The 112,847-nt window shown below is 73.0% G+C and carries 94 protein-coding genes, 3 pseudogenes and 5 riboswitches (1 of these 102 only partly in view); of the genes and pseudogenes, 51 read left to right on the forward strand and 46 right to left on the reverse strand.

The genetic code is table 11. From position 1 onward, the window contains the following. Positions 1–863 carry the end of an amidase gene (locus ACIPW5_RS02700; RefSeq protein WP_401239347.1) on the forward strand. The gene continues 868 nt to the left of window position 1, outside the view, so the window shows 863 of its 1,731 coding nt (coding positions 869–1,731); its start codon lies beyond the left edge, outside the window; its stop codon occupies positions 861–863. A 62-nt stretch (positions 864–925) separates the two neighbouring features. Here ACIPW5_RS02700 and ACIPW5_RS02705 read toward each other — a convergent pair whose 3' ends face one another. Both ACIPW5_RS02705 and ACIPW5_RS02710 read right to left on the reverse strand, forming a co-directional pair. Continuing rightward, positions 926–2,239, reverse strand: coding sequence for a hypothetical protein (locus tag ACIPW5_RS02705; RefSeq protein ID WP_401239350.1), 1,314 nt, complete (start codon positions 2,237–2,239; stop codon positions 926–928). Positions 2,240–2,336: 97 nt separating this feature from the next. Next, positions 2,337–2,759, reverse strand: a complete 423-nt coding sequence (locus tag ACIPW5_RS02710) for a CBS domain-containing protein (protein ID WP_401239353.1) — start codon at positions 2,757–2,759, stop codon at positions 2,337–2,339. Between the two features lie 167 nt (positions 2,760–2,926). Between ACIPW5_RS02710 and ACIPW5_RS02715 the strand changes: the two genes are divergently transcribed. From ACIPW5_RS02715 to ACIPW5_RS02725, 3 genes are all read left to right on the forward strand, one after another. Further along, positions 2,927–3,100 carry a CsbD family protein gene (locus tag ACIPW5_RS02715; RefSeq protein WP_401239356.1) on the forward strand — a complete coding sequence of 58 codons (174 nt, stop codon included), beginning with the start codon at positions 2,927–2,929 and terminating at the stop codon, positions 3,098–3,100. 165 nt (positions 3,101–3,265) lie between these two features. Beyond that, complete coding sequence (locus ACIPW5_RS02720) at positions 3,266–3,637, forward strand: STAS domain-containing protein (protein WP_401239358.1); 372 nt, start codon at positions 3,266–3,268, stop codon at positions 3,635–3,637. A gap of 12 nt (positions 3,638–3,649) precedes the next feature. After that, complete coding sequence (locus tag ACIPW5_RS02725) at positions 3,650–4,078, forward strand: ATP-binding protein (protein WP_401239361.1); 429 nt, start codon at positions 3,650–3,652, stop codon at positions 4,076–4,078. 21 nt (positions 4,079–4,099) lie between these two features. On the opposite strand, the gene ACIPW5_RS02730 is transcribed toward ACIPW5_RS02725, so the two are convergent. After that, complete coding sequence (locus ACIPW5_RS02730; RefSeq protein ID WP_401239364.1) at positions 4,100–6,523, reverse strand: SpoIIE family protein phosphatase; 2,424 nt, start codon at positions 6,521–6,523, stop codon at positions 4,100–4,102. A gap of 47 nt (positions 6,524–6,570) precedes the next feature. After that, entirely contained in the window at positions 6,571–7,056 is a 486-nt protein-coding gene (locus ACIPW5_RS02735; protein ID WP_401239367.1) for a DUF6328 family protein, read from the reverse strand. 165 nt (positions 7,057–7,221) lie between these two features. Here ACIPW5_RS02735 and ACIPW5_RS02740 point away from each other — a divergent pair, with 165 nt between their 5' ends. After that, positions 7,222–7,578 carry a PRC-barrel domain-containing protein gene (locus tag ACIPW5_RS02740; RefSeq protein WP_401239370.1) on the forward strand — a complete coding sequence of 119 codons (357 nt, stop codon included), beginning with the start codon at positions 7,222–7,224 and terminating at the stop codon, positions 7,576–7,578. Between the two features lie 28 nt (positions 7,579–7,606). Here ACIPW5_RS02740 and ACIPW5_RS02745 read toward each other — a convergent pair whose 3' ends face one another. Then, the gene (locus ACIPW5_RS02745; RefSeq protein WP_401239373.1) at positions 7,607–9,490 is read right to left on the reverse strand and encodes an APC family permease; all 1,884 of its coding nucleotides are present in this window, start codon (positions 9,488–9,490) and stop codon (positions 7,607–7,609) included. 421 nt (positions 9,491–9,911) lie between these two features. Here ACIPW5_RS02745 and kdpF point away from each other — a divergent pair, with 421 nt between their 5' ends. The 6 genes from kdpF to ACIPW5_RS02775 all read left to right on the forward strand — a co-directional run bounded on the left by kdpF (position 9,912) and on the right by ACIPW5_RS02775 (position 17,858). Beyond that, on the forward strand, positions 9,912–10,001 hold the full coding sequence (gene kdpF, locus ACIPW5_RS02750) for a K(+)-transporting ATPase subunit F (protein WP_266387857.1): 90 nt from the start codon (positions 9,912–9,914) through the stop codon (positions 9,999–10,001). 8 nt (positions 10,002–10,009) lie between these two features. After that, a complete protein-coding gene (gene kdpA / locus ACIPW5_RS02755) occupies positions 10,010–11,674 on the forward strand; it encodes a potassium-transporting ATPase subunit KdpA (RefSeq protein WP_401239375.1) in 1,665 nt (554 codons plus the stop codon). Continuing rightward, the gene (kdpB, locus tag ACIPW5_RS02760) at positions 11,671–13,773 is read left to right on the forward strand and encodes a potassium-transporting ATPase subunit KdpB (RefSeq protein ID WP_401239378.1); all 2,103 of its coding nucleotides are present in this window, start codon (positions 11,671–11,673) and stop codon (positions 13,771–13,773) included. The genes kdpA and kdpB overlap by 4 nt, the downstream gene beginning before the upstream one ends. 6 nt (positions 13,774–13,779) lie before the next feature. Then, positions 13,780–14,457: a potassium-transporting ATPase subunit C gene (locus ACIPW5_RS02765; RefSeq protein ID WP_401239381.1), complete on the forward strand. Its 678-nt coding sequence runs from the start codon at positions 13,780–13,782 to the stop codon at positions 14,455–14,457. A gap of 122 nt (positions 14,458–14,579) precedes the next feature. Next, the gene (locus tag ACIPW5_RS02770; protein WP_401239384.1) at positions 14,580–15,269 is read left to right on the forward strand and encodes a response regulator; all 690 of its coding nucleotides are present in this window, start codon (positions 14,580–14,582) and stop codon (positions 15,267–15,269) included. A gap of 42 nt (positions 15,270–15,311) precedes the next feature. Further along, entirely contained in the window at positions 15,312–17,858 is a 2,547-nt protein-coding gene (locus ACIPW5_RS02775) for an ATP-binding protein (RefSeq protein ID WP_401239387.1), read from the forward strand. 46 nt (positions 17,859–17,904) lie between these two features. Here ACIPW5_RS02775 and ACIPW5_RS02780 read toward each other — a convergent pair whose 3' ends face one another. Next, positions 17,905–18,597, reverse strand: coding sequence for a TetR/AcrR family transcriptional regulator (locus tag ACIPW5_RS02780; RefSeq protein WP_401239390.1), 693 nt, complete (start codon positions 18,595–18,597; stop codon positions 17,905–17,907). A 139-nt stretch (positions 18,598–18,736) separates the two neighbouring features. Between ACIPW5_RS02780 and ACIPW5_RS02785 the strand changes: the two genes are divergently transcribed. The 3 genes and pseudogenes from ACIPW5_RS02785 to ACIPW5_RS02795 form a co-directional block, all read left to right on the forward strand. Beyond that, positions 18,737–20,122, forward strand: a complete 1,386-nt coding sequence (locus ACIPW5_RS02785) for a serine hydrolase domain-containing protein (protein WP_401239393.1) — start codon at positions 18,737–18,739, stop codon at positions 20,120–20,122. A gap of 90 nt (positions 20,123–20,212) precedes the next feature. Then, positions 20,213–20,439, forward strand: a riboswitch (cobalamin riboswitch). A gap of 166 nt (positions 20,440–20,605) precedes the next feature. Continuing rightward, a complete protein-coding gene (gene metE / locus ACIPW5_RS02790; protein ID WP_401239396.1) occupies positions 20,606–22,930 on the forward strand; it encodes a 5-methyltetrahydropteroyltriglutamate--homocysteine S-methyltransferase in 2,325 nt (774 codons plus the stop codon). Between the two features lie 39 nt (positions 22,931–22,969). Further along, a pseudogene (locus ACIPW5_RS02795) lies at positions 22,970–23,146 on the forward strand (dihydropteroate synthase); the annotation flags it as partial. 100 nt (positions 23,147–23,246) lie between these two features. On the opposite strand, the gene ACIPW5_RS02800 reads toward ACIPW5_RS02795, so the two are convergent. From ACIPW5_RS02800 to aceA, 3 genes are all read right to left on the reverse strand, one after another. Next, positions 23,247–24,131, reverse strand: coding sequence for a 3-hydroxybutyryl-CoA dehydrogenase (locus tag ACIPW5_RS02800; protein ID WP_401239398.1), 885 nt, complete (start codon positions 24,129–24,131; stop codon positions 23,247–23,249). Further along, positions 24,128–25,726 (reverse strand): malate synthase A, encoded by a 1,599-nt coding sequence (gene aceB / locus ACIPW5_RS02805; RefSeq protein ID WP_401239401.1) that lies wholly within the window; start codon positions 25,724–25,726, stop codon positions 24,128–24,130. Before aceB ends, ACIPW5_RS02800 begins: the two co-directional genes overlap by 4 nt. 118 nt (positions 25,727–25,844) lie before the next feature. Next, positions 25,845–27,128: an isocitrate lyase gene (aceA, locus tag ACIPW5_RS02810; RefSeq protein WP_401239403.1), complete on the reverse strand. Its 1,284-nt coding sequence runs from the start codon at positions 27,126–27,128 to the stop codon at positions 25,845–25,847. A 379-nt stretch (positions 27,129–27,507) separates the two neighbouring features. Between aceA and ACIPW5_RS02815 the strand changes: the two genes are divergently transcribed. Next, positions 27,508–28,923, forward strand: coding sequence for a short-chain fatty acyl-CoA regulator family protein (locus ACIPW5_RS02815; protein ID WP_401239406.1), 1,416 nt, complete (start codon positions 27,508–27,510; stop codon positions 28,921–28,923). A 48-nt stretch (positions 28,924–28,971) separates the two neighbouring features. Here the strand turns inward: ACIPW5_RS02815 and ACIPW5_RS02820 are convergent, their stop codons facing one another. Beyond that, positions 28,972–30,402 (reverse strand): short-chain fatty acyl-CoA regulator family protein, encoded by a 1,431-nt coding sequence (locus ACIPW5_RS02820; protein ID WP_401239409.1) that lies wholly within the window; start codon positions 30,400–30,402, stop codon positions 28,972–28,974. A 183-nt stretch (positions 30,403–30,585) separates the two neighbouring features. Between ACIPW5_RS02820 and ACIPW5_RS02825 the strand changes: the two genes are divergently transcribed. The 3 genes from ACIPW5_RS02825 to ACIPW5_RS02835 are packed head-to-tail and all read left to right on the forward strand — an operon-like array spanning position 30,586 to position 34,156. After that, positions 30,586–32,106 (forward strand): MmgE/PrpD family protein, encoded by a 1,521-nt coding sequence (locus ACIPW5_RS02825; protein ID WP_401239412.1) that lies wholly within the window; start codon positions 30,586–30,588, stop codon positions 32,104–32,106. Then, positions 32,106–33,011: a methylisocitrate lyase gene (gene prpB / locus ACIPW5_RS02830; protein ID WP_401239415.1), complete on the forward strand. Its 906-nt coding sequence runs from the start codon at positions 32,106–32,108 to the stop codon at positions 33,009–33,011. The genes ACIPW5_RS02825 and prpB overlap by 1 nt, the downstream gene beginning before the upstream one ends. A 17-nt stretch (positions 33,012–33,028) precedes the next feature. After that, the gene (locus ACIPW5_RS02835; protein ID WP_401239418.1) at positions 33,029–34,156 is read left to right on the forward strand and encodes a bifunctional 2-methylcitrate synthase/citrate synthase; all 1,128 of its coding nucleotides are present in this window, start codon (positions 33,029–33,031) and stop codon (positions 34,154–34,156) included. A 33-nt stretch (positions 34,157–34,189) separates the two neighbouring features. Here the strand turns inward: ACIPW5_RS02835 and ACIPW5_RS02840 are convergent, their stop codons facing one another. The 6 genes from ACIPW5_RS02840 to ACIPW5_RS02865 all read right to left on the reverse strand — a co-directional run bounded on the left by ACIPW5_RS02840 (position 34,190) and on the right by ACIPW5_RS02865 (position 40,207). Further along, on the reverse strand, positions 34,190–34,612 hold the full coding sequence (locus tag ACIPW5_RS02840) for a hypothetical protein (RefSeq protein WP_401239421.1): 423 nt from the start codon (positions 34,610–34,612) through the stop codon (positions 34,190–34,192). 175 nt (positions 34,613–34,787) lie between these two features. Then, on the reverse strand, positions 34,788–35,564 hold the full coding sequence (locus ACIPW5_RS02845) for an enoyl-CoA hydratase (protein WP_401239424.1): 777 nt from the start codon (positions 35,562–35,564) through the stop codon (positions 34,788–34,790). After that, positions 35,561–36,475 carry a 3-hydroxyisobutyrate dehydrogenase gene (gene mmsB / locus ACIPW5_RS02850; RefSeq protein WP_401239427.1) on the reverse strand — a complete coding sequence of 305 codons (915 nt, stop codon included), beginning with the start codon at positions 36,473–36,475 and terminating at the stop codon, positions 35,561–35,563. The genes ACIPW5_RS02845 and mmsB overlap by 4 nt, the downstream gene beginning before the upstream one ends. Continuing rightward, a complete protein-coding gene (locus ACIPW5_RS02855) occupies positions 36,472–37,560 on the reverse strand; it encodes an enoyl-CoA hydratase/isomerase family protein (protein WP_401239429.1) in 1,089 nt (362 codons plus the stop codon). The genes mmsB and ACIPW5_RS02855 overlap by 4 nt, the downstream gene beginning before the upstream one ends. Then, positions 37,557–38,711 carry an acyl-CoA dehydrogenase family protein gene (locus tag ACIPW5_RS02860; RefSeq protein WP_401239432.1) on the reverse strand — a complete coding sequence of 385 codons (1,155 nt, stop codon included), beginning with the start codon at positions 38,709–38,711 and terminating at the stop codon, positions 37,557–37,559. Before ACIPW5_RS02860 ends, ACIPW5_RS02855 begins: the two co-directional genes overlap by 4 nt. Beyond that, positions 38,708–40,207 (reverse strand): CoA-acylating methylmalonate-semialdehyde dehydrogenase, encoded by a 1,500-nt coding sequence (locus tag ACIPW5_RS02865; RefSeq protein ID WP_401239435.1) that lies wholly within the window; start codon positions 40,205–40,207, stop codon positions 38,708–38,710. The genes ACIPW5_RS02860 and ACIPW5_RS02865 overlap by 4 nt, the downstream gene beginning before the upstream one ends. A 193-nt stretch (positions 40,208–40,400) precedes the next feature. Further along, positions 40,401–40,586, reverse strand: a riboswitch (cobalamin riboswitch). A 158-nt stretch (positions 40,587–40,744) separates the two neighbouring features. Further along, positions 40,745–40,818, forward strand: a riboswitch (cobalamin riboswitch). A 166-nt stretch (positions 40,819–40,984) separates the two neighbouring features. On the opposite strand from ACIPW5_RS02865, the gene ACIPW5_RS02870 reads away from it, so the two are divergent. Further along, complete coding sequence (locus ACIPW5_RS02870; protein WP_401239438.1) at positions 40,985–41,473, forward strand: DUF4430 domain-containing protein; 489 nt, start codon at positions 40,985–40,987, stop codon at positions 41,471–41,473. An 87-nt stretch (positions 41,474–41,560) separates the two neighbouring features. Here the strand turns inward: ACIPW5_RS02870 and ACIPW5_RS02875 are convergent, their stop codons facing one another. Continuing rightward, positions 41,561–42,973, reverse strand: a complete 1,413-nt coding sequence (locus ACIPW5_RS02875; protein WP_401239439.1) for a hypothetical protein — start codon at positions 42,971–42,973, stop codon at positions 41,561–41,563. Positions 42,974–43,069: 96 nt separating this feature from the next. After that, positions 43,070–43,209: riboswitch (cobalamin riboswitch) on the reverse strand. Between the two features lie 121 nt (positions 43,210–43,330). Beyond that, a riboswitch (cobalamin riboswitch) is annotated at positions 43,331–43,401 on the forward strand. Positions 43,402–43,538: 137 nt separating this feature from the next. Here ACIPW5_RS02875 and ACIPW5_RS02880 point away from each other — a divergent pair. From ACIPW5_RS02880 to ACIPW5_RS02910, 7 genes are all read left to right on the forward strand, one after another. Beyond that, positions 43,539–46,319 (forward strand): prenyltransferase/squalene oxidase repeat-containing protein, encoded by a 2,781-nt coding sequence (locus ACIPW5_RS02880; RefSeq protein ID WP_401239441.1) that lies wholly within the window; start codon positions 43,539–43,541, stop codon positions 46,317–46,319. Then, positions 46,316–47,263: a hypothetical protein gene (locus tag ACIPW5_RS02885; RefSeq protein ID WP_401239444.1), complete on the forward strand. Its 948-nt coding sequence runs from the start codon at positions 46,316–46,318 to the stop codon at positions 47,261–47,263. The genes ACIPW5_RS02880 and ACIPW5_RS02885 overlap by 4 nt, the downstream gene beginning before the upstream one ends. 4 nt (positions 47,264–47,267) lie before the next feature. Next, positions 47,268–48,458, forward strand: a complete 1,191-nt coding sequence (locus ACIPW5_RS02890; protein ID WP_401239447.1) for an energy-coupling factor transporter transmembrane component T — start codon at positions 47,268–47,270, stop codon at positions 48,456–48,458. Next, positions 48,455–50,110 (forward strand): ABC transporter ATP-binding protein, encoded by a 1,656-nt coding sequence (locus tag ACIPW5_RS02895; protein WP_401239449.1) that lies wholly within the window; start codon positions 48,455–48,457, stop codon positions 50,108–50,110. Before ACIPW5_RS02890 ends, ACIPW5_RS02895 begins: the two co-directional genes overlap by 4 nt. Next, the gene (locus ACIPW5_RS02900; protein ID WP_401239451.1) at positions 50,107–50,934 is read left to right on the forward strand and encodes an ECF transporter S component; all 828 of its coding nucleotides are present in this window, start codon (positions 50,107–50,109) and stop codon (positions 50,932–50,934) included. Before ACIPW5_RS02895 ends, ACIPW5_RS02900 begins: the two co-directional genes overlap by 4 nt. Positions 50,935–51,015: 81 nt before the next feature. Further along, positions 51,016–52,239, forward strand: coding sequence for an MFS transporter (locus ACIPW5_RS02905; protein WP_401239453.1), 1,224 nt, complete (start codon positions 51,016–51,018; stop codon positions 52,237–52,239). A gap of 428 nt (positions 52,240–52,667) precedes the next feature. Then, complete coding sequence (locus tag ACIPW5_RS02910; RefSeq protein ID WP_401239456.1) at positions 52,668–53,486, forward strand: CRISPR-associated endonuclease Cas3''; 819 nt, start codon at positions 52,668–52,670, stop codon at positions 53,484–53,486. A 531-nt stretch (positions 53,487–54,017) separates the two neighbouring features. Here ACIPW5_RS02910 and ACIPW5_RS02915 read toward each other — a convergent pair. Together ACIPW5_RS02915 and ACIPW5_RS02920 are read right to left on the reverse strand one after the other, a co-directional pair. Next, positions 54,018–54,203 (reverse strand): annotated as a pseudogene (locus ACIPW5_RS02915) (hypothetical protein); the annotation flags it as partial. Positions 54,204–55,220: 1,017 nt separating this feature from the next. After that, positions 55,221–58,154: a hypothetical protein gene (locus ACIPW5_RS02920; RefSeq protein WP_401239457.1), complete on the reverse strand. Its 2,934-nt coding sequence runs from the start codon at positions 58,152–58,154 to the stop codon at positions 55,221–55,223. A 279-nt stretch (positions 58,155–58,433) separates the two neighbouring features. Here ACIPW5_RS02920 and ACIPW5_RS02925 point away from each other — a divergent pair, with 279 nt between their 5' ends. Beyond that, positions 58,434–58,643: a hypothetical protein gene (locus ACIPW5_RS02925; protein WP_401239459.1), complete on the forward strand. Its 210-nt coding sequence runs from the start codon at positions 58,434–58,436 to the stop codon at positions 58,641–58,643. Positions 58,644–59,350: 707 nt separating this feature from the next. Here the strand turns inward: ACIPW5_RS02925 and ACIPW5_RS02930 are convergent. After that, positions 59,351–60,316 carry a pirin family protein gene (locus tag ACIPW5_RS02930; RefSeq protein ID WP_401239460.1) on the reverse strand — a complete coding sequence of 322 codons (966 nt, stop codon included), beginning with the start codon at positions 60,314–60,316 and terminating at the stop codon, positions 59,351–59,353. Between the two features lie 126 nt (positions 60,317–60,442). Between ACIPW5_RS02930 and ACIPW5_RS02935 the strand changes: the two genes are divergently transcribed. From ACIPW5_RS02935 to ACIPW5_RS02960, 6 genes are all read left to right on the forward strand, one after another. Next, positions 60,443–61,636, forward strand: coding sequence for a methyltransferase (locus ACIPW5_RS02935; protein ID WP_401240076.1), 1,194 nt, complete (start codon positions 60,443–60,445; stop codon positions 61,634–61,636). 40 nt (positions 61,637–61,676) lie between these two features. Next, entirely contained in the window at positions 61,677–62,474 is a 798-nt protein-coding gene (locus ACIPW5_RS02940) for a MerR family transcriptional regulator (RefSeq protein ID WP_401239462.1), read from the forward strand. A 221-nt stretch (positions 62,475–62,695) separates the two neighbouring features. Continuing rightward, entirely contained in the window at positions 62,696–63,253 is a 558-nt protein-coding gene (locus tag ACIPW5_RS02945) for a DUF6230 family protein (protein WP_401240078.1), read from the forward strand. Then, positions 63,244–63,681, forward strand: coding sequence for a DUF6114 domain-containing protein (locus ACIPW5_RS02950; RefSeq protein ID WP_401239464.1), 438 nt, complete (start codon positions 63,244–63,246; stop codon positions 63,679–63,681). Before ACIPW5_RS02945 ends, ACIPW5_RS02950 begins: the two co-directional genes overlap by 10 nt. After that, entirely contained in the window at positions 63,678–64,328 is a 651-nt protein-coding gene (locus tag ACIPW5_RS02955) for a hypothetical protein (RefSeq protein WP_401239465.1), read from the forward strand. Before ACIPW5_RS02950 ends, ACIPW5_RS02955 begins: the two co-directional genes overlap by 4 nt. Before the next feature lie 95 nt (positions 64,329–64,423). Beyond that, on the forward strand, positions 64,424–64,759 hold the full coding sequence (locus tag ACIPW5_RS02960) for a DUF2087 domain-containing protein (RefSeq protein WP_401239466.1): 336 nt from the start codon (positions 64,424–64,426) through the stop codon (positions 64,757–64,759). On the opposite strand, the gene ACIPW5_RS02965 is transcribed toward ACIPW5_RS02960, so the two are convergent. Next, positions 64,732–65,496 carry a metallophosphoesterase gene (locus ACIPW5_RS02965; protein ID WP_401239468.1) on the reverse strand — a complete coding sequence of 255 codons (765 nt, stop codon included), beginning with the start codon at positions 65,494–65,496 and terminating at the stop codon, positions 64,732–64,734. The two genes, ACIPW5_RS02960 and ACIPW5_RS02965, sit on opposite strands and share 28 nt — an antisense overlap. A gap of 251 nt (positions 65,497–65,747) precedes the next feature. Here ACIPW5_RS02965 and ACIPW5_RS02970 point away from each other — a divergent pair. Then, positions 65,748–66,392: pseudogene (locus ACIPW5_RS02970) on the forward strand (phosphoribosyltransferase); the annotation flags it as partial. A gap of 20 nt (positions 66,393–66,412) precedes the next feature. Here ACIPW5_RS02970 and ACIPW5_RS02975 read toward each other — a convergent pair. From ACIPW5_RS02975 to ACIPW5_RS02995, 5 genes are all read right to left on the reverse strand, one after another. After that, a complete protein-coding gene (locus ACIPW5_RS02975; protein WP_401239470.1) occupies positions 66,413–67,849 on the reverse strand; it encodes a dihydrolipoyl dehydrogenase family protein in 1,437 nt (478 codons plus the stop codon). 43 nt (positions 67,850–67,892) lie between these two features. Next, positions 67,893–68,285: a thioredoxin family protein gene (locus tag ACIPW5_RS02980; protein ID WP_401239473.1), complete on the reverse strand. Its 393-nt coding sequence runs from the start codon at positions 68,283–68,285 to the stop codon at positions 67,893–67,895. An 81-nt stretch (positions 68,286–68,366) separates the two neighbouring features. Beyond that, complete coding sequence (locus ACIPW5_RS02985) at positions 68,367–69,806, reverse strand: aldehyde dehydrogenase family protein (protein WP_401239475.1); 1,440 nt, start codon at positions 69,804–69,806, stop codon at positions 68,367–68,369. A 196-nt stretch (positions 69,807–70,002) separates the two neighbouring features. After that, the gene (locus ACIPW5_RS02990) at positions 70,003–71,202 is read right to left on the reverse strand and encodes a thiolase family protein (protein WP_401239478.1); all 1,200 of its coding nucleotides are present in this window, start codon (positions 71,200–71,202) and stop codon (positions 70,003–70,005) included. Positions 71,203–71,967: 765 nt separating this feature from the next. Next, the gene (locus ACIPW5_RS02995) at positions 71,968–73,014 is read right to left on the reverse strand and encodes a LacI family DNA-binding transcriptional regulator (protein ID WP_401239480.1); all 1,047 of its coding nucleotides are present in this window, start codon (positions 73,012–73,014) and stop codon (positions 71,968–71,970) included. Between the two features lie 210 nt (positions 73,015–73,224). Here ACIPW5_RS02995 and ACIPW5_RS03000 point away from each other — a divergent pair, with 210 nt between their 5' ends. Next, complete coding sequence (locus ACIPW5_RS03000) at positions 73,225–74,469, forward strand: MFS transporter (RefSeq protein ID WP_401239482.1); 1,245 nt, start codon at positions 73,225–73,227, stop codon at positions 74,467–74,469. Between the two features lie 36 nt (positions 74,470–74,505). Here the strand turns inward: ACIPW5_RS03000 and ACIPW5_RS03005 are convergent, their stop codons facing one another. The 4 genes from ACIPW5_RS03005 to ACIPW5_RS03020 form a co-directional block, all read right to left on the reverse strand. Further along, positions 74,506–75,858: a tetratricopeptide repeat protein gene (locus ACIPW5_RS03005; protein WP_401239485.1), complete on the reverse strand. Its 1,353-nt coding sequence runs from the start codon at positions 75,856–75,858 to the stop codon at positions 74,506–74,508. Between the two features lie 75 nt (positions 75,859–75,933). Beyond that, positions 75,934–77,514 carry a sensor histidine kinase gene (locus tag ACIPW5_RS03010; RefSeq protein ID WP_401239487.1) on the reverse strand — a complete coding sequence of 527 codons (1,581 nt, stop codon included), beginning with the start codon at positions 77,512–77,514 and terminating at the stop codon, positions 75,934–75,936. A 134-nt stretch (positions 77,515–77,648) separates the two neighbouring features. Beyond that, on the reverse strand, positions 77,649–78,482 hold the full coding sequence (locus ACIPW5_RS03015) for an ABC transporter permease (protein ID WP_401239490.1): 834 nt from the start codon (positions 78,480–78,482) through the stop codon (positions 77,649–77,651). After that, entirely contained in the window at positions 78,479–79,417 is a 939-nt protein-coding gene (locus ACIPW5_RS03020; protein WP_401239493.1) for an ATP-binding cassette domain-containing protein, read from the reverse strand. The genes ACIPW5_RS03015 and ACIPW5_RS03020 overlap by 4 nt, the downstream gene beginning before the upstream one ends. A gap of 183 nt (positions 79,418–79,600) precedes the next feature. Between ACIPW5_RS03020 and ACIPW5_RS03025 the strand changes: the two genes are divergently transcribed. Beyond that, the gene (locus ACIPW5_RS03025; RefSeq protein WP_401239497.1) at positions 79,601–80,281 is read left to right on the forward strand and encodes a response regulator; all 681 of its coding nucleotides are present in this window, start codon (positions 79,601–79,603) and stop codon (positions 80,279–80,281) included. Positions 80,282–80,341: 60 nt separating this feature from the next. Here the strand turns inward: ACIPW5_RS03025 and ACIPW5_RS03030 are convergent, their stop codons facing one another. Continuing rightward, complete coding sequence (locus tag ACIPW5_RS03030) at positions 80,342–81,004, reverse strand: GPP34 family phosphoprotein (RefSeq protein ID WP_401239498.1); 663 nt, start codon at positions 81,002–81,004, stop codon at positions 80,342–80,344. Between the two features lie 163 nt (positions 81,005–81,167). On the opposite strand from ACIPW5_RS03030, the gene ACIPW5_RS03035 reads away from it, so the two are divergent. Then, complete coding sequence (locus ACIPW5_RS03035; protein WP_401239501.1) at positions 81,168–81,986, forward strand: class I SAM-dependent methyltransferase; 819 nt, start codon at positions 81,168–81,170, stop codon at positions 81,984–81,986. Positions 81,987–82,064: 78 nt separating this feature from the next. After that, positions 82,065–82,511, forward strand: a complete 447-nt coding sequence (locus ACIPW5_RS03040; protein WP_401239503.1) for a type II toxin-antitoxin system PemK/MazF family toxin — start codon at positions 82,065–82,067, stop codon at positions 82,509–82,511. Positions 82,512–82,581: 70 nt separating this feature from the next. Here the strand turns inward: ACIPW5_RS03040 and ACIPW5_RS03045 are convergent, their stop codons facing one another. Together ACIPW5_RS03045 and ACIPW5_RS03050 are read right to left on the reverse strand one after the other, a co-directional pair. Further along, positions 82,582–83,241, reverse strand: coding sequence for a helix-turn-helix transcriptional regulator (locus tag ACIPW5_RS03045; RefSeq protein WP_401239505.1), 660 nt, complete (start codon positions 83,239–83,241; stop codon positions 82,582–82,584). A 141-nt stretch (positions 83,242–83,382) separates the two neighbouring features. Next, entirely contained in the window at positions 83,383–84,198 is an 816-nt protein-coding gene (locus tag ACIPW5_RS03050; protein ID WP_401239507.1) for a TIGR02452 family protein, read from the reverse strand. Positions 84,199–84,306: 108 nt separating this feature from the next. Between ACIPW5_RS03050 and egtA the strand changes: the two genes are divergently transcribed. Genes egtA through egtD form a run of 4 tightly spaced genes read left to right on the forward strand, consistent with a single transcriptional unit; the run spans position 84,307 to position 88,743 of the window. Then, positions 84,307–85,692, forward strand: a complete 1,386-nt coding sequence (gene egtA / locus ACIPW5_RS03055; RefSeq protein ID WP_401239510.1) for an ergothioneine biosynthesis glutamate--cysteine ligase EgtA — start codon at positions 84,307–84,309, stop codon at positions 85,690–85,692. Then, a complete protein-coding gene (gene egtB, locus ACIPW5_RS03060) occupies positions 85,689–87,023 on the forward strand; it encodes an ergothioneine biosynthesis protein EgtB (protein ID WP_401239512.1) in 1,335 nt (444 codons plus the stop codon). Before egtA ends, egtB begins: the two co-directional genes overlap by 4 nt. Beyond that, complete coding sequence (gene egtC, locus ACIPW5_RS03065; protein ID WP_401239515.1) at positions 87,023–87,781, forward strand: ergothioneine biosynthesis protein EgtC; 759 nt, start codon at positions 87,023–87,025, stop codon at positions 87,779–87,781. The genes egtB and egtC overlap by 1 nt, the downstream gene beginning before the upstream one ends. Then, on the forward strand, positions 87,778–88,743 hold the full coding sequence (gene egtD, locus ACIPW5_RS03070; protein WP_401239517.1) for an L-histidine N(alpha)-methyltransferase: 966 nt from the start codon (positions 87,778–87,780) through the stop codon (positions 88,741–88,743). Before egtC ends, egtD begins: the two co-directional genes overlap by 4 nt. Here egtD and ACIPW5_RS03075 read toward each other — a convergent pair. The 3 genes from ACIPW5_RS03075 to ACIPW5_RS03085 all read right to left on the reverse strand — a co-directional run bounded on the left by ACIPW5_RS03075 (position 88,635) and on the right by ACIPW5_RS03085 (position 91,831). Further along, complete coding sequence (locus ACIPW5_RS03075; protein ID WP_401239519.1) at positions 88,635–89,597, reverse strand: lysophospholipid acyltransferase family protein; 963 nt, start codon at positions 89,595–89,597, stop codon at positions 88,635–88,637. The genes egtD and ACIPW5_RS03075 overlap by 109 nt on opposite strands. Then, entirely contained in the window at positions 89,594–90,403 is an 810-nt protein-coding gene (locus tag ACIPW5_RS03080) for a GNAT family N-acetyltransferase (protein ID WP_401239522.1), read from the reverse strand. The genes ACIPW5_RS03075 and ACIPW5_RS03080 overlap by 4 nt, the downstream gene beginning before the upstream one ends. Positions 90,404–90,568: 165 nt before the next feature. Beyond that, positions 90,569–91,831, reverse strand: coding sequence for an extracellular solute-binding protein (locus ACIPW5_RS03085; RefSeq protein ID WP_401239524.1), 1,263 nt, complete (start codon positions 91,829–91,831; stop codon positions 90,569–90,571). 165 nt (positions 91,832–91,996) lie between these two features. Between ACIPW5_RS03085 and ACIPW5_RS03090 the strand changes: the two genes are divergently transcribed. Continuing rightward, positions 91,997–92,212, forward strand: coding sequence for a dodecin (locus ACIPW5_RS03090; RefSeq protein WP_401239525.1), 216 nt, complete (start codon positions 91,997–91,999; stop codon positions 92,210–92,212). A gap of 52 nt (positions 92,213–92,264) precedes the next feature. On the opposite strand, the gene ACIPW5_RS03095 is transcribed toward ACIPW5_RS03090, so the two are convergent. Next, on the reverse strand, positions 92,265–92,759 hold the full coding sequence (locus ACIPW5_RS03095; protein WP_401239528.1) for a hypothetical protein: 495 nt from the start codon (positions 92,757–92,759) through the stop codon (positions 92,265–92,267). A gap of 89 nt (positions 92,760–92,848) precedes the next feature. Between ACIPW5_RS03095 and ACIPW5_RS03100 the strand changes: the two genes are divergently transcribed. Both ACIPW5_RS03100 and ACIPW5_RS03105 read left to right on the forward strand, forming a co-directional pair. Beyond that, positions 92,849–93,847 (forward strand): MsnO8 family LLM class oxidoreductase, encoded by a 999-nt coding sequence (locus tag ACIPW5_RS03100; protein ID WP_401239530.1) that lies wholly within the window; start codon positions 92,849–92,851, stop codon positions 93,845–93,847. A gap of 23 nt (positions 93,848–93,870) precedes the next feature. Further along, entirely contained in the window at positions 93,871–96,288 is a 2,418-nt protein-coding gene (locus ACIPW5_RS03105; RefSeq protein WP_401239532.1) for an ABC transporter, read from the forward strand. Between the two features lie 15 nt (positions 96,289–96,303). On the opposite strand, the gene ACIPW5_RS03110 is transcribed toward ACIPW5_RS03105, so the two are convergent. The 4 genes from ACIPW5_RS03110 to ACIPW5_RS03125 all read right to left on the reverse strand — a co-directional run bounded on the left by ACIPW5_RS03110 (position 96,304) and on the right by ACIPW5_RS03125 (position 100,504). Next, positions 96,304–96,966: a hypothetical protein gene (locus ACIPW5_RS03110; RefSeq protein WP_401239534.1), complete on the reverse strand. Its 663-nt coding sequence runs from the start codon at positions 96,964–96,966 to the stop codon at positions 96,304–96,306. A gap of 132 nt (positions 96,967–97,098) precedes the next feature. After that, positions 97,099–97,839: a succinate dehydrogenase/fumarate reductase iron-sulfur subunit gene (locus ACIPW5_RS03115; RefSeq protein WP_007267830.1), complete on the reverse strand. Its 741-nt coding sequence runs from the start codon at positions 97,837–97,839 to the stop codon at positions 97,099–97,101. Then, positions 97,836–99,797, reverse strand: a complete 1,962-nt coding sequence (locus ACIPW5_RS03120; RefSeq protein ID WP_401239537.1) for a fumarate reductase/succinate dehydrogenase flavoprotein subunit — start codon at positions 99,795–99,797, stop codon at positions 97,836–97,838. The genes ACIPW5_RS03115 and ACIPW5_RS03120 overlap by 4 nt, the downstream gene beginning before the upstream one ends. 2 nt (positions 99,798–99,799) lie before the next feature. Beyond that, the gene (locus ACIPW5_RS03125; protein WP_401239539.1) at positions 99,800–100,504 is read right to left on the reverse strand and encodes a succinate dehydrogenase; all 705 of its coding nucleotides are present in this window, start codon (positions 100,502–100,504) and stop codon (positions 99,800–99,802) included. Positions 100,505–100,599: 95 nt separating this feature from the next. On the opposite strand from ACIPW5_RS03125, the gene ACIPW5_RS03130 reads away from it, so the two are divergent. Further along, positions 100,600–101,481, forward strand: a complete 882-nt coding sequence (locus ACIPW5_RS03130) for a LysR family transcriptional regulator (protein WP_401239542.1) — start codon at positions 100,600–100,602, stop codon at positions 101,479–101,481. Positions 101,482–101,621: 140 nt separating this feature from the next. After that, entirely contained in the window at positions 101,622–102,194 is a 573-nt protein-coding gene (locus ACIPW5_RS03135; protein WP_401239544.1) for an SMI1/KNR4 family protein, read from the forward strand. A gap of 225 nt (positions 102,195–102,419) precedes the next feature. Here the strand turns inward: ACIPW5_RS03135 and ACIPW5_RS03140 are convergent, their stop codons facing one another. Both ACIPW5_RS03140 and ACIPW5_RS03145 read right to left on the reverse strand, forming a co-directional pair. Next, entirely contained in the window at positions 102,420–103,952 is a 1,533-nt protein-coding gene (locus ACIPW5_RS03140; protein ID WP_401239547.1) for a hypothetical protein, read from the reverse strand. A 402-nt stretch (positions 103,953–104,354) separates the two neighbouring features. Then, positions 104,355–105,014 (reverse strand): TetR/AcrR family transcriptional regulator, encoded by a 660-nt coding sequence (locus ACIPW5_RS03145; protein WP_401239550.1) that lies wholly within the window; start codon positions 105,012–105,014, stop codon positions 104,355–104,357. A 118-nt stretch (positions 105,015–105,132) separates the two neighbouring features. Here ACIPW5_RS03145 and ACIPW5_RS03150 point away from each other — a divergent pair, with 118 nt between their 5' ends. Further along, positions 105,133–106,197 (forward strand): FAD-dependent monooxygenase, encoded by a 1,065-nt coding sequence (locus ACIPW5_RS03150; RefSeq protein ID WP_401239553.1) that lies wholly within the window; start codon positions 105,133–105,135, stop codon positions 106,195–106,197. Between the two features lie 36 nt (positions 106,198–106,233). On the opposite strand, the gene ACIPW5_RS03155 is transcribed toward ACIPW5_RS03150, so the two are convergent. After that, positions 106,234–108,402: a putative bifunctional diguanylate cyclase/phosphodiesterase gene (locus ACIPW5_RS03155; RefSeq protein ID WP_401240081.1), complete on the reverse strand. Its 2,169-nt coding sequence runs from the start codon at positions 108,400–108,402 to the stop codon at positions 106,234–106,236. Positions 108,403–108,572: 170 nt separating this feature from the next. Continuing rightward, complete coding sequence (locus tag ACIPW5_RS03160; protein ID WP_401239556.1) at positions 108,573–109,403, reverse strand: SAM-dependent methyltransferase; 831 nt, start codon at positions 109,401–109,403, stop codon at positions 108,573–108,575. Between the two features lie 337 nt (positions 109,404–109,740). Between ACIPW5_RS03160 and ACIPW5_RS03165 the strand changes: the two genes are divergently transcribed. The 3 genes from ACIPW5_RS03165 to ACIPW5_RS03175 all read left to right on the forward strand — a co-directional run bounded on the left by ACIPW5_RS03165 (position 109,741) and on the right by ACIPW5_RS03175 (position 112,100). Then, the gene (locus ACIPW5_RS03165; protein WP_401239559.1) at positions 109,741–110,415 is read left to right on the forward strand and encodes a hypothetical protein; all 675 of its coding nucleotides are present in this window, start codon (positions 109,741–109,743) and stop codon (positions 110,413–110,415) included. A 33-nt stretch (positions 110,416–110,448) separates the two neighbouring features. Continuing rightward, on the forward strand, positions 110,449–111,219 hold the full coding sequence (locus ACIPW5_RS03170) for a hypothetical protein (RefSeq protein ID WP_401239561.1): 771 nt from the start codon (positions 110,449–110,451) through the stop codon (positions 111,217–111,219). Positions 111,220–111,407: 188 nt separating this feature from the next. Continuing rightward, positions 111,408–112,100, forward strand: a complete 693-nt coding sequence (locus ACIPW5_RS03175) for a hypothetical protein (RefSeq protein ID WP_401239564.1) — start codon at positions 111,408–111,410, stop codon at positions 112,098–112,100. Positions 112,101–112,215: 115 nt separating this feature from the next. Here the strand turns inward: ACIPW5_RS03175 and ACIPW5_RS03180 are convergent, their stop codons facing one another. Continuing rightward, positions 112,216–112,716 (reverse strand): hypothetical protein, encoded by a 501-nt coding sequence (locus ACIPW5_RS03180; protein WP_401239566.1) that lies wholly within the window; start codon positions 112,714–112,716, stop codon positions 112,216–112,218. Positions 112,717–112,847: the final 131 nt, after the last annotated feature.

Below are 112,847 nucleotides of genomic sequence, written 5' to 3' on the forward strand. Positions count from 1 at the left end.
TCGGCGTGCCCCGGATGTACGTCAACGCCGACCCCGACGCCGGCACGAACCCCGACGGCGGCATCGGCGGCCAGACCGGGCAGCGCATCGACACGCGCCCCTCGGTGATCGCCCTGTGGGAGGCCGCCCGCCGGGACCTGGAGGCCGCCGGCGCCGAGGTCGTCGAGGTCGACTTCCCCGTCGTCACCAACTACGAGTCCGACCGCCCGGGAGCGCCCTCGCTGCTCACCCGCGGGCTGGTCGGCCGCGAGTACCTCACCTTCGAGATCGAGGACCTCTCCGCCTGGGCCTGGGACGACTTCCTGCGCGCCAACGGCGACCCGGCGCTCTCCACCCTCGCCGAGGTCGACGGCACCCGCATCTGGCCCAAGCAGGAGGGCGAGCTGCCCGACCGCTACGAGGGCTTCGACGACACGATCGGCGACTACCCGCGCTTCGTGCGCGAGCGTCCGTACGCCTCCCTCGCCGACATGCCGCTCCTGGAGCAGGGACTGCGCGGCCTGGAGGAGACGCGCCGCGTCGACCTGGAGCTGTGGATGGACGGCCTGGGTTTGGACGCGGTGGTCTTCCCCGCGGTCGCCGACGTCGGCCCCGCCGACATGGACGTCTCCGAGGCCTCCGCCGACCTCGGCTGGCGCAACGGCGTCTGGGTCGCCAACGGCAACCTGGTCCCCCGCCACCTGGGCATCCCGACGGTGACCGTGCCGATGGGCACCATGACGGACACCGGCATGCCCGTCGGCCTGACCTTCGCCGGCCGCGCCTACGACGACAACGCCCTGCTGTCCCTCGCCGCGGCCTTCGAGAGCACCGGCAGCCGCCGCACGGAGCCGCAGCGCACGCCGCGCCTGCCGGCCGAGTGACCCGGGGCACGCCTGCGGGCGGACCGCGACACCGCCGCGCGCGGTAGCGGTCCGCCCCAGGACTACGCGGGCAGCGCGGGGAAGACGACCACCGAGCCGTCCTCGTGGCGGGCGATGTCGATCGCCACGTCCGTCGCACGGCCGTCGAGCACGGCGCCGTCGCCCAGCGCGTGGATCCGGTGGGCCGCGCTCAGGAGCCGGTCGACCTCCCCGGTCGTGAAGACGGGCCGCAGACCGTTCGGGCGCGCCAGCTCCAGGGCCGACAGCCGCAGCAGGACGCCGGCGACGCCCGACTCCAGTTCGTCCAGCCGCTGCTGGTCGCGCTTGAGGGCACGGGTGAAGTTCTCGAAGGGATTGCCCTCGTCGCCCTGGGCGTGCTCGACGGCCTGGAGGACGACCACCCGCCGCTTCAGCGCGACGGCCAGGGCGGCGAGTTCGAGGTGCGCGCGGAACGCGCCGCCGTCCTCGTCGACTCCCGGGAACGACTTGGTCAGCGTGGCGAGTTCGACGGGCTCGCCCTCGGGCAGTGCGTCGAGCGCGCTGCGCCACCGGGCCAGCCGGCGGTCGGCCTTCCCCAGCGCCGTGTTGATGGCGTGCACCGCCGAGTCGAGCCCCAGCGAGACGCCGGGCCGGGCCTGGTCCAGGAGGATCGCGGTGGCCTTGTCGATGGCGTCCCGGCAGCCGTCGAGTTCGCTGTGCTCGTCGTCGAGCTTCTCCTCCCGGAGCTGCTCCAGCAGCTTCGTGATGTGCTCGATGGCCTGCTGTCGCCGACGGTCGGCGTGCGCGCTCACCCCCACCGCCACGGCCATCAGCACGAGCGGGGCGGCCACGGTGAGCAGCGTGCCGCCGGCGGCCGCGGCACCGGCGGTCGCACCGGCCCCGCCGACCGTACCCGCGGCGGCCGCACCGCCGACCGGCACGAACGTCGCCTGGGAGGCGATCCTGCCCGTCGTCCCGTGCACGAGCGCCCCGCGGATCCCGCCGGCCGCCCCCTTCGCCGCCATCGGGCGGACGATGCCCTGCCCGAACCGGGCGGCCACCTTCGCCGGGACCACCATGCGGTACAGGCACTCGCCGGAAGCGGTCGCCCTGGCGACGGTGAGGGAACTCCGCGCCGACTGCGTGACGAACTGCGACAGGTGCTGCGCCAGCGGACTCACCGCGTCGAGCGACATGCCGAGGCCGCGCTCGATCCGGTCGGGCAGCGGGTGCACCTCCAGGGTGACGATCGGCTCGTCGGCCAGCACGGCCAGCACGCCCCGGAGTTCGGCCAGCCGCTCGGCCGTCATCGTCTCGCCCGCCGTCAGCCCGGGCACCCGCACCTCGGCGGTCGCCAGTGTCCACACGGGCACGCTCGTCTTGCGTTCGTCAGTCATCGTCTCCCTTTTCCCTCCGGCCACAGCCTACGGCTGACGTCGCATCACGTCGGCCCGGAGGGAGAAACCGGCCCGGAGCAGGCCTCCGGGGTTCGGCTCAGGTGTCGGGTTCGGCCGCCGCGATGGCCGCCAGCGCCGAGCCCGGATCCCGTTCGACGGCAAGGTCGCCCAGCGTGACGACACCGACGAGCTCACCGTCGTCGGTCTGCACGGGCAGGCGCCTCAGCTTGTGCCGGCGCATGAGGTCGGCGGCCTCGTCGACGCCGGCTTTCGGACCGACGGTGACCGGTTCGGTGCTGCAGATCGCCTGTACCGCCGTCTCCGCGGGGTCGCGGTCCTCGGCCACGGCACGTATCACCAGGTCCCGATCGGTCAGGATGCCGCGGAGCCGGCCCTCGTCGACGACCAGCACGTCCCCGATACCGGCGTCCCGCATGATCCTGGCCGCTTCTGCGAGCGAGGTCGACTTCTCGACGGTCACGGGCCGCTCCGTCATCACCTCGTGGACTTGTCGGGTCATGGCTCCTCCGGCTGCTGACAGGGCGCCGCTGCACGGGCTCTCGCCCGGGCGCCTACCCGGCGCCGCGAGCAGTACGCCTCGCCGCACAGCCGAACCGGCGGCGTTTCGGGCGCGGAGATCGGGTTAGACGCGGTGAGACAGCGATTCCGAGCGAGGGGAGCCACGACGTGTCCGGCACGGAGAAGATGAAGGCCAAGAAGGAACAGGCCGTGGGCAAGGCCAAGGAAGCCGCGGGCCGCGCCGTCGGCAACGAGCGCCTCACCGCGAAGGGACGCGGGGAGCAGGCCATGGGCGATGCCCGCGAAGCCAAGGAAAAGATCAAGGACGCCTTGAAGGAGTAGCGCGCAGCGCACCCCCTTTCCCCGCTGCCCCGGGACATCCGTCCCGGGGCAGCGCCTCGTTCCCCGCCGTGGCGAGCGAGGAGCGGGCGGGGGCGGGGCGACGGGATTGGTCCGCACGGACCCGGGTAGGCGCCCTCCGGGACCAGAGGCGGGAGGAGGGTCTCCATGGGTGCCACGGCAGGGGGCAGCTGGTTCGACGTCGAGGTCCGGCACGTCCCGGGAGCGGTCGTCCTCAGGCTCGCGGGAGAGCTGGACCACGATACGGCCGAACCGCTGAGGGCGGCGCTCGCGGCCGTCCCCGTCGAGGGCGGCTCACGCGTGCTGGTCGACTTCTCCGACGTCGGCTTCTGCGATTCGACCGGATTGAACATCCTTCTGCAGGGTCGGCTCGCGGCCGAACGGGCCGGTGCCAGGATCGAGCTCGTCGGCCTGCGCAGGCCCGTCGAGCGACTGTTCCGGATCACCGGCGCGGACGGCCTCTTCCTCGTGCACGCCGACCTGGCGGAGGCGCTGGCAGCACCTCCGCGCCACCGGTAGGGGAGGCGCGTGATGCACGACCGCCGTTCCCCGGAACAGGGTCGGGTCCTGGTGCTCGGCGCCGGGGACGAGAACGCCGTCACCCGGTGCCGCGATTTCACCCGGCGTGCCCTGACCGACTGGGGATGCCTGCCCGCTCCGGACGCCGACGCCGAGGAGGAGGTCGAGGACGTCCTGCTGCTGGTGTCCGAGCTGGTGGCCAATGCCCGCCTGCACGGCAGCGGCCCGACCTCGCTCGTGCTCCGCCGCGCCGGTGACGGCCTGCGCGTCGAGGTGACCGACCGTAGCAGGAGCCTCCCGGTGCTGGAGCCCCGCCCGCACCCCACCCGGCCCGGAGGGCACGGGCTGCTCATCGTGGACCGGCTGGCGCGTGCCTGGGGTGCGGAGCCCCTGGACGGCGGCAAGCGCGTCTGGCTGGAGGTCTCCGCCCCCTGGGGCTGACGGGGGCGGACGCCCGGGGGTTCAGGAGCCGTCGGGTACGTGGACGTCCAGGAGGCAGATGTCGTCGTCGTGACGCGCCCTGGCCGCGGCGAGGGCGCGGGCGAGGGACTCGTCGTCCCCGTCCAGGACGAGGCGGAGGGCCGCGTCGGCGAAGCGGGCGAGGCCCTCGTCGATGTCCTCACCGGGGTCCTCGACCAGGCCGTCCGTGTAGAGCAGCAGGTGGTCGCCCGGCAGAAGATCGATCACGGCCTCTCCGTACGCCGCGTCGAAGGAGGCTCCGAGGAGGCAGCCCTCGGGCTGGGAGAGGAACTGCGCCTCGCCGCCGCGGATCAGCAGGGGCGGCAGGTGCCCGGCGCGGACCCAGCTCAGGCGCCGCCCGTCGGGCTGGTAGCGGGCCATGACCATGGTCGCGGTGGCTCCGCCCGCTTCCGTGCCGGTGTGGAGCAGCAGGGCGTTGAGCCGGTTCAGGACGGCGGGGAGCCGGGACCCCGTCACCGCCATCCCCTTCGCGGTGAACCGGAGCTGCGCCATCGTGCCGACGGCGGGCAGCCCGTGGCCGGCGACGTCTCCGACCACGAAGAGGGCGCAGCCGTCGGGGAGTTCGATGGCGCTGTACCAGTCGCCCCCCACGCTGGAGACGGTGTCGGAGGGCAGGTAGGCGACGTCGACGCACAGCCCGGCGAGTTCCAGGTTCTGCTCCGGTACGGGCAGCAGGCTCTCCCGGAGCCGGGTGGCGAGGGCGCGTTCGGCCCGGAGCATGCCGCGCTGGAGCAGGTTGGCGCGTTCGCTCTCGCCCAGGGCGATCTCGGCGCCGCGCTGGGCCGTGAGGTCCTGGAAGAAGCCGTGCACCTCGACCGGTGTGCCGTCGGCGTCCGGCTCGGCCTCCGCGACGAGCCTCAGGTGGCGCGTACCGTCCGGGGAGGTGATCCGGAACGGCTGGTCGACGGGCTCCCCGTCGGCGAGCAGCCGCTGGACCGCCGCGCCGAGCGCCGGCAGGTCCTCGGGCAGCAGGAGGCCCGGGAGTTCCTCCAGCCGGACGGGCCCGAGTGCGGGGTCCCGGCCGAAGACGGTGTAGACCTGGTCCGACCAGGTGATCCTGTCGGTCGCGAGGTGCCAGCCCGCCCAGCCGAGGTTGCCCAGGCGCTGCAGGTCCGCGAGCCTGCGGGCCTCGCGCTCGTCGGCGTCGTGGCGGATCCAGGACACCACCAGCCCGCCCCCGAGCCTCGATGCCCGGACCGAGTAGACGGACTCGCGCGGCACGCCGGCGCGCGTCTCCACGTAGGTGAAGGGGTCTCCTTCGTAGAGCACCCCGGTCGTGAGGGTGTCCAGGTATCCGTGCCACAGGTCGCTGCCGGCCACCGTGGGGTACGTTTCCAGGACGCTGCGGCCCACCAGCTCCTTTCCGCGCCGCCCCGCCACGTCGACCGATTCCGCCGCTGCCGCGTCGATCCGGAAGTCCTCCACGGTCCCGTCCGGGGCGCGCAGGGGCGTCAGCAGCACGGCCGGGCACGGCAGGACGTCGAGGACCGGCTGGATCGCCGCGACGGTCCTGTTCCCGCCGCCCGTGGCCGCCGGCAGGTCCGGGCTCGCCCCGTGCGTGCTCAGCGACTCGCCGCACATCCGGGCGGTACGGCGGAGGAGGCGCCGCGTCTCTTCGGTGAAGGGGCCCGGGTGGGTCCGGAAGAACCCGATCACCGTGGTCGCCGGGTGCTCCGAGAGCACCGGGATCCAGGCCCGGGAGGGCCACTGGCCCGGGGGGTCGCCGATGAGCAGGTAGCGCTCGGCGTCGTGCGCGGGGTCCTCCAGCCACACCGGGCGTTCCTCCGCCAGGGCGTCGAGCGCCGCGACACCGTCGATGGGCGGTACGTGGCTCCACTGCTCGGCCAGGGAGCCCTCGATGCCGGCGTGCCCGGTGAGGTCCAGGCCTCCCGCGGCCCCGCGGTCGTAGATCATGACGGCGTCCACGTGCTCGGCGTCGTTCAGCGCGTCCCGTACGAGCTGCGCCACCTCGTTCGGCGTGCGCGTCCCGGCCAGTTCGACGGCCACCCGGGCCAGGCCCGTGCGTCGGTTGAGACCGGACCGGGCCAGGGCCACGTAGCGGTCCGCGCGGAACGGCGACGGAGCCGCGTCCGCCGGGGGCTCACGGGACTCCCCCGGTTCCCGCGCCACCGTCGTCGCCCGGCCGCTGCCCGCCAGCACGAGCCAGCATTCCTCCATCAGGGTGTACCGGTGCAGCGCGGCACGCTCCTGGAGGATCTCGTACGCCTGGTCCGCGGAGACCCCGCGCTGCGCCATGACCACGCCCTTGGCCCGCTCCAGGACGGCCGTCATGGCGGAGGCCGCCTCCAGTTCCTCGGCCTCGGCACGCAGCCTTGCCACCACCTTCGCCAAGGCCAGCACCTCGGGAGAGGCTCCGCCGCCCGGTCCCACGGCCCCGTCCTCCATAGGTCGAGCATGCCACCCTCATGGCGTGGCGGCCCGCGGCTACGCGGTCAGCCCTCGGCCCGGTAGCGGCTCCGGGCCCACAGCGGCAGGACGAACCAGCACAGCAGGTACCAGGCCAGCACGCCGCCCACGAGCCAGGGAACGAAGGCGTCGTGCGTCACCACGCGCAGGACGAGGAAGAGCGCGGCGGTGCAGGTGGCGAGCAGGAGCAGGAGGCCCGTGAAGGTGAGGCGCGCGGCCCACACGACGGCCTCGGGCTTGATCCTCCGGCCCGCCACGATGCGGTGGAAGGCGACCGGCCCGATGAGCGCGCCGGTCGCGAGCGAGCCGAGCACCAGGGTCACGAGGTAGATCGTCCTGTCTGTCGGTTCGAGCCCTTGGAAGACGGGTGTGAAGGCGACCGTCAGCATGAATCCGAAGAGGATCTGCACGCCGGTCTGGGCGACGCGGATCTCCTGGATGAGCTCCTGCCACTGCCGGTCGGCACGTTCCTCCACGGTCTCGTCGCGTCCGGCCCGGGGGTCACCGGCCATGGCGCCTCCTCGCGATGTCACGTGTACGGCCGGCTTCTACCCCCGTACGGCGACCCCATGCTCCCCCGGGGCCGAGGGGCGCCCACCGGACTCCGGAGTGTTTCGTGCCGCAGGCGGGGGGCAGGCGCGCCCCGTACGGAAACCGCAACGGACCGGGAGGCCGTCATGGATGACAGCACGATCTGGACCTATGAACAGGACATCGGCCACCAGCCGGGAATCGACCTGATCGGTTACAAGGTCGAGGCGACGGACGGCCACATCGGGAAGATCGACAAGCACTCCGAGGACGTGGCCGCGTCGTACCTCGTCGTGGACACCGGCGTGTGGATCTTCGGCAAGCACGTACTGCTCCCGGCCGGCACCATCCGCCTGATCGACACCACCGAGGAGAAGGTCTACGTCAACCGCACGAAGGAGCAGATCAAGAACGCTCCCGAGTTCGACGAGGGCAAGTACACCACTGCCGAGCCCACCTATCTGGAACAGTTCGGCCACTATTACGGCCAGCCCCACATGTAGCGGGCGGGGCGGGCGACGGGGGCCGGCGTCAGCGCGCGTCGGCCGTGATGCGGAAGCGCAGCCGGCAGATGACGGCGTCGGTGTCGCGGCGGACCGCGTGGGCGACGACGGAGCCGCGCTGGTTCTGGAGCATCCGCTGCCACAGGCGGGCGGGTTCGGTCTCCGGGATGAGCACGGTCACCTGGGCGTCCGGGTGGGCCTGCGCGAGCTTGCGCACGTACGCCGACAGCGGGCGGCCGAGCGAGCGGGTCTCCGAGGAGAGCTCGACCAGCTCGACGCCGGGCTTCCACAACTCCCAGTCCCGCCTGAGGGCTTCCGCCCCCCGCCGGTCCTCGGGAGCCGGGTGGGTGACGGTCACGGCGAGCACGTCGTCGCCGAGCGAACGGGCGGCGCTCAGGGCCTGGCTGGTCAGCCGGGACAGACCGGAGACGGGGACGACGACCACGGACCGGGTGCGCCGCGGGGCCTGCGGGATCCTGCCGAGCTCCAGGCGTTCGCCGATCTCCGCGTAGGCACGGTGGACCTGCTCGAACCCGAGGACGAGCAGGGGCAGCGCGACCACGATCAGCCAGGCGCCCTCGGTGAACTTCGTGGCGGTGACCACGACCGCCGAGACACCGGTCAGCAGAGCGCCGAAGCCGTTCAGGGCCGCCTTCGCCCGCCAGCCGCGCGGGCGTTCCCCCGACCAGTGCCGGACCATGCCGACCTGGCAGATGGTGAAGCCGACGAACACGCCGATCGCGAAGAGCGGGACGAGGGTGTTGGTGTCGCCACCGGAGAACACCAGCAGCGCGGCGGAGACGAGGGCCAGCCAGACCACTCCGTGGCGGTGCACCTGGCGGTCGGCCTTGAGGGCGAAGACGTGCGGCAGGTGGTGGTCACGGGCCAGCAGGCTCATCAGGACGGGCAGGCCGCCGAAGGAGGTGTTCGCGGCGAGCGCGAGCAGCACCATCGTGGCGAACTGGACGACGTAGAAGGCGGCGCCGTGCCCGAAGGAGGCGTCCGCGAGCTGGGCGAGGACGGTCACGCCCTCGACCGGCTGGAGGTGGAAGCGTCCGATGAGGACCGACAGGCCGATCAGCATCACGCCCAGGAGCGCGCCGAGGGCGACTTCGGTGCGCTGGGCACGGCGGGCGGCCGGGGCCCGGAAGGACGGCACGGCGTTGGCGACGGCCTCGACTCCGGTCAGCGCCGAGCAGCCGGCGGCGAAGGCCTTGAGCAGCAGGAGCGCGCCCACCGTGGTCGCGCCCTCGCCGAGGGCCGAGGCGTGCCCGGCGGCGGACGCGGTGCTGACGGGGCCGTCGCGGAAGAGCCCGACGACGACCATCGCGAGGATCGAGCCGACGAACACGGCGGTGGGCACGAGGAACGCCTTGGCGGATTCCACCACCCCGCGCAGGTTCACCGCGGTGACCAGGACCAGGATGCCCAGGCAGATCCACACCCGGTCCGCGTACAGCCCGGGGAACGCCGAGGTCAGGGCCGCCACACCGGCGGTGACGGACACGGCCACGTTCAGGACGTAGTCCAGGATCAGCGAGGCGGCGGCGACCAGGCTCGTACGCCGGCCCAGGTGGCGCTTGGCGACGGCGTACGAGCCGCCCCCGTCCGGGAACGCGGCGATCACCTGCCGGTACGAGGCCACCAGCACCGCGAGGAGCGCGGCGATCGCCAGGGTGACGGGGAGCGTGAAGCCCATGCCGTGGGCGCCGGCCGCGGCCAGGACGAGCACGATCGACTCCGGCCCGTACGCGACGGACGCCATCGCGTCCAGTGACAGCGCGGCCAGCCCCTGGAGGGCGGTCAGCCGGTGGCGGTCGGCCGCCGCGGGTGTGCGGACGCCGGTGTCGGGCGGTTCCTCCGGGCCCGGGGCCTGTCCTGCCGTGACCGTCTTTGCCATGTCCATGGACATCTCTCGCCGTTCCTCCGTTGTGCAAGGTGAGGAAAGCGTCGGAATTCCACGGCCGGTCCGCCAGTGTTCTTGACGTGGTCCATACGGCTACCGCCCCGGTCCTCACGCGTCCTTGATGCCGCGGAGGGAGCGTCGTACGAGGTGCGTCAAGACCTCGTCAGGACGTGGGGCCGCCCCGTCGGCCGGTCTCCGCCGCCCCGTCCCGTCAGGGCGGCGTTAAGAGTCCCCGTGCACCCGTATGGAGCCCGTCAAGGTCCCTTAACGCCGGGCTGAAGACACGGTTATGTCGTCATCGGCCAGCTGGCCGATTCATTTCTTCCCACTTCACTCAGGAGCTAGCGATGGCCGATCTGGCCTTCGTCGTCACCACGGTCGCGGTGTTCGCGCTGGTGGCCCTCATCGCCAGGGGGGTGACCAAGCTGTGACTGCCGAGAACATCGTCGGCCTCCTCGTGGCCGTCGCCCTGCTGGGCTACCTCGTCCTCGCCCTCGTCAAGCCGGAGAGGTTCTGAGCGCCGACATGAGCCCCGTAACCGCTGGTGTGCTCCAGCTCCTGGCACTGATCGCCGCCCTGGCCCTCGCGTACCGCCCGCTCGGCGACCACATGGCCCGGGTCTACTCCTCCGAGAAGCACTACAAGCCGGAGAAGTGGATCTACAAGGCGATCGGCGCCGACCCGAACGCCGAAATGCGCTGGCCCGCCTACCTGCGCGGCGTCCTCGCCTTCTCCGCGGTGAGCGTCCTGTTCCTCTACGCCCTCCAGCGCGCCCAGGGGATCCTGCCCGGCTCGCTCGGCTTCCAGGCGATCGACCCGGACCAGGCCTTCAACACCGCCGCGTCCTTCGTGGCGAACACCAACTGGCAGTCGTACGCGGGCGAGCAGGCCATGGGCCACGTCGTGCAGACCGGCGGCCTGGCGGTGCAGAACTTCGTCTCCGCCGCCGTCGGCATGGCCGTGGCCGTCGCCCTCGTACGGGGCTTCGCCCGCTCCCGCACCGGTGAACTCGGCAACTTCTGGGCCGACCTGGTGCGCGGCACCGTCCGCATCCTGGTCCCGATCTCCGTCATCGGCGCCCTGGTGCTGGTCGCGTGCGGTGCCATCCAGAACTTCTCCGGGATCCACGAGGTCGGGCAGTTCCTCGGCGGCACCCAGCAGTGGAACGGCGGCGCGGTCGCCTCCCAGGAGGTCATCAAGGAACTCGGGACGAACGGCGGCGGCTACTTCAACGCCAACTCCGCCCACCCCTTCGAGAACCCCACCCCCTTCTCCAACCTGTTCGAGGTCTTCCTGATCCTCGTCATCCCCTTCGCGCTGACCCGCACCTTCGGCCGCATGGTCGGAAGCCTGCGCCAGGGCTACGCGATCCTCGCGACGATGGCCACCATCTGGATCGGCTTCACCGCCCTGATGATGTGGACCGAGTTCGCCCACCACGGCCCCGCCTTCGACGTCGCCGGCGGGGCGATGGAGGGCAAGGAGACCCGCTTCGGCATCGCCGGATCCGCGATCTTCTCCGTCGCCACCACGCTCACCTCCACCGGTGCCGTCAACTCCTTCCACTCCTCCTACACCGGCCTGGGCGGCGGCATCCAGCTGCTGGGCATGCAGCTCGGCGAGATCGCCCCGGGCGGTGTCGGCTCCGGCCTCTACGGCATGCTCGTCATGGCGATCATCGCCGTGTTCATCGCCGGCCTGATGGTCGGCCGCACCCCCGAGTACCTCGGCAAGAAGATCGGCACCCGCGAGATCAAGTTCGCGGCCTGCTACATCCTGATCACCCCGGCCCTGGTCCTCGGCTTCACGGCCGCGGCCATGGCCCTGCCGACCCCGCCGCACTCCATGCTGAACTCCGGCGCGCACGGCTTCTCCGAGGTCCTGTACGCCTACACCTCCGGCGCCAACAACAACGGCTCCGCCTTCGGCGGCCTGAACGCCGACACGCAGTGGTTCAACAGCACCATCGGCATCGCGATGCTGCTCGGCCGCTTCCTGCCGATGGTGTTCGTCCTGGCGCTGGCCGGCTCGCTCGCCGAGCAGAAGCCCGTCCCCGAGACCGCGGGCACGCTCCGTACCGACAAGCCGCTCTACACCGGCCTGCTCGTCGGCACGATCCTCATCGTCACCGGTCTGACCTACTTCCCCGCCCTCGCGCTGGGGCCGCTCGCCGAAGGGCTCGCATCATGAGCACCGCCACTGAGACCCGTGCTCCGCACGAGGACCTGCCCACCGGCCACAAGCCGCCGGCCGGCCGCGTCGGCGGAGGGCTCTTCGACCCCAAGCAGCTGCTGAAGTCCTTCCCGGACGCGGTGAAGAAGCTCGACCCGCGCGTCATGATCAAGTCGCCGGTCATGTTCGTCGTCCTCGTCGGGTCGGTGGTCACCACCGTCCTCGCCCTCAAGGACCCGGCGGACTGGTTCGGCTGGGCGATCACCGCCTGGCTGTGGCTGACCACGATCTTCGCGAACCTGGCGGAGGCCGTCGCCGAGGGCCGGGGCAAGGCCCAGGCCGACACCCTGCGCAAGGCCAAGACCGATTCCGTCGCCCGCCGTCTGAAGGCGGACGGCGGCGAGGAGTCCGTCGCGGGCACCGAGCTGAGGATCGGCGACCTGGTGGTCTGCGAGGCCGGGGACGTCATCCCCGGCGACGGTGACGTCGTCGAAGGCGTCGCCTCGGTCGACGAGTCGGCCATCACCGGCGAATCGGCGCCGGTGATCCGCGAGTCGGGCGGCGACCGCTCGGCCGTGACCGGCGGCACGAAGGTGCTCTCCGACCGGGTGGTCATCAAGATCACGACGAAGCCCGGCGAGACCTTCATCGACCGCATGATCGCGCTCGTCGAGGGCGCCGCCCGGCAGAAGACGCCGAACGAGATCGCGCTGAACATCCTCCTGGCGTCCCTCACGATCGTCTTCCTGCTGGCCGTCGTCACCCTCCAGCCCTTCGCCATCTACGCGGGCGCCGAACAGTCGATGATCGTGCTGACCGCGCTGCTGGTCTGCCTCATCCCGACCACCATCGGGGCGCTGCTGTCCGCGATCGGCATCGCCGGCATGGACCGGCTGGTCCAGCGCAACGTCCTGGCCATGTCCGGGCGCGCGGTGGAAGCCGCCGGTGACGTCTCGACGCTGCTGCTCGACAAGACCGGCACGATCACCCTCGGCAACCGCCAGGCCTCCGAGTTCGTCCCCGTCCAGGGCACCACCGAGGCCGAGCTGGCGGACGCCGCCCAGCTGTCCTCCCTCGCGGACGAGACCCCCGAGGGACGTTCCATCGTCGTCCTGGCGAAGGAGAAGTACGGCCTCCGCGAGCGCCACCAGGGCGAGCTGTCCCACGCGGAGTGGATCGCCTTCACCGCCCAGACCCGCATGTCCGGCGTCGACGTCGACGGCAGGCAGACCCGCAAGGGCGCCGCCGGCTCCGTCATCACCTGGGTCGAGGAGCAGGGCGGCGAGGTCGCCGACGACGCCGACACCCTCGCCAACCGCATCTCCGAGGCCGGCGGCACCCCGCTCCTCGTCGCCGTCAAGGACGACAAGGGCGCCCGCGTCCTCGGTGTCATCCACCTCAAGGACGTCGTCAAGGAGGGCATGCGCGAGCGGTTCGACGAGCTGCGCCGCATGGGCATCAAGACCGTCATGATCACCGGTGACAACCCGCTCACCGCGAAGGCCATCGCGGAGGAGGCCGGTGTCGACGACTTCCTCGCCGAGGCCACTCCCGAGGACAAGATGGCCCTCATCAAGCGGGAGCAGGCCGGCGGCAAGCTCGTCGCGATGACCGGCGACGGAACCAACGACGCCCCCGCCCTCGCCCAGGCCGACGTCGGCGTCGCGATGAACACGGGCACCTCGGCCGCCAAGGAGGCCGGGAACATGGTGGACCTGGACTCCAACCCCACCAAGCTCATCGAGATCGTGGAGATCGGCAAGCAGCTCCTGATCACCCGCGGAGCCCTGACGACGTTCTCCATCGCCAACGACGTGGCCAAGTACTTCGCGATCATCCCCGCGATGTTCGCGGTGGTCTACCCGGGCCTGGACAAGCTCAACATCATGGGCCTGCACTCCCCCGAGTCGGCCATCCTCTCCGCCGTGATCTTCAACGCGCTGATCATCATCGCCCTCGTGCCGCTCGCCCTCAAGGGCGTCCAGTACAAGCCGACCAGCGCCGACAAGATGCTCCGCCGCAACCTCGGCCTCTACGGACTCGGCGGCCTGATCGCCCCGTTCATCGGCATCAAGCTCATCGACCTCCTCATCACCCTCATCCCCGGAATCGGCTGAGACGACATGAACAACTCTGTAGGCAACACCGCACGGCTGATCGGGGCCGGCCTGCGCGCCCTGCTCGTCCTGACCGTGATCTGCGGGGTCCTCTACCCGCTCGCCGTCACCGGCATCGCCCAGGCCCTGTTCCACGACAAGGCCAACGGCTCCGAAACGAAGGACCAAGGCGGGCAGGTCGTCGGCTCTTCCCTCATCGGGCAGACCTACGACCTCCCGAAGCAGAACCCCGACGACCCCGAAGAGGCCGCCAAGCCGGACCTGAAGTGGTTCCAGCCCCGCCCCTCCAACGGGCTCGGCTCCAACAGCGTCAACACCCAGTACGCGCTGATCCTCTCCGGCGCCACCAACAAGGCCGCTGACAACCCCGACCTGGTCAAGCTGGTCACCGACGCCAAGGAAGCCGTCATCGCCGACAACTCCACGGCCGGTTACCGGGTGAAGCCCGAGGACGTACCGGCCGACGCCGTCACCTCCTCCGGCTCCGGACTGGACCCGCACATCTCCCCCGCGTACGCCGAGCTCCAGGTCCACCGGGTCGCCGAGAAGAACGGGCTCGACGTCCAGCAGGTCGAGAAGCTCGTGAAGGACAACACCCAGGGCCGCACCCTCGGCTTCATGGGCGAGCCCCGCGTCAACGTCCTCGCACTCAACACCGCCCTCAAGGCCCTGGCCAAGAGCTGATCCGCCGCATCGCGCGACCGGGAGCCGGCGGGGCGCGGAACTCCCCCGGCCGACACCGGGAGGGGCCCGAGCGCCCCGCCGGCTCCGCGCCGTGCCCGTACCGAACGAAAGGCTGCACACCCATGACCCGGGTGCTGGTGGTGGAGGACGATCCCCAGCTCGTCCGCGCGCTGCGGATCAACCTGCAGGCGCGCAAGTTCGAGGTCGAGGAGGCCGGCGACGGCGGCTCGGCCCTCCGGCTCGCGGCCGCACGCAAGCCGGACGTCATCGTGCTGGACCTCGGGCTGCCCGACATGGACGGCGTCGATGTGATCAAGAACGTCCGCGGCTGGTCCCGCGTGCCCATCCTGGTCCTCTCCGCCCGGCACACCTCCGAGGACAAGGTCCGGGCCCTGGACGCCGGCGCGGACGACTACGTGACGAAACCGTTCAGCATGGACGAGCTCCTCGCCCGGCTGCGGGCGGCCGCCCGGCGGCAGGAGGACCCGGGGGCGACCCGGCCGGACGAGGTCACCGTGGTGACGACCGACGAGTTCACCGTCGACCTGGTCGCACGGAAGGTGCGGCGCGGGGAGCGCACCGTACGGCTGACCCCGACGGAGTGGCACCTGCTGGAGATCCTCCTCACCCACCCGGGCCGGCTGATCACCCAGGCCCGGCTGCTGCTGGAGGTCTGGGGGCCGACGTACCGGGAGAACACCAACTACCTGCGCGTCTACATGGCCCAGCTGCGGCGCAAGCTCGAAGCGGACCCCTCCCACCCCCGGTACCTGATCACCGAGCCGGGCATGGGATACCGCTTCGAACCCTGATCACCGGCCGATCGACCGTCGACAGAGAAGAAGAGTCTGAACATGGGACGCGGCAAGCTCCGCATCTACCTCGGTGCGGCACCCGGCGTCGGCAAGACGTACGCCATGCTCTCCGAGGCGCACCGCCGGGTCGAGCGGGGCACCGACTGCGTCGTCGGCTTCGTCGAGCACCACGGCCGGCCGCGGACCGAGGTGATGCTGCACGGCCTCGAACTCGTCGAGCGGCGCGAGCTGGAGTACCGCGGCTCCGCCTTCACCGAGATGGACGTCGACGCCGTCCTCGCCCGCCGCCCCGCCGTCGTGCTGGTGGACGAGCTCGCGCACACGAACGTGCCCGGCTCGCGCCACACCAAGCGCTGGCAGGACGTGGAGGAACTGCTCCGGGCCGGCATCGACGTCGTCTCGACCGTGAACATCCAGCACCTCGAATCGCTGGGCGACGTGGTCGAGACGATCACCGGTGTCCGCCAGCGCGAGACCGTCCCCGACGAGGTGGTCCGGCGGGCGGACCAGATCGAGCTGGTCGACATGTCCCCGCAGGCCCTGCGCCGGCGGATGGCGCACGGCAACGTCTACCAGCCCGACAAGGTCGACGCGGCCCTCTCGAACTACTTCCGCCCGGGCAACCTCACCGCGCTGCGCGAGCTGGCGCTGCTGTGGGTGGCCGACCGGGTCGACGAGTACCTCCAGGAGTACCGGGGCGAGCACGACATCCGCACCACCTGGCAGGCCCGCGAGCGGATCGTCGTCGGTCTCACCGGCGGTCCGGAAGGCCGTACGCTCATCCGCCGGGCCGCCCGTCTCGCCGAGAAGGGCTCGGGCGGCGAGGTCCTGGCCGTCTACATCGCCCGCAGCGACGGGCTCACCTCCGCCTCGCCCAAGGAACTCGCCGTCCAGCGCACCCTGGTCGAGGGGCTCGGGGGCACCTTCCACCACGTCATAGGCGACGACGTCCCCGATGCCCTGCTGGAGTTCGCCCGCGGCTGCAACGCCACCCAGATCGTCCTCGGCGTCAGCCGCCGACGCTCCTGGCAGTCCGTCTTCAGCCCCGGCGTGAGCGCCACCGTCGCCCGGGAGTCCGGACCCGACCTCGACGTCCACATCGTCACCCACGACGAGGCGGCCAGGGGCCGGCGCAGCCTGCCCGTCGCCCGCGGCGCACGCCTCGGGCGGTCCCGCCGCATCTGGGGCTGGCTGACCGGTGTGGCCGGCCCGGCACTGCTCACCGTCCTGCTGAACCAGCTCGTACCCGGTCTCGGCCTCGCCAACGACATGCTGCTGTTCCTCACCTGCACGGTGGCGGCAGCGCTCCTGGGCGGGCTCCTGCCCGCCCTCGCCTCGGCGGCCTTCGGCTCCCTCCTGCTCAACTACTACTTCACACCGCCGCTGCACCGGTTGACGATCTCCGACCCGAAGAACATCGTCGCCATCGCGATCTTCATCGGGGTCGCCGTGTCCGTCGCCTCCGTGGTGGACCTCGCGGCCCGGCGCACCCACCAGGCCGCCCGGCTCCGCGCCGAGTCCGAGATCCTCTCCTTCCTCGCGGGCAGCGTCCTGCGCGGCGAGGACTCCCTCGACGCCCTCCTGGAACGTCTCCGCGAGACCTTCGCCATGCAGTCGGTCACCCTCCTGGAACGCACCAGCGAGGTCGACGCGTGGACCACCGCCGCGGCCGTCGGGACCGGTCACGTCGGCCGGCCCGAGGACGCGGACGTCGACCTGCCGATCGGCGACAACATGGCCCTCGCCCTCACCGGCCGCGTCCTGCCCGCCGAGGACCGACGCGTCCTCGGCGCCTTCGCGGCCCAAGCCGCCGTCGTCCTCGACCGCCAGCGCCTCGTCGACGAGGCCGAGAAGTCCCGCGAGCTCGCCGAGGCCAACCGCATCCGCACCGCCCTGCTCGCCGCCGTCAGCCACGACCTGCGCACCCCGCTCGCCGGCATCAAGGCCTCCGTCACCTCCCTGCGCTCCGGCGACGTCGAATGGTCGGAGGACGACAAGGCCGAACTCCTCGAAGGCATCGAGGACGGCGCCGACCGCCTCGCCGCCCTCATCGGGAACCTCCTCGACATGTCCCGGCTCAACACCGGCACGGTCGTCCCGCTGATCCGGGAGACCGACCTCGACGAGGTCGTCCCCATGGCCCTGGGCGGCGTACCGGAGGACAGCGTGGAGCTGGACATCCCGGAGACCCTGCCGATGGTCGCCGTCGACCGCGGTCTCCTGGAGCGGGCCGTCGCCAACATCGTCGAGAACGCCGTCAAGTACAGCCCGCCCGGCCGACCCGTCAACGTCGCCGCCAGCGCCCTGGCGAGCCGGGTGGAGGTCCGGGTCGTCGACCGTGGACCCGGGGTCCCCGACGAGGCCAAGGACCGCATCTTCGAACCCTTCCAGCGCCACGGGGACGCCCCTCGCGGCGCGGGAGTCGGCCTCGGCCTCGCGGTCGCCCGCGGCTTCACCGAGGCCATCGGCGGCACCCTGACGGCCGAGGACACCCCGGGCGGCGGCCTCACCATGGTCCTCACCCTCCCCGTGGCGGGGGACGGCCCTCCGGTGTCACCGGAGCTCCCGGCGACCGCCGTGACCTGACGCCGCCACCCCGCCGGCGGGGCCGCCGTCCACCGCGCCCGGCGGGCTAGGCCCGCGGGCCGTCCCCGTCCCGCAACTGCTCCTCCAGGCCGCCGAGGAGGGCACGGAGGCCCCGTGCGAAGGCGGCGTCGGGGGCCGCCGCGTACCGGGCGGCGTCGGGGGCTTCGAGCCGGGCGCGCAGCCGCGGGAACCCCTTCGCGGCCTCGCCGGCGCGGGCCACGGCGTCCTGGAGCAGTGCGTCCGGATCGCCGCCGCCGCGGGCGAGCCTGCGCGTCAGGGACGCCACGGCCGATACGCCCAGGGCGCTGCCCAGCACGTAGGTGAAGACGGCGGCCGCGGCCTGGTCCGCGTCCTCGCCGGTGAAGCCCGCCTTCTCGTAGAGGGCGAGGCAGTGGTCGTCGTGGCGGGCCTTGCCGGGCCCGTAGATGACGTAGGAGCCGAACGCCTGGGTGAGCCAGGGGTGCCGGGTGAGCATCGCGTGCAGGTTCTCGGCCATCGATGCGGCGGCGGTGCGCCAGTCGACGGCGTCGAGGTCGGGGAGTTCGATCTCGTTCCAGACGTGGTCACCGGCGAGCAGGACGAGGTCGTCCTTGTTCTTGACGTGCCAGTAGACGGCGGTGGCGACGGTTCCCAGCCGCGCGCCCAGCGCCCGCATGTTGAGGCCCTCCAGGCCTTCGTCGTCCAGCAGGTCGACGGCGGTCCGGACGATCTGTTCCTTGGTCATCTTCTCGCGCGGCATGCGCTCACGATAGGCCCGCCACCCGGAGTTGCACAAAGTTCAGGAACTTGCTTGCACTTAGTTCAAGTGACGGCTTACCTTCTACTTGAACAAAGTGCAGGAAGCCGCGGAGGCCGCGGCACCGACAAGGGGGAACACGATGTCCGACGCAGCACTGTCCGAGTTCGTCCAGGCCGCCGCCGGGGAGTTCGGCATCCCGGGCGTCACCGTCGGCGTGTGGACGGACGGCCGGGAGAGCTTCGCGAGCCACGGGGTGACGAGCATCGACCACCCGCTCCCCGTCGACGAGCACACGCTGTTCCAGATCGGCTCCGCGACGAAGACCTTCACCGCGACGGCCCTGATGCGACTGGTCGCGGACGGCCGCGTCGCGCTGGACGCGCCGGTACGCCGCTACGTTCCCGAACTCGCCCTGGCGGACGGGAAGGCCGCGGAAGCGATCACGGTCATGCAGCTCCTCAACCACACCTCGGGCCTGGGCTGGAACGTCATCGTGGACACCGGGGACGGTGACGACGCCCTGGCCGGTTTCGTGGGGAGGCTGGCCGAGCTGGAGCAGGTCGGCCGTCCCGGGGACCGGGCCTCGTACAGCCAGGCCGCCTACAACCTCCTGGGCCGCGTCGTGGAGAACGTCACCGGCCTGACGTACGAACGGGCCGTCGCCTCCCTCCTGTTCGAGCCCCTGGGCCTGTCGAACAGCTTCTTCGGCACCGCCGACGTCATGACCCGCCGCTTCGCCGTGGGCCACAACCCCGACGGGAACGGCACCCTCGCCGTCGCGAAGGAGTGGCGGCTCACCCGCGGCAACAACCCCGGGGGCGGCCTCGCCTCCTCGGCGTCCGACGTCCTCGCCTGGGCGCGCTTCCACCTCGGCGACGGCCGGACGCACGACGGCGAGCAGCTGCTGCCCGCCGGGCTGCTGCACCGGATGCGCGAGCAGACGGTCGAGCTGCGCGGCAGCAACCTCGGCGACGGCTTCGGCATCTGCTGGTTCCTGCGCGAGGTGGACGGCGTCCGGACCATCGAGCACGGCGGTTCGGCCAACGGCCAGTTCGCCGAGCTGGTGATCGTGCCCGAGCGGAACTTCGCCGTGGTCGCCCTGTCCAACGCCGGGCCGGACGGCATCCCCTTCAACCGCGCCGCCGTCCGCTGGGCCCTGGAGCACTACCTCGGCGTCGTGGACGAGGATCCGGAGCCGCTCCCGTACGACGGGGCACGGGCCCGGGAGGTCGTCGGAGACTACGCGAACGACGCCATGACCCTCACCGTCGCCACCGACGGGGCGGAACTCACCCTGGCGGTCACGATCAAGCCGGAGATCCGCGCGGCCGCCGACTTCGAGATGCCCGCGGACTACGAACCGGCCGCCCTGGGCCTGCTGCCCGGAGACGGCGACGAGTTCATCGTCACCGGCGGCGGACTGCAGGGCCAGCGCGGCTACTTCTCCCGCGACGCGGACGGATCCGTCGCCGGCATCGACCTCGGCGGCCGCGTCTTCAACCGGGCCACCGCCGCCTCGGCGTGACGGGCCGGACGCCTGCCCCGCCCCGCACCGGGCATCTCATTTCAGCGTCCGAATGACGGACACATCTCGTCGCCGGGCGATCCGGCACCTTACTCTGGCCGGGCAGCTGGTTCGCCCCGTCCGCCAGGCGGGATGCGTCGTAAGAGGGAACCCGGTGGGAATCCGGGACTGCCCCGCAGCGGTGAGCGGGAACGACCGCCGTCATACGCACTGGGACCGGACAACGGTCCTGGGAAGCGACGGCCAGTAGGTGCCCGCCGGGAGACCGGCAGGCGTGCCCGCGAGTCCGAAGACCTGCCCGTTGCCCGCCCGCGGACCGTTCCGCAGGCGGATGTCCCGGTGACCTCGTGGGCGGGTCGGCGTACACAGCGAGCGGCGCGTGCGGTGTTCCACCGTGACGTGGCCCGTCCGTTCTGTCGTTCCCTTCGCGTCCGCGTCCCGTCGTCCGGGATGTTCTGGACACATCTCGCGAAGGAGAGTTCCGTGACAGCGAAGCCCGCAGCCGCGGCAGCACGAGCCACCGTGTACGGCTACCCCCGACAGGGTCGCAACCGCGAACTGAAGAAGGCGATCGAGGGCTACTGGAAGGGCCGCGTCAGCGCCGACGCCCTCCGGCAGACCGCTGCCGAGCTGCGCCGTTCGAACTGGCAGCAGCTGGCCGAGGCCGGCATCCACGAGGTGCCGACCGGCGACTTCTCGTACTACGACCACGTCCTGGACACCAGTGTGATGGTCGGTGCCGTCCCCGAGCGGCACCGGGAGGCCACCACCGCCGATGCCCTCGACGGCTACTTCGCGATGGCGCGCGGCACGCAGGACGTGGCCCCGCTGGAGATGACCAAGTGGTTCGACACCAACTACCACTACCTGGTCCCCGAGCTCGGTCCCGACACCGTCTTCACCGCCGACTCCGCCAAGCAGGTCGCCGAGCTGAAGGAGGCCCTCGCGCTCGGCCACTCGGCCCGCCCGGTCCTCGTCGGCCCCGTCACCTACCTGCTGCTCGCCAAGCCCGCCCCCGGCGTGGCCGCCGACTTCCAGCCGATCACCCTGCTCGACCGGCTGCTTCCCGTCTACGCCCAGGTCCTGGCCGACCTGCGCGCCGCCGGCGCCGAGTGGGTGCAGGTCGACGAGCCCGCCCTGGTCCAGGACCGCACCCCGGCCGACCTGAACGCCGCCGCCCGCGCCTACCGCGAGCTGGGCGGGGCGACGGACCGGCCCAAGCTGCTCGTGGCCTCCTACTTCGGCCGGCTCGGCGACGCCCTCCAGGTCCTCGCAGCCGCCCCGGTCGAGGGACTCGCCCTCGACTTCACCGAATCCGCCGCCTCGAACCTCGACGCCCTCGCCGCGATCGGCGGGCTGCCGGGCAAGCGCCTGGTCGCGGGCGTCGTCAACGGCCGCAACATCTGGATCAACGACCACCAGAAGTCCCTGGCCACCCTCGGCACGCTCCTGGGCCTCGCCGACCGGGTCGACGTCTCGGCGTCCTGCTCCCTGCTGCACGTCCCGCTGGACGCCAACGCCGAACGGGACGTCGACCCGCAGGTCCGGCGCTGGCTCGCCTTCGCCCGGCAGAAGACCACCGAGATCAGCACCCTCGCCCGCGGCCTCGCCCGGGGCACCGACGTGATCGCCGCGGAGCTGGCCGCCAACCGCGCCGACCTCGCCTCGCGCGCCCAGTCCGCCATCACCCACGACCCCGCCGTCCGGGCCCGCACCGCCGCGATCACCGACGCGGACGGCCGCCGCTCCCAGCCCTACGCGCAGCGCACCGCTGCGCAGCGCGCCCACCTGGCACTGCCGGTCCTGCCCACCACCACCATCGGCTCGTTCCCGCAGACCGACGAGCTGCGCGTGGCCCGCGCCGACCTGCGGGCCGGCCGCATCGACGCGGCCGGGTACGAGGAGCGGATCGAGAACGAGATCCGCGAGGTGATCTCGTTCCAGGAGAAGACCGGCGTCGACGTGCTGGTGCACGGCGAGCCCGAACGCAACGACATGGTGCAGTACTTCGCGGAGCAGCTGGCCGGCTACGTCGCCACGCAGCACGGCTGGGTGCAGTCCTACGGCACCCGCTACGTCCGCCCGCCCGTCCTGGCCGGAGACATCTCCCGGCCGGAGCCGATGACCGTCCGCTGGACGACGTTCGCGCAGGCGCAGACGTCCCAGCCCGTCAAGGGCATGCTCACCGGCCCGGTCACCATGCTCGCCTGGTCCTTCGTCCGCGACGACCAGCCCCTCGGCGACACCGCCCGCCAGGTGGCGCTCGCCCTGCGCGACGAGGTGAACGACCTGGAGGCCGCGGGCACTTCGGTCATCCAGGTCGACGAGCCGGCCCTGCGCGAGACCCTGCCGCTGCGCGCCGCGGACCACGCGGAGTACCTGGCCTGGGCGACCGAGGCGTTCCGCCTCAGCACCAGTGGCGTGCGGCCGGACACCCAGATCCACACCCACATGTGCTACGCCGAGTTCGGTGACATCGTCCAGGCCATCGACGACCTCGACGCCGACGTCATCAGCCTGGAGGCCGCCCGCTCCCACATGCAGGTGGCCGACGAACTGGCCGAGCACGGTTACCCGCGTGAGGCCGGACCGGGTGTCTGGGACATCCACTCCCCGCGCGTCCCGAGCACCGACGAGGCCGCCGGACTCCTGCGCAAGGGCCTGGCCGCCATCCCGGCCGAGCGGCTGTGGGTCAACCCCGACTGCGGGCTGAAGACCCGCGGCTGGACCGAGACCCGCGCCTCGCTGGAGAACCTCGTCGCCGCCGCCCGCGAGGTCAGGGCGGAGCTGGCGGCCGACCACGGCTGATGCCGCGCGGTCCGGGCCGGGCGCTTCGGCGTCCGGCCCGGACACGTCCTGGCCGACGCGGACGGAACGCCGCCGCCCGCAACCGGGCGGGACGCCGCGACGCCCGCGCTGTCGGCGATCGCCGCCTACCAGGGTGCCTGGGCGGTCAGGGTCCATGACGCCCGTGCGACGGCGGACGCGGTCCGGGTCGCCCGCGCGATCGCCGCGGCAGGCTGAGCACGGGGAACGGCGGGCGCGCGACGACACCACTCGCCGCACCCCCGCCGTTCCCGCGCACCTCCGGCGCACCCTCAGCGCCGGAGTCGTGCCGGGCCCCTCAGACCCGGCCGTACGTGTGGAACCCGCGGCCGCTCTTGCGGCCGAGCAGTCCGGCCTGCACCATCCGCTGGAGCAGCGGGGGCGGGGCGTACAGGGGTTCCTTGAACTCCTCGTAGAGCGACTCGGCGATCGCTGCGACGGTGTCCAGGCCGATCAGGTCGGCGAGCTTGAGCGGGCCCATGGGGTGGGCGCAGCCCAGCTCCATGCCGGCGTCCACGTCCGCGGCGCTCGCGAACCCCGACTCGGCCATGCGGACGGCGGAGAGCAGGTACGGGATCAGCAGCGCGTTGACGACGAAGCCCGCCCGGTCCTGGGACCGGACCGTTGTCTTCCCGAGGGCATCACGTGCGAACGCCTCGACTGCGGCCAGGGTGTCCGCGGACGTGTGGAGCGAGGAGACGACCTCGACCAGGGGGAGCACGGGAACGGGGTTGAAGAAGTGGAGTCCCACGACCCGGTCGGCGCGGCCGGTGGCCATGCCCAGCCGCATGACCGGGATGGCCGAGGTGTTCGTGGCGAGGATCGCCTCCGGATCCGCGACGATCTTGTCGAGGGCCGTGAAGACCTGCGTCTTGGCTTCGGGGTCCTCGGTGACGGCCTCGATGACGAGCTGCCGGTCGCCGAGGTCCTCCAGGTCTCCGGTGAAGACGAGCCGGGCGAGGGCGTCCTCGGCGGAGAGGCGGTCGAGCTTGCCGCGCTGGACGGCTCGTTCCAGGGAGACGGCCACCCGCTCGCGGGCCGCGAGGGCGGCGGTGACGTCGGCTTCGGCGACGACGGTGTCGAGGCCGGCGCGGGCGCACACCTCGGCGATGCCCGCGCCCATCTGGCCGCCGCCGACCACACCGACGCGCCGGATGCCGGCCGGCTTCAGGTGGGCGCTCACGCGTTCACCTGCGCGGAGGCTCGGCGGACCAGGTGACGGGTGTAGGCCTCGGGCGTGAAGAACGGCGGGAGCTGCATCGAGAGGGCGGAGTCCACGAAGACCTCCCGGGCTTCGAGGACGAGCGCATGCGGGTCCTCGGCCTCCAGAGCTGCGCATTCGGCGTCGAGGAGGTCGACGACCGTGCTCCGGTCGACCCGGTCGTGGCGCAGCCACTGCCAGATCTGGACGCGTGCGATCTCGGCGGTGGCCGCGTCCTCCATCAGGCCGTTCAGCGCGACGGCACCGCTGCCGCGCAGCCAGGCGTCGAAGTAGCGCAGGGCCACGGCCACGTTGGAGCGGATGCCCTCGGAGGTCGGCGGGGCCGCGATCCTGCGGACGGACAGCAGGTCGGCGGCCGTGACCTCGACGTCCTCCCGCGTGCGCTCCAGCTGGTTCGGCCGGTCGGCGAGGACCCCGTCGAAGACTTCGCGGCAGAGGGGGACGAGGCCGGGGTGGGCGACCCAGGAGCCGTCGAAACCGTCTTCGGCCTCGCGTTCCTTGTCGAGCCGGACCTTCGCGAACACGGCGGTGTTCGCGTCCGGGTCCTTGCCGGGAACGTGGGCGGCCATGCCGCCGATGGCGTGCGCGCCGCGCCGGTGGCAGGTGCGGACGAGCAGTTCGGTGTACGCCCGCATGAAGGGCGCGGTCATGGTGACCGCCGCCCGGTCGGGCAGCTGGAAGTCCGTGCGGTGGCCGAAGGTCTTGATGAGGCTGAAGAGGTAGTCCCAGCGGCCCGCGTTGAGTCCGGCGCTGTGCTCGCGCAGTTCGTAGAGGATCTCCTCCATCTCGAACGCGGCGGTGATCGTCTCGATCAGGACGGTGGCGCGGACCGTGCCGCGGGGGATCCCGAGGAGGTCCTGGGCGCACACGAAGACGTCGTTCCACAGGCGTGCCTCGTACCGGTTCTCCAGCTTGGGGAGGTAGAAGTACGGGCCGTACCCGGCGTCGATCTGCCGCTGCGCACAGTGGAAGAAGTACAGGCCGAAGTCGACCAGGGACGCGGGGACGGGCCGCCCGTCGATCTCCAGGTGCTCCTCGGTGAGGTGCCAGCCGCGGGGGCGGACCATGATGGTCGCGAGCTCCGTCCCGAGGCGGTACTCCTTGCCCTGGGGCGTGGTGAAGTCGATGCGCCGCTCGATGGCGTCGAGCAGGTTGAGCTGACCGCCGATGACGTTGTTCCAGGTGGGTGCGGTGGCGTCCTCGAAGTCGGCCATCCACACCTTGGCGCCGGAGTTCAGCGCGTTGACCGCCATGCGGCGCTCCGGCGGGCCGGTGATCTCCACCCGGCGGTCGGCCAGGCCCGGGGCGGGCGGGGCCACGCGCCAGTCGGTGTCGGCGCGGACGGCGGCCGTGGCGCGGGAGAGGTCCAGCGGCGTCCCGGACACCAGGTGGGCGGTGCGGCGGCGGCGCTCCTTGAGGATCTCCAGGCGGCGGTCCGCGAAGGCGGCGTCGAGGTGGCCGATGAACTCCAGGGCCTCGGGAGTCAGGATCTCCTCGTGGCGCTCGGCCGGCGCACCGAGGACCCGGACGCTGCTGATCAGGGGCGTGAGTGACATGGGGGTTCTTCTCCTCGGCGTGGGGCGGCGGGCGCCCGAGGGGAAACCCCTCGGGCGCCGTCGGACGGCGAGCGGCAGAGCGCTGGGCCGGGCCCGGCTGGACCCGGAGCAGGGGTTCCTAGTGGAACTGCTCTTCCTCGGTGGAGCCGGCGAGCGCGGTGGTCGACGAGGCGGGGTTCACGGCGGTGGACACGAGGTCGAAGTAGCCGGTGCCGACCTCGCGCTGGTGCTTGACGGCCGTGAAACCCTGCGCCTGGGCGGCGAACTCGCGCTCCTGGAGGTCGACGTACGCGGTCATGCCGTGCTCGGCGTAGCCGCGGGCCAGGTCGAACATGCCGTGGTTGAGGGAGTGGAAGCCGGCCAGGGTGATGAACTGGAAGCGGTAGCCCATCGCGCCCAGCTCCCGCTGGAACTTGGCGATCTGGTCGTCGTCCAGCGCGGCCTTCCAGTTGAACGACGGCGAGCAGTTGTACGCCAGCATCTGGCCCGGGTACTGCGCGTGGATCGCCTCGGCGAACTCGCGGGCCTGCTCCAGGTCCGGGGTGCCGGTCTCCACCCAGATCAGGTCGGCGTAGGGGGCGTAGGCCAGGCCGCGGGCGATGACCGGGGCCATGCCGTTCCGGACGTGGTAGAAGCCTTCGGCGGTGCGCTCACCCGTGCAGAACTCCGCGTCGCGCTCGTCGACGTCGCTGGTCAGCAGGGTGGCCGCGAGGGCGTCGGTACGGGCGATGATCAGCGTGGGGGTGTCCGCGATGTCGGCGGCCAGGCGGGCCGCGTTCAGGGTGCGGATGTGCTGGGAGGTGGGGACGAGGACCTTGCCGCCGAGGTGGCCGCACTTCTTCTCGGAGGCGAGCTGGTCCTCGTAGTGGATGCCGGCTGCGCCCGCCGCGATCATCGCCTTGGTGAGTTCGAAGGCGTTGAGCGGCCCGCCGAAGCCGGCCTCGGCGTCGGCGACGATGGGCGCCAGCCAGTCCGTCGTGTCGGTGCCGCCCTCGGCGGTGGCGATCTGGTCGGCGCGCAGCAGGGCGTTGTTGATCCGACGGACCACCTGCGGGACCGAGTTGACCGGGTAGAGGCTCTGGTCCGGGTAGGTGTGGCCGGCCTGGTTGGCGTCGGCGGCGACCTGCCAGCCGGAGAGGTAGATGGCCTGCAGCCCGGCCCGGACCTGCTGGACGGCCTGGCCGCCGGTGAGGGCGCCGAGCGCGTGGATGTAGTCCCGCTCGTGGAGCTGGCGCCACAGGCGCTCGGCGCCGCGCCGGGCCAGGGTGTGCTCCTCGCGGACGCTGCCCGACAGGCGGACCACGTCCTCGGCGGAGTACGTCCGCTCGATCCCCGCCCAGCGCGGGTCGTCCGCCCAGCGCTGCCTGAGCTGCTCGGCCGCCGCCTTGTTCGCCTCTGCCATGACCGTCACCGTTTCCGTCGTCGCTTGTCTTGCCAATGCCCCCGACCGGGATCCACGCATTGACACTCTGTGCCTGATGAGGAGGGTGCGGCCGCCGAACCCGCCCGTGGGACGGAGCTGAGCAATGCTGCCGATCTGCCGGGAACGGACCGGCCAGACCACCGAAATCAGGGCATGAATCGAGGTTCTGGGGTCCTTCCCGGCCACCGGTTCCGGCTGGCCGCAGGACCGACTCTGACACTGGCACTGGGTGCCATCAAGGAGGTACGCCTGCCAAGGTCTGCGAATCTTCGAGGCGGAAATTGCCAAGCTTGCGAAGGTTACCGGCGAGTCAGGTCGCCGTATGCTGACGGAGCCCGTCCGACGGTGGAGGAGTCCGGTGAGCAAGACCTACGCGGGAGCACGGCTGCGGCGGCTGCGGGAAGAGCGGCGCATGACGCAGGCCGACCTGGCCAGGGTGCTCGGCATCTCGCCCAGCTACCTGAACCAGATGGAGCACGACTCCCGCCCGCTCACCGTCCCGGTGCTGCTGCGCCTCACCGAGGCCTTCGGGGTGGACCCCGGGTTCTTCTCGGAGCGCGACACCAGCCGCCTCGTCGCCGACCTGCGCGAGGCACTGGCCAAGGAGGTCGCCGAAGCCCGCGTCTCCTCCTCGGACCTGGCCGAGCTGGCCAACCGGATGCCGGCGGTCGCCTCGGTCCTGCTGGACCTCGGGCGGCGCAGCCAGCTCCTGACGGAGCGGCTCGCCGACGCGGCCGAAGGCCGGGTCGGCCCGGCGGAGGCCCCGCGCTCCCCCCACGAGGAGATCCGCGAGTTCTTCTACCGGCGGCAGAACTACCTCCACGACACCGATCTCGCCGCCGAGGACCTGGCCCGCGAGATCGGCATCCGCCCGGGGGACGTCATCCGCGCCCTGACGCACCGGCTCGCCGACCGGCACGGGGTGCGGATCACCGCGGACTCCGACCGGTTGCACCACTACGACCCCGATGGCCGCGCCCTCCACCTGTCGAGCAGGCTCCGCCCCGGCCAGCAGGCCTTCCGGATGGCCACGCAGCTCGCCCTCCTCGAATACGGCGACGAGCTGGACCGGCTGGCCGCCGAGGACTTCCCGGGCGGGTCCGAGGCGCGCCCCCTGGCCCGGATCGGCATCGCCAACTACTTCGCCGCCGCGCTGATCCTCCCGTACGCGGTCTTCCACACGGCCGCCGAGGAATTCCGCTACGACATCGAGCGGCTCACCGATCACTTCGGCATCGGCTACGAGACCGTCTGCCACCGCCTCAGCACCCTCCAACGCCCCAGGCTGCGCGGTGTTCCGTTCTCCTTCGTACGCGTGGACCGGGCCGGGAACATGTCCAAGCGGCAGTCCGCCACCGGATTCCACTTCTCCCGCGCGGGCGGCACCTGCCCGCTCTGGAACGTCTACGAGGCCTTCAGTGCCCCCGGCCGCATCCACGTCCAGGTCGCCGCCATGCCCGACGGACAGCGCTACCTGTGGACCGCCCGCGCCGTCACCCGCCACCGCGGTGGCTGGGGCGAACCCGGCAAGACCTTCGCCATCGGCCTCGGCTGCGAGATCCGGCACGCCTCCCGGCTCGTGTACGCCGACGGCCTCGACCTCGACAACACGGCGGCCGCCACCCCGATCGGCATGGGCTGCCGCCTCTGCGAGCGCCTCGACTGCCCGCAGCGGGCGGTCCCCCCGCTCGGGCGCGCCCTCGCCGTGGACGAGAACAGCAGCACGTTCGTCCCGTATCCCGTCATGGGCGCCCCCTCCTCGCCCCGCGGCTGACCGACCTGGGATCGGCCCATGCCTCGCGGATCGGCCCGGGACGCCGGATCACCCGCTCCCGAACACCGGGTAGGGAACGTACGTCTGCCGGTCGGGGTCGACCGCGAGGCGGCCGCCGGCCGGCGGTCTGGCCCGCTGGGCGCAGTCGCGGCGTTCGCAGATCCGGCAGCCGAGCCCGATCGGAGTCGCGGCCGGCTGTTCCGCCACCGCCAGGCCCTCGGCGTAGACGAGCCGGGAGGCGTGGCGGAGTTCGCAGCCCAGCGCGACGGCGAACTCGGCCCGGCGGGCGCGATGGCCGTAGCCTCCGCGGGTCACGGTGCGGGCGATCCAGAAGTACTTCTTGCCGTCCGGCATCTCCGCCACCTGGGTCAGGATCCGGCCCGGGGCCGAGAACGCCTCGTAGACGGTCCACAGCGGGCAGGTACCGCCCAGCCTGGAGAAGTGGAAGTCGGTCGCGGACTGCCGCTTGGAGATGTTCCCGGCCCGGTCGGCCCGCAGGAACGAGAACGGGACCCCGCGCTGTCCGGTGCGCTGCAGGGTGCTCAGCCGATGGCAGACCGTCTCGAAGCCGACCCCGAAGCGGGCCTGGAGGAGCTCGATGTCGTAGCGCAGTTCCCCGGCCGCTGCCAGGAAGGGCCCGTAGGGCATCAGGAGGGCACCGGCGAAGTAGTTCGCCAGTCCGACCCTGGCCAGTCCGGCGGAGGCCTCGGAGTCGAACTCGGCAGGGGCCACCAGGGAGTCGAGCAGCGGCCCGTACGCCAGCAGCGCCAGCTGCGTGGCGAGCTGGAAGGCACGCTGCGCGTCGGTCAGCCGGGGTGACAGGAACAGCAGGCCCCGTTCGCGGTCGAAGCGGCGGGCGTCCGAGGAGCGGTCCGGAGCGCCGTCGACGAGGGTCACCCCGTGCCGGGTGGCGAGGACTTCCGCGAGGCGGTCCGCCGTGCGGGACACCGAGCCGCCGCCCAGGGCCGCGGCGACGGCTTCCGCCTCGGTGTCGAGCGCGTCGAAATGGTTGTGGTGGGCGTAGAAGAAGTCCCTCACCTCGTCGTGCGGTTCGGCGCGCACCACCGCCGTCGAGTCCCCGGGGGCGGCCAGGGCGGCGACCTGCTCGGCCGCGTCCCGGTAGCGGTGGTGGAGCGCGACGAGGGCCTTCGCGATGTCCGGGTGGTCCCGGGCCATCTCCGCGATCTCCTCGGACACCACCGCGACCCCGCCGGCCTCGTCCGCCAGAGCGGCGCGCAGATCGGTGGTGAGGCGTTCCTCGTCGGCTTCGGAGAAGAACTCGGGGTCGACCCCGAACACCTCGGCGATCTTCAGCAGGACCGGGGCGGTGAGCGGCCGCTGGCTGTGCTCGATCTGGTTCAGGTAACTGGTGGACAGGCCCAGGGCACGGGCCAGCTCCACCTGGTTCATGCCCCGCTCGCGTCGCAGCCTGCGCAGCTTCGCGTGGGCGTAGATCTTCCGTCCGGCCGTGCGTCCCATGTGGCGACAGCGTTCCTTCCACCCGTTCCTCTGTTGCGAAGGTAGCACCCGCCCCTTTCGCAAGATTCGCAGTTTCGCAGGATCCGAACGTAGCGATTCCGCAGGTTGGAGCTGTCGCATCGGTTCCGGATACGGGGAAGGCTGAGGCATCGACACCTTCGCTTCCCGCACCCGAGGAGTTCCGTGATCGAGCACGAGGTACGCGTCCGTCCCAGCGCCGACCGCCTTCCGCGCGAGCAGCAGCTCGCCTGGAAGCTGGCCGAGGCGGCCACCGGCACCGAACCGGCCTGCGCCCTCGACCCGCAGGCCGCCGACATGGCGGTGAACCGGATCGTGGACAACGCCTCCGTGGCCGTGGCCTCCCTGCTCCGCCGCCCCGTCGCGGTGGCCCGGGCCCAGGCCGCACCGCACCGGGCGGTGTCCGGTGCCTCCGTCTTCGGGCTGCCGCCGGACGTCCGGGTCTCCCCCGAATGGGCGGCCTGGGCCAACGGCACGGCCGTGCGCGAACTCGACTTCCACGACACCTTCCTCGCCGCCGACTACTCCCACCCGGGCGACAACATCCCGCCCCTGCTCGCCGTCGCCCAGCACACCGGCCGCTCGGGGGCCGACCTCCTGCGCGGGATCATCGCCGCGTACGAGGTGCACGTCGCCCTGGTCCGCGGCATCTGCCTGCACGAGCACCGCATCGACCACGTCGCCCACCTCGGCGCCGCCACCGCCTGCGGGCTCGGAGCGATGCTGGACCTCGACACCGCGACCGTCCACCAGGCGGTCCAGCAGGCGGTGCACACCACGACGGCCACGCGTCAGTCCCGCAAGGGGGAGATCTCCAGCTGGAAGGCCTACGCCCCGGCCTTCGCCGGCAAGGCCGCGATCGAGGCGGTCGACCGGGCGATGCGCGGCGAGACCTCCCCCTCGCCCGTCTACGAGGGGGAGGACGGCTTCCTGGCCTGGATGCTGAACGGGCCGCAATCCGCGTACACCGTCCCGCTGCCCGCCCCCGGGGAACCCCGGCGCGCGATCCTCGACACCTACACCAAGGAGTACTCCGCCGAGTACCAGGCGCAGGCGGTCATCGACCTGGCCCGGCGGATGCGCGAGAAGACCGGCCCGACGGCCGCGATCCGCGGGGCCGTCCTGCACACCAGCCACCACACCCACCACGTGATCGGCTCCGGCTCGGGCGACCCGCAGAAGTACGACCCGACGGCCGGCCGCGAGACCCTCGACCACTCCGTCCCGTACATCCTCGCCGTCGCCCTGGAGGACGGAACCTGGCACCACGAGCGGTCCTACGCCCCCGAACGCGCCCGGCGGCCCGCGACCGTCGCGCTGTGGAAGAGGATCTCCACGGTCGAGGACCCCGAGTGGACCCGCCGCTACCACCACCCCGACCCCGAGCAGCGGGCCTTCGGCGGGCGCCTGGTCGTCACCCTCGACGACGGCAGCGTCATCGAGGACGAGCTCGGTGTCGCCGACGCGCACCCGGCCGGCGCGCGCCCCTTCGACCGGGCCGCCTACACCGCCAAGTTCCGCACCCTGGCCGACGGCATCGTGACGGCCGACGCCCAGGACCGGTTCCTCGACGCCGCGGGCCGGCTCGCGGAGCTGGACACCGGCGGGCTCGCCGCCCTCTTTCCCGCGGTGGACACGGCCCGGACCGCCGCGTACGACGGAACGCTCCCGAAGGGACTGTTCTGATGCTGCACACCCGCACCACCGCGGCGGCCAGGCGCCGGAGCTTCCGCGAACAGCTCTCCTCGGGCCGGCTCCTGCGCATGCCCGGCGCGATCAACCCGTACTCGGCCCGCCTCGTCCAGGAGGCCGGCTTCGACGGCGTCTACCTCTCGGGAGCGGTACTCGCCGCCGACCTGGGACTGCCCGACATCGGCCTGACGACCTCGACCGAAGTCGCGGCCCGCGCCCAGCAGATCACCAGGACCACCGACCTGCCCGCCCTCGTCGACGCCGACACCGGCTTCGGCGAACCGCTGAACGCCGCCCGCACCGTCCAGCTCATGGAGGACGCGGGCCTGGCCGGCCTCCACCTGGAGGACCAGGTCAACCCCAAGCGCTGCGGCCACCTCGACGGCAAGGCGCTCATCCCCCTCGACGCGATGGTGCGCCGGGTGCGGGCGGCCGTCGCGGCCCGACGCGATCCCGACTTCCTCCTGATGGCGCGCACCGACGCCCGCTCCGTCGAGGGCCTGGACGCGGCGATCGTCCGCGCCAGGGCCTACGTGGACGCGGGAGCGGACGCGGTCTTCCCGGAAGCCCTGGGCAGCGAGGCCGAGTTCGAGGCCTTCCGCAAGGCCGTCGACGTACCGCTGCTGGCGAACATGACCGAGTTCGGCAAGGGCCCGCTGCTGTCCGCCCGCGCCCTCGAGGACCTCGGGTACAACCTCGTCGTCTTCCCCGTGACCCTCTTCCGCCTCGCCATGGGCGCGGTCGAGGAGGGCCTGCGCACGATCGCGCGGGAGGGGACCCAGGAATCCCTCCTCCCCCGCATGCAGACCCGCTCCCGCCTGTACGAGGTCCTCGACTACGAGGCGTACGGCACCTTCGACGGAAGCGTCTTCGACTTCACCCTGCCGCCCGGCACCTGACCCCACCGGAGTGAGCCATGACCGTCACAACGCCTGAGATCCACCGCGGCCTCGCCGGTGTGGTCGTCGACACCACCGCGATCTCCACGGTGATCGAAGAGACCAACTCCCTCACGTACCGCGGCTATCCGGTCCAGGACCTGGCCGCGCACCGCTCCTTCGAGGAGGTCGCGTACCTGCTGTGGCACGGAGAGCTGCCGGGAGCCGGCGAGCTGGAGCGGTTCCGGGCCCGGGAGCGGGCCCTGCGCCCCCTCGACCGCACCACCGCCGAACTGCTGGCCGGCCTGCCCCGGACCTGCCACCCCATGGACGTGCTCCGCACCGCCGTCAGCTTCCTCGGGGCGGAGGACCCCACCGAGGACGAGGAGGGCACCACCGGCCATCTCGCCAAGTCGCTGGGCCTGCTCGCCAGACTGCCCGTGGTCGTCGCCGCGGACCACCGTCGGCGGCTCGGGCAGGATCCCGTCCGGCCGGATCCGGAACTCGGGTACGCGGAGAACTTCTTCCACATGTGCTTCGGCACGGTCCCCGCTCCCGAGGTGGTCCGCTGCTTCGAGATCTCGCTGATCCTCTACGCCGAACACAGCTTCAACGCCTCGACCTTCACCGCCCGGGTGGTCACCTCCACCCTCTCCGACCTCTACAGCGCGGTCACGGCGGCCATCGGCGCGCTCAAGGGGCCCCTGCACGGCGGCGCCAACGAAGCCGTGATGCACATGCTCCGGGAGATCGGCGACCCCGAGCAGGCCTCCGACTGGCTCGACCGCGCCCTGGCGGACAAGCGCAAGATCATGGGTTTCGGCCACCGGGTCTACCGGCACGGCGACTCCCGCGTTCCGATCATGCAGGAGGCCACCGACCGGCTCGTCGCACGGGCCGCGAGCCCGGAGACGACCCGGCTCGCCGTACTGCACTCAGCCCTGCGCCAGGCGATGATCAGGCGCAAGGGCATCCACCCGAACCTGGACTACCCGGCCGCGCTCGCCTACCACCTGATGGGGTTCGACGTAGCCATGTTCACTCCGCTGTTCGTCATGAGCAGGGTCACCGGATGGACCGCCCACATCACCGAACAGCTCGCCCACAACGCGCTGATCCGCCCCCTGGGCATCTACAACGGCCCGGATCAGCGCCCGCTCCCCTGAGACGAGTCGTTCCGAGGTGCTCGTCCCCGGGGTTCAGCTCAGCTGGTCGCGCACGAGATCGAGGAACGCCTGCCGGCTCGGACGGATGTGCGCCCAGACCTTCTCGTCCTGTGGCTCTCCCGGGTCTTCGGGGCCCTTCCTGATCACGTCCTGTACGGCCGACGCGAGGCTGTGTGCCGCTTTGCCGACCTCGGGCGTACACAGGACGTGGATCGTCTTCTGCAGCACCCACACCCGGTCGATGACCTGCCGTGACCGGGCCGTCCACTGCTCGTCGGCCAGGTTGTGCTGATACCGGTCCACCGCGACCCGTTCGGCTTCCTGCACCGCGGACAGGAATTCGATGAGGTGGGTGAGACGCTCGTTGCGGCGCGCCTCGGCAAGTTCACGCACACTGCGGCGCGCCTCGCCGCGTTCCAGGGCGCGTCCTGCCGAACGCTGGGCCAGCATCGACATGAGCCCGCCGAACAGGACGCCGACGAGCGGCGCTAGCGTTGTCCACACGAGGTCCGACTATGACACACCGGTCGCACGGACACGGCACGGGGTTCGGGCCGTCCCGTGCCGGGCCTTCAGGACAGCCGAAGGCCCGGCAGGACGAGCGCAGTTGAGGGCTCCGGTCGCGCTCAGCTCAGCCGTGCGTGAAGTGCGGCGGACGCTTGTCCACGAAGGCGGACATGCCCTCCTTCTGGTCGGCGGTGGCGAACACGGCGTGGAACAGCCGGCGTTCGAACCGGACGCCCTCCGCGAGCGTGGTCTCGAAGGCCCGGTTCACGGCTTCCTTCGCCATCATCGCGACCGGCTTGGACATGTCCGCGACCGTCGTGGCCACGGCGAGGGCCTCGGAGAGCAGCTCGTCGGCGGGCACGATCCGGGAGACCAGCCCGGCGCGTTCCGCCTCCGTGGCGTCCATGGTGCGGCCGGTCAGGCAGAGCTCCATGGCCTTGGCCTTGCCGACGGCCCGGGTGAGGCGCTGGGAGCCGCCGATGCCGGGGATGACGCCCAGCTTGATCTCGGGCTGGCCGAACTTCGCGGTGTCGGCGGCGAGCAGGATGTCGCAGAGCATGGCGAGTTCGCAGCCGCCGCCCAGGGCGTAGCCGGAGACGGCGGCGAGGGTGGGGGTGCGGAGCTGGCCGAGCCGGTCCCAGGCGGTGAACCAGTCGGAGAGGTACATGTCCATGTAGCTCTGCGGGCGCATCTCCTTGATGTCCGCGCCGGCCGCGAAGGCCTTGGCGGAGCCGGTGAGGACGATGCAGCCGACGTCCGGGTCCCGGTCGAGTTCCTCCGTGGCGGCCACGACCTCCGTCATGACCTGCAGGTTGAGGGCGTTGAGGGCCTGGGGCCGGTTGAGGGTGAGGACGGCGACCCGGCCCTTGCGTTCGAGCAGGACGGTCTCGTAGGCGGTCATGCGGGGCTTCCCATCTGGTTCGGTCCGCCGGGACGGAGGGTGCGGACGATGGCCGAGAAGTCCAGGCCCGCACCCTCCCCCTCGGCGAAGTCGGCGTACATCTGCGCGGCCTTGAGTCCGAGCGGTGCGTCCACTCCGCCGGCCCGCAGGGCGTTCGCGGCGAGGCCCAGGTCCTTGGCCATCAGCGGGGCGGCGAAGCCCGGCCGGTAGTCGCGGTTGGCCGGGCTGGCCGGGACCGGTCCGGGGACGGGACAGTTGACGGTGAGGGCCCAGCACTGTCCGGAGGCGGTGGAGGCCACGTCGTACAGCGCCTGGTGGTCCAGGCCCAGGCTCTCGGCGAGGACGAAGGCCTCGCTCACCCCGATCATGGAAACGGCGAGGATCATGTTGTTGCAGATCTTCGCGGCCTGTCCGGCGCCGGCGGCACCGCAGTGCACGGCCTTCTTCCCCATGGCCGCCAGCAGTGGCTCGGCAGCGGCGAACTCGGCAGCGCCCCCGCCCGCCATGAAGGTCAGGGTCGCCGCTTCCGCACCCACCACTCCCCCGGACACCGGGGCGTCCAGCCCCCGGTGTCCTGCCTCGGCGACGGCCTCGTGCGCGGCCCGGGCGTCGGCCACGTCGATGGTGGAACAGTCGACGAACAGGGTCCCGGGCCGGGCCGCGGCGAGCAGACCCTGTTCCCGGTAGAGGGAGAGGACGTGCCGCCCGGCGGGGAGCATGGTGATCACCACGTCGGCCGCGGCGGCGGCCCCGGCGGCCGAGGGCGCCGGCTCGACGCCCGCGGCGGCAGCGGCGGCGAGCAGCTCGGGTACGAGGTCGAAGCCGAGGACGCGGTGGCCGGCCTTGACCAGGTTGGCGGCCATCGGCCCGCCCATGTGTCCGAGCCCGATGAATGCGACGGTGCTGCTCACCAGACGACCTCCTGCGGCGAAGTGGTCGCGACGAGCCCGAGCTCGTTCGCGTCGAGCGGGGCGAAGAACCGGTCCACGTCGGCCGGGGTGACGCCCTCCAGCGCGGCCGGGGACCAGCGCGGGTCGCGGTCCTTGTCGATGACCTGGGCGCGGATCCCCTCCACCAGGTCGGGCGAGGACAGTGCCGCGCAGGAGACCCGGTACTCCTGGGCCAGCACCTGCTCCAGCGGGCCGAGCCTGCGGGCCCCGCGCAGCGCGGCCAGGGTGACCTTGACCGCCGTCGGCGACTTGGAGAGCAGGGTGTCGGCCGCGTCCTTCGCGGCGGCCGGGCCCGAGGCCAGCAGCCGCGCCACGATCTCCTCGGCGGTGCCGGCGGCGTAGCAGTGGTCGATCCACTCGGCGCGCGCGGGGGCGAGGGTCCCGGGGGGCGGCTCCTGCACGTGCCGCCGGAGCACTTCGGGTACGGGGTCCACGGCCAGCTCCCGGGACAGCGCGGGCAGGGCCGCCGCCGGGACGAAGTGGTCGGCGAGCCCGCACAGCAGCGCGTCGGCGGCACCGACCGGGGCTCCGGTGAGTGCCAGGTGGGTGCCGAGCTCTCCCGGAGCCAGGGCGAGGAGGTAGGTGCCTCCGACGTCGGGGACGAAGCCGATGCCGGTCTCCGGCATGGCGATCCTGGAGCGTTCGGTGACGATCCGGACGCTGCCGTGGGCCGAGACCCCGACCCCGCCGCCCATGACGATGCCGTCCATGAGGGCGACGTAGGGTTTCGGGTAGCGGGCGATCAGCGCGTTGAGGCGGTACTCGTCCCGCCAGAAGTCCGCCGAGGCGGTGCCGCCGGTGCGGGCGTCCTCGTAGATCGCGCGGATGTCCCCGCCCGCGCACAGGCCCCGGTCCCCGGCGCCCTCGATGACGACGAGGGCGACGGCGGGGTCCTCGGCCCAGGCCGTGAGGGCCTGCTCGATGCGGAGCACCATGGGGTGGCTGAGGGCGTTGAGTGCCTTGGGGCGGTTGAGCGTGATATACGCGGCGTGGCCCTCGGTGCGCAGGAGGACGTGGTCGTGGTCGTGCGGGGCTTCGTGGTTCATCGCAGGGTCTCCGTGAGTCCGCGCGCGACGATGACGCGCATGACCTCGTTGGTGCCTTCCAGGATCTGGTGGACCCGCAGGTCGCGGACGATCTTCTCGATGCCGTACTCGCTCAGGTATCCGTAGCCGCCGTGGAGCTGGAGGGCCGCGTCGGCCACCGCGAACCCGGTGTCGGTGGCGAAGCGCTTGGCCATCGCGCACAGGCGCGGGGCCAGCGGGTCGCCGCTGTCCAGGGCCTCGGCGGCCTGCCGCACCAGCGCGCGGGCGGCGGCGAGTTCGGTGGCCATGTCGGCCAGCCGGAACTGGAGCGCCTGCGCGTCCAGGAGCCGGCGGCCGAAGGCCTCGCGGTCGGCGAGGTAGGACAGGGAGCGGTCGAGGGCGCTCTGCGCGCCGCCGAGGGAGCAGGCGGCGATGCCGAGGCGGCCGCCGTTGAGGCCGTTCATGGCGATGCGGAAGCCGTCGCCCTCCGCGCCGAGCCGCCGGTCGGCGGGCACGCGGACACCGTCGAGGACCACCTGACGGGTGGGCTGGGCGTTCCAGCCCATCTTCCGCTCGTTGGGCCCGAAGGAGACCCCCGGATCGTCGCGTTCGACGACGAAGGCGGAGATCCCGCCCGGGCCCTGCTCGCCGGTCCGGGCCATGACCACGTACACGTCCGAGGCGCCGGCACCGGAGATGAACTGCTTGACCCCGGTGAGCACGTAGTGGTCGCCCCGGCGTTCGGCGCGGGTGCGCAGGGCGGCGGCGTCCGAGCCCGCGCCCGGTTCGGTCAGGCAGTAGCTGCCCAGGGTCGCCGCGGAACAGAGGCCGGGCAGCCAGCGGGCGCGCTGGCCTCCGTCTCCGTAGCGGTCGATCATCCAGGCGACCATGTTGTGGATGGAGAGGTAGCCCGCGATGGACGGACAGCCCGTCGCGAGGGTCTCGAAGACGAGGACGCCGTCGCTGCGGGAGAGGCCGGAACCGCCGTGCTCCTCGCGTACGTACACGCCGGCGAGCCCGAGTCCGGCGGCCCGGCGGATGACGTCGACGGGGAAGTGCTTGTCCTGGTCCCAGGCCACGGCGTGGGGGGCGAGCTGCTCCTGCGCGAAGTCGAGGGTGACCTCGGCCAGGGCGAGCTGCTCCTCGGTGAGGGTGGTGGTCACGGCGCTCACCCCATCGTCGGGATGGTGAAGCTCGCGCCCTCCTTGACCCCGGAGGGCCAGCGCGAGGTGACGGTCTTGGTCCGGGTGTAGAAGCGGATCGAGTCCGGGCCGTGCTGGTTCAGGTCCCCGAAGCCGGACTTCTTCCAGCCGCCGAAGGTGTGGTAGGCGACGGGCACCGGGATGGGGACGTTGACGCCGACCATGCCGGTGTTGACCCGCCGGGTGAACTCGCGGGCGGTGTCGCCGTCCCTGGTGAAGATCGCCACGCCGTTGCCGAAGGGGTGCTCGCTCGGCAGCCGCAGGGCCTCCTCGAAGTCGGCGGCCCGTACGACGCACAGGACGGGACCGAAGATCTCCTCGCGGTAGACGCGCATCTGCGGGGAGACCCGGTCGAAGAGCGTGGCTCCCGCGAAGAAGCCGTCCTCGTGGCCGTCCAGGGAGAACTCGCGGCCGTCGACGACGAGTTCGGCTCCCTCGTTGACGCCGATGTCGACGTAGCGGCGCACCCGGTCGAGGGCGTCCCGGCTGACCAGGGGACCGAAGTCCGCGCCGGGGTCGTCGGACCGGCCGATCCTCAGCGTGCCGATGCGGTCCTTGAGGGCCGCGACGAGGCGGTCGGCGGTCTCCTCGCCGACGGGCACGGCGACGGAGATCGCCATGCAGCGCTCGCCCGCCGAGCCGTAGCCGGCGCCGATCAGGGCGTCGACGGCCTGGTCGAGGTCGGCGTCGGGCATCACGATCATGTGGTTCTTGGCCCCGCCGAAGCACTGGGCGCGCTTGCCGTGCGCGGCGGCCGTGGCGTAGATGTGCGCGGCGATCGGCGTGGAGCCGACGAAGCCGAGGGCCTGCACGCGGGGGTCTTCGAGGAGGGTGTCGACGGCCTCCTTGCCGCCGTTGACCACGTTCAGGACGCCCGGCGGCAGACCGGCCTCCAGGAACAGCTCCGCGAGGCGCAGCGGTACGGACGGATCGCGTTCGGACGGCTTGAGGATGAACGCGTTGCCGCAGGCCAGGGCGGGCGCCGCCTGCCACAGCGGAATCATGGCCGGGAAGTTGAAGGGGGTGATGCCGGCGACGACGCCGAGGGGGCTGCGCAGGGAGTGCACGTCGATGCCGGTGCCGGCGTTGTCGGTGAACTCCCCCTTGAGGAGGTGCGGGATGCCGGCGGCGAACTCCACTACTTCCAGGCCGCGTTGCAGGTCCCCGTGGGCGTCGGCGACGGTCTTGCCGTGCTCGGCGGACAGCAGCCGCGCGAGGGAGTCCCGCTCACCCTCGACGAGCTGGAGGAAGCGCAGCAGGACGCGGGCCCGGCGCTGCGGGTTCCACCGCCCCCACTCCGCCTGCGCCTCCTCGGCGTTGGCGATCGCCGCCTCGGTGTCGGCGCGTCCGGCCAGCGGGACACGGGCCTGGACGGCGCCGGTGTTGGGGTCGTACACGTCGGCGAAGAGCCCGGACGTGCCGGTGGTGTGCTTTCCGCCGATGAAATGGGTGAGTTCACGGACCATGGATGCCTGCTCTCGTCAGGTTGGATCCGGGGATGGCACGGCAGGCCGGCGGACGGCACCCGGGTGTGGGTGCGCCGCTGCGGGGAAGCCGTGAGAACTACGAGCGCGGGAAATCGGTGTGCGCGCGCTCCGCCGGATCACCAGGGTCGTGGGTACAAACCGGTGCCATGCGTGTCTGCTCCATCCTCGTGGACAACACGGAACAATCCGCGGCCGGTATCCTGACTCCCGGATCCCCGCGCGCCGCCCGCCTTCCCGACCGACCTCGTCAGTGGCGTGTGGATGGCAGCACACTCCCCGGTCACAGTGGCGGGACCGTGCCGGTTTCTCACCGGCTTCCCTGCACCGCGGACCTTGTGCCACGAACATATAGTTGGACGTCCTAGTAAGTCCAGACCCACCACTCGGGCGGGCCTGGAGTCGCGGCATGCGCCTCGTCTTGCGGGATCCGCTTCCGGCACATGCCCACCAGACCGTACGATGCGTCCTGCTCCGGCCCACGTGGCGGGAGCTCACAACCGAATGCACGTACAACTGGGGGAAGCCGGTGGGAATCCGGCGCTGACCTGCAACCGTGAACGGGCCGGAAGGCACCGTGAGCCGGACTGCCCGGGGTGCGATGCGTACTGCTTCTCACTGTCATGGTCTGCAGCGCGAAGCCCCCACCCCGGGCCTGCGTCCCCTGCCCCTTCCCTCGTGGAAGCGAGCAGGGGACGGGCACACGGGGCGGAGGGGCCGTCGGCTCGGACCCGTCGTCCCCCTCCGGAAGAAGGCACCATGCGCCGGCTCCTCGCCCGCCGTTCAGTGATCACCACCGCCGCCCTCGGCCTCGCGCTCGCCACCGCTCCGGCCGTGGCCGAGGCCGCCCCCAAGCCGAACACGAACGCGGCCGTCAAGGTCGGCCTCACCGTTCAGGGCCCCAACGGGCTGCTGTTCAAGGGCAAGATAAAGACGAAGGGCCACGACGTCACGACCAGCACCGGCGGCACCCACAAGTGCGACGGCACCAACGGCGGCGCCAACCCGTCCAAGGTCCCCACCCCGACGGCCGCGCTCGACGACGCGGCGCGCCTGAACTACTTCGCCTGGGACGGCACGTGGTACGCGTCCTTCGACGACTTCTCCGTCGACACGATCAAGAACGTCAGCGGCGGCGGCTCCGCCTACTGGAGCATCGCCGTCAACGGCACCCCCACCCCGGTCGGAGGCTGCCAGTTCAAGCTCAACGCCGGCGATCAGGTGTCCTTCACCTGGACGTCCTTCTAGGCCCTCGTCACGCCGCCCGTGCCTCCCACGGTGCGGCGGAGCGGGTTGCGGGTTCCGGGCCCGCGACCCGCTCCGTCGTCGACGTGATCAGGCGCCCCAGCGCAGGGCGATGGTGTCGCCCACGTTGACGACCTTCTCGCGCAGCGCCCCGGCGAAGGAGGATCCGTCGACGCTGACCTTCCAGGTGTTCGAGCCGCTGTTGGCCTTGCCGTTGACCGTCGTGATCGTGCCGGTCCCGGAGGACGGGGTCACACCGGTGACGCAGCCGGAGGGGGTGGCGGCCGAGGTCGCGGCAGCCAGCACGTCGCCGAGCGTCGTGGTCGTACCGGTCGGCGTGAACGCCACCGAGCAGACCTTGAGGTTGCCGGCGCCGTCGTCGACGGTCAGCGCCAGCTTGGTCGCCGTACCGGCGGTGAACGTGGACTGGGCGACCCACTGCGGGGCTCCGGGAGTGACCGGGACGGGCGGAGCCGTGGTGAACCCGCCGCCGGCGACGGCGCGCAGGGCGTCGATCGACGCGTAGGCCGTGGGCGTGGTGTCGGAGGGCTTGTACTTGAAGCCGCCGGCCGGGTTGTACTGGTTGGCGATGAGGAAGTCGACCGGGGTCTTGCCGCTGCCGGTGAGGAAGTCGCCGGTCTGCGGGTTGAAGCCGCAGGCGTTGAGGCCCGCCACGCCCCAGCCGTTGGAGCTGGTGTTGACTCCGTACAGGGAACTGAAGGCGCCGTTGGTGGAGACCAGGGTGCTCTTGAGGAAGTTCTTCGCCTGGACGACGTCGGTGTCGGTGTTCGGGACACCGGAGACGCAGAGGGCCGCCATGGCCGCGCCCGTCATGTCAACGTCGCTCGCGGAGTTCAGGACCGTGGGGTTGCCCTCGGCCTTGTTGAAGGTCCAGCCGCCGTCCACGTGCTGGTTGGCGCGGATGCGGGTGACCATGGAGTCGGTCAGCGCCTGCGGGACGCGTGCCCCGCCGGCCTGGGTCTTGGCACCGCCCAGCGAAAGAGCGGCGAAGACGGTGCCGTTGAAGTTCCCGGACGGGCCGAAGTAGCCGGCTTCGGCGGTCTGCCAGTAGGAGTAGACGTGGGCGATGAGGTTCCGGGAGGCGGAGACGCGCGCCGGGTCGATGCCGGCCGCGTACGCGTTGAGCGTGCCGCGCTCGTAGTCCGTGACCACCGGGGAGGCCTGCGGCCAGCCCGCCGTGGACAGCAGGTTGCGGTAGACGGTGCGCGCGTTCTTCGTCGTGTCGCCGCCCGGGTAGACGTCGACGACGGCCGTGCCGGTGGCCGCGAACGCGCTGAACGCCCACTCGTTCGACAGACCGCTGCCCGCGTACGAACCGTCGGCGGCCTGGAGGGACTTGAGATAGGCCACGCCGTTGGTCTTGGACGTGGCGATCTGGGCGGGCGAGGACGTGGCGAAGGCCGGCAGGGCCGTGAGGGCGAGGGCACCGAGTGCTGCGGGCACCGCGAGCGCGAGGTGGCGGGAGGTACGGGTATGGGACATGGCCTGCTCCTGGAATGGGGGACGCCGACCCGGCCGTGGCTCGTGCGGGCGGGCAGCCCGGAGCTCGGCGGCGGCCGTCCGAACGCGTGGTACGGCTTGTGAGGTGACTCGCCAGATGGGCATTCGGGCTCGGCGACGGCCCCCTGCCGTCCCACACCGCTGCGCGTCAGCCCCGGATTCGCACCGGGTTCCCCCACGTGGCAGCCCAGGACGCTACCCGAGTGATCAACCCTCCGCCAGCCACGGTGCCGGGGACCGATGCGAGCGCCGCCGGAGCGGTGTCACATGAGACGCAGACCACCTTGACGCTGTCTTTATCCCCGTGGTCCACTCCGACTGATGAGCACTCAGCTCCAGGGGAAGCCGGTCGAAATCCGGCGCTGACCCGCAACCGTAGGCCCGGTTCCGTCCGGGCGAGTCGGAATGCCTGGAGCCGGATTTTTGCAGCGAGAAACGCCGTCGCGGACTACGGCGTGGTTCGAACGGGCTTCCCTCATGGCCGTACCGGCGCCGTGGAAGCCCCTTTGCCACGCACTGGTCCGCCCGGCCGACACGAGGGGCCGTGGTGGGGACCGCACAGCAAGCAGAGCGACACCTGGGGGGCAAGGGGCTGCTGTCGCTCGTATCGGCGGCGCTGCTGACCTTCGCCGCGGGCGTGGCCTTCGTGGGCGGTACGGTGTCCGCCGCGGCCGACCCGATCGAGCGGTGCACGTCCACCAGCGGGGCGATCGTCGCAGTCGACTTCGGCCCCTTCGGCGGCAAGGTGGAGAAGGGCTGCGACACCACGCCCACCACCGGCTACGAGCTGCTGCAGACCGCCGGGTTCAGCATGACGGGAACCGTCCACGACGGCCCCGCCTTCATCTGCCGCATCGGCAAGGGCGCCGGTACGCAGTACCCCACCCCGGCCAAGGAGGCCTGCGTCCTCACGCCGCAGGCCACCGCCTACTGGTCGTACTGGACGGCCTCGCCGGGGCAGCGCAAGTGGTCCTACAGCCAGTTGGGGGCCATGGCCCGCAAGCCCGGGCCGGGCGACGTCGAGGCCTGGGTCTACGGGGGCACCGACATCGGCGGCGGCACGAAGGGCCAGCCGTCCTTCACCCCCGACGACGTGCGCGGCTACACCACTCCCGACCCGAACGTCCCGACGTCCCCGCCCAAGGTGCCCGCCGGCCGGATCGACGTACCGGCCGCCACCCGCTGGGTCACCGGCACTCTGAAGGACGGGGAGCGCGTCGTCGACGAGGGCTCCACGACCCCGAACCACTTCCTCACCACGGAGGCCGTGTTCGCCCTGGCGGCGGCCGACCGCAAGAGCCCGGTGGCGAAGAAGATCGCCGACTTCCTCGCCACGCCCGCGCAGACCGACGCGTACGCCTACCCGGCCGGCAAAGACGGCATCCCGGACGCCACCGCCGCCGCCCGCCTCGCGCTGGTCGCCGAGGCCACCGGCAAGGACCCCCGCGCGTTCGGCGGCCACGACCTGCTCGGCGACCTCGTGAAGTACGCCTGCCCCCGCGACATCGGCGACGGCGCGAGGGTCGAAGGCTGCTTCACCAAGGGCGACTTCCGTACCACCGGACAGGCCGACGCGCAGGCCATGGCCGTCATCGCCCTGGTCAACGCCGGTATGACCCCTCCCCCCGGCTCCGTGGCCCGGCTGACCGCCCTCCAGTGCGAGGACGGCGGGTTCACCAGCATCCTCATCCGGCCCGGGAGCCCCGGCTGCGAGAGCGAGGCCGGCGCCACCGGCCTGATCACCCTGGCCCTGGAACGGGGCGGCGGCCACGAGGCGGTGCTCCAGAAGGCCCGCGGCTACCTGAAGCGGACCCAGCTGCCCACCGGCGCCTGGCCCGCCGTCTACTACGAGACCACCGGCAACCCGGCCGCCACCGGCTGGGCCGCGCAGGCACTGCGCGCCCTCGGCGACGAGGCGTTCGCGGACGCCGGCGTCTCCTGGCTCTCCAAGCGGCAGCTGCCGGCCGGCGGCTTCGGCTTCTCCGAGGACGACACCGAACCGAGGCTGTCCCCCACCTCCACGTCCGCCATCGCGGGCGCCGGCAGCGATCTCGCCACCCTGACCGCCAAGCCGGCCGTTCCGCCGACGCCCACGAACCCGCCGACCACGCCCCCGGCCGGTGAAGGTCCCGACCTGAAGAAGGGCGCCGCGTACCTGACCGCACCGTCCCGGCTGGTCCAGGGCCGGTTCTACGAGAGCGAGCCCGGCACGGGCTTCGCCGAATACGGCCTGACCATCGACGGCGCGTACGCCCTCGCCGCCACCGGCGAGGACAACGCCGCCCTGCGCAACATCGTCGACTTCATGGACAAGGGCGGCAAGGACGGCCAGAAGCGCGGCATCCACGACTGGACCCTCATCGGCACCAAGTACGCGAGCGGCGGCTCCATCGGAAAGGCGGCCGTACTCGCCGAAGCCGTGGGCCGCGACCCCCGGAACTTCGGCGGCCAGGACCTGATCGCCGCGCTCGCCAAGATCACCTGCCAGGCCAGGACCTCCACCGTCCAGCAGTGCGCGGCCAAGGGCAACTACGCCTACGCCACCTCCGTCTTCAAGCAGTCCCTCGGCGTCATGGCCCAGCTCCGCGCCGGTGAGCAGGCCGCCGCGGCCGAGCCCGCCGCCTACCTCAAGAGCCTCCAGGAACCTTCGGGTGCCTGGGTGAGCCTGATCGGCGAGCCCAGCGGTCCCGAAGTGGACTCGACGGCCATGGCCGCCATGACGGTGGACCTGCTCCCCGACGCCGGCTCCCAGGCTGCGGTCGACAAGGCCATCGCCTGGCTCGCCGCCCAGCAGAAGGAGGACGGCGGCTTCCCCGGCGCCTCCGGAAACTCCGTCAACTCCACGGCCCTCGCCGTCCAGGGGCTCTCGCTGGACGCACCCAAGTACGGCCCCCAGATCGCCAAGGCCCGCACGTTCCTGCTGAGCCAGCAGAACGGCGACGGCGGCTTCAACGTGGCCAAGGGCGGCCAGACCGGCTCCGACCTGCGCGCCTCCGCCCAGGCCGTCGGCGGCGCGACCGGCATCTCCTTCGGCACGCTGACCCGCGACCTGACCGGCACCACCCCCCAGCCCCTCCCCACCATCTCCGGCGGAACGTCCGGTGGTACCTCCGGAGGCAACGGCTCGCCCGTCATCGTGACGCCGGGCGAGAACGGTGGCGGCACCGGCACCGGCTCCGCGGGCGGCGCCGGGTCCGGCGGCGGACCGCTCGCCTCCACCGGGGCCCAGGTGGGCACGTTGGCCGCTGCCGCGCTGGCCCTGACCCTCGGCGGCCGGGGCCTCACCCGCGCCGCGAAGCGCCGCCGCCGGACGGGAGCGGGAGCATGAGCCGCAACCACCTCGTACGCGCCCTGGCCAGGACCGCTGCCGCGCTGGGGCTGACGGTGGCGGCCCTCGCCGCCACCGCGGCCCCGGCGGACGCCGCACCGCAGCCGATGGGCCGGTGCACCACCTCTTCGGGGGTCGTGCTCGCAGTGGACTTCAGCCACTGGGGCGGCCCCGTCTACCGCTCCTGCGGCACCACCCCCACCACCGGCTACGAGCTCCTCAACCAGGGCGGCTGGGCCACGACCGGCACCGGTCACGACGGTCCCGCCTTCATCTGCCGCATCGGCTACAGCGGCCACCAGGGCGGCAAGCAGTACCCGACCCCGCAGCAGGACGACTGCGTGCTGACCCCGCCGGCCTCCGCGTACTGGTCGTACTGGCACGCCGACCCCGGGCAGAACGCCTGGCAGTACAGCCAGCTCGGCGCAATGCTCTACAAGCCGAAGCCCGGCAGCGTCGACCTGTGGATCTTCGGCGGCACGAACATCGAGGGCACCGAGGGCAAGCCCACCGTCACCCCCGACCAGCTCCGCGCCAAGAACACCCGGCCCACCGAGGGCCCCGCACCCGCGGACACCCGCACCGCGGCACCGCTGCCGCCGAACGTCAACACCGGTCCCAGGCCGGAGAACCCGCCCCCGAGCACCCCGCAGGCCACGACACCGCCGCCCGGGCCGACGGCCCCGGAAAGCCCCTCGGCCCCGCCAAGCCCTTCGACCTCGGCAAGCCCTTCACCGAGCGTCCCGCCCACGCCCTCCGCGCCCCCTCCATCCGGTGCTCCGCCCGTGGCCGCGCCCGGCCCCCAGGTGGTCGAAGCGGCGCCCGCCGCCGACGCGCAGCACGACGTCGGTTCGTACCTGCCCGCCGTCGCCACCGGAGCACTGGTGCTGCTGATCGGCGCCGCCGCCGTGTACGCCGCCCGGCGCCGACGCCGTACGGAGTAGCCGCGTGCCCCGCACCACCACCCCGGCCCAGTCGGCGAACCCGCCCGTGCCCGGCCCCGCGCCGGACACGGGGGGCCGCCGCCTGCCCCGCACCCTGCACCCCGTCGCCTGGTGGATCTGGGCGCTCGCCCTGGCCACCGCCGTCAGCCGCACCAACAACCCGCTGCTGCTCTTCCTCGTCCTCGCGGTCCTCGGCTACGTGATCACCATGCGCCGTACCGAGGCGCCCTGGGCACGCGGCTTCAAGTACTACCTCTACCTCGCGCTGACCGTCGTCGCGATCCGCGTCACCTTCCGCGCGATCTTCGCCACCGGCATCACCCCGCGCGACCACTTCCTCTTCTCCCTGCCCCACATCCCCACCCCCGACTGGTACGCGGGCATCCGGCTCGGCGGGCCCGTCTCCCTCGAAGCGCTGCTCTCCGCCGCGACGGACGGACTGCGCCTGGCCTGCATGCTCTGCTGCATCGGCGCCGCCAACACCCTCGCCAACCCCAAACGCGCCCTGCGCATCCTCCCCGGCGCCCTCTACGAACTGGGGGTCGCCGTCACCGTGTCCCTCAGCGTCGCCCCGCAACTCGTCCAGAGCGTGCAGCGCGTCCACCGCGCCAAGCGCCTGCGGGCAGGCCGCTCGAAGGGGCTCCGGGCCTTGCGCGGCATCATCGTCCCCGTCCTCGAAGACGCCCTGGAGCGGTCCCTGCGCCTCGCCGCCGCCATGGACTCGCGCGGCTACGGCCGAGCCGGCACCGCCACCCGCCGCTCCCGCCGGGCCACCGGCGCCCTGATGCTGCTCGGCATGTGCGGCCTGTGCGCCGGGGCCTACGGACTGCTCGACGCGACCGCCCCGAAGCTGCTCGGGCTCCCTGCGATGGGCGCCGGAGCCGTGCTGTGCTTCGCCGGACTGCGCCTGGGCGGCCGCCGGATCACCCGCACCGCCTACCGGCCCGATCCGTGGCACGCGGCCGAATGGGCCGTCGCCGGCTGCGGGGTCCTCTCCGCGGTCCTGCTCTTCGCCAACGTCGGCTTCGACGCGGCCGAACTCAACCCGTCGATCTACCCGCTCAGCTGGCCCACCCTGCCGCTCGTGCCGGCCGCCGCGATCCTCCTCGCGGGGGCCGCCGGCTTCCTGGCCCCGCCGCCGGCCGCGCCGGCCCGTGCGGCCGTCCCGCCCCAGCGCACCGAGGAACCCAAGTGATCCACTTCGACCAGGTCACCGTCCGGTACGAGGACGCGGCCGAACCCGTCCTGCGCGACGTGAACCTCACCGTCGAGGAGGGCGAACTCTGCCTCGTCGTCGGCCACACCGGCGTCGGCAAGTCCACCCTCCTCGGTGCCGTCAACGGCCTCGTCCCGCACTTCACCGGCGGCACCCTGTACGGCCGCGTCCTCGTCGACGGCCGGGACACGGCCGATCACCCGCCCCGTGAACTCGCCGACGTGGTCGGCGTGGTGGGCCAGGATCCGCTGGACGGTTTCGTCACCGACACGGTCGAGGAGGAACTCGCCTACGCCATGGAACAGCTGGCGGTCCCGCCGGCCACCATGCGCAAGCGCGTCGAGGAGACCCTCGACCTCCTGGGCCTCGCCGACCTGCGCCACCGCGCCCTGCACGAACTCTCCGGCGGCCAGCAGCAGCGCGTCGCGATCGGCTCCGTCCTGACCGCGCACCCGCGGATCCTCGTGCTGGACGAGCCGACCTCCGCCCTGGACCCGACCGCCGCCGAGGAGGTGCTGGCCGCCGTCACCCGCCTCGTCCACGACCTCGGCGTCACCGTCCTCCTCGCCGAACACCGCCTGGAACGCGTCGTCCAGTACGCCGACCGCGTCATCCACCTCCCCGGCAACGGCCAGGTCGTCTCCGGCACACCCGCCGAGATCTTCCGCAGCTCCGCCATCGCCCCGCCCATCGTCGAACTGGGCCGCGCGGCGAACTGGACCCCACTGCCGCTCTCGATCCGTGACGCCCGCCGGGCCGCGGCCCCCCTGCGGACCCGGCTGGCCGGCACCGTTCCCCCGCCGGTCCGCCCCGCCCCGGCGTCGGACCGGCCGGAACTCCTCACCGCACGCGGCATCGTCGTGGCCTACCACGGCGTACCGGCCGTCCGCGAGGTCGACCTGACCCTGCACGGTGGCGAGATCACCGCGCTCATGGGCCGCAACGGCTCCGGCAAGTCCTCCCTCCTCTGGGCGCTCCAGGGATCCGGCCCGCGCAAGGCCGGCCAGGTGGCCGTCGGCACTCCGGACGGCCCGAAGCCGCTGGACCCCCGGAAGCTGTCCGCAGCGCACGCCCGGCAACTGGTCGGCCTGGTCCCGCAGACCCCCACCGACCTCCTCTACCTCGAATCCGTCGCACAGGAACTCGACCAGGCCGACACCGAGTCCGGGGTCGCCGCGGACGGGATCCGGGCCCGCACCGTCCTGGACCGGCTCGCGCCCGGCATCCCCGACGCCACCCACCCCCGCGACCTGTCCGAGGGCCAGAAGCTCGCCCTCGTCCTCGCCATCCAGCTGACCGCCGCACCCGGGGTGCTGCTCCTGGACGAGCCCACCCGCGGCCTCGACTACCGCGCCAAGAGCGAACTGATCCGCATCGTCGACGACCTCGCCGCCGAAGGCCGGGCCGTGGTGATCTCCACCCACGACGTCGAGTTCGTCGCCCGCGCCGCCGACCGCGTCGTGGTCATGGCCGAGGGTGACGTCGTCGCCGACGGCCCCACCACCGAGGTCATCGTGGCCTCCCCCGTCTTCGCCCCGCAGACCGCGAAGATCCTCGCCCCGCTGCCCTACCTCACCGTCTCCCAGGCGGCCGCCACGCTCACCGACCGCGGAACGGACCCGGCCTCATGACCGCACGCACCGCAGCCATCCGCATCCGTGCACGTGCCGGGATCGTCATCACCATGGCGGCCTTCCTCGGCATCGTCGCCTTCTTCTGGCCGTTCCTCGTGGCCCCCGGGAAGTTCGGGTCGAACTACGCCCCGCCCCTGATCTTCGGGGTCCTCCTCGTCATCGTGCTGTGCGTGGTGATCTCCGAGATCGCCGAAGGCGGCATCAACTCCAAGGCCCTGGCCATGCTCGGGGTCCTGTCCGCCGTCAACGCGGCGATCCGCCCCCTCGGCGCGGGCACAGCCGGAATCGAGACGGTCTTCTTCATCCTCGTCCTCGCCGGACGCGTCTACGGCCCGGGCTTCGGCTTCACCCTGGGCTGCACCTCGCTCTTCGCCTCCGCCCTCATCACGGGCGGGGTCGGGCCCTGGATGCCGTACCAGATGTTCGGCTGCGCCTTCGTCGGCATGCTCGCCGGATTCCTCCCCAAGGCCACCGGCCGCAAGGAGGTCGCGCTCCTCGCCGTGTACGGCTCGCTCTCCGGCTACCTCTTCGGCTTCCTCCTCAACCTCTCCTTCTGGCCCTTCTCCCTCGACCCGAACAGCTCGATCGCCTACCTGCCCGGCCTGCCCTTCACCGAGCAGTTCCAGCGCTACCTGGCCTTCGACCTCGCCACCTCCCTCGGCTGGGACACCGGGCGGGCCGTCACCAACTTCGTCTGCATCTGCCTGGCCGGCCCGGCCGTCCTCACGGTCTTCCGCCGCGCCGCCCGCAAGGCCCGCTTCCAGGCCCCGGTCCGCTTCGAGCCCGGCACGATCCGGGAAACCCTCGCGTCGAGAGGATGAGGTCGCGGACCTGCCAGCCCTCCCCACGCGGTGCCTGTTGAACTGATCGCGCAACCACAGGCCCTGCACGGGACGGTATCCATGCCCTCGACGAACACCACCGCGCGCCATTCCGGCGAAGCCGGCTTACCGGCTCGATCCCCCCTGATCGGTTGGCTGGCCGTGAGTGCGGTCATGCTGGGGATCTTCTCCATCGTCACGACCGAGATCCTGCCGATCGGACTGCTCACCACGATCGGTTCCGACTTCGCCGTCTCCGACGGGATGGCCGGGCTGATGCTCACCATGCCCGGGCTCCTCGCGGCGATATCCGCACCCGTGGTCACCGTGGCGACCGCGCACGTCGACCGCCGCCTGATGCTGTGCGCGTTCACGTTCCTGCTGGCCGTGGCGAACTTCCTGGCCGCGGCGGCACCCGACTACTGGCTGGTCCTGGTCTCCCGCGTCATCGTCGGCGTCGTCATCGGGGGCTTCTGGTCGATCGGCGCCGGACTGGCCGAGCGTCTGGTGCCCGCGGCGTCGGTCGGCCGGGCCACCTCGGTGATCTTCGCCGCGGTACCGCTGGGCTCCGTGCTCGGAGTGCCGGCCGGCACGTTCATCGGAGACCTGGCCGGCTGGCGCACGGCCTTCACCGTCATGGGCGTCCTCACCGTCGGCGTACTGGCCCTGCTGCTCCTGGTCATGCCGCCACTGCCGCCCGGCCGGACGACCCGTCCGAGCGTGCTGCGCAGCATGCTCGGGGGCGTCAACACCCGCTTCGCGCTGCTGTTGACCTTTCTCGCCGTACTGGCGCACTTCGGTACCTACACCTACGTCACTCCCTTCCTCGAGCAGGTCACGGGCACCAGCCCGCACCTGGTCACCGTCTCCCTGCTCGTCTACGGTGCCGCGGGAATCGCCGGCAACTTCCTGGGCGGAGCGGCGGTCACCCGCCACCCCCGGGCCACCTTCGCCCTCGCCGTCGGCCTGATCGCGACCGTCACCCTGCTGCTGCCGCTCCTGGGGCACCGGCAGGTCGCGGCCGTCGCCCTGCTGGCCGTCTGGGGCCTTGCCTACGGCGCCGTCCCCGTCTCCTCCCAGACCTGGTTCACCAAGGCGGCCCCCGACGCGCCCGAGGCGGCGTCGGTGCTGTTCACCGCTTCCTTCCAGCTGACGATCGCACTCGGCGCGGTGGCCGGTGGCGCCGTCGTGGACCGGACCTCCCCGTCCACGGTCATGACGCTCGGCGGCCTCGTCGCCGTTCTCGCGGTCGTGGCCGCACGGGCACACTCCACCCGCCACCTGACCTGGCCGGACCGCACCTGAGCGGCGGACGACGCACCCCTGCCGCAGCGCGGTACCGAGCGCGCTGCGGCAGGGGGCTCGAGTCCCGGGCCGGGGTCAGGGGCGGTTGCCGGGTCACAGGTGCCGGTGGATGTCTGGATCCGCGGTGGCACCTTCATCACCGTTGTCGTGATCGTGGTGTTCATCGTCGCGCGACCGTCACCCACACGGGTGATTGTTCCGGAATGAGGGTCGAATCGCGTCTGACGCCTTGATCATGAGCGGGCTCCCGCCGCGCGACGGTGAGTGCGAGGGAGCCCGCTCCCATGGACGAGCCGACACCGTGATCCCGGGGGATTCGCATGCACAACGACGCTCCGCACTGGAGTGCCGGGCTGACAAAGGCAGCACGCTCCGTATGGGCCAAGCACGATCGGGACAGCGAGAAGTGGCTCCAACTCTGGAGGCACATGGCGGACTCAGCCGCAATGGCAGAACGGCTTTGGGACCAATGGGTTCCGCTCAACGTACGCGCCCTCATCGCCGAGAGCCTGCCCGGCGGCGACGCGGATGCCCGGGTTCTCGTGGTGTGGCTGTCCGCGATCCACGACATCGGCAAGGCGACCCCGGCCTTCGCCTGTCAGGTCGATCAGCTGGCCTCCCGCATGAGGGACGAAGGCTTGGACATGCCCACCGCAGATGGGTTCGGGGACTCGCGCAAGCGGGCCCCGCACGGACTGGCCGGCCAGGTCATCCTCGAGGAATGGCTGGAGCGCCAGGAATGGTCCCCCCGTAGCGCGATGTCCTTCGCGGTCGCCGTGGGCGGACACCATGGGGTGCCACCTGCGCATGACGCGTTCCCGTTCCTGCACCAGCACACCGAACTGCTACGGACGCCCGGCGACAGTAAACGCCTCTGGCAGAGCGTGCAAACGGAGTTGCTCGACGCCTGCGCCGCGGCCTACGGAGCCCAGGACCGCCTGGATCAGTGGCGGACCGTCAAGCTGCCCCAGCCCGTCCAGGTCGTGCTCGGCGCCCTGGTCATCATGGCGGACTGGATCGCCAGCAATTCCGAACTCTTTCTGCTCCTTCCCGAGGAGCAGCGACGGAGCGATGCGGACCGGATCGAATCCGCCTGGCGCGGCATCGACCTTCCATCCCCCTGGTCCCCTCACGAAGTGACAGCGAGCGCCAGTGAACTGTTCACGTCTCGTTTCGCGCTCGCCGGCCCCGCCCGCTCCAGGAAGAAGCCCTGCGCCTCGCCCATGCGACCGCGCCCCCAGGGCTGATGATCCTGTCCGTATGGATGGGGAGCCTCGGGGCGCTGCTCCCCGCACCCGCGGGGATGGTCCCCGGCTCGGGGCCCTGCGCGTAACGGCCGAATTCTGCTCCCCGCACCCGCGGGGATGGTCCTTCGCCAAGCTGGTCGGGTTTCACAAGCAGAGGCGTCCACGTCCGCCTCTCGGTCGAGACCGGACCAGCGAGGCTGTTGTCACCTGTCCACAGGGGACTGGAACGCGCCCACGCACGCACCCCAGTGACGGATGGCAGCCTTTGGCTGCTCCGCCGACAAAATCTCAGGTTCTGACGCCGCAATGACAGATCCCGCCAACCGCTGCGGACACTGCGACTGGGTGCGGCCGGCGAGCAAATCTAACTACTCGTCAGTAAAGTCGGCAAGAAGTCAGCTTCGTCTGAGCGAAGCTGACTACAGCCGGCTACAGATGAAACTCAACCACCGGCGGTTGCCTGACCGTGCCCGGGAGCTTCTCGTCCAACAGGAGAAGCGGAGGGCTGGGCGCGAAAGCCACCCCCAGCCCTCAACCGCGTAAACCAGCAGGCCAACGAACCCTTCCCCTGGGCTTTAGGTGGGTGGGAGGCAGTTCCGGGAAGGGAATCGGCGGGCCGTCGTAGCCCTTGACCTCGCCGGATCCCGTCCCGTTCGTCCACTCTTCCCGGGCCTGTGCGATGTCCTCGTGGGAGCGGCCGATCCAGTTCCAGAACATCTCGCTCCAGGGTCGCCTTTACAAGGTCCGCTACAGGTACGTCGGCGGGAGACAGGCCGAGGAGTCGGGGTTCGCCACGGAGGACGAGGCGATCAACCCTTGGAGCACTCTCTATGTCTGGACCGGCAACCCCTGATCGAGCAGCCGCGGCCCAGACGGATAACCGGGCCGCTTCACAGTCTTTCCCGGACATCCTCAGGATGTCGATGCGTGTTCGCGCTTGTTCAAGAAGCTCATCGATCTCCGGGACCGCAGCTACCGGGCTGAAGGGAAGGACGGCGCACGTCAGGTGCAGCATCTTCTGGAGGGCAGCGCGTTCGTAGACAGCATGGGGCACGCGCAAGACGACGTTGCCTGCGTCGACCTCGGAGATGGCCCGTTCGTCGGCGTCCTCCCTTCCTACCCAGATCACCGTACGGGTGGAGGGAGAAGACGCGAGTTGGACATCGGATCCCATCGCCGCGCTCAAGATCGGCAACGCAATCCTGCCCTCGGCGGCCAGAGCAGCGGCAAGTTCAGTGTGGGGTCAGGCAGAGGTGGAAGGCCCTGGAGGTAGCGCCGCACCGCCTTGGCGAGCGCCGCATAAAACGGGGTCCGGTCGGCGGCCAGGAGCAGACGGTCAGCTTGGCAACTCGGGCTGCGGGGTCGTCAAGAATGTGGGCGAGGGCCTTGCGAACGCGGACGGCGGGGTCCGGGGCGTTGCCGTACGGACTCATCTCCGACTCGTGGTCGAACCTGAGTATGAGCACGCCGGCCGGGGTGAAGAGGACGGAGAACTCGTCACCCGAGCCGTCCTCCATCAACACGGCCTCCGCCCCAAGCCCCAGACTGCGTCGAACAGGGGCTGGGTGGAATCGGGATGGGTGCTGATCGCGGCGCCGAGCACCGCCACGGCGCGCAGATGGGCGCGGAGCAGGGCGAGATCGGGGAGGAACGACGGTCCCGTGCACGGCGCTCATGACGCCATGGAAACAGTCACCACTGACATATCCGCTCCGGCCTGTGTTCCGTGCCGGCTCAGTCGTCGCTGCGCACAGGGGCGAGCGTGTGCGCAGCGGGTGGGGTGGGGTGGGGATGGTCGAGGTCCAGCCAAGTCCACGCGGGGGCCGGCGTGCCGTCGGTCTCCAGTCCGTACGGTGCCGTGGAGCAGGGTTCGGCCCGAGGTGGTTCTGTCTCCGAGGCAGCCTTCTGGAACATCGATTGAGCCGCGGCTTCGAGGCGCGCGGCCGCCTCAGCCTCACCCAGCGTCCGCAGGCGCCTGAGGAGTCCGGTATGCATCACGGCTTCGTCGAGTCCGGGGTGGGATGCAGCCTGGTCGATCATGGCGCGGGCGCAGGTGTCCAGGCCCTGCTCACGGAGCAGCCGGAGAAGATCGGGGAACGTACTCGTATCCAGACGCATGGCTGCGACCGCACGCCCGGCGAGCCGCTCAAGTGCGTCGAGCTGGTGGTGATCCCGGAGCGACCGGGCCAGGAACCTCAGCCCGGCAATGTGGGAGAGGGGAACCTCCTCGACGGCCCTGTGCGCAAACCTTGCGGTGGCTGGCGGACCGTGGAGGAGGGCGAGCGTGTCGAAGAAGCTGGCGGTGAACTCCGCGTCATTGAGTTCGATCTCCGGGAGACTCCGCGCGACCAGACGGCAGGCCAAGTCGGCGCGGTCGAGGTCTGTGAGGGTCCACAGGAGCAGCGTCACTTTTTTGACCGGGCCGATGACGACCTCCGTCAGGGGATCACGGGCCAGGAGAGCGTCCACCCAGTCGCCGAGCCCGCAGTTGCCGAGCTCGCTCAGCAGCCAGGCGATCGCCTCCGGATCCTGCAGGGCGACCCGCGGAACGGCCCGCTCCGCGAGTCGGCGGGCCGCTGATCCCATCCCGAGGGCACCCATCTCGTACAGGACGGAGGCCACCCCTTCGGCGTCTTCAGGTTCCACGACATCGGCGATCCGATGGGCCAGCAGGGACGCGGGCTCCGCATGCCCCCCGTCCTGCAGCTCCTGAACGAGGTCGAGGGCAAGTCCGGAGTCGGACAGGTCGACCTGCTCCGCGGCCTCCCTGGACAGGACTTTCGCCGTCTCGAAAAGGTGCTTGCAGACGCGCAGCGCCTGGAGGAGCCCTGCCATCGCCATCGGGTCTCGAAGCGGTAGATCGAGGTGGAGGATGCGGTCTGCGAGACGTACCGCGTGGTCGGTGCAGTCGGCGTCGACCAACCGCACGAGAAACGTGAATGCGCCCCTCCGGGCGGGCAGTCGCACCCGTTCCACCGGATCGAGATCCATCAGGAGCTTCTCGTGGCCGAATTCGCGCAGCATGCCGAACAGCTCCTCGACGACATCGGCGTCGGTAAGGTCCGCACGGGAGACCACCCGCGCCGCGAACCGGGCCGCGACGTCCGGCCCCTCGCCGTCGAATTCGGCCAGCCGCAGCCGGGCGGTGAGGAGCGAGTCGAATCCGATGTGGTCCGCCATCCAGAGCGCCATGCTCTTCCTGCTGTCGTCGTCCCTGGGGACGAGCAGGAGCAGGTCGATCCAGTGGAGGTAGCCGGAGGCGGCCGTACGGCACCGCAGCAGCACGGCCTGCTTTCGGAAGTCCCGCCGCTGCGCCTCGTGCGACAGCTGTACGAGGGAGTGCAGATCGGTGGTGCACGCGGTCAACGCCTCCCACATTGCGGGAGTGGGGGTGGGCACCTCTCCCGAGGCGGCGAGGTTCTGGTGCAGGTAGTCGGCCGGTTCGTATGTCGTCCTGCCGCCCGACGTGTCACGCAGTGCGGTCAGCGCCGTGAGGGTGCACCTGATGTCGGTGCGACTGCCATCGGCTCTGACTCCGGTGGTGAGGGCGAGCAGGGCGTCGCCGGCCCAGTCGGGCTCTGCGGGTCTGTGGTGAGGGGGGAGGGCCGAGTCCGCGATCCGGGCCAGTAGTTCCTCGGACAGCGGCGCGAAATGTCCCAGGTGTCGCGCCGCGATTGCGGCAGCGACGAGTGCGTGCTCGGCATGAGTGAAGTGGGCTCCGGGCCCCCTGCGATATGCGTCGAGGAGTGCAGGGCCGCCGCTGAGGTGCTGGATCACCTGCCCGTCAGCTGCGCCAATCCGCACGGCCTGCCCCATACGAGGATCCCCGCTGGAGTCGGCCAACTCTTTCCACGCCGAATGTTCTGCCGTCGTCAGGTCGGCCGGGACCGAAACCCGGTGCGTGACGGGTGATTCGAGGAGGGCCCGGACGTGGCTGTGAGGGTCGGCGTCCACTGCCGGACGGGTCAGGTCCGCCCAGTACGGGAACGTCCAGAGGGTGCCCACGACGATGACGCCAGTCCGGGTCATGAGGAACTCGCGCAGAGCGGCTGCGGCCTCTTCGGACCGCTCGCCGTAGAGGAAGCGCTGGGCTTCGTTCAGCCAGAGCACTGCTCCTGGCGTGAGGCGGCCCGTGTTCAGCAGGTCGGCCAGTGCGGCAGCACTAGTGGGCCGCCACAAGGGCCGCGCCGGAACCAGCCGTAGGAGGGCCTCGTAGAGTGCGCGGGTCTTGCCGGTGGACGAGTCGCCGGTGAGCACGACGAACGCGGACACCGACCCGTCCAGGGCCGGTGTGAGCAGGCGGTCCAGCTCGTGATCGTGCGGGCGGACGAGGTAGGGGGTGAGGAAGGCGGCTTCGGCGGGACCGGACATGCCGGCCGGCGGTGCCATTCCCACCTTGAAACCAGCATCGAGCCTCAGCACGGGGGCTTGATGCACCTCCAGAAGAGCCGGCCCTGTTGTCCGGACCGTGCCTGGGACTGCGGACGCGTTCGTCGACGCGACCGGCTGAGGGGCGCCGGGTGGGTCCTGGGTCTTGAGCCACAGTTCACGAAGTCGTTGGAGCACCGTGTCGCTCGAGCCCAGGGCCCGGGCGATGGCCACCACCGTCGGCCAGGTGGGCGCGGGGTGGCGGGCGTTCAGTGCCTTGCTGACCGTGGTGGCGCCCACGGGAGTTCCTGCGGCCGCGCTGCGCGCCACGATGTCCTTACGGGTCAGTCCTCGGCGACCACCAGCGTCGGCCAACTGCTCGCGTAACGCTGCCAGGGCGGTTGCACGCTCCTCAGCATCGTGGCCAGCCGCCATGTGTCCTCCCCCGCGGTCCCAGTGACAGCGCCGACCCCGACTCGGGCTGTTCAGCGGTGTTCATTTTCGTCCGTTCGAACCCGGCTGTACGACCGATCGGAGAATCTCCGGCTGTTCGCGCATCGTTCCTGTGAGGAGTCCGAGATGCCGCTCAAGGCCGTCGTGGTCCTGACCGTGGTCGCTGTTGTATTGGTGCTGCTCGTCGCCGTGCTGAGCGCCGTGGCCGCCGTGCTGCTTGCCCGAGGATCGGGCGTGCCCCCCGCGGCCGCCCTCATGCGTGGAGGCGTGGCCTTCGGTACCACCCTTACCCTGCTCGTGCTCCTCGTCGCCACGGTGGCCGAGCTGCTTCCGTGAACGGGCAAGGGCCAGGAACTCGGGCCCTCGGACCCGGGGGTTTTTCGCCGCCTAGCGTGCCGTGGCCGACACAACCCGTGCGACCGACGTCAAGGGGAGAGCCGGGTGGCAGGGGCGCCCGTTCCGTGGCATGGGAGCAGAAAGTGCGAGCAGGCCTGGTTTTGTGGGTGTCCCTGCTGGGGGCGGGCGATCAGGCCGGGGCGGCCGCGGCTTTACATCGTTGCTTACCGCATCCCGCATGACGATCCTGGGTTTGCGGCCGTTCTTGAACCGGCCGGTGGGCCCCTTCTTGAACTGGGCTTCGTACTCGGCCTCTCCCAGCTGCTCCAGGGCATCCCGAGCTGGCCCCAGCAGGCTCTCCACACACTCGCAGCGCGCGGCCCCACCCGCCTCCGGCAGACGCCACATTCGGCAGCTGCAACCGTTCGGTACAGGATGTTGTACCGAACGGGCACGGGGTGCTCTGGGCTCCCCGAAGGGTGCCATGCACAGCCGCACCATGTGACCAACTGTCACCAAAGTCAGCATTGGGTCAGCATTGCTCCTGGCAAAGCTGACCGCAGCTGGTAGCACAGGGGAAACGTCGACCGTCTGAGACGGGCCTCCGGGAGCGCCCCGCCACTCCCTCCGGAGGAGCGATCTCCGCAGGAGTGGCGGCCTCTCTTCGGCCGGTGTCGATCGATTTGGATGCTTCAGAAGAGCGCAGGTCAGCGCACCCGTCCACGCGCCTTCAGGTGAGTCGGAGGCAGTTCCGGGGCCGGGATCGGCGGGCCGTCGTAGCCCTTGACCTCGCCGAAGCGCGAGCCTTTCGTCCAGTCTTCGCGGGCCTGTGCGATGTCCTCGTGGGAGCGGCCGATCCAGTTCCAGAACATCACGATCTCCTCCTCGAACGGCTCCCCGCCCAGCAGCATCAGGCCCGCGTCCGAGGCCGCGCGGAGCGGGAGTTCGGTGCGGCCGCAGCCGAGGTAGAGCATCGAGCCGGGCAGGACCGGGACGCCGTCGACGTGGGCCTCGCCGGACATGGAGAGGACCGCGTACTCGAAGTCCGGGTCCAGGGGGAGGCGGGTCTCGGTGCCGGCGGCCAGGGCGAGGTCGGCGCCGACGATCGGGGTGTACGCGGTGCCCGGGGAGGTCGCCGTGTCCAGGGTGCCCAGGATGACCGTCGCGTCCAGGCCCGGGGCCGTGACCCGGGGGAGGTCCGCGTGGTGCTGGAAGTGCGGGGCGACGTCGCGGTGGGCGTCGGGGAGGGCCACCCACAGCTGGGCGCCGTGCAGGAAGCGGGCGTGCGGGCGGGGGCTCTCCTCGGAGTGGCTGATGCCCCGGCCGGAGGTCATCAGGCCCAGCTCGCGCGGGCGGACGGTGGCGAGGCTGCCCGTGCTGTCGCGGTGCAGCACCTCGCCGTCGTGCAGCCAGCTCACGGTCTGCAGCCCGGCGTGGGGGTGGGGCGGGACCTGCATGCCGGGTTCGTCGGCGATGTCGTCGGGGCCGTAGTGGTCGACGAAGCACCAGGCGCCCACCATGCGGCGGCCCAGGTTCGGCAGGAGTCGGCGGACCTCGGTGGACTCCCCCAGCCTGACCTTGCGGGGGCTGAGGAGCTCGCGCACCGGCTCGGCCACGACGAAGCCGCGGCCGCCGCAGGCGGAGAGAGCGGGCTGGCGATCGAGATTGCTCATGCCGCACAACTTAGTGGCGCGGGGGCGGGCAGACACCGCTCCTTTGCGTGGAATGTCAGGACGCGGGGTGCGACCGGGCACGGGTCCGGGGCCGTCTCGGCTAGCCTGGGTGCCAATATGAACCGCCTGACCACGCCTTTCGGCTCCTACGAACTCACCCGTTTCCCCGCCGACCCCCGCGACCAGCTCCGCGCCTGGGACGCCGCCGACGAGTACCTGCTGCGCCACCTGGACGCGGGTACCGGCGAGCGCGGCCCGGTGGACCTGGCCGGCGCCGGGCAGATCACGGTCGTCGGCGACCGCTGGGGGGCGCTGACCACGGCCCTGGCGGCGTACCGGCCCGCGCAGATCACCGACTCCTCGCTGGCCCGCGCCTCGACCGAGGCGAACCTGGACCGGGCCGGGATCGGCACCGCCAAGTCCACGGTGACCCTGCTGTCCACGCAGGACGCGCCGCCCGCGCGGATCGACGTGCTCCTCGTCCGGGTCCCCAAGAGCCTGGCGCTGCTGGAGGACCAGCTGCGCCGGCTGGCCCCGCACGTGCACGGGGGCACCGTGGTCGTGGGCACCGGCATGGTCAAGGAGATCCACACCTCCACGCTGGACCTCTTCGAGAAGATCCTCGGGCCGACGCGCACCTCGCTGGCCGAGAAGAAGGCCCGGCTGATCTTCTGCACCCCCGACCCCGCGCTCCTGGCCGCCGCCGGCGCCTCGCCGTGGCCGGTGACGTACACGGTCGACGAGGACGGGGGTTCGGGCGCCGGGCTGACCACGGTCAACCACGCCGGGATCTTCTGCGCGGACCGCCTGGACGTCGGCACGCGCTTCTTCCTCCAGAGCATCCCGACCAACACCGACGGCGCCCGGGTCGTGGACCTGGGCTGCGGCAACGGCGTCGTCGGCACGGCCGTGCAGGTGGCCGACCCGGACGCCGAGGTGGTCTTCACCGACGAGTCGTACCAGGCGGTCGCCTCGGCCCGGGCCACGTACGAGGCCAACGTCCGGCCGGGCCGGCGGACGGCGGAGTTCCTCGTCGGCGACGGGGTGGCCATGCTGCCGCCCTCCTCGGTGGACCTGATCCTCAACAACCCGCCCTTCCACTCCCACCAGGCGACGACGGACGCGACGGCGCTGCGCATGTTCGCGCAGTCGCGCAAGGCGCTGCGCACGGGCGGGGAGCTGTGGGTGGTCGCCAACCGGCACATGGGCTACCACACGCACCTGAAGCGCCTCTTCGGCAACTGCGAAGTCGCCGCGAGCGAGCCGAGGTTCGTGGTGCTGCGGGCGGTCAAGCGCGAGTCCCGGCCCCGCCCCATGTGACCTGCCGGTACACCCGCCGGTAGGTCCTACACTCGGCCGCGTGGGGAGCACCGGAGCGCAGACGGACGACAGAGCGGACGACAGGGCGGGGGACGGCGCGGCAGACGCCGCCGGGGAGCGGCGCTACCGCCGGGAGGACGTGGCCCGCGCGGCCGGGGTCAAGGTGCGCAACCTGCGCTACTACCAGGAGCGCGGGCTGCTCCCCCCGCCGCGCCGCGAGGGCCGGATCGCCTGGTACTCCGACGACCACCTGACCCGGCTGCGGCTGATCAGCGACCTGCTCGGCCGCGGGTACACGGTCAACGGCATCCGTGAGCTGCTGGCCGCCTGGGAGCAGGGCGGCGGTCTGCCGCAACTGCTGGGCCTGGAGCGGGAGATGACCCGGGACTGGGTGCAGGAGGAGCCGGTGACGATGACCCGGGCCGAGCTGCGCGAGCTGTTCGGCCCGGGGGCGACGGCCGAGCACACCCGGAGGGCGGCCGAGCTGGGCTACGTCCGCATCGACGGGGAGCGGGTCACGTACCCGAGCCGGCGGCTGCTGGAGGCGACCGTGGCGCTGGTGCGGCAGGGGGTGCCGCTGGGGGAGATCCTGGACGCGGGGGACTTCGTACAGGTCCAGGCGGCCGCGTTGGCGGACCGGTTCGTCGGACTGTTCCGGCGGCATGTGATCGGCGCGGAGGGACTGGGGCGACTTTCGGCCAGTCAGCTGGATCATGTCCGGGAGGCCGTGGCGGCGCTGCGCCCGGTGGCCGGCGAGGTGGTGGCCACGGAGTTCGCGCGGGCGATGGGGCGCCGGGTGGAGGCGGAGGTCGCCGAACTGCTGCGTACGGAGCAGTAGGAGTCGGCTCAAAGGGTGCTCTCGCACAACCTTGCCAACCACCATTGGCACTCTTACATTCAACTCGTCGGTAACAAAGGTGCACAGCCGAGATAAAGGACCATCTCATGGCAGATTCACCGAACTTATCCGAAGCCGGGCCGGACCCCGCCGGTGCGGAGCCGCCGGGCGAAGGACTCGTGAGAGACGGCGGCCGGGTGCGCTGGCGCAGGTTCGTGCTCCTGACCGCCCCCGCCGTCGCGGTCACCGCCGGTCTGGGCATCGCCCTCTCGCAGGGCGCGCTCGCCGCCTCCTTCGCGGTGTCGGGCCAGCAGTTCAAGGTGTCGGCGAAGAGCCTGGAGGGCGAGGGCTTCGCCCAGTACGGCAGCGTCGACGTCAACGCCCGCCAGGAGCTGATCCCGGTGGCGGTCACCGCCATCAAGGAGGCCAAGCTCCACGAGCTCTGCCAGTCGGTGGTCACCACCCTCCCGGTCATCGGGGACATCTCGCTCAACCTGACGGCGGGCAAGAAGACCCCCGTCGAGGCCTCCAACCTGTTCGTGGACGCCACCCAGCTCGCCGGCGACGCGGAGTTCACGAACATCGAGATCGGGCGCGACGCCTCCACCCTCGACAAGGGACCGTCCGAGGCCCAGGGCATGCAGGACCTGTTCGCCCAGCAGGCCGACAAGGTCAGCATCAGCAGCCTCCAGCAGACCGCCTGGGCGACCAACGCCGGCACCTTCAAGCTCTCCGGGCTGAGCATGAACATCAGCAAGGGCAAGAAGGAATGCTTCTGAGCCGATGGCGGCGGTGGCGGCGCGGCAGGCCCTTCTGGGGCGGGCTCTTCGCCGCACTGGCCGGGATCTGGATCGCCGTGCTGCCGCTCGCCCCGCTGAAGATCATGCTCCAGCAGGGGGTGGCCGGCGTCCCGTCCGTCCTGATGGGCGTCGTCATGATCGTCCTCGGTCTCACCGGCTGGTTCTCCCCCGCACAGCGCACCCTCGCCGGGGTCCTCACCACCCTCGTCGCCACGGCGGCGCTGGTCATGTCGAACCTCGGCGGGTTCCTGATCGGCACCCTGCTCGGCATCCTCGGCGGCGGGCTGATGTTCGCCTGGCAGCCGTACGCCGCCCCGCGCGCCGGGGGCTCCGCCGCCCCCGCCCGGCCCTCCCCCGCCGGGAACACCCCCACTCCGCACCCCGATCCCCAAGGAGCACAGCCATGAGCCGCACGCGCACGTCGCTCGCCCTCGGCCTGGCCGCCGCGGCCGCACTGACGGCGGCCTCCGCCACCGCCACCGCCGCGCCGTTACCGGCGGCCGGGTCGACCACCGTCACCCCGGCCGGGCACGCCTTCAAGGCCGCCCTCAGCGGGAAGGCCACCCTCAAGGCCGGTTCGGTCACGGTGACCTGCACGGTCTCCGTCTCCACCGGCACGGTGCCGGCCGCCCCCGGCAACCAGAACCCGGCGGGCCCGGTCTCCTCACCCATCTCCCCGCCGACCTACAGCTCCTGTACGACCAGCATGCCGGGCGTGAGCGCGACGGTGACCACCAGCGGGTCCTGGGCGGTGTCCATGCAGAACGGCACCCCGATCACGGCGACCATGACGGTTCCGTCCGGCGGGCTCGTCGTACAGACCTCGGGCCTGGCCAGCTGCACCGTCACCGCCGCTCCCGGCGGGGCCGCCAGCGCCCCGGGCACCTGGACGAACGGCGCCCCGTCGAGCCTGACCTTCACCAACGCGACCGTCCCCGTGACCGTCACCGGCGGCTTCGGCTGCCCGACGAGCGCGACCACGTCCACCTTCAACGCCGTCTACAAGGTCACCGACACCACCGACCCGTCGCAGCAGATCACCGTCACCCCCTGACGGCTCCCGCTCCGCGCCCCCCGCTCCCCGGGCCGTCCCCGGGGAGCGGGGAAAACGCGTTGCACGGCCCGGCTGACGCGGGCGAAGCTCTGGGCATGTCACAGATCACCGATCACCACAGCACCGGCCAACACACCACCGACCAGCGGGAATCCGCGGAGCAGCGGCAGCCGCGCGGGGTCGCCGACCTCTTCTCCGGCGGGCGCCTCGTCGCCATCCCGCGCAAGGCGGCCCGGCGCGAACAGCTGCTGGAGCACCTGAGCGAAACCCTGTTCGCCCCCGACCGCGCGTACTCGGAGCCGGAGGTGAACGACGCGCTGCGGACCGTGCACGAGGACTGCTCCGCCCTGCGCCGCTATCTGATCACCTCGGGCCGGCTCACCCGGACCCGCGACGGCAGCAGCTACCGCCGGGCGACGACCACCCGGTAATGGGTCGTCAGCCGCCCGTCCCCACCCAGCACGTGGAAGGCGACGGCCGGCGGCTCGTCCAGGTGGACGTGGTGGTCGGGACCCGTCCGCTCCTCCCACGGGAGCCGCAGGGTGGACACCACCCCGGGCGCCACGAGCAGCGGGCGGCCCGCGAAGGTGGTCGCCGCCGCGGTGTGGGCGTGGCCGCACAGGAAGGCGAGCAGGTGGGGATGGCGCCCGGCCAGCGCCTCCAGGCGCTCCTCGCCGAACTGCCTGATCCCGTCCACGTACGGGGTGTGCAGCTCGACCGGCGGGTGGTGGAAGGCCACCAGGACCGGCACCTCCTGCGGGGTCCCGGTCAGGATGCCGTCGAGCCACTCCAGGGTGGAGTCCTCCAGGTACCCGTGGTGCTCCCCCGGGACCGAGGAATCGCACACCGCCAGCACGAACCCCTCGCCGCGCAGCACCTGGTCGACCGGGGCCGCGGACGGCTCCTCCTCGCCCAGCAGCCCCCGCCGGAAGGCGCGCCGCTCGTCGTGGTTGCCGGGACAGATCACCAGCGGGTGCCGCGAGGTGAGCACCTTGCGGGCCTCCTCGTACTCGCCGGGGGTCCCGTTGTCGGTGATGTCACCGCTGACCAGGACCGCGGCGAGGTCGTACGGGAGCCCGTCCAGGTACTCCAGCACGGCGCGGGTGCGCTCGGCGGCCCGGGGCCCGCCGTCGAGGTGGACGTCACTGAGCTGGGCTATCACGATCACGGGCGGTGGCTCCTTCGTCGCCGGTCCGGAGCCCGGCGCGACGGGTGACGCTCGGTCGCCGTGCCGCCGGGCGGGATGCGCCCAACCTATCCGACGTGATCATCCGCGGGTGGGGCCCGCAAGCCCCTGCACGCCGCTGCACGCCCCCGTCGGCCCGGCCGGCCCCGGTCCGCCTCCTGTCCGCCTCCGGTTGCGCGGGGCCCGGGGATGGGGTTCGTTCGAAGGGGGCGCCCGGAGCGGGGTGAGCCGCTGTGATCTTCACCGACCGTACGGATGCGGGACGGCGTCTCGCGGACGCGCTGCGTCACCTGCGGGACCAGGACCCCGTCGTGCTGGGGCTGCCGCGCGGCGGGGTGCCCGTGGCCTTCGAGGTGGCCCGGGCGCTGGGCGCCGCCCTCGACGTGATCGTGGTCCGCAAGCTCGGCGTGCCGCGCCACCGCGAGCTGGCCTTCGGGGCCATCGGCGAAGGCGGGGTGCGGGTCGTCAACGAGGACGTCGTCCGCATCGGCCGGGTCTCGGAGCGGGAGCTGGCCGAGGTCGAGCGCGAGGAGCAGGCGGAGCTGGAGCGGCGGGCGCACCGGTTCCGCGAGGGGCGGGCGCGCGTGCCGCTCGGCGGCCGGACGGTGGTGCTGGTCGACGACGGGATCGCCACGGGCGCGACGGCCGCGGCCGCCTGCGCGATCGCGCGCGCGGCGGGCGCGGCCCGGGTGGTGCTCGCCGTACCGGTGGCGCCGCCGGAGGCCGTCGCCCGGCTGAGCGGGCCGGCGGACGAGGTGGTGTGCCTGTCGTCGCCGCCCGCGTTCCGGGCGGTGGGCGAGTGGTACCGGGACTTCTCGCAGACCCCGGACGAGGAGGTCGTCGCCCTGCTCGCCGGGGCGGCGGCCGGACGCGGGCCGGGGCCGGGGCCCGGCGGAGGTCAGCCCCGGTAGGCCTCCAGGAGCCGCAGCCAGACCTCGCTGATGGTGGGGAAGGCGGGGACCGCGTGCCACAGCCGGTCGACCGGCACCTCCCCCGCCACGGCGACGGTGGCCGCGTGCAGCAGCTCGGCGGCGCCCGGCCCCACGAAGGTGACGCCCAGCAGCACCTGCCGGTCGAGGTCCACGACCATCCGGGCCCGGCCCCGGTAGCCGTCGGCGTACAGGCCCGCGCCGGAGACCTTGCCGAGGTCGTGGTCGACGGCGCGGACCCGGTGGCCGGCGCGCTCCGCCTCCGCGAGGGTGAGGCCGACCGCGGCCGCCTCCGGGTCGGTGAAGACGGCCTGCGGGAGCGCCCGGGTGTCGGCGGTCGCCGCGTGCGCGCCCCAGCGGCCGGTGTCCGGGGCCGGGGCGCCCGGTCCGGCGGCCCGGGCGGCGATGGCGGCGCCCGCGATCCGGGCCTGGTACTTGCCCTGATGGGTCAGGAGCGCCCGGTGGTTGACGTCCCCGACCGCGTACAGCCAGTCGTGGCCCTCGACCCGGCAGCTCTCGTCGACCCCGATCCAGCCGCCGGGCTCCAGCCCGACCGTGTCCAGCCCGATGTCCTCGGTACGGGGCGCGCGGCCGGTCGCCATCAGCAGCTCGTCGCCCTCCAGCAGCTCGCCGCCCTCCAGGACCACGGTGACCGGGCCGGTCGGGCCGTCGCGTACGACCGCCTCCACCGCCACCCCGGTGCGGACCACCGCGCCGGCCCCGGTCAGGGCTTCGGCGACCAGCTCCCCGGCGAAGGGCTCCATCCGGGGCAGCAGCCCGGAACCGCGCACCAGGACGGTGACCTGCGAGCCGAGGGCCTGCCAGGCGGTGGCCATCTCGGCGGCCACCACCGACCCGCCGACGATCAGCAGCCGGCCCGGCACTTCCCGGGCGGAGGTGGCCTCGCGGCTGGTCCAGGCCCCGGCCCCGGCGAGGCCTGGCACGTCCGGGAGGAGGGCCCGGCTGCCGGTGGCGACGACGACGGCGTGCCGGGCCGAGAGCACGTGGTGCACGCCCTCGGGGCTGGTCACGGCCACCTTGCGGATGCCGTAGAGGCGTCCGTGGCCCCGGTAGAGGTGGGCTCCGATGGAGTCGAGCCAGTCCAGCTGGCCGTCGTCCTTCCAGTGGCCCGTCCAGTAGTCGCGGTGCGCGAAGACGGCCTCGGCGTCGAGCGGCCCCCGGACGGCGTGCGCGAGACCCGGCACCCGGCGGGCGTCGGCGCGGGCGAGGGCCGGGCGCAGCAGGGCCTTGCTGGGAATGCAGGCCCAGTACGAGCACTCCCCGCCGACGAGCTCGCTCTCCACCAGGGCCGTGCTCAGCCCGGCGGCGCGGGTCCGGTCGACGATGTTCTCGCCGGCCGGTCCCCCGCCGAGCACCACGACGTCGTACTCCACGGCTTCGGTCATGCGGTCCAGTGTCACCGCAGTCCCCGGGCCGTGTCCGGCAATCTCAGGCCTCCGGCGTGCCGGGGGCGGCCTCCCCCGCCTGGGAGGCGGCGATCTTCGCCCGGACCTCGTCCATGTCGAGGGCGCGGGCCTGCCCGATGAGATCGGTGAGGGCGGCCTCCGGCAGCGCCCCGGGCTGCGCGAAAATGGCCACCTGGTCGCGGACGATCATCAGGGTCGGGATCGAGGTGATCTGGAAGGCGGCGGCCAGCTCCTGCTGGGCCTCGGTGTCCACCTTGGCGAAGACCAGGTCGGGGTTGGCCTCGGCGGCCTTCTCGTAGACCGGCGCGAACTGGAGGCAGGGGCGGCACCAGCCGGCCCAGAAGTCGATCAGCACGAACGGGTTCTCGCTGACCGTCTCGTCGAAGTTCTCCTTGGTGAGCTCGACAGTAGCCACGGTTTCCAGACCTCCTGCAGTACGGGTGTCCTGGGGGAACGAACGGCCGCCCCGCCGCATTCCGCGCCCGAGGGGGAAGCGCTAGAACGGGTGGCCGGGGGCCGTGGTGCGGGCCGTGGTCCAGCGCAGTTCGGTGAAGGCGTCGAGGTTGGCCTCCCCGCCGAACCGGGCGCCCGTGCCGGAGGCGCCGAGTCCGCCGAAGGGGGCCACCGCCTCGTCGTTCACGGTCTGGTCGTTGACGTGCGCGATCCCGGTCGGGATGCGCCGCGCCAGCTCCAGGCCGTGTCCCGCGTCGGCGGTGACGATGCCCAGGGAGAGTCCGTACGGGCCGGCCGAGGCCAGCTCCACCGCCTCGTCCTCGGTCGCGAAGGAGCGTACGGGCGCCACCGGGCCGAAGACCTCCTCGGCGTAGGCGGGGGTGTCGTCGGCCACGCCCGCCAGCACGGTCGGCCGGTAGAACAGGTCCTCGTGGGTGCCGCCCGCGACGAGCTTGGCGCCCTGCTCGACGCTGGCCCCGACCAGGCCGTGGACGCGTTCCAGCTGGGTCCGGTCGAGCAGCGGGCCCAGGTGGACGCGCTCGCGGAAGGGGTCGCCGACGGCGAGGGCCTCGGCGCGGGCGGCGAGCCGCTCCACGTACTCGTCGTAGAGCGAGGTGTGCACGAGGTGGCGCCCGGCGGTCATGCAGATCTGGCCCTGGTGGAAGAAGGAGCCCCAGGAGGCCTGCGCGACGGCGGCCTCGACATCGGCGTCGGCGAGCACGACGAGGGCCGAGTTGCCGCCCAGTTCCAGGTGTGCGCGCTTGAGGTGACGGCCCGCCAGCTCGCCCACGGTGCGTCCGGCGGCGGTGGACCCGGTGAAGGAGACCACGCGCACCAGCGGGTCCTTGACCACCGCGGCGCCCGTGTCGGCCCCGCCGGGCAGTACGTGGAGCAGCCCGGCCGGCAGTCCGGCCGCCGCGAACACGGCGGCCAGGAAGAGGCCGCCGCTGACGGCGGTGCGGCGGTCCGGCTTGAGCAGGACGGCGTTGCCGAGGGCCAGCGCGGGGGCGACGGAGCGGATGGAGAGGATCAGCGGGGCGTTGAACGGCGCGATCACCCCGACCACCCCGGCCGGGACGCGGCGGGTGAAGGAGAGCCGGGGCGCCTCGCTCTGCAGCACCTGCCCGGCCGGCCGGGAGGCCAGCCCGGCGGCCTCGTAGCACTCCTGGGCGGCGACGTGCAGTTCGAAGTCGGCCTTCCCGGGTATGGAGCCCGATTCCCGGACCAGCCACTCGCGCAGCTCGTCCGCGTGGGCCGCGAACAGGTCCCCGGCGCGGCGCAGTACGGCCGCCCGCTCGAGGTGCGTGGCGCGCGCCCAGTCGAGCTGCGCGGCCCGGGCCCGGACGGCCGCCTCCGCGACGTCGGCGGGGGCGGCCAGGTCCACGGTGGCGAGGGTACGGCCCGTCGCGGGTTCGACGACCGGGGCGGTACCGCCGGTGAGCGTGGGTCCGTCCTGCCAGAGTGTCGGATCGAGCAGCGGCATGGCGCGGGGCCTCCGGGTGGGGGTGGGCGGGCGGGGCGGGGGGCGGCAGCAGGCGCCATCGTGCCAGACCGGGGGCTTCATCTCTGTTCAGTTATTGGGCAGTTGACGGAACCCCGTGACCGGAAACGATCGACGGGGTTCTGTGGGGGGGTGGGGCCGGGCGGGCTGGTTCCTCCCGCCCCCGCTCCCGTTCCCGCTACCGCTCCAGCACCAGGGCGATGCCCTGGCCGACGCCGATGCACAGCGCCGCCATGCCGGTGCCGGAGCCGGCCGCCGCCAGCTGGTGCGCCACCGAGCCGGCCAGCCGGGCGCCCGAGGCGCCGAGCGGGTGCCCGATGGCAATGGCGCCGCCGCGCGGGTTGACCACGGCGGGGTCCAGCTCCGGCCAGGCCGCCAGACAGCCCAGCGCCTGCGCGGCGAAGGCCTCGTTGAGCTCGAAGGCCGTCAGGCCGGAGAGGGAGCGGCCCGCCTTGCCGAGGGCCCGCTCCACGGCGTCGACCGGTCCGAGGCCGAACAGCTGCGGCTCGATGCCGGTGACGGCGGAGGCGCTGATCCGGGCCAGCGGCTCGCGGCCCGTCGCGGCCAGCCCCTCCTCGTCGGTGAGCAGCAGGGCGGCGGCGCCGTCGTTGAGGGGGGAGGCGTTGGCCGCCGTCACCGTACCCGAACCGTCCGTCCGGAAGGCCGGCTTGAGGCGGGCCAGCGCCTCGGGGGTGGAGCCCTCGCGGATGCACTCGTCGCGCGGGAGGTCGGCGCCGGGGTACGGCACGACCTCGCCGTCGTACAGCCCGTCCGCCCAGGCGGCGGCGGCCTTGCGGTGGCTCTCCAGGGCGAAGGCGTCCTGCGCCTCGCGGGTGATGCCGTGCTTCTCCGCGACGAGCTCGGCGCCCTCGCCGAGGGAGGCCGTCCACTCGGCGGGCATCCGGGGGTTGGTCATCCGCCAGCCGAGGGTGGTGGACCACATCTGCTGGTGCCCGGCGGGGAAGGCGCGCTCGGGCTTCTGCACCACCCAGGGGGCGCGGGACATCGACTCGACGCCGCCGGCGATGGCGACGGAGGCGTCGCCGAGCGCGATGGCGCGGGCCGCCTGGATCACGGCCTCCAGGCCGGAGCCGCAGAGCCGGTTGACGGTCACGCCGGGGACGGTCACCGGGAGCCCGGCGAGCAGCACCGCCATGCGGGCGACGTCGCGGTTGTCCTCGCCGGCGCCGTTGGCGTCGCCGAAGACGACGTCGTCGATGCGGGCGGGGTCGAGGTCGGGCGTACGGTCCACGAGCGCGCGCACGACGTGCGCGGCGAGGTCGTCGGGGCGGACCCCGGCGAGGGCTCCGCCGAACTTGCCGATCGGGGTGCGGACGGCGTCGACGACGTAGACGTCGCGGACGGTGCGGATGCTCATGGGGGCTCTCCTGGGCGGCTCCGTACGGTCGGCGGCGGACCGGGTGCCGGCGTGGGCACCGGGACCCACCCCCGGGCACGCCCGGTGGGGCGCGCCCGCAGTCTCCGCCGCGGCGTCGGGGTGTGTCAACGGTTCCCTTGCCCTTGCCCTGGCCGGGCGGGGTTCCGGTAGCCGCGGGCCTGCCCGGCGGGACTCCGGTAGGCCGCGGCGGCCCTGCCAGGCTAGGTTCCGGCGGGCCGGGAGCCGGGGCGGGAGCCGGGGCGGGACGCTGCCCTGCGGGCGGGGTCGCAGGGGGCGTGCTGCGGGGGCCGGGGGTGGGGACGGGGTGGGGTGTCGTCCGGGACGGGCTTCGATGTTCGGCGCCCGGTCCGGATCCGGATGTACGCGGTACCGCGCGCCGAAATCATCTCGTTTTAGTCCCGGACGACACCCCACCCCGTCCCCACCCCCGGCCCGGCATCTCCGGCCCCGGCCGGGCAGCCCTGGCCCCGTCGGCCATCACCGGCCCCGGCCGGGTAGCCCTGGCCCCCCACTCCAGCCTCGCCGGCGTTTGAGGCGCGGGGGTCTGGGGGCGGAGCCCCCAGGAGGGGTCCGGGCGCAGCCCGGGGAACGGGCGAAGGGTGGGTAGGGGACCTCGCCCCGCGCAGCGGCACACCCGGCACCGGCCACCCGCACCGGCCCCGCCACCGGGTCCGACGGCCGGAGGCTGTCGCAGCGGCGCGAAGCCGGGGAGGCCGCCCGCGGCCGAGCCGCGCGAGCGGCGCGTCAAGAAGGAGTGGAATCGCGGGGCACCGCGACGGCCGTCAGGTCGTACCGCTCCGTGCTCTCCGAAGGATCCCGCACCGCCCCGTCCACCAGCCCCGCCAACCGCTCCCCCGTCGGCATCTCGATCCGCACCGTGCTCAGCCTCGGCCTCAGCAGCCGCCCGACGAGCAGGTCGTCGGCGCCGATCACGGCCGTGTCCTCGGGGATCCGCAGTCCCGCGTCCTGGAGGGCCCGCATCAGCAGCATCGCGTACTCGTCGTTGTACGCGAACACCCCGTCCAGCCCCAGCGCCCCCCACCGCGCGGCCAGCGCCGCCGCCGACTCCTCCGTGTAGGCCAGCGGCAGTGCCCGTACCAGTTCCGCGCCCGGCACGGACTCGGCGCCCGCCAGCCTGGGGGCGGAGAAGAGTTCCAGTCCGTCCTCCTGGGGCACGACCACGCCGATCCGGCGGCGGCCCCGTTCCACGAGGTGGGCGGCGGCCCGGGCGCCCACCTCCGCCTGGTCCATCACGAGCGCGTGCGCGCCCGGGACCGTGTCCGGGCCCATCGTGATGACGGCGCGCGCACCGGCCCGTTTGAGGGTGGCGACGTTCTGCGGGGACAGGGCGGTCTCCCCGAGGGAGATCACCGCAACGGGCCGCAGTTCGGCCCAGGCGCGGGCGGCCTCGTCGCCGCTGAGGCCGAGGCTGCCGTACTGGACCACGGTGTAGTCCAGGCGGCGCAGGGCCCATTGGAGTTCGTTGAGGAAGTTGCTGTAGAGCGGTCCGGCCGGCACGTGCGAGGTGGGCAGCAGCACGATGCGGGTGTGCCCGGCGCGCAGGCTGCGGGCGGCGGCGTGCGGTACGTAGCCCAGTTCCTCGGCGGCCTCGCGGACCCGGCGCCGGGTCGGCTCGCTGATGCGCACGGCTGCCGCGTTGTTCAGGACGTACGAGACCGTCGCGCGCGAGACCCCCGCCAGGCGGGCGACGTCGGCACTGGTCGGCACGGGTGCCGTGGCGGGCGGGGCGGGCGGGGTGCGGCGGCCCGGCGGGTTCGGTGAGTGAGACATGGCCCGGGCATCCTTCCAGACCGATTGCGCACGGGGGCTGGCGGTTGGCCGGAATCGGATGCTAGACAGTGCTTACACGTTTCAGTGACACGTGTAACTCGTGTTTCGCCGGCCCCCTCCCCGACGTGCCGCCGCCCCCTCGCATCCCGTCCCACCCCGCCACCCGCGACGGGGCGGCGCGCACCCCTCCACCCTGCCCAGGAGGGCACCATGGCTCTTTCCTCCCACGGCACCGGCACCGCCGGCGCCACCTCCGTCAGACCCTCCCCCGAGCGCGGGCTGCTGCCCCTGCTGCTCCTCGGCAACACGGCGATGTACGCCCTGTACGTCGGTGTCGCCGGCATCCTGCTCGCGCTCCAGGTGGAGCGTGTGGACCCGGCCGACAAGGTCGCCAACTTCGGCCTGATCGCAGGGGTTTCCGCGGTCTTCGCGACGGTGTTCAACCCGGTCGCGGGGGCGCTGTCGGACCGCAGCGGCCGCCGCGGGCCCTGGATCCTCGGCGGCGGGCTGGCGGCGGTGCCGGCGATGCTGCTGCTGGGCCTCGCCGACACGGTCCTGCTGATCACCATCGCCTGGTGTCTCGGGCAGGCCGTGATGAACGTCTACCAGGCCGCCATCACCTCCGTCGTCCCCGACCGGGTGCCGGTGGGCGCCCGCGGCAAGGCCTCGGCGGCGGTCGGGCTCGGCCTGCCCTTCGGCTCGGTGCTGGGTGCGCTGGCCGGGGCGGCGTTCGCCGACGACTTCCGCACCGGCTATCTGGTTTTCGGCGTGATCGTGGCGGGCGCGGCGGTGCTGTTCACCGCCTGCTCCCGTGAGCAGCGGCTCCCGGCGCGTGCTCCGCTGCCCGCGCGGGCCCAGCTCGCCGCCTTCGCGGGCGCCCTGCGCGACCACGACTTCCGGTGGGCGTTCATCGGGCGGGCGCTGCTCGTGCTCGGCTACTTCGCGGTGAGCGGGTACCAGTTGTACGTCCTCCAGGACCACACCGTGCTGCCCGAGGGGCTGGCGCCGGAGGCGGCGGTGGCCGTGCTGATGCCGCTGACGAGCGTCGCGATGGTCGTCTCCACGGTGGCGGGCGGCTGGCTGTCGGACCGGCTCGACCGGCGCAAGCTGTTCGTGGGGGCCTCGGCCCTGCTGTCGGCGGTGGCGCTCGTCATCCCGGCCGTGTCGGCGAGCTGGACCGCGATGCTGGCCTTCTCCGTGGTCAACGGGCTGGCGTTCGGCTGCTACATGGCCGTGGACACGGCGCTGGTGACGATGGTCCTGCCGGCGGCGGAGGACGCGGCGCGGGACATGGGCGTGCTCAACATCGCGAACGCCGGGCCGCAGATCGTCGCCCCGTTCGTCGCCTCCGTGGTCGTCTCGGTGAGCGGCGGCTACACCGCTCTGTTCGTCGTCGCCGCCCTGCTGGCGGTGGCGGGCGCGCTGGCGGTACGTCCGATCCGCGGCGTCCGCTGAGCGAGGAGCCCGGTCCGCCCCGCCCTGCAACGCCCTTCAGAAGGGCGGGCAGTCGCTGTATCCCCAGGGGGCGGGTGCGGGGACTTCGGGCAGCGGGGTGCGGAGCAGGGCGACGGCCTCCGGTACGCGGCCCAGTTCGACCAGGAGGGGGGCCAGGGCCCGGCAGTGCCGGGCGGGGTCCGTCCGCAGGAGGGCCACGGCTTCCTCCAGGCGGCCGGAGTCGGCCAGCAGGCGGGCCCGTTCCTCCACCGCGTACCAGCTCGCGCCCTCGGGGTGGGACCGGGCCTCCTCCAGCGCCTCGTCGATCCGGCCGCAGGCCGCCAGCAGCGGGCCCCGCAGTCGGAACAGCTCCCAGTCCTCTTCCCCGTTGCGGGACTTGAGGGCGTCCAGGTGGGCGAGGCCCTCCTCGGCCCGGCCCTCGGCGGCGAACATCCCGCACAGCAGGTCGAGGGTGCAGTCGTCGTGGGTCTCGCGCGCCCGCACCACCTCGATGGCCTCGCCGCCCCGGCCGTGCCGGGCGAGGAGCCGGGCGAGCAGGATCCGGGCGTGCCCGGAGTCCCGCTCCGCGTGCGGCCGGTAGACCTCGGCCGCGCCGGCCACGTCCCCCTGCTCCTCCAGGTGCTCCGCGAGCCGGCGGACCGCCGCCGGGTGGTCGCCGTCGGCTGCGTAGGCGCGGAGTTCGCCGATCCGGCCGTGCCTCACGAGGAGTTCGGCGAGCGGGTCCCGGTTGTTGACCGGGGTCGCCCCGTAGGCGTGGAACGTGTCGACCGCCTCCTGCGTGCGGCCCTGCTGCTCGTGGAGGCGGGCGATGAGGTCCACCGCGTTGAACGGCGACAGGTGGCGCCCGCCGCACTCCGGGCTGCCGCACCGCTCGCACGGGCGGCCGGGGGCGAGCCGGGCGGCCAGCAGCTCCGCGGCCTCGTCGGCGCGGCCCGCCGCCAGGGCCGCGTCGGCCAGCGCTTCGGCCAGGTACCAGTCCGCGAGGTGCGGAACGAGCAGTGCGTACGCCTCCTCGGCCCGGCCGTGGCGGCACAGCAGCGGTGCGAGTTCGCCCAGCGCGGAGCGTTCGTCGTCCTCCCGGGCCGCGAAGGGGCGCAGCAGGCCGATGGCCTGCTCGCCGCGCTCCGCCGCGTCGAGGAGCCGGGCGGCTTCCGCCGCCGCGGTGAACCAGCCCGTCGCGAGGTAGGGGGCGAGGACGGCCAGGGCTTCGTCCGGCTCGCCCTCCCCGGCGAGCCGGCGCGCCCAGGCGCGGGCGCAGAACCACTCGCCGTCCTCGGCCAGGGCCCGCACGGTGTCCGTGTGCCCGAGTGCGAGGAGTCGTTCGACGAGGTCGGGCGGTACGCACTCCTGGTGCGTGCGGGTCCGGTGGTCGAGTACGGCAGGGTTCACGATCGCACTCTAAGGGGCCGTCACTCACCAGGTGCAGCACCGGCTCCCGCCGCCAGTCCTCAGGACCGATGTGCCCTACGAGCCCGTGGACCTCTGAGCGGCCCTCAGGGTGTCCTTGGACACCAGGACGCCGTCCGACCAGCAGAGCCGGTAGAGGTCGACCTGCTCCAGCAGGTCCCTGCCGGAGCGGTAGAACGCGCAGTCCGTGCCCGCCGGCCGGGGGGCGGAGCGGAGGTGGTCGGGCGGGTAGGGGAAGGGGCGGGCGGGGAGCAGGCTGCCGAGTTCGGCACGGGAGGCCCCCGGCCGCAGCTCGGCGAAGCGGGACGGCTCCAGCACGCCCGTGGTCAGCTGCCGGGCCAGGGCGACGGCGGCCGGGACGAAGAAGGCCGCCGCCACGGCCGGTGCCACGAGGGCGGCCGCGGCGCGGCGGCGGGCGGCGCGGCGTACCCGGGCGTGCCGTTCGGCGGACTCGGGGGCGGTGCCGGGGGTCTCGGGGGCGGCCTGCCGTGCGGAGCGGGCCGGGGTCCGGTGCGGGAGGACGGCGGTGACCCGGAAGCCGTCCTGGCAGGGCCCGGTCCGCAGGGTGCCGCCGAGGACGGCCACCCGCTCCCGCAGGCCGGCCAGCCCCCGGCCTCCCGGACCGGGTACCGGCCCGTCACCCGCGGCGGCGCCGTTCACGACGCTCACGCGGGTGTGCTCGGCGCCGTGCTCTATGTCCACCGTGACGCCGCCGCCCGGGGCGTGTTTCACCGCGTTGGTGAGGGCCTCCTGCACCACCCGGTAGGTGCCGCGTTCGACCAGCGGCGGCAGCGGTCCGGCGGCCGCCGCGTGCCGTTCCCAGCGCACCGGCACCCCGGCGGCCACCGCCCGGGCGAGGAGGTCCTCGACGGTGTCCGTCCCGGGTCCCTGCTCACGCGGTTCGTGCAGCACGGCCACGGTCTCGCGCAGCCGCTCGACGGCGTCCGCGACCGTCCCGCGCAGTTCGGCGAGGTCGGCCCGGTCGCGGTCGGTGAGGTCCGGGGAGAGTTCCAGGGCGCCGGCGCGCAGGGCCACGAGGCTCAGCACGTGGCCGAGGGAGTCGTGCATGTCGGCCGCCATGTCGGCCCGTTCGGCGAGCCGGGCCCGCTCCGCGACGAGGTGCTGGCGCTCCTCCAGGCTTCCGGCCAGCCGCCAGCCCTCGCGTACGAGTTCCCGCCGGCCCCGCCAGTGGCGCCCGGCCAGCCAGGGCAGCAGGAGGGCGGCGGGCAGCACGGCCAGGGTGTAGAACCACCACACGGCCGGCACCCCGAGTACGGCGCACGCCGCGAGGTCGGCGGCGAGGGAGGTGGCGAGCACCGCGAGCGGGCCCCGGGCGCCGGCCGTGCGGGCGCCGAGCAGGCAGCTCAGCGCGGCCAGCGACAGGACGTGGGCGTTGGCGGGGGTCGCGGAGTCTGCGAGGCCCACCGCGCAGAGGCCGTTGACGAGGAACACGGCGGCCCCCGGCCGGGAGCGGGACAGCGGTACGGCCACCGCCAGCACGGCGAGCGGGAGCAGCAGCTCCGTGAGCGGCGCGGCGGCGCCCGCGTCCCGGAACCCGTAGCCGGTGGCGGCCGCGAGCACGGTCCACAGCGCCGCGTCGGCGAGCACGGGCCTGGGTCGGAGGAGCGGGTGCCGCATGGTGCGTGGGGGTCCTTCCGGGTTCGTCCTGTGCCGTGTCCGGCCGTGTCCGGCCGTGTCCTGCTGGTCGATTCTGCGGGACGTGCCCGGGACGGGGGCCGTCGGCGGGTGACCCGGTCCCCGCCGACGGGGTGTCAGGCATCCCTGCGCCGCAGCACGTACAGGCCGGCCGCGTACGCCGCCGCGGTCCATGCGGCCACGATGAGGAGGGCCGTCACCGAGGAGTACGGGGCGGCGGCGCCGGCGCGCATGAAGTGGTCGCCCGCTCCGTACGGCATGTGGTCGTTGACGGCCGCGAGGGTCTCGCCGCCGAGCCCGAGGAAGACGCTCGGCAGTGCCCAGAGCAGCGCGCCGAGGACCGACAGCGCCCCGGCCGGGTGCCGGGTGGCGAAGGCCACTCCGACGGTTAGCACGGCCACGAGCCCCTGGTAGACCCCGACGGCCAGGACCTGTCCGAGGACCGTGCCCGCCGCGGAGGAGGCGCGTCCCCCGAACGCGCCCCAGGCGACGGCCGCGCCCACCGCGGCGGACACGGCGCCGCCGAGCAGGGCCACCGTGCCGGTGACGACGGCCTTCGCCGCCAGGACCCGGTGGCGGCGCGGCACCCACAGCAGCGAGGCGCGCACGGTGCCCGTCGTGTACTCCGAGGTGACGGCGACCGCGGCCATGACGACGAAGGCGAACTGGGTGACGACGGCGGAGGCCGCCGCCGCGTTGCCGACGGGCTGGACCGGCTGCTCGTTGATGCGGGCGATCGAGGCGTAGTAGAAGGTGAACACGCCGGTGATCACGAGGCCCGCCAGGAGGGCGAGCCAGGGGGCGCGGACCGACCGGAGCTTCGTCCACTCGCAGGCGAGCTCGCCGGCGAAGCGGCCGGGCGGGTGCCCGTCCGGGGTGCCGTCGGCGTTCCGCGGGGCGTGCGTCCGCCGTCCGTCCCGGCCGTCCCGTGCGCTCGTGGTCGTGGTCACTGCCCTGCTCCTTCTGCCGTGGCGCCCGTCGTGTGCTCGGCGCTGCGCGCGGTGAGGTCCATGTACGCCTGCTCCAGCGACACCCCCACGTCGCCCAGGGCGTGCAGCCGGACTCCGCAGCGGTGGGCGAGGTCGCCGACCTCGGCGGCGGTCCGGCCGCCGACGGTCAGTTCGCCGTCGGGGCCCGTCTCGACGGACACGCCGTCGGCCGCGGCCAGCCGGCGGACCAGGACGGACCGCTCCCCCGGGTCGGGCACCGTGGCGCGGGCCGTCGCGGGCGACGCGGCGGCCAGGAACTCCGTCATGGCGGTGTCGCTCAGCAGCCTGCCCCGCCCGATGACGACGAGGTGGTCGGCCGTCACCTGCATCTCGCTCATGAGGTGGCTGGAGAGGAACACGGTGCGTCCTTGCGCCGCCTGGTCCCGGACGAGCCGGCGGATCCACCGCACCCCGTCCGGGTCGAGGCCGTTCACCGGTTCGTCGAGGACCAGCACGGGCGGGTCGCCGAGGAGGGCGCCCGCCACCCCCAGGCGCCCGCTCATGCCGAGCGAGTAGGTGCCGGCCGGCCTGCGGGCCGCCTTGGCCAGGCCCACCGTCTCCAGCACCTCGTCGACCCGGCGGGCCGGGATGGCGTTGGCGCGGGCCTGGGCGAGGAGGTGCGCGCGGCCGGAGCGGGCGGGGTGGACGGCGCGGGCGTCGAGCATCGCGCCCACCGCCCGCAGGGGGCGGCGCAGGTCCGCGTAGGGCCGGCCGCCGATCAGGGCCCGCCCGCGCGTGGGGTGGTCGAGGCCCAGGAGCATGCGCATCGTGGTGGACTTCCCGGCCCCGTTGGGGCCGAGGAAGCCGGTCACCCGGCCCGCCCGGACGTCGAACGTCAGGTCGTCCACGGCGAGGGTGCCGCCGTAGCGTTTCGTCAGTCCTCTGAGGCTGATCACGAGGGTTCCTCCGCTGTCGGTCGCGTTCTGCGTACGAGGTCGACGCTACGAACGCGAAGGGCCGGTGCCCATGCGGCGAAGGGAAGGGGCGTCATGCCTTTCGTCGGGGGAACTCCCCTACCCCGGAGGGATCTTGCGGTCGGCCCGGCGGGCCCGCGGTGCGCCGGCCGTAGGCTCGTCCGCGTGGAAGAGACGACAGCGGCCGGCCGGCCGGTCCGGGTCCTGGTGGCCGACGACGAGGCGATGGTCCGGGCCGGCGTACGCGCCATCCTGGCCCGGGACCCGCAGGTCGAGGTGGTCGCGGAGGCGGGCGACGGGCACGAGGCCCTCGCCCTCGCCGGCCGTCACCGGCCGGACGTGGTGCTGCTGGACATCCAGATGCCCGGTCTCGACGGCCTGGCGGCGGTGGGGCGGTTCCGCCGGGAGCTGCCGGCGGTCGGGGTGATCATGCTGACGACCTTCGGCCAGGACGAGCACATCGCCCGGGCGCTGGAGGAGGGCGCGGACGGCTTCCTGCTGAAGGCGGACGACCCGAGGGAACTCCTGGGCGGCGTGAGGGCGGTCGGCGCGGGCGGGGCGTACCTGTCGCCGCGGGTCGCCGGCCGGGTCATCGCCGGGATGCGCGCCCACCGCTCGGCGCACCCGCACCGCTCCCTGGACCGGCTGACGGAGCGGGAGCGCGAGGTGCTGGCCGGTCTGGGCATCGGACTGTCCAACGCGGAGATCGCGGGCCGGCTCCACCTCGTCGAGGGCACGGTGAAGGCGCACGTGAGCGCCGTACTGACGAAGCTGGGCGTGCGCAACCGGGTGGAGGCGGCCATCGCCGCGCACGAGTCCGGGCTGATCCCGCCGCGCGGCGCCTGACCGGCGGCCGGATCGCGGCCGGGCGACCGGGGGACGGGCGGGCGCACGTGCGGTGCGGGCTCAGATGAGGATCGTGGTCGTCGTCACCACCGTGATCGCGATCATCGCCGCCTGCGTGTCCCGGATCGCGGTGCGGACGCTCTCGGCCGCCCACTGGCCGTCGGCTATCTCCGCCATCCGGGCGGCCACCTGCTCGCGCGGGGCGTCGGGGAAGGCCAGGCCGTGCAGTTTGGCGGAGTGGATCAGTGCGATGAGGCCGGTCGTGCGGATGTCCGGTTCCTCGCCGTCCAGCACGACGGCGGCCAGGCGGGCGCGCAGCTCGCGCTCGACCGCGCCGTCCGACTCCGGGTACCGGCGCACCGGGAACATCCCGAGGACCTTGCGCTTCTCCTCCACGATCACCCCCCGCTCGCAGAGGCGCTCCACGGCCGCGCTGACGGCCTTCGCCTGGTCCTTCATCAGCCAGTCCGAGGCACGGTGCCGGCCGCGCCCCCGCAGCCAGGTCCCGATCAGCTCCGCGCGGCCGTCGAGCAGCGGCTCCCCGGTGGAGGTCGGGTCCGTGACGGTGAGGGCCTTGCCGCTGATGGACACCCGCTCGGCCAGGACCAGTTCGAGGAGGAACGCCCCGGCGACGGCCCAGCCTGCCGCCTGCCGCTGCTGCGCCGAGCCGGACTCGTCGTCCAGCGAGAGCAGCACGATCTCCTCCGCCAGTGTGATCGCCATACCCGCTACCCCCGCACGCTCCGTGACCGTTCTCTCGACAGATGAGACGTCGGGGGACGCGGAGGAGTTCCCGCCGTCCTCACGGGTCTCTCCCGGCTCCTCCTATCCTCAGGGCGGGCTGACCGTGTGGTCGGCCCGGGGTGCTGGGGGGGAACTCGTGGGAGTGAACGGTCCGGAGCAGGTCGACATGGCGCGCGCCCGGGTGTTCGGGGAAGTGGCCGTGGTCTACGACGCGGCACGCCCGGGGTACTCGGACGCCCTGGTGTCGGACGTGCTGGACTACGCGGCGCCGGGGGGCGGTTGGGCGCTGGAGGTCGGCGCCGGCACCGGCAAGGCCACGGTGCCCTTCGCCGAACGGGGCACGCGGCTCGTGTGCGTGGAGCCCGACCCGCGCATGGCGGAGGTGCTGCGCCGCAACACCGCCCGCTTCCCGGGGGTCCGGGTCCACGTGGGCGGGTTCGAGGAGTGGCAGCCGGGCGGGCGGCGGTTCGGGCTGCTGCTGGCCGCCGCGTCCTGGCACTGGGTGGACCCGGAGCGGCGTTGGGACCTGGCCTGCGCCGCGCTCGCGCCCGGCGGGGCGGTGGCCCTGTTCTGGAACCCGCAGGGGGTGCGCGACCCCGGGGTGCACGCCGCCCTCGCGGAGGTGGACGCCCGGCACGGGATGACCGGTACGCCGCACGGAGCACCTGCATCGGCCTACGGCGACGCGGCCGGGGACTGGGCGGGGCTGCCGGGCTGGCCCGAGGACGAGTGCCGCCGCGACGGCCGCTTCGCCGACGTGCGCGGCGTCCGCCACCGGGAGGACCGGTACTACGGCACCGAGCGCTACCTGGGCTACCTGGCCTCGCTCTCGCGCTACCGCGTCCTGTCCCCCGGCGTGCGGGAACGGGTCCTCGCGGACACCGGCCGGGTGCTGGACGCCCATGGCGGCGGCATCGCGATGGAGCAGTTCAGCGACCTCTTCCTCGCCCGGGTGGGGTGAGCCGCGCGTCAACCCGCGCGTGACGGGGCGCACCGCCCGTGGCCCGCGGCCTTCGCGGGACCCACTAGCCTCGCCCGCATGACGGCACTTTCGCACCACGAGCCCGGCCGGGACGGCCTGACCGCCACCACCGAGGCCGACCTGCGCTCCATCGGCCCGGTCCGCACCGAGTACGCCCCCGACCCGGACGGGGACCCCGACCCGGGGGAGATCGTGTGGACCTGGGTCCCCTTCGAGGAGAACGACGGGCGGGGCAAGGACCGTCCGGTGCTGGTGGTGGCGCGCGAGGCGGGTGGGGCGACGCTGCTCGCCGTCCAGCTGTCCAGCAAGCGGCACGACCACGACCGGGAGTGGGTGCCGATCGGCTCGGGCCCCTGGGACGGCGCGGGCCGTGAGTCCTGGGTGGACGTGGACCGGGTGCTGCGGGTCCACGAGTCGGGGATGCGCCGCGAGGCCTGCGCCCTGGACCTCCCCCGCTTCCGCATGGTGGCGGACCGCCTGCGCGAGCGCTACGGCTGGCAGTAGTCCGGCGGCGGTTCAGGTTCCGTCAGCCGTCACGCGCATGCCGGCATGATCCCGTGCCTCCCGTGCCCGTTCACCCCGTCACGGCCCGCATCCGCCGCGCCGCCGCCCGGAGGTGGGTGAGGACTTCCGGGTCGGCGTCCAGGGCGTAGTCCGCGTTCAGGCCCGCCAGGGTGCGGGTGATGCGGGGCAGGAAGTCGTCGGAGGCGTCGACGCGGCAGGTGGCGGCGGTGACGGGGCGGACGCGGGTGCCGAGGTGGCGCAGGGTGTCGGCGGGGGCGTCGACCGTCGCGACGGCCCGGTACCGCGTCGGGGCCGCCGCCAGGCGCCGGGCGGCGAAGGCGGCCGGGTCGCCGCCGGGGACCTCGCGCGCCGGGACGCGTCGGCCGGTGGCCAGGGGGGCGGTGATGCGGTCGAGGCGGAAGAGGCGCCAGTCGTCCTTGCCGGTGTCGTGGGCGATGAGGTACCAGAGGCCGCCGGAGGCGACCAGGTGGCAGGGCTCGGCCCGGCGGTGCGCGGCCGCTCCCCGGCGGGTGGTGTAGGTGAAGGTGAGTACCTCGTGGTCGCGGCAGGCGACGGCGAGGGTGGTCAGCAGGGCGGGGTCGATCCGGGGCCCGCGGTCCTCCCAGCTGATGCCGGACAGGGTGGACTGGAGTGCGCCGACCCGGCCGCGCAGGCGGCGCGGCAGGACCTGTTCCAGTTTGGCCAGCGCCTGCAGGGCGGTGTCCTCCATGCCGGTGAGGCTGCCCGCGGCGGTGCGCAGGGCGACCGTGACCGCGACGGCCTCCTCGTCGTCCAGGAGGAGGGGCGGCAGGTCGGTGCCGGCGGCCAGGCGGTAGCCACCGCAGTGGCCGCGGGTGCTGGGCCGCGCCGGTCAGCAGCCGTCGAAGGCCGCGGCGAAGGTCTCGCGGGTGCGGGGGTCGCGGTCCAGGATGCCGAACGCGACCCGCTCGAAGGTGCCCGCGAAGCGGCCGGTCAGGGCCGCCCGGAAGGCCTCCGCCACCTGGGCCGGGTCGTTGCGGAACACCCCGCACCCCCACGCGCCCAGCACCAGCCGCCGGTACCCGTGCAGTGCGGCCACCTCCAGGACCAGCCCGGCCCGCCGGGCCAGCGCGGCCGGGATCTCGTGCGCGCGCTCCGGTTCCTGGCGGCGGATGGTGCCCGCGTTCGGGGCGGGGGAGGTGAGGAAACCGGCGCGGAACGGGGTGTCCAGCAGTTCGCCCCGGTCGTCGCGGAAGACCGGCACCCCGGGGGAGTGAATCACCCGGTCGGTGTAGAAGGTGCTCTTTCCCGCGCGGTGGACCTCGTAGTACTCCGGGGCCTCCAGCAGGGTCTCGTACAGGGCCGAGGCGCGGCACAGGGCCTCCTCCTGGGCCTTGGCCCCGCGGACGTACCCGCCCCCGGGATTGCGGGCCGAGGCGAAGTTCAGGACGGCCGTGCCGCCCTCCTCCGCGAGGCGGCGCGCGGCGACCGTGCTGCTCTCCCCCGTGACCTCGAAGACCGTCGCCCGGCCTCCCCCGACGGGCCCACTGTCCGGTATGGCATGACCTGTGCCGTATATCCTGGTTCCGGCCTTGGCTTCCGCCAGGTCGGCGGCGAGGGAGACCCGCCGTCCCGACCGCGTCCGGTACTCCCCGGACGCCGCGATCAGTGCGTTCTCCCGCGCGATCTCGCGCAATCTGCTGCTCACGCCGGAATCCTGCGCCCCGGAAGCCGGGACGGCAAAGGAATTAGCGCTCCGATGAGGGGTAGGGCACGGGTGACATCACGGCCGACGACAGGAGACGAGGTTCCGGTCATGCCCGAGAACTCGCCCGCTCCACTCGCCAGGAACGCCGAGCAGAACCCCTTGACCGAAGCGGCCGCCGAGGACCTCGTCCGCGGCATCTGCTTCAAGACCGGCCCGCCCCGCCTCCTCGGCGCCGAGCTCGAATGGCTCGTCCTGGACGCCGAGCGGCCCGGGCTGCCCCTGCCCCCCGAGAGGCTGACCGCCGCCCACGCGGCCGCCCGCGCACTGCCCCTGAACTCCCGGCTCACCGTCGAGCCCGGCGGCCAGCTGGAACTCAGCTCGGCCCCCGCCGACTCCCTCACCGCCTGCCTGGACGGCCTGCGCGCCGACCTGACCGCCGTCCGCGGCGCCCTGCACGGCCAGGGCCTCGTCCTGCACGGCCTCGGCCAGGACCCCCGGGCACCGCTCGACCGCCTGCTGGCCAGCCCGCGCTACGACGCGATGGAGGCCTACTTCGACCGCACCGGCCCCGCCGGGCGCGCCATGATGCGCTCCTCCGCCTCGGTACAGGTCTGCGTGGACGCCGGCCACGAGGAGCCGGGTCCGCTCGGGTACGGCCGGCGCTGGCACCTGGCCCACCTGCTGGGCGCCGTGCTCGTGGCGGTCTTCGCCAACTCCCCCGGCCGCGACGGCCCCTACCGGGGCTGGAAGTGCGCCCGGCAGGGGATCTGGAGCGACATCGACCCGCGGCGCGCGCTGGCCCCGCCGCTGGCGGACGAGCCCCGGGCCGGCTGGGTGCGGCACGCGCTGGACACCGAGGTGATGTGCGTACGGGCGCCGGGCGACGGCCCCTGGACGGTGCCGAGCGGGCTGACCTTCCGCGACTGGCTGCGCACGGGGCCGCGGGGCGGCGCGGGACGGCGGGCCACCGCCGAGGACCTGGAGTACCACCTCACCACCCTCTTCCCGCCGGTCCGGCCGCGCGGCCACCTGGAGCTGCGGATGATCGACGCGCAGCCGGGCGAGGACGGCTGGCTGGTCCCGGTCGCGCTCGTGCACGCGCTGTTCGACGACCCCGGGGCCTCCGAGACCGCCTACCGGGCGGTGAAGGCGCTGGCCGACGCGTACGGACCGCAGCGCGCCCCGCGCAACCCCCTGTGGCGGACCGCCGCCCGGTCGGGGCTCGCCGATCCGGAGCTGCGCGCGGCGGCCGCCGCGTGCTTCCGCGCGGCCGGCGAGGCGCTGCCCCGGCTCGGGGCGGGCCGCGAGGTCCAGGACGCGGTGGGCGCCTTCGCGGAGCGCTACGTACGGCGCGGACGCTGCCCGGCGGACGACGCCGCGGCCGCCGGCGCCGGCGCACTGGAGGCCGCCGGGGCCCGGGCCGCCGCCAACGCCGCGGCCCGCACCGGAGAACGCCGGCGACGGCCGGCCGCCGCGAAGGGACCGCGCCCGTGACCGCCGAGACCCGCCCCGGGATCCACCCGGAGATCCGCCCCGAGCTGCTGCGCGAGCGCGCCGCGGCCGCCCTGACCGCCGCCCGGGCCCGCACCGCCGCGCTGACCGACGCGGTGAGCGACCGGGACCTGACCGCGCAGCACTCCCCCCTGATGTCCCCGCTGGTCTGGGACCTGGCGCACATCGGGAACCAGGAGGAGCTGTGGCTGCTGGGCCGGGTGGCCGGCCGGGAGTCCATGCACCCGGAGATCAACTCCCTGTACGACGCCTTCGAGCACCCGCGCTCCGAACGGCCGAAGCTGCCCCTGCTGGGCCCGGAGGCGGCCCGCCGGTACGCGGCGGAGGTGCGCGGCCGGGTCTTCGACCTGCTGGAGCGCACTCCGCTGGAGGGCACGGCGCTGCTCGACGAGGGCTTCGTGTTCGGGATGATCGCCCAGCACGAACAGCAGCACGACGAGACGATGTTGATCACCCATCAGCTGCGGGCCGGGGCCCCGGTACTGGCCGCCCCCGACCCGGATCCGCCGCAGGGGCCGCCGCCGGAAGCAGCCGAAGTCCTGGTCCCGGGCGGCCCGTTCACCATGGGCACATCCACCGAGCCCTGGGCGCTGGACAACGAACGGCCCGCGCACGTGCGGGAGGTGGCGGCGTTCCGGATCGACACGGCCCCGGTGACCAACGCCGCCTACCGGGCCTTCATCGCGGACGGCGGCTACCGCGAGGACCGCTGGTGGGCCCCCGAGGGCTGGGAGCAGATCCGGGCGCACGGCATCGGGGCGCCGCTGTTCTGGCACCGCGAGGGCGACCGGTGGCTGCGCCGCCGCTTCGGGGTGACCGAGCCCGTCCCCGATGAAGAACCGGTTCTGCACGTGAGCTGGTACGAGGCCGACGCCTACGCCCGCTGGGCGGGCCGCCGGCTGCCCACCGAGGCGGAGTGGGAGAAGGCCGCCCGCCACGACCCGGCGTCCGGCCGCTCCCGCCGCTACCCCTGGGGCGACGCCGACCCCACCCCCGCGCACGCCAATCTGGGCCAGCGCCACCTGCGCCCCTCCACCGCGGGCGGCTACCCCGCCGGCGCCTCCCCGCTGGGGGTGCGCCAGCTCATCGGCGACGTGTGGGAGTGGACGGCCTCGGACTTCCTGCCCTACCCGGGCTTCCGCGCCTTCCCCTACCGGGAGTACTCCGAGGTGTTCTTCGGCCCCGGGCACAAGGTGCTGCGCGGCGGCTCCTTCGCCGTGGACCCGGTCGCCTGCCGGGGCACCTTCCGCAACTGGGACCTGCCCGTGCGGCGGCAGATCTTCTCCGGCTTCCGCACCGCGAGGGACGCCTGATGTGCCGCCACCTCGCCTACCTGGGGCCGGCCGTGGCCCTGGAACGGCTGCTGAGCGATCCCGGGCACTCGCTGGTCCGCCAGTCCTGGCAGCCGCGCCGCCAGCGGTTCGGCACCGTCAACGCGGACGGCTTCGGCGTCGGCTGGTACGCCGAGGACGACCCGGTCCCGGCCCGCTACCGGCGCGCCGGACCGGTCTGGGGCGACCCGGGCTTCGCCGACCTCACCCGCGTGGTGCGCAGCGGCGCGTTCCTGGCCGCCGTGCGCGACGCCACGCTGCCGGGGGCGGACGGGGAGGCCGCCGCGGCGCCCTTCGCCTCGGGGCCCTGGCTGTTCAGCCACAACGGGGCCGTGCGGGGCTGGCCCGACGCGGCGGGCCCGCTCGCCGCCGCCCTGCCGCCGCAGGACCTGCTCCGGCTGGCGGCGCGCACGGATTCGGCGCTGGTCTGGGCGCTGGTGCTGCGCCGGCTGAGGGAGGGGGAGGACATGGGCACCGCGCTCGCGGAGCCGGTCCGCGAACTGTCCGCGGCCGCTCCGGGCTCCCGGCTGAACTTGCTGCTGACCGACGGCGCCGCGATCGCCGCCACCGCCTGGGGCGACTCCCTCTGGTACCTGGCCGACCCGGCGGCCGGGCTCGTGGTCGTGGCGTCCGAACCCCATGACGACGACGCCCGCTGGTACGAGGTGCCCGACCGGACCCTGCTGACCGCCACCCGCACGCGGGTCGCCCTGACCCCCCTCAAGGAGACCTCCCCGTGAGCGATTTCCAGTTGACCCGGACCCTGGACGAGGACGCCGCCGACAAGGCACTGCGCGCCGACGTCCTGAACGGACTGACCCGCTTCCCGAAGGAGCTGCCGCCGAAGTGGTTCTACGACGCCCGGGGCAGTGAACTCTTCGAGGAGATCACCCGGTTGCCGGAGTACTACCCGACCCGTGCCGAGCGGCAGATCCTGCTGGAGCGGGCCGGGGAGATCGCGGTGGTGAGCGGGGCGCGCACCCTGGTGGAGCTGGGCTCCGGCTCCTCGGAGAAGACCCGGCACCTGATCGAGGCGATGCCCGGGCTGCGGACGTACGTCCCGGTGGACGTGAGCGAGAGCGCCCTGACCGGCGCGGGCGAGCTGCTGCTCGCCCAGCACCCGGGGCTTCGGGTGCACGCCCTGCTGGCCGACTTCACGAAGCCGCTGCACCTGCCGGACTCCGAGGGGCCCCGGCTGGTGGTGTTCCTGGGCGGCACGATCGGCAATCTGCTGCCGCCGGAGCGGGCGGAGTTCCTGGCGTCCGTACGGGCGATGCTGTCGCCCGGGGACGCCCTGCTGCTGGGCACCGACCTGGTCAAGGACGAGGCCGTGCTGGTGGCCGCGTACGACGACGCGCAGGGGGTGACGGCGGAGTTCAACAAGAACGTGCTGGCGGTGATCGACCGGGAGCTCGGCGCGGACTTCCACACCGCCGACTTCGACCACGTGGCGGTGTGGAACCGTGAGCGGGAGTGGATCGAGATGCGGTTGCGGGCCCGGCAGGCGGTGACGGTCAAGGTCCGCGCGCTGGACCTGCTGGTGCCGTTCGAGGCGGGTGAGGACATCCTGACGGAGATCTCCGCGAAGTTCCGTCAGGACGGGGTGCGCAAGGAGCTGGCCGGGGCCGGCCTGGAGCTGACGCACTGGTGGACGGACGCGTCGGGCCGGTTCGCGCTGTCCCTGTCGGTGGCCGGGGGCTGATCCGGCTCCGCGCCGGGCCGCTGCTGCGCGGGTACGCCCGCCGGCAGCGGCAGCTCCCGCCCGGGGGTGCCGAGTACGGCCTCCCGCGCGGCGGCCGCCAGGGCGCGGCGGTCGGGGTGGCGGCCCGGCGGGATGCGCGGCAGCAGCCGTACCTCGGCCCGCAGCCCGCGTGCCCGGGCGATCCGCCACAGGGAGGCGGTCAGCGGGTCCTCCCCCACGAAGGCGGGCGCCCCGGCGAGCGATCCGTCCACGAGCCGGTACCCGATCCGCACGGGCTGTACGGGCACCCGGGCGTCCAGCGCCGACTGGAACGCGGCCCGCCGGAAGGGCCCCTGGGCGCGCCCGCACCAGGTGGAGCCCTCGGGGAAGACGGTGACCCGGTCGCCGGCCTCCATCGCGCCGGCGAGGGCGGCGACCGTGCGGGGCAGGGCCCGGATCCGGTCGCGTTCGATGAACAGGGTGCCCGCCCGGGCGGCGAGCGGGCCGAGCACCGGCCAGGCGCCGATCTCGCTCTTGGCCAGCATCCGGCTCGGCAGGACGGCGGCGACGAGCGGGATGTCCAGCCAGGAGATGTGGTTGGCGACGATCAGGCGGCCCCCGTCCGGGCCCGGGGTGCCGTGCACGGTGATCCGTATCCCCAGCGACCGCACGAGCGCGGCGGCCCAGGCCCGCACCAGGGCGCGCCGGGGCCGGGCGGGGAGCAGCCGGACCGGCGGCGCGGCCGGGACGGCGAGCAGGACGAGGGCGAGGGCGGCGGCCAGCCGGAGCACGGCACGGACCGCGCTCGCCGTCGCCCCCGGGTGGCCGGCGCAGGCCTCGGGGGTGCAGGGGGAGGTCGGCAGCCAGCCGCTCATGCGCCCGGGGCGAGCGAGAGGAAGTGGTTCAGGTAGCGCGGGTTGGTCCGGCGCAGGGAGAGCAGCACGTACAGGTCGGCGCAGCCGAACTCCGCGTCGAAGGCCGGCTCCCCGCACACCCAGGCACCGAGGCGGATGTAGCCGCGCAGCAGGGGCGGCAGTTCCATGCGGCCGGGGACGGTGATCCCCCCGGGGCTCCAGGGCAGGTGCGGGGTGACGCGGTACTCCTGCGGGGCGAGGTTGCGGGCGAGGACGGCCTCGCGCGTGGCGGCGGCCAGCACCCCGCCGTCGGCCAGCGGTATCGAGCAGCACCCGGCGAGCCAGTTGTGGCCGGTGCGCTCCATGTAGCGGGCCAGGCCGGCCCAGATCAGGGCGATCACGGCGCCGTTGCGGTGGTCGGGGTGGACGCAGGAGCGGCCGACCTCGACCAGGTCGGGGCGGATCGGGGCGAGGGCGGAGAGGTCGAACTCGCCCTCGGAGTAGAGGCGTCCGGCGACGGCGGCGCGCTCCGGCGGCAGCAGCCGGTAGGTGCCGACGACCTGCCCGGTCTCCTCGTCGAGGACGAGGAGGTGGTCGCAGTAGGCGTCGAAGGCGTCGGAGTCCAGGCCGGGCTCGGGGCCGTCGAGGCGGGCGCCGAGCTCTCCGGCGAAGACCTGGTGGCGCAGCCGCTGGGCGGCGCGGACCTCGTCCTCGTCACGGGCGAGGCGGACGGTGTAGCGGGGGGTGCCGGGGGCCGTGGGGGCCGTGGGGGCGGCGGCCGGGGCTGGGTGTGCGAGGGGGGACGGGGACAGGGGGGCGATGGTCATGGCTGCTCCTGATCCGGGCACGGGGAGCCGGGCCGCAGGTGGCGGGCCCGGCTCCTCTACTTCTTCCGTGACCGGCTGGATTCGACATGACCGGTCGGCGGCTCCCGGATGTGCGGAGGCTGAACTCGGCGGTCGGTGTCCCGGCGGGTTCCCCCGGACGGGTGATCAGCGGTCGGAGTTGAGGACCCGGCTCATCGCGTCGGAGGCCGTCTTCGCCGCCTGGCGGGCGTCCTGGCCGCCGAGCACGGCCGTCATGTAGGGCTTGATCGGGTTGTTGGCCTCGACCTCGGCCCAGCGCGCGGACTTCGGGGTGGCGCGGCCCTGGGCGGCGCCGGGGGCCATGGCGGCGGCGCCGTCGTTGCCCTCGACCACGCGGGCGAGGGTGGTCTTGTTGGGGACGTAGCTCATGGTGCGGGCGAGTTCGCTCTGCCACTTCTCGCTGACCAGGGCGGTGACCACGTCCACGGCCCGGGACCGGTCGGCGGTCTTCTCCGGGATGATCAGGTCGGATCCGCCGGTGAAGACGGCGCCCGCCTTGTCGGAGGTCTTGCCGGGGATGGGGAAGAAGCCGAGCTTGCCCTTGAGCGCCGGGTTGGCGGCCTCGATCTGGGCGACCTGGCCGGGGGTGGCGATGATCTGGGCGACCTGGCCGCGGGCGAAGACCTCGGACTGCGGGGGCGTCTCCTCGTCGCCGCCCTTGGGGCCGTCGCCGAGGGCCTGGAGCTGCTTGTAGAAGTCCATTCCGGCGAGGGCCTTCTCGTCGTCGAGGGAGCCGACCCACTGGCCGCCGGTCTCGACGGCGAGGTCGCCGCCCTCGTCCCAGACGAATCCGGCGAGGACGTACCAGTTCTGGCCGGGCAGGTAGATGCCCTGCTGGTCGCCCTTGTCGAGCTTCTGGGTGGCGGCGATCCACTCCTGGCGGTTCTTCGGCGGGGTCTTGATCCCGGCGGCCGCGAACAGGTCCTTGTTGTAGATCACCACCCGGTTGGCGGCGTACCACGGGACGCCGTACTGGGCCCCGTTGACGCTGCCGGGGTCGGAGAGGCCCTTGAGCCAGTCCTTGCTGCCCCACTCGCGCAGCCCTTCGAGGGTGACCTCGGAGACGCCGCCGGTCTCGACGTACTGCGCGACCTGGGTGTTGCCGACCTCGATGACGTCAGCGCCGTCCTTGGCCTTGCCGCTGAGGACGGCGTTGACCTTGTCGCCGATCCCCTTCCACTCCTGGATCTTGACCTGGAGGTCGATGCCGGGGTGCTGCTTCTCGAAGTCGGCCGTGAACTTCGCGATGAAGTCCTCGGAGGCACTGCCCTTCATCAGCCACAGGGTCACCTTGTCGGAGCCTCCGTCGGATCCCGCCGACTGGCCGCAACCGGTCAGGACGGTCGCGGCCGCGAGGGCCGTGCACACGGCGAGGAAGCGCATCTTCACGAGGGGTCACCTTCTGGGGATGGATCTCAGATGGCTTGAAATTGGCATAGACCAATGGGCGGGTCAACCCCCTTTCACCCGGGATTGTTCACGCAAAGTTCGCGGACCCGGACTTACTGGGGCACCGTAGAACAAGGCAACAGCGACGACTGGCGGGAGACCCCCATGTCCAACCACACCTACCGGGTGACCGAGATCGTCGGCACCTCCACCGAGGGCATCGATCAAGCCATCCGGAACGGGATCTCGCGCGCCGGGCAGACCCTGCGCAACCTGGACTGGTTCGAGGTCACACAGATGCGCGGGCACATCGAGAACGGGCAGGTCGCGCACTACCAGGTCGGACTGAAGGTGGGCTTCCGCCTCGACGGCGAGGACTGAGGACGAGGACTGGCAGCGGGGCCGCCGGGCGCCGCCACGGGCCGGGGGCCGGTCAGGTGCGGCCCTCGCCCTCCTGCCCCTGCCGGAGTTCCGGCGCGTCCGCGGCCCAGTCCGCCAGGAGCACCCGGAAGCCGGCCGCGCGGGCCGCGTCGCAGACGAGCGCGTCGTCGTCGACCAGCACCCGCACCTCACGCCCCCGGGAGATGCGGCGGAGCACCTCCAGCTTCGTCACCCGCGCCGGACGCCGGTCCTGGTTGCCGCGCATCCACACCCGGCCCTCGGGCAGCCCGTGCCGGGTCAGCCAGTCGGCGGTGTCGGCCCGGCAGCGCTCGGGACGGCCGGTCAGGTACACCACCTCGCAGTCGGCCGCGCTCTCCACCGCCAGGGCCACGCCCCGGGCGAGCGGCGGATCGGCCGGCGCCGCACCGAAGAACCCGGCCCAGTCGCGGGGCCTGCCCTCCAGGAAGTGCTGGCGGTGACCGGTGTCCGCCAGGGTGTTGTCGATGTCGAAGACGGCCAGCGGACGGCGGGACGGAGTCTCTGTCATGCCCGCAGCCTAGGCCGCCGGTACGACAACCCGACGGACCGTCCGGCCGCACCCGGGAATCACCACCGCCACCGCGCGTTGAGACGGGTGTGATCCGAAAAGTCTCGGTCCTCGACCGGTCCCGCACCCGCGAGGGGCACACCGCCCCCGAAGCCCTGCGCGACACCGTGGAGCTGGCCCGCGCCGCGGACGGGCTGGGCTACCACCGCTTCTGGGTGTCCGAGCACCACAGCGTGCCCGGGGTCGCCGGCTCCGCGCCCACCGTGCTGGCCGCCGCCGTCGCCGCTGCCACCCGGCGGATCCGGGTCGGGACCGGCGGGGTGATGCTGCCCAACCACCAACCCCTGGTCGTCGCGGAGCAGTTCGGGGTGCTGGAGGCCCTCTTCCCCGGCCGGATCGACATGGGCCTCGGCCGCTCCGTCGGCTTCACCGGCGGCATCCGCCGCGCCCTGGGCCGGGACACCGCCGACGCCGACCGCTTCGAGGAGCAGCTGGCCGAACTGCTCGGCTGGATCGACGGCACCCAGCGCGCCCACCCCGAGGTGCACGCCCGCCCCGCCGAGGGGCTGCGGATCCCGCCGTTCGTGCTGGCCACCGGCGAGGGCGCGGGGATCGCCGCCCGGGCCGGGCTCCCGGTGGTGGTCGGCGACCTGCGGGGCCGCGCCCGGACCGCGGAGGCGGTGCGCCGGTACCGCGAGGAGTTCCGGCCCTCCGCGTGGGCGGCGGAGCCGTACGTGGTGGTCTCCGGGACGGTCGCGGTCGCCGCCACCGAGGAGGCCGCGCGGCGGATCCTGCTCCCGGAGGCCTGGGCCCTCGCCCGGTCCCGGACCCGGGGCAGCTTCCCGCCGCTGCGCCCGGCCGAGGAGGTCGCGGCGCTGGAGATGACACCCAAGGAGCGGGAGCTGTACGAGGGCGGCCTCGCCGGGCACATCGCCGGTACGGAGGCGCAGGTGGCCGCCGCGCTGGACGAGGTGGCGGAGGCCACCGGGGCGGACGAGCTGCTGGTCACCACCTCCACGTACGACCGCGCCGCCCTGCTGGACTCCTTCACCCGGCTGGCCCGGATCACCGGGCTGAGCCGGAGCTGACCGGGGGCTCTAAACTGGGGCGAATGCACCACTCCCCCGACACGCCCGACACCCCCGCCGAGCCCGGCCTGCCGGACGCCCCCGATCCCTGCGTACGGGTGCGCGGCGCCCGGGAGCACAACCTGCGCGGGGTGGACCTGGACGTCCCGCGCGACACCCTGACCGTCTTCACCGGCGTCTCCGGCTCCGGCAAGAGCTCCCTGGCCTTCGGCACCCTCTACGCCGAGGCGCAGCGCCGCTACTTCGAGTCGGTGGCCCCCTACGCCCGGCGGCTGATCCACCAGATCGGCGCCCCGAAGGTGGACTCGGTGACCGGGCTGCCGCCCGCGGTCTCCCTGGAGCAGCGCCGCTCGGCCCCGGGTTCGCGGTCCTCGGTGGGGACGGTGACCATGCTGTCCAACTCCCTGCGGATGCTGTACTCGCGGGCCGGCACCTATCCGCCCGGCGCCGAACGGCTCGACTCGGACGCCTTCTCCCCCAACACGGCCGCCGGCGCCTGCCCTTCCTGCCACGGGCTGGGACGCGTCCACCGCACCAGCGAGGAACTCCTCGTACCCGATCCCGGCCTGTCGATCCGTCAGGGTGCCGTCGCGGCCTGGCCGGGGGCCTGGCAGGGCAAGAACCTGCGCGACATCCTCGACGTGCTCGGCCACGACGTGGACCGGCCCTGGCGGGAGCTGCCGGCCGAGGACCGCGCGTGGATCCTGTTCACGGAGGAGCAGCCGGTGGTCACCGTGCACCCGGTGCGCGAGGCCGACCGGATCCAGCGGCCCTACCAGGGCACGTACATGAGCGCCCACCGCTACGTGATGCGAACCTTCTCCGACACCAAGAGCGCCACGCTGCGGGCGCGCGCGGAGAAGTTCCTCACGGACGCCCCGTGCCCCGTGTGCGAGGGGCGCAGGCTGCGGCCGGAGGCCCTGGCCGTGACCTTCGCGGGCCGCACGATCGCGGAGCTGGCCGGGCTGGCGCTGGGCGAGCTGGACGGCGTACTCGCGGACGCCACCCCGGAAGGGGAGGCGGCGCGGGTGCTGGCCGGGGACCTGCGGGCACGGATCGCGCCGGTGGTGGAGCTCGGGCTCGGCTACCTGAGCCTGGACCGGACCGCGCCGAGCCTGTCGGCGGGCGAGCTCCAGCGGCTGCGGCTGGCCACCCAGCTGCGGTCGGGGCTGTTCGGCGTGGTGTACGTGCTGGACGAGCCGTCGGCGGGGCTGCACCCGGCGGACACCGAGGCGCTGCTCGGCGTACTGGAGCGGCTGAAGCGGGCGGGGAACAGCGTCTTCGTCGTGGAGCACCACCTGGACGTGGTGCGCCGCGCCGACTGGGTGGTGGACGTGGGGCCGCTGGCCGGGGAGCACGGCGGCCGCGTGCTGTACAGCGGGCCCCCGGCGGGGCTGGCGGGCGTCGCGGAGTCGGCGACGGCACGGCACCTGTTCGCGGTGGGGACGCCCGGCCCGGGGCGGGGCCCGCGCGGGGCCACCGGGCGGATCCGCCTGTCGGGCGTGGACCGGCACAACCTGCGCGGGGTGGACGTGGACTTCCCGCTCGGGGTGTTCACGGCGGTCACGGGGGTGTCCGGTTCGGGGAAGTCCACGCTGGTGGGACAGGTGCTGGCGGGCGAGGTCGCCGGGAGGCTGGCCGATCCGGACTTCCCGGTGCGGCGGCTGGTGGAGGTGGACCAGAAGCCGATCGGGCGGACCCCGCGCTCCAACCTGGCCACGTACACGGGGCTGTTCGACGTCGTCCGCAAGCTGTTCACCGCCACCCCCGGGGCGCGGGAGCGGGGCTGGAAGGCGGGCCGGTTCTCCTTCAACGTGCCGGGCGGGCGCTGCGAGACCTGCCAGGGCGAGGGCTTCGTCTCGGTGGAGTTGATGTTCCTGCCCAGTACGTACGCCCCCTGCCCGAGTTGCGCGGGCGCCCGGTACAACGCCGAGACGTTGGAGGTGCGTTACGCGGGACTGGACATCGCGGAGGTGCTGGGCCTGACCGTGGAGGCGGCGGCGGGCTTCTTCGCGGAGGTGCCGGCGGCGGCGCGCAGCCTGCGGGCGCTGGAGGACATCGGCCTGGGCTACCTGCGGCTGGGGCAGCCCGCGACGGAGCTGTCCGGCGGGGAGGCGCAGCGCATCAAGCTGGCGACGGAGCTCCAGCGGCAGCGCCGCGACCACACCCTGTACCTGCTGGACGAGCCGACGACGGGGCTGCACCCGGCCGATGTGCGGGTGCTGCTGCGGCAGTTGCACGGGCTGGTGGACGCCGGGCACTCGGTGGTGGTCGTGGAGCACGACATGGAGGTGGTGGCGGGCGCGGACTGGGTCGTCGACCTGGGTCCGGGCGGCGGGACGGAGGGCGGCCGGATCACGGCCGCGGGTCCGCCGTCACTGGTGGCCGCCTCGCCCGGTTCCCGCACGGCCCCGTACCTGGCGCGGGCGCTGGGGCTCTAGGTCGTCTCTGCCGGATCAGGCGTCCCCGGGCAGCAGTTCCTGCGGGAGTTCGCGGAAGGCCCACTCGCCGCGGGTGCGGGTGAACGTCCAGACGAGGTCGTAGCGGTCGGGCCAGGCGGCGGGGACCCCGAGGACGCGGTGGGCGCCGAGGGCGTGGACCAGCCGGGGGATCCCGGCGGCCTCCCAGCACACGAGCACGGGTGTCCGGGCGGCCGACGCGGCCCGGGCCAGGGCGGTTTCGGCCCCGAGTGCGAACTGCGCGCGTACGGGGATCCGCAGGGCGGCGGCCAGGGGCGCCAGGGTCTGCCGGGACCGGGCGGGGGCGGACTGCGGCCCGCCGGTCGCGTACAGCGCGGCCGGGCGGGGCAGCCGGGCACTGTGGGCCGGTCCGAACAGCCGGGGCAGCTCCTCCGCGCGGCGGCGGCCCCGGCCGGCGAGGAAGCCGGGGTCCTCGTTGCCCTCGTCGTCCTCGCCGGTGGCTCCGGCGGCGGGCTTCTCCGCGTGCCGGATCACCATGACGAGGGCGTCGTTGGCGGCGGGCTGGCCGGGGGCGGGGCCGTGCGGCCTCCGGCGGGTCGCGGTGTCCTCGGCCGTGCAGCCGGCCGCGGCCAGGCAGGCGAGGGCCGCGGCCAGCGCGGTGCGGCGGCCCGGTCCGGACCCGGCGGGGGCGTGGGGCATGGGGTCCACTGAACCCCACGCACCGGGCCGGGCCGGGGCGCGGCGCGGCGGACGGCCCGTACGAGCGCCCGGTCGGCGGATCGGGTCAGCCGATCGGCCCAGGGCGGCCCGTACGGGGGTGTGGGTGGATGCTCAGGCCTTGCGCAGGGCCCGCAGCCACTCCTTGTTCATCGCGGCGATCGACGGCAGCGGGATCCCCTTGGGGCAGGCGGTGGCGCACTCGCCGGTCAGGGTGCAGCCGCCGAAGCCCTCGTCGTCCATCCGGGCCACCATGTCCAGCACCCGCGTCTCGCGCTCGGGCGAGCCCTGCGGGAGCACGTTCAGGTGGTTGATCTTGGCGGAGGTGAACAGCATCGCGGAGCCGTTGGGACAGGCCGCCACGCAGGCTCCGCAGCCGATGCACTCGGCGTGTTCGAAGGCGGAGTCGGCGGCCGGCTTGGGCACGGCGGTGGCGTGCGCCTCGGGGGCGGAGCCGGTGGGGGCTGTGATGTAGCCGCCGGCCTGGATGATCCGGTCGAAGGCGCTGCGGTCCACGACGAGGTCCTTGACCACGGGGAAGGCCGACGCCCGCCACGGTTCGACGTCGATGGTGTCGCCGTCGGCGAAGGAGCGCATGTGGAGCTGGCAGGTGGTGGTGCGTTCGGGGCCGTGGGCGTCGCCGTTGATGACGAGGCTGCACGCGCCGCAGATGCCCTCGCGGCAGTCGTGGTCGAAGGCGACCGGGTCCTCGCCGCGCAGGATGAGGTCCTCGTTGAGGGTGTCGAGCATCTCCAGGAAGGACATGTCCTTCGATATGCCGTCGACCTCGTAGGAGGCCATCGCGCCGGGGGCGTCGGGGTTCTGCTGGCGCCAGACGCGCAGGGTGAGCTTCATGCGTAGCTCCGCTGGGTGGGGTGGACGTACTCGAAGACGAGGTCTTCCTTGTGCAGGACGGGGGCGGCGCCGGTGCCCTGGTACTCCCAGGCGGCGGCGTAGCCGAACTCCTCGTCGCGGCGGGCGGCCTCGCCGTCGGGGGTCTGGGACTCCTCTCGGAAGTGGCCGCCGCAGGACTCGGCGCGGTGGAGGGCGTCGAGGCACATCAGCTCGGCGAGTTCGAGGTAGTCGACGATGCGGTTGGCCTTCTCCAGCGACTGGTTGAACTCCTCGCCGCTGCCCGGGACCTTGATCCGCCGCCAGAACTCCTCGCGGATCTCGGGGATCCGGGCGAGGGCCTTGCGCAGGCCCTCCTCGGTGCGGGACATGCCGCAGTACTCCCACATGAGTTCGCCGATCTCGCGGTGGAAGGAGTCGGGGGTGCGGTCGCCGTCGACGGCCAGCAGCTGGGCGAGGCAGTCCCGGGTCTCCCGGACCGCGGCCGCGGCCTCGGGGTGGCTGTCGTCGACGGGTTCCGGGTGCGGGTGGCGGGCGAGGTAGTCGTTGATGGTGGAGGGGAGCACGAAGTAGCCGTCGCCGAGGCCCTGCATCAGGGCGGAGGCGCCGAGGCGGTTGGCCCCGTGGTCGGAGAAGTTGGCCTCGCCGATCGCGAAGAGGCCGGGGATCGTGGTCTGGAGGTCGTAGTCGACCCACAGTCCGCCCATCGTGTAGTGCACGGCCGGGTAGATCCGCATGGGGACCTCGTACGGGTCCTCCGCGGTGATCCGCTCGTACATGTCGAAGAGGTTCCCGTACTTCTCGGCGACCCGGTCGCGGCCCATGCGGCGGATGGCGTCGGCGAAGTCCAGGTAGACGCCCTGCCCCCCGGGGCCGACGCCGCGGCCCTCGTCGCAGACGTTCTTCGCGGCGCGGGAGGCGATGTCGCGGGGGACGAGGTTGCCGAAGGAGGGGTAGATCCGCTCCAGGTAGTAGTCCCGCTCGGCCTCGGGGATCTCGGCGGCGGGGCGGGTGTCGCCCTTGGCCTTGGGGACCCAGATGCGGCCGTCGTTGCGCAGGGACTCGCTCATCAGTGTGAGCTTGGACTGGTGGTCGCCGGTGCGCGGGATGCAGGTGGGGTGGATCTGGGTGAAGCAGGGGTTGGCGAAGTACGCGCCGCGCCGGTGCGCCCGCCACACGGCGGTCGCGTTGGAGTTCATGGCGTTGGTGGAGAGGTAGAAGACGTTGCCGTAGCCGCCGCTGGCGAGGACCACGGCGTCGGCGTAGTGGGTGTCGATGCTGCCGGTGACCAGGTCGCGGGCGACGATGCCGCGGGCCACCCCGTCGACGGTGATCAGGTCGAGCATCTCGGTGCGGGCGTGCAGCTCCACGTTGCCGGCGGCGATCTGCCGGGACAGCGCCTGGTAGGCGCCGAGCAGGAGCTGCTGGCCGGTCTGGCCGCGGGCGTAGAAGGTGCGGGAGACCTGGACTCCGCCGAAGGAACGGGTGTCGAGCAGGCCGCCGTACTCGCGGGCGAAGGGGACGCCCTGGGCCACGCACTGGTCGATGATCTCCACGGAGATCTGGGCGAGGCGGTGGACGTTGGACTCGCGGGCGCGGAAGTCGCCGCCCTTGACGGTGTCGTAGAACAGCCGGTGTACGGAGTCCCCGTCGTTGCGGTAGTTCTTGGCGGCGTTGATGCCGCCCTGGGCGGCGATGGAGTGGGCGCGGCGCGGGGAGTCGCTGAAGCAGAACTGGACCACGTGGTAGCCCTGCTCGGCGAGGGTCGCGCCGGCGGCACCGCCCGCCAGGCCGGTGCCGACGACGATGATGGTGTGCTTGCGGCGGTTGGCCGGGTTGACCAGCTTGGCCTCGAAGCGGCGGCGGTCCCAGCGCTCGGCGATCGGCCCCTCGGGGGCCTTCGTGTCGCGGACGGGCTCGCCGGTGGTGTAGGCGGTGTATGCGCCGTTCTCGGTGCTCATGGTCAGCTCACGACTCCGGTCATGACGGCGACGGGGACGGACACGAAGCCCGCGAAGAGGACGAGGGCCAGGGCGTTGGCCAAGGACTTCAGGGTCCGGTCGCGCCGGGCGTTGCCCGCGCCGAGGGTCTGGGCGGCGCTCCAGAAGCCGTGGCGGACGTGGAGGCCGAGGGCGGCCATGGCCACGAGGTAGATCGTGTTGCCGTACCAGGTGGAGAAGGTCGCCAGGACGTTCTCGTAGGGGTGGCCGGCCCAGGCGCGCTCGTTGACGGTGAGGGTGGTCAGGTCGAGGAGGTGCCAGACGATGAAGAGGCCGAGGATGACGCCGCCCCAGCGCATGGTGCGGGTGGCGTAGCTCGCGCGGCGGCGCTTGTGGGCGTACTTGACCGGGCGCGCCCTGATGTCGCGGCGGCTGAGCTGGTAGGCGCAGACGGCGTGGGCGACGACGGCGGCGACGAGGACGACGCGGACGATCCACAGGGCCCACTCGTGGTGCAGGAAGGGGGAGCCGAGGGTGCGCAGCCAGTGGGCGTAGCCGTTGAACTCGTCCGCCCCGAAGAAGATCTTCAGGTTTCCGAGCATGTGCACGACGAGGTAGCCGAGCATCACCAGGCCGGACGCGGCCATCACGGACTTCTTGCCGACGGTGGAGTCCCAGAGCGTGCGCGTGGTGGACGGCCGTCGATCCGTCCGCGTTGCCAGAGCCATGCCGTCGACGGTAAGGACGAAGGTCCCGAGAGGTCCAAGACATGGTGGAGCTGATCGCGATAGCCAGAGCCTATGGAGGGCGGTAGCGTGGGGGCATGCAGTTCCAGCAGCTGGTCTATTTCGTCGCCGTCGCCGAGACCCGGCACTTCACGCGCGCCGCGGAGCGCGAGCACGTGGCACAGCCGTCGCTGTCCCAGCAGATCAAGGCGCTCGAACGGGAGCTGGGGGCCGAGCTGTTCAGCCGGGCGCGGGGCAACATCGCACTGACGGACGCGGGCGAGGCACTGCTGCCGCTGGCGCGGCGGATCCTGGCGGACGCGGACACGGCGCGGCTGGAGGTGCAGGAGCTGGCCCAGCTGCGGCGCGGGCGGGTGCGGCTGGGGGCGACCCCGAGCGTGTGCACGGGTCTGCTGCCGGCCGTGCTGCGCGCCTTCCACACGGCGCACCCGGGCATCGAGCTGCTGATCGAGGAGAGCGGCTCGCTGGACCTGGTACGGGAACTCGCGCGCGGGGTGCTGGACCTGGCCCTGATCGCCCTGCCGCTGCCGCCGTCGGCGCCCGCCCTGACCACGGTGGAGCTGCTGACGGAGGACCTGGTGGTGGTCTCGTCCGCCGACCTCCCGCCCCCGGCGGGCGGTGGGGAACCTTCCATCGCCGACCTGCGCGGGGAGCCGATGGTGATGTTCCGCCACGGCTACGACCTGCGGGACCTGACGGTGGGGGCGTGCCGGGCCGCGGGCTTCGAGCCGGTGTTCACGGTGGAGGGCGGTGAGATGGACGCCGTACTGGGCTTCGTGCGGGCCGGGCTGGGGATCGCGGTGGTCCCGGCCATGGTCGTGGACCACGCCGGCCCGGGCCTGCGCGCCACCCGCCTCGCGGGCTCCCCGCTGCGCCGCACCATCGCCCTGGCCCACCGCACGGACGTGGCACCCCCGCGAGCGGCCCGCGAGCTGAAGCGCATGCTGGTCGGCGACTGACCCGGGAACCACAACCGGGCGGCCGGGCTCCCGGGAGGGGGCCGGGAGCAGTCGCCGACCTGGGAGGCGGTCCCCGACCCGGGAACCGGACCACGACCCGGGAACCCGACCCTGACCCGGGGTCCTGCATCATGACCGGCATGAACACGGAAACGGCCGACCCGGCCGAACTGGCCGCCCTCCGCGAGATCTTCTCGGCCCGTCCCGAGGCCGCGCCGCCGGCCGGCTGGGAGGCGGTGCGGTCCTTCGAGGCGGAGCACGGCGTCGTACTGCCGGAGCCCTACCGCACCTTCGTGGCGGAGATCTGCGACGGACTGCGCGCCGGACCGCCCCACTACGGCCTGCTGCCGCTCGCCGAGACGCCCCGGGACTGGGGCGCGGGCCGCCCCGAACGCCTGCTCGCCGAGCCCTTCCCGCTGACGGCGGCCTGGCTGTGGGAGGCGGAGGACGGGCCCGAGCTGTCGGAGGAGGAGTTCGACGCCCTGACGGACCCGGTGTTCGACCACGGCTCGCTGCTGCTGGGCACCGACGGCTGCGGCATGTACTGGCACTTGGTCGTCACCGGCCCCCAGCGCGGCCACGTCTGGCAGATCGCCGGCGAGGGCGCGATGCCCTTCGGCCCGGACTCACCGGACGCCGTGATGCCGGGCACCCCGGGCTTCACCGGCTGGGCGTCCCACTGGGCCCGCGGCCGCTCCTGGTTCCCGGCCTAGTACCGCGACCGGAAGGCCCGCGGGGCTGCTCACCGGGCCGGCGGAAAACGAGCCCTCCGACCAGCGTGTGGGCCCCGGCGATGTCCACCCGGGAGTCACCGATCACCCGGGCGGACTACGGGGCTCCGTCGGCGTGGCCGAGCACGAGGACCGGAAGGCCGCATCGCGGTTGCCCGGCCGGGAGCGTCCGGCTGACGGTTCCCGGCCCGTCGGGTGATCCTCGGCTCAGGACTTGGCCAGGCCGGCGAAGGTCGCGCTCCTCTCGGTGGTGTCCTCCTCGGCCTCTTCCTCGGCTGCGGACGGCACGGGGGCGGCGGGGGTGCACAGCACGGTGGCCGCCGCCATGACGAAGGCCAGGCCGGTTGCGAAGATGCCGAAGATGAGGTGCTTGGTGTTCTCGATCGCCTCGCCGTACATGGCGGTGACGAACTGCGTCAGGGTGGCCCCGCCGAGGCAGATCATCATGGCCAGGAAGGCGCGGCGGCGCGGGTTGTCCGGGCTGCGACGAAGCCACCAGGAGCCGGCCACCGCGAGCGCGAACTGCAGCCCGAGCACCCAACCGCCGCCGAGGGTCCGCAGGAATCCGGTGTAGAGGGTCAGACGGTGCTCCTGGGCACCGGCCGGCTTGCCGGCGCTGACGGGGTACGAACCCAGGTTGTCGGGCCGGGAAGCGGCGAAGTCGTCCAGCCCGCCCCTGGCGATCCGCAGCGCGACACCCGGGTGCTCGGCCAGGTAGCCGCCGATGTTGGCGTAGGTGACGTGCTCCTTGACCTCGGGCCAGCGGGGATCCTTCTGGGGCGCCTTCTCACCCCACCAGTTCAGCCCCGCGTACTGGCCGAAGTCGGCGGGGAACCCGAGCTCGACCGCGTCCTTGGCGGGATCGGGGCTCTTCCCCATAATCCCGACGAAGATCATTTCGGTGCGGTTGATCTCCTTGAACGCCTCCATCTGGAACAGGAGCGTGTGCATCCCCGCCGCGCCGATCACCAGCGCGGCGGTCACCGGGAGCAGCCGGGCGGAGAACCGGCCGACGAGCCGGCCGACCGGCACCTTGGAGAAGAGCAGGAGCGCCAGGAGCGGGACGGCCATGGTGAGGGCCTGCATCTTGGAGCCCACCAGGGTGACCGACCCGACGGTGAACAGCAGCAGCCCGCCGAGCCTGGCCCGCGCTGAACCGCCGAGGTGGACCGCTCCGACGGTGGCGAACAGCAGCCCGGTCAGTCCGGCCAGCTCGCTGAACGGCGTGGCGGCGTACCCCGCCACCACCGAGTCCCCGACCACCAGGAACAGCGCGGCGCAGACCAGCAGACGCAGCAGGAGCGGGCCCCGCAGGGCGACGGCGAATACCGCGAAGGCCACTCCCACCAGGGCGCACCAGAGCAGCGCCTGGGCCCGCAGGTCGAGCTCACCCGGGTAACCGAGCAGCTGGCTCAGCGGCCGGGCCAGCATGGGCATCCACTTGCCGCTGCCCGGGTACGTGTTCTCGGACGTGCACGCCTCCGGCTTGGCCTGGTCATACCGGAAGTTCGCGTAGTGGAACCACCACCAAGACCCCTTGTCGAGGTGGACGGAGGTGTCGAGGGCGCACATCCGGGACGGACCGTCACCGTTGTCCGCCATCCCGATCGGGCCGTTGTGGAAGATCCGGATGACCATCGCGACGGCAGCGGCCAGGCCGACCAGCGGGCCGAACAACCACCACCGGCCGAGGAATCCCGCCAGGCGCGTGGGCGCCTTCGGCTCATTGCGCCGAAGCATGCCCGCTATTCGTCTATATGTCCGCTGCTCACTCACCCGGGCATGTTAGTTCATGCATTCGATATCCCGGCTGCGGTGACAATGGCCGCGCAGCACTTCGGATTCGCCCCGCATGCGCCGAGCGAGACCGGAGCGAGCGAGCGCACGCCGTCCACCGATGGCACCGGACCGCCGCCTCGCCCACGCGAGCGGGACGGACGGACGGGCGCCGATTGGGGCCGGGTTGCCGGGCTGCGGGCCGGCTCGACATGAGGCAGCCACAGCGTACCCGCGTCGCCGCCGCCAACGACCACGGTGCAGCGGCAACCCTCACCAGCAGCGAGCTGCCACACCCGCGGCAACCCGACGCTCGCCGCCCTCCTGAGACGAAAGCCACCTTGGAACGCCCCCGCCGCCTGGACCTCAGGAAGGTATGAGCGGTCCGAGGGTGCGGTCGAGGCCGTCGGCGAGCATCGCGAAGGCCCGGTCGGCTTCCGCGACGGCGCCCGGGAACACCTCGTCGGCACTCCGGCCGGCGGAGATCCGGCGCCAGTTCTCCCGGCCCAGCTCCTGGCGGACGGTCACCAGCTGCAGCGCCGCCAGGCGTGCGGTGAACGCGGGGACCGACTCCGCCGCCAGGGCGGCCGCGAGCGCGTCCACCTCACCGACCGTGTAGTGGGCGATCCGCGCCTGCAGGCCGGCGGTGGAATACAGCAGCCCCTGGAACGCAAGCACGTCCGGGTGGTCGCAGAGTCCGGTGATCGGGTCCCGCTCGGCGAGCGCCGCCAGGAAGTGCTCGTGGACCGCCCGCACCGGGGTCCAGTCGGCCGGCCGGTCGCGCACGATGCGGGCCGCCTCGTCCTGATGGTCGGCGAACCGGTCGAGCACCAGGTCCTCCTTGCTCGGGAAGTACCGGAACAGGGTGGGCTTGGAGACCTCGGCCGCGGCGGCGACGTCGGCCACCGACACGGCATCGAAGCCCCGTTCGAGGAAGAGTTCGAGCGCGGTCGCGGCCAGCTGCTGCCGCGTACGCGCCTTCTTGCTCTCGCGCAGTCCCGGGCGCGGCCCCGTGGTGTTCTCCATGCCCCCACCGTACCACAAAACAATGACCAGGTTAATTTCGTGACCTGGTTGCATTTTTTACCGGGTTGCTGTTTCCTGGATCCATCGAGCGATTCGGCTGCGACGAGAGGACACTCCGATGGGCGACGTACTGATCGTGGGCTCCGGCCCCACCGGACTCACGCTGGCCTGCGACCTCGCCCGTCGGGGCGTGCCGGTCCGCGTGGTCGACCGGCGGGCCGGTCCGCACCGGGAATCCCGGGGCAAGAGCCTCAACCGGGACGGCATGGGCGCGATGGCGGAGCTCGGCCTGTCCGAGCGGATCTCCGGGGTGGGCCGGGAACTGGTCCTGCGCAAGTACTTCGACGGCGCGCACGTCAACGACACACGGCTGAAGGACGTCCTGTTCCTGGGGCAGTGGCAGATCGAGGAGGTCCTGCGCGAGCACCTGGCCTCCCTCGGGGGCCGGGTGGAGTACGACGCCCGGGTCACCGGGATCGACCAGGACCCGGAAGGGGTCACCGCGCATCTGGCGGACGGCCGCTCGATCCGCGCCGGCTACCTCGCCGGGTGCGACGGCGGCCGGAGCGCGGTCCGGGGGCTCCTCGGGATCCCCTTCGAGGGGACCACCAAGGAGGCGGAAACGATGGTGCTGGGCGACGTGCGGGCGCCGGACCTGAGCCGGGACGTCTGGCACCAGTGGTTCACCTCGGACGGCGGGGCCGTGATGCTCTGCCCGATACCGGGGACGCCGGTGTTCCAGCTCCAGGCCTCGCCCGAGCAGCAGGCCGACGGCACGCCCCTGCCGCCCTCGCCGGAGGGCTTCCAGCGGCTCTTCGACCGGCACGCCCGGATGGCGGGGATACGGCTGACCGGGGCCACCTGGCTCTCCGCCTGGCGGGTCAACGTCCGCATGGCCGCCCGGATGCGCGAGGGCCGGGCCTTCCTCGCCGGGGACGCGGCACACGTGCACTCGGTGGCCGGCGGACTCGGGATGAACACCGGGATCCAGGACGCGATGGCCCTCGGGCGGGTCCTGGGCGCGGCCCTCGGCGGGGAGGCCGGGGCGCGGCCGCTCGACGCGTACGAGGCCGAGCGGCTGCCGGAGGCCGCGCGGGTGCTGGCCGACACCTCCGCGCGGCACCGGCGGGTCGTCGCCGCCGTGCGCGAGCCCGGCCGGGGGACGGAGGTCGGCCTGCTCTGATCCGCCGGACACGGCCCGCCCCCGGCCGGGGGCGGCTCAGGGGGTGGGGACGGCGTCCGAGAGGGAGAGGGCGTGGATCCGGTCCGGGGCGCCGGGGCGGGCGTAGTACCAGCCCTGGGCGGTGTCGCAGCCGAGGGCCCGCAGCTGGGCCGCCTGGGCTCCGGTCTCGACCCCCTCCACGGTCACCGCCAGTTCCAGGCTGTGGGCCAGGGAGACGATGCCCTCCACGATCTTGACGTCGACGGGGTCGGCCGGCTGCTGCTGCATCCCCTGGGTGAAGGAGCGGTCCAGCTTGAGGACGCTGACCGGGAGGCGTCGCAGGTTGGCCAAGTTCGAGTAGCCGGTGCCGAAGTCGTCGAGGGCGATGTCGACGCCGAGTTCGGCGAGCCGGCGCAGCGGTTCGAGGAGCTCGTCGTCGGCCCCGATCAGCGCCGACTCAGTGACCTCCAGGCACAGGGCGCCCGGGGCCAGCCCGGAGGCCTCCAGCACCCGGACGGTGTCGGCGACCAGCCCGGGATGGTGGAGCTGGGTCGGCGAGAGGTTGACGTTGACGCGCAGGGCGGCCCCGCCGTGCTGGCGCTGCCAGGTGCGGGCCTGGCGGACGGACTCCTCCAGCACCCAGCGACCGAGCGGCACGATCAGGCCGGTCCGTTCGGCGAGCGGGATGAACCGGTCCGGGCCGAGCACCCCGTACTGGGGGTGCGACCAGCGCACCAGCGCCTCCGCGCCGTGCACGCTGCCGTCGTGCATGTGCACCAGGGGCTGGTACTCGATGAAGAACTCGCCCCGCTCCAGCGCCGCCGGCAGGGCGTTGGTCAGGCCGTGCCGGGTGATGGCGCGGGCGTCGGCCTCCGCGTCGGCGAACTCGAAGCGGTTGCCGCCGGCCGCTTTGGCCCGGTACATGGTGATGTCGGCGCTGCGCAACACCTCGGCCGGGGTGCGCTCCCCCGCGCGGCCCTCGACGATGCCGATGCTGCCGCGCACCGACAGCTCCCGGCCCTCCAGCCGGATGGGGGTGGAGAGGGCCGACAGGATGCGCACCGCGAGGTCGGTGACCTTGTCCCCGGGTTCCTCGCCGGTGCCGGCGGCGGGGCCGGTGGTGAGGGCCACGAACTCGTCGCCGCCGAGGCGGGCCACGACCTCGCCCGGTCCGGTGGCGCAGCTCTGCAGCCGGTCGGCGACCTCGACGAGGAGCCGGTCCCCCGCCGAGTGGCCGAGGCTGTCGTTGACCGTCTTGAAGCCGTCCAGGTCGAGGTAGCACAGGCCGAAGCGGCTGCCGGGGGCGCCGCCCAGGGCCTTCTCCAGCCGCTCGAAGAACAGCGTGCGGTTGGGCAGCCCGGTCAGTGCGTCGTGGGTGGCCTCGTAGCGCAGCCGGAGGTTGAGGAGCCGGCGTTCGGTGGTGTCCTCCATCAGGGCCAGCTGGTACTGGGGAGCTCCGTCGGCGTCGCGCAGCAGGGACACCGTCAGGTTGGTCCACAGCACGGTGCCGTCGTGGCGGTAGTAGGGCTTCTCGACGCGGTAGTGCTCGCGCTCCCCGCGCACGAGCTCCCCGTACATCCGCCAGACGTGCGGGGTGTCGTCGGGGTGGCCCCATTCGCTGACGTTGCGGCTGCGGACGTGGCCCTCCAGGCCGCCGAACATCTTCAGCAGGGTGTCGTTGACCTCGAGGACGTTGCCGTCCAGGTCGGCGATGCCGATGCCGACGGCCGCGCCCTCGAAGACCGCCCGGAAGCGCTCCTCGCTGGCGTGCAGGGCCTGCTGGGCATCGGTGCGGGCGGTCAGCGCGGAGCGGGCGATGGCCTCCTGCTCCCGCAGGGTGCGCTCGCGCAGCGCGCGGGCGAAGCCGGCGGCTATGCCGTGCTGGAGCCGGGCACAGCGGGAGCGGTACTCCTCCCGGCCCTCGGTTCCCGCGCCGTCGGGGCCGCAGTAGAGCACGAGGTAGGACTCGACCACCCCGAGGGTGCCGGCGAGCGCCTCGGGGTCGGTGCAGTGCACGGCGACGAGCTCCTCGCCGACGCGCTGGGCGACGCCCGCGTCGAAGGGGCGGGCGTGCAGGGCCTCGGTCAGGGTCCGGGTGAGGGGGACGAGGTGCTGTTCGAACTCGGGGCGGGTCAGGGAGGTCGCCGTGACGGGGAAGATGGCCCGGCCCCAGATGGTGGCGAAGCGGGCGATCCGGTCCTCGAGCCCGCTGCGCAGCTCGCGCACCGTCGCCCGGCCGCCGTGCGGGCCGGACGGCTGGGCGGAGTGCGCCGCACCCGGTGCGGGTGCCTGCCGTCCGGTGGTCCCCACCTCGGCGGGGGCCGGGGCGGAGCCGGCCGGGGCGGTGGGGCGGGCCGGGCGGGGGCCGGCGGGCGGGGGCGTGGGGGCGGGGAGTCTCACGCCTTGCGTCCCACGCCGCCGTAGCCCGAGAAGGCGTACGGATCCTCGGGCTCCTCGCCCTCGAGCAGGGGCCCGGTCCTTTCGGGCCGCCAGTCGGGCATGGACACCAGGCCCGGCTCCAGCAGCTCGAACCCGTCGAAGAAGCCGCCGATCTGCTCGTGGCTGCGCATGACGAGCGGGTTGCGGATGTCCCGGTAGACGCCGACGGCCCCGCCCGCGACCTCCTCGGTGAGCGGGATGCCCTCGTAGGAGGCGTGGGTGAGGACCAGCATGCTGCCGGGGGCCAGCGCGTCGCGCAGCTCGGCGACGGCTTCGTAGGGCCGGTCGGTGTCCTCCAGGAAGTGCAGTACGGCGACGAGCAGCAGCGCGACGGGCCGTTCGAGGTCCAGCAGCCGGCCGGCCTCGGCGGAGCCGAGGATGTCCTTCGGCTTGCGCAGGTCGGCGGGGACGACGCCGGTGCGGTCGTCCCCGGCCAGCACGGCACGGCTGTGGGCGACGGCCACCGGGTCGTGGTCCACGTAGACGACGCGGGCCTCGGGGCTGGCGGCGCGGGCGATCTCGTGGACGTTGCCGAAGGTCGGGATGCCGGAGCCGATGTCGAGGAACTGGGTGACGCCCTCGGCGACGGCGTGGCGGACGGCGCGGCGCATGAACGCCCGGTTCGCCTGCATGATCTTGGGCAGGCCCGGCATGAACTCCATGGCGCGGCGGGCGGCCTGGCGGTCGACCTCGAAATTGTGGGAGCCGCCCAGGTAGTAATCGTAGATGCGGGACACACTGGGCACCGATATGTCGATGCCCGGCGGGGCCCAGGCGGGGCGTTCCATCGGGGTCTCCAAGCCTCGTCGTGCCGTGGTCGGGCGGGTTCCGTCCGGGGGGCGGGACGGTGGTCGGACTGCTGTCCGAGCCGAATGTACTGATCATTTCCCAACAGGGCGAGCAAAAGCGGAAATTGGCGGTCCGTTCTTGGTCACACACCAAAGGCACGTGCGACCCCCGCCACCTGCGAAGAAGAAGCCGATAAATACCATGTGAGATTTCGACCGCGCCCGCCCGGGACCCCTCCGGAACTGGCTCAAACATCTACGCTCCACACTCCACCCGATCAGGCGAACCGATGCCGGGCCTCGCGTGCGCGGGCGCGCGCGGGCCCATGCTCCCCGGGTGAACAGAGCCTGTGCCAGACGCCTGCTGGCGGTCCCGGTCCTGCTGTGGGCATCGCTTTCCGCCACGCCGGCCGTGGCCGATAGCTGCGCCTACGCGAAGATCGCCGCCGCGGACGGCGGAGCCGTCGTCGAGCTGTACGCGTACGCCGGCAGCGGCGGCGCCGGGGCCGGCCGGGGTGGCGGACATCACGGCGGCCAGGGCCACGGACACACCTGCGGCCACCGCGGCAAGGGCCACGCGCACGACTGCCCGCCGCCTCCCCCGCCGTGTCCGCCCAAGCCGACACCCGAGCCGCCGCCACCGCCGAAGCCCACCCCTCCGCCGCCGAAGCCACCGCCCCCGAAGCCCACCCCGCCACCGCCGCCGAAGCCGGCCCCCGAGCCGCCCCGGCCCGCCCCGGCCCCGCCGCCACCGCCGAAGCCGGCCCCGAAGCCGCCACCGCCCAAGCCCCCGGCACCCCGGGTCTACGAGGCACCCGCTCCCCCGCCGCCCGCGCCCGAGCCGCCACCCCCACCGGCTCCGGCTCCCGTGCCCAAGCCCAAGCCCGTGGCCCGCCCCAGCTACCACACCCCCGCCCGCAAACCGGTGGAGCACCACATCTCACCGGTCACCTTCACCCTCATGACCGCCGCCCCGGCCGTGCTCGCGATCGTCGCGCTGCGCCCGCGCTAGGCCGCACCCACCGCTCATCGATTGGGAGTCATCTTGTCGGAATGGCTCGTCCTGTCCCTCGCGATGGCCGCGGCCTGTGCCGTGGTGCTGTCCATCGCCTTCTTCAACCACCGCAGGATCGGCGAGGACGACGATCCGAACGAGACCCCGGACGTCATCGAGTACATGACGATGATGATCGGGGTGATCTACGCGATCGTCCTGGGCCTGGCGATCGCGGGCGTCTGGGAGGGCCGCGGGGCCGCCCAGGAGTACGTGCGCCAGGAGGCGCAGGCCCTGCACGAGATCAGCGTCCGCTCCGAGGTCTACCCGGCCGAGGTCCGGAAGAAGATCCGCTCCGACGTCGACGCGTACGTGACCTACGTCGTCGACACGGAGTGGCAGAAGATGGCCGACGGCGGCGGCGTCACCGAACGCAGCGGGGAGCTGCTGGAGAGGATCCGCCGCGACGTCACCGACTACGAGCCGCAGACCGACCACGAGGGACAGGCCTACCAGCCGCTGGTAGACCAGGTAGCGATCGTGGACGACGCCCGCAACTCCCGCGGCCAGAGCGCCGGGGCCACCATGCCCGGCGTGGTGTGGTTCGGGCTCATCGCCGGGGCCCTGGTGACGGTGGGCCTGATCTTCACCCTGCAGATCCGCCGCTCCTTCCGCGAGATGCTGCTGGCCGGCCTGTTCAGCGCACTGATCGCCTTCCTGCTCTTCCTCATCTGGGACTTCGACTCGCCCTTCGGGCGCGGCATCTCCGCCACCGCGGAGCCCTTCCTCGCCCAGTTCCCGCACCTGGAGCTGAAGAGCTGAACGCGCGCCCGTCCCCGGGAAACCGGGGGCGGGCCCCCGTCGCCGGTTCGGCCTACGGCCGTGCCCCATTCGCCCGTTCCTGATCGCGGGTGACCGGACCGGCGCCTAGCGTGGCGGACAACGAGGTGCACGACCCCCACCTGCGCAAACGCTGCGCGCCTGCTCCTCGGGGATCCGGAGGACCGACCATGGGTGCGATACGCGGCTCCGCCACCGCCCTGCTCAGCGCCGGCGCCTTCCTCGCGCTCGGCGCGTTCTGCGCGCCCGCCGCCGGGGCGGCCGAGGCCGCGCCGGTCACCTCGTTCGGCTTCGCCGTCACCCCGTCCACGGTCGCCCCCGGCGGCCAGGTGGTGCTCTCCGTCACCGGCTGCGACGCCGCCTACGCCACCGCCTCCTCCGGGGTCTTCGACACCGTGAGCATCGCGCGCGGACAGACGGCCCGGGTCACGGTCGACCGCGACGCCCGGCGCGGGGCCCTGTACTCCGTCACCTTCACCTGCAACGGGGAGAACGGCTCCGCCGACCTCACCATCGCCGGCGGCACGTCGACGCCGAGCACCAGTTCCACCACCGGCGTCCGCCGCACCCCGTCCGCGCGGGCCACCACCAGCGCCCCGCCGCGGGCCACCGCCCCCGCCGTCGCCCCCACCGCGGCGCGCACCGCCCCGGCCGCGCGGATCACGCCCACCGCACGGGGCACCGCCACGGTCACGGCCCCGCGCAGCACGGCGGCCGCCCTCGGCGTGCGCGGCGGCCTCGGCGGCAGCGTGGCCGGGATGGACCCCGTGGAACTCGGCGTGGGCGCCGCGCTCTTCGTCACCGCCGCGGGCGGTACCGCGTACGCCCTGCGGCGGCGGCGCCGCCCGGTACGCGGCCACTGACCCCGCACCGCACCCGCACCCCCGCACCGCACCCCCGCACCGGTCCCGGCCGCCGTCGGCCGGTGGCCCCGGGTCCCTGACCCGGGGCGGACCGTGGCGGCGGCTCGCGGACGCGTCAGCCCCGGGAACCGACCGGACGGCGGCGGCGGATCACGTGCGCGCCCGCGCCGAGCGCCGCCGCGCCGACGAGGCCCGCGCCGATGGCCGTCTCGGCGGTGGACGGGCCGAAGGAGCCGCCGATGCCGCCCTGTGCCCCGTTGCCCGGCAGGATCGTGAACCGGTGCGTGGCGACCAGGCTGTTGTCGTGGCACTTGACGGACAGCGTGTGGTTGCCCGGCGAGGCGTGGTTGAAGATCCGGACGGTCGCGAAGCCGATGGAGCCGGCCGACAGGTTGGTCTGCGGAAAGTTGCCGTTCGACCAGACCGTGCCACCGTGGCCGCAGCCCGCGGCGCTGACCTGCATCGAGGCGCCCTGGTGCACGGAGTACGGGTTGACGGTGACGTTGCTGGGCCCGTTGCCGCCGCCCTGCGGCGAGTTCGCGGCGGCGAACGGGGCACTGAGACCGATCGCGGCGCAGGCGGCCGCGGTCACGGTGAGAGCGCGCAGAACACGCATGGTGGAACCTCCAGCGGGAAGCGCCCCGGAGCGGTGGCCCGGGCAGATCGACGAGAACGCCTCCCATCACGAACCCTCGGGGCGCCGCGCAACCAGCGCATGTCCGCCTTTGGGCCGCCCGGTTGAGCGAC

The sequence above is a fragment of the Streptomyces sp. NPDC090077 genome (assembly GCF_044747545.1).
Lineage (GTDB): Bacteria > Actinomycetota > Actinomycetes > Streptomycetales > Streptomycetaceae > Streptomyces.

Excerpts from the sequence above, each read along its gene's own strand:
- ACIPW5_RS02975 (WP_401239470.1), bottom strand. The coding sequence starts at position 67,849 with ATGACCGAAGCCGTGGAGTACGACGTCGTGGTGCTCGGCGGGGGACCG.
- ACIPW5_RS03045 (WP_401239505.1), bottom strand. The coding sequence starts at position 83,241 with ATGGAGGACACCGCCCTGCAGGCGCTGGCCAAACTGGAACAGGTCCTG.
- ACIPW5_RS02875 (WP_401239439.1), bottom strand. The coding sequence starts at position 42,973 with ATGTCCCATACCCGTACCTCCCGCCACCTCGCGCTCGCGGTGCCCGCA.
- ACIPW5_RS02785 (WP_401239393.1), top strand. The coding sequence starts at position 18,737 with ATGTCCGACGCAGCACTGTCCGAGTTCGTCCAGGCCGCCGCCGGGGAG.
- ACIPW5_RS03000 (WP_401239482.1), top strand. The coding sequence starts at position 73,225 with ATGGCTCTTTCCTCCCACGGCACCGGCACCGCCGGCGCCACCTCCGTC.
- egtC (WP_401239515.1), top strand. The coding sequence starts at position 87,023 with ATGTGCCGCCACCTCGCCTACCTGGGGCCGGCCGTGGCCCTGGAACGG.
- ACIPW5_RS03095 (WP_401239528.1), bottom strand. The coding sequence starts at position 92,759 with ATGACAGAGACTCCGTCCCGCCGTCCGCTGGCCGTCTTCGACATCGAC.
- ACIPW5_RS02770 (WP_401239384.1), top strand. The coding sequence starts at position 14,580 with ATGACCCGGGTGCTGGTGGTGGAGGACGATCCCCAGCTCGTCCGCGCG.
- ACIPW5_RS02900 (WP_401239451.1), top strand. The coding sequence starts at position 50,107 with ATGACCGCACGCACCGCAGCCATCCGCATCCGTGCACGTGCCGGGATC.
- ACIPW5_RS03175 (WP_401239564.1), top strand. The coding sequence starts at position 111,408 with ATGGGTGCGATACGCGGCTCCGCCACCGCCCTGCTCAGCGCCGGCGCC.
- ACIPW5_RS02820 (WP_401239409.1), bottom strand. The coding sequence starts at position 30,402 with ATGGGACGCACGGCCGGACGGAAGATCTACGCCCACGCGAAGCTGCGC.
- ACIPW5_RS02930 (WP_401239460.1), bottom strand. The coding sequence starts at position 60,316 with ATGAGCAATCTCGATCGCCAGCCCGCTCTCTCCGCCTGCGGCGGCCGC.
- ACIPW5_RS03090 (WP_401239525.1), top strand. The coding sequence starts at position 91,997 with ATGTCCAACCACACCTACCGGGTGACCGAGATCGTCGGCACCTCCACC.
- ACIPW5_RS02740 (WP_401239370.1), top strand. The coding sequence starts at position 7,222 with ATGGATGACAGCACGATCTGGACCTATGAACAGGACATCGGCCACCAG.
- ACIPW5_RS03075 (WP_401239519.1), bottom strand. The coding sequence starts at position 89,597 with ATGAGCGGCTGGCTGCCGACCTCCCCCTGCACCCCCGAGGCCTGCGCC.
- ACIPW5_RS03120 (WP_401239537.1), bottom strand. The coding sequence starts at position 99,797 with ATGAGCACCGAGAACGGCGCATACACCGCCTACACCACCGGCGAGCCC.
- ACIPW5_RS03115 (WP_007267830.1), bottom strand. The coding sequence starts at position 97,839 with ATGAAGCTCACCCTGCGCGTCTGGCGCCAGCAGAACCCCGACGCCCCC.
- ACIPW5_RS02705 (WP_401239350.1), bottom strand. The coding sequence starts at position 2,239 with ATGACTGACGAACGCAAGACGAGCGTGCCCGTGTGGACACTGGCGACC.
- ACIPW5_RS03145 (WP_401239550.1), bottom strand. The coding sequence starts at position 105,014 with ATGGAGAACACCACGGGGCCGCGCCCGGGACTGCGCGAGAGCAAGAAG.
- ACIPW5_RS02985 (WP_401239475.1), bottom strand. The coding sequence starts at position 69,806 with ATGCCGCTGCTCGATCCGACACTCTGGCAGGACGGACCCACGCTCACC.
- ACIPW5_RS03010 (WP_401239487.1), bottom strand. The coding sequence starts at position 77,514 with ATGCGGCACCCGCTCCTCCGACCCAGGCCCGTGCTCGCCGACGCGGCG.
- ACIPW5_RS02835 (WP_401239418.1), top strand. The coding sequence starts at position 33,029 with ATGACCGTCACAACGCCTGAGATCCACCGCGGCCTCGCCGGTGTGGTC.
- ACIPW5_RS02745 (WP_401239373.1), bottom strand. The coding sequence starts at position 9,490 with ATGTCCATGGACATGGCAAAGACGGTCACGGCAGGACAGGCCCCGGGC.
- ACIPW5_RS03140 (WP_401239547.1), bottom strand. The coding sequence starts at position 103,952 with ATGCTTCGGCGCAATGAGCCGAAGGCGCCCACGCGCCTGGCGGGATTC.
- kdpA (WP_401239375.1), top strand. The coding sequence starts at position 10,010 with ATGAGCCCCGTAACCGCTGGTGTGCTCCAGCTCCTGGCACTGATCGCC.
- ACIPW5_RS02855 (WP_401239429.1), bottom strand. The coding sequence starts at position 37,560 with ATGAACCACGAAGCCCCGCACGACCACGACCACGTCCTCCTGCGCACC.
- ACIPW5_RS02730 (WP_401239364.1), bottom strand. The coding sequence starts at position 6,523 with ATGGAGGACGGGGCCGTGGGACCGGGCGGCGGAGCCTCTCCCGAGGTG.
- ACIPW5_RS02925 (WP_401239459.1), top strand. The coding sequence starts at position 58,434 with ATGCCGCTCAAGGCCGTCGTGGTCCTGACCGTGGTCGCTGTTGTATTG.
- aceA (WP_401239403.1), bottom strand. The coding sequence starts at position 27,128 with ATGGCAGAGGCGAACAAGGCGGCGGCCGAGCAGCTCAGGCAGCGCTGG.
- ACIPW5_RS02765 (WP_401239381.1), top strand. The coding sequence starts at position 13,780 with ATGAACAACTCTGTAGGCAACACCGCACGGCTGATCGGGGCCGGCCTG.
- ACIPW5_RS03105 (WP_401239532.1), top strand. The coding sequence starts at position 93,871 with ATGCACCACTCCCCCGACACGCCCGACACCCCCGCCGAGCCCGGCCTG.
- ACIPW5_RS03030 (WP_401239498.1), bottom strand. The coding sequence starts at position 81,004 with ATGGCGATCACACTGGCGGAGGAGATCGTGCTGCTCTCGCTGGACGAC.
- aceB (WP_401239401.1), bottom strand. The coding sequence starts at position 25,726 with ATGTCACTCACGCCCCTGATCAGCAGCGTCCGGGTCCTCGGTGCGCCG.
- ACIPW5_RS02870 (WP_401239438.1), top strand. The coding sequence starts at position 40,985 with ATGCGCCGGCTCCTCGCCCGCCGTTCAGTGATCACCACCGCCGCCCTC.
- ACIPW5_RS02950 (WP_401239464.1), top strand. The coding sequence starts at position 63,244 with ATGCTTCTGAGCCGATGGCGGCGGTGGCGGCGCGGCAGGCCCTTCTGG.
- ACIPW5_RS02710 (WP_401239353.1), bottom strand. The coding sequence starts at position 2,759 with ATGACCCGACAAGTCCACGAGGTGATGACGGAGCGGCCCGTGACCGTC.
- ACIPW5_RS02845 (WP_401239424.1), bottom strand. The coding sequence starts at position 35,564 with ATGACCGCCTACGAGACCGTCCTGCTCGAACGCAAGGGCCGGGTCGCC.
- egtA (WP_401239510.1), top strand. The coding sequence starts at position 84,307 with ATGCCCGAGAACTCGCCCGCTCCACTCGCCAGGAACGCCGAGCAGAAC.
- ACIPW5_RS03110 (WP_401239534.1), bottom strand. The coding sequence starts at position 96,966 with ATGCCCCACGCCCCCGCCGGGTCCGGACCGGGCCGCCGCACCGCGCTG.
- ACIPW5_RS02865 (WP_401239435.1), bottom strand. The coding sequence starts at position 40,207 with ATGGTCCGTGAACTCACCCATTTCATCGGCGGAAAGCACACCACCGGC.
- ACIPW5_RS02995 (WP_401239480.1), bottom strand. The coding sequence starts at position 73,014 with ATGTCTCACTCACCGAACCCGCCGGGCCGCCGCACCCCGCCCGCCCCG.
- ACIPW5_RS03040 (WP_401239503.1), top strand. The coding sequence starts at position 82,065 with ATGACGGCACTTTCGCACCACGAGCCCGGCCGGGACGGCCTGACCGCC.
- ACIPW5_RS03180 (WP_401239566.1), bottom strand. The coding sequence starts at position 112,716 with ATGCGTGTTCTGCGCGCTCTCACCGTGACCGCGGCCGCCTGCGCCGCG.
- ACIPW5_RS02725 (WP_401239361.1), top strand. The coding sequence starts at position 3,650 with ATGCACGACCGCCGTTCCCCGGAACAGGGTCGGGTCCTGGTGCTCGGC.
- ACIPW5_RS02955 (WP_401239465.1), top strand. The coding sequence starts at position 63,678 with ATGAGCCGCACGCGCACGTCGCTCGCCCTCGGCCTGGCCGCCGCGGCC.
- ACIPW5_RS03160 (WP_401239556.1), bottom strand. The coding sequence starts at position 109,403 with ATGGAACGCCCCGCCTGGGCCCCGCCGGGCATCGACATATCGGTGCCC.
- ACIPW5_RS02960 (WP_401239466.1), top strand. The coding sequence starts at position 64,424 with ATGTCACAGATCACCGATCACCACAGCACCGGCCAACACACCACCGAC.
- prpB (WP_401239415.1), top strand. The coding sequence starts at position 32,106 with ATGCTGCACACCCGCACCACCGCGGCGGCCAGGCGCCGGAGCTTCCGC.
- ACIPW5_RS02840 (WP_401239421.1), bottom strand. The coding sequence starts at position 34,612 with ATGTCGATGCTGGCCCAGCGTTCGGCAGGACGCGCCCTGGAACGCGGC.
- ACIPW5_RS03135 (WP_401239544.1), top strand. The coding sequence starts at position 101,622 with ATGAACACGGAAACGGCCGACCCGGCCGAACTGGCCGCCCTCCGCGAG.
- ACIPW5_RS02990 (WP_401239478.1), bottom strand. The coding sequence starts at position 71,202 with ATGAGCATCCGCACCGTCCGCGACGTCTACGTCGTCGACGCCGTCCGC.
- ACIPW5_RS03125 (WP_401239539.1), bottom strand. The coding sequence starts at position 100,504 with ATGGCTCTGGCAACGCGGACGGATCGACGGCCGTCCACCACGCGCACG.
- ACIPW5_RS03150 (WP_401239553.1), top strand. The coding sequence starts at position 105,133 with ATGGGCGACGTACTGATCGTGGGCTCCGGCCCCACCGGACTCACGCTG.
- ACIPW5_RS02720 (WP_401239358.1), top strand. The coding sequence starts at position 3,266 with ATGGGTGCCACGGCAGGGGGCAGCTGGTTCGACGTCGAGGTCCGGCAC.
- ACIPW5_RS02910 (WP_401239456.1), top strand. The coding sequence starts at position 52,668 with ATGGCGGACTCAGCCGCAATGGCAGAACGGCTTTGGGACCAATGGGTT.
- ACIPW5_RS02780 (WP_401239390.1), bottom strand. The coding sequence starts at position 18,597 with ATGCCGCGCGAGAAGATGACCAAGGAACAGATCGTCCGGACCGCCGTC.
- ACIPW5_RS02905 (WP_401239453.1), top strand. The coding sequence starts at position 51,016 with ATGCCCTCGACGAACACCACCGCGCGCCATTCCGGCGAAGCCGGCTTA.
- ACIPW5_RS02885 (WP_401239444.1), top strand. The coding sequence starts at position 46,316 with ATGAGCCGCAACCACCTCGTACGCGCCCTGGCCAGGACCGCTGCCGCG.
- ACIPW5_RS03130 (WP_401239542.1), top strand. The coding sequence starts at position 100,600 with ATGCAGTTCCAGCAGCTGGTCTATTTCGTCGCCGTCGCCGAGACCCGG.
- ACIPW5_RS02735 (WP_401239367.1), bottom strand. The coding sequence starts at position 7,056 with ATGGCCGGTGACCCCCGGGCCGGACGCGACGAGACCGTGGAGGAACGT.
- ACIPW5_RS02775 (WP_401239387.1), top strand. The coding sequence starts at position 15,312 with ATGGGACGCGGCAAGCTCCGCATCTACCTCGGTGCGGCACCCGGCGTC.
- ACIPW5_RS03080 (WP_401239522.1), bottom strand. The coding sequence starts at position 90,403 with ATGACCATCGCCCCCCTGTCCCCGTCCCCCCTCGCACACCCAGCCCCG.
- kdpB (WP_401239378.1), top strand. The coding sequence starts at position 11,671 with ATGAGCACCGCCACTGAGACCCGTGCTCCGCACGAGGACCTGCCCACC.